Consider the following 115,343-nt stretch of genomic DNA (forward strand, 5'->3'; position numbering starts at 1 on the left):
GCCGCCGAGCAGACGGAGACACCGACCGCAACATCCGACGCAGCCTCAAACGACTCCTCGCCCGACACATCTACCGCCTCCTCGAAAACGGTTGACAAACATAGAAGCTTCGGGCGAAACCGGGCCACACCCGCCTCGCTGAACGAGAGAACACCGCCCCCGAGCGAACCCGCGAAACCGAAACTCAGCGCACGGAGTCGCGGGTCACCATTTCGGGATCGACGATGGTGACGCGGTCGGCGCCCTCCCCCGCGAGCAGCCCCAGCAGCACATCCACCATGAGCTCGCCCTGCTGGAACGAGGGCTGGCGCACGGTGCTGAGGTGCGGTGTGACCTGGGTCGCGACCACGGAGTCATCAAAGCCCACGACCGAAACGTCACCGGGTACGCGTAGTCCGGCCTCAGAAAGCACCGCCATCGCGCCGCGTGCCATGAGGTCGTTGGCGACAAACACGCCGTCGATCGCTCCGCCGCCCGCGAGCAGCTCGCGCATCGCGGCGGCACCGCCCTGTTCCGAGAAGTCTCCGACAACGCAGCCTGAAGGTTCCAACCCCGCATCTGCCAGGGCGGCGTTAAAACCGATGAGGCGGTCAACGCCGGGAGGCATGTCGGCGGGGCCGGCGATCGTCGCAATGCGGGTGCGGCCGGCGTCGATGAGTTCTTGTGTTCCGAGTCGGCCGCCGAGCACGTTGTCGACGTCGACGTAGTACGAGCGCGAAGCGACATCGGGCTGCGTTGGGCGGCCGGCGAACACGACCGGAACCGAGTCGGCAATCTGCTCAACATAGGAGTCGCGCGCGTGGTGCGACACGATCATCGCGCCGTCAACGTTGCCGCCGCGCAGGTACGTCGTGGTCTTGTCGCCCTGATCATCCGACGCCAAAAACACATTGAGCACATACGGCGTCGCCGCGAGACGGCTGTAGATGCCGCCGACGACGGAGGCAAAGTAGGGGTCGCCGAAGAAGCGCGTCGGGTCTTCCGGAACCACGAGAGCGACAGCATTGGTGGTGCGGCTGGCGAGGGTGCGAGCTGCGCGGTTCGGCACGTACTTCAGCTTCGCAATCGCCTGATTGACGGCCTCGAGCGCGGCCGGGCTCACCGACGTCGACCCGTTCACCACACGAGAAACAGTGGATCGTGAGACCCCAGCGGCGGCGGCGACCTCTTCGATCGTGGTGGCCGTTGTCGCTGGTGTCATCGTTGAACTCTCTAGATCAGCAGGGCGGGGGCGTCAGACAGCGCGCGATCCCCGATGATCCGACGATACTCCAGGGCACTGTCTTTCAGCGTTCGTACCTGGGTGTCGTAGTCAACGTGCACGATTCCGAAGCGTTTGTTGTAGCCCCACGCCCATTCAAAGTTGTCCATAAGCGACCAGTAGAAGTAGCCGCGCACGTCAACGCCGGCGTCTCGAGCGTCCAGCGTCGCGGTCAGGTGCTCACGCAAAAAGGTCGCGCGCTGGGTGTCGTGAACCCGAGATTCGCCGTCTTCCACCACCAGCTCATCATCAAAAGCCGCACCATTCTCGGTGACGTACAGCGTGGTTCCGGCACCCTCCGCATAGTCGTCCCAAATGCGCTGCAGAATCGTGGCGAGGCCGGCGGGGTCGATCTCCCAGTTCTGTGCCGTGCGCGCAAGTCCGCGCTCGACGCCGTGGATTCCGGCGTCAGACGGGTACGGGCTCCGCCCGACACGCGTCGTCGTCGGGCCACCCGATGCCGGCGGGTTCTGCTGCGGCGTGCCCGAAAGCAGGTCGCCGTGGTAGTAGTTCACGCCGAGGGTGTCGATGGGTTGCGAGATCAGGTCGAGGTCGCCGGGGTGCACCGCCGCCTCGAAGTTCTCGACGGCGGCGGCATCGACAGCGCGCACGTCTTCGATGATGTCTGCGGGGTAGGAACCACGAAACAGCGGGTCCAGGAACCACCGGTTGAACTGCCCGTCGACGCGGCGGGCGGCATCGACGTCAGCCGCATTGTCAGGGTCCAGCGGAACCGCGACGGTGTGGTTGGTCGTGATGCCGAGGTTGAGGCTCGCATCCCGCGAGCGCAGCTCACGGATGACCTGGCCGTGACCAAGCAGCAGGTGGTGCGAAGCCAGCAAACCTTCGCGCACGCTCATGTGCCCCGGGGCGTGCTCGCCGCCGGTGTAGCCGAGGAAAGCCGCGCACCACGGCTCGTTGAGGGTGGTCCAGATGTTTACGCGGTCGCCGAGAGCATCGTGCAGGGTGAGCGCGTAATCGGTGAAGCGGTCGGCGGTGTCGCGGTTGGTCCAGCCGCCCCGGTCTTGCAGCGCCTGCGGCAGATCCCAATGGTAGAGCGTGAGCCACGGCAGAATATCGGCCTCGAGTAGGGCGTCGACGAGGCGCGAGTAAAAGTCGATGCCCTGCGCGTTGGGGGCACCGCCGTCTGGGCGCACCCGCGGCCACGCCGTTGAGAACCGGTACGTCTGTACGCCGAGGCTCTTCATAAGCGCGATGTCGTCGCCGAAGCGGTGGTAGTGATCGCACGCCATGTCGCCGTTGTCGTCGCCGACAATGGCTCCGGGCACGCGGGTGAAGGTATCCCAGATCGATGGCGTTCGTCCACCCTCGGTGACGGCCCCCTCGATTTGGTAGGCAGCGGTGGCTGTTCCGAACAGGAAGTCCGATGGGAAGGCGCGCTGATCAGCAGTCATGACAGACATCTTTCTCTCTAACGGGTTCTCGTTCTAGCCCTTGACGGCACCGGCCATGATGCCGCTCACCAATTGCTTGCCCGCGAGAACGAACAGCACCAGCAACGGAATCGTCGCCATCACCGCTCCCGTGAGCACGATCGAAAAGTCAATGTAGTAGCCCGACTGCAGCTGACTGAGCGCCGTCTGCAGGGTCGGATTTTGCGGGTTGAGCACGAGGAGCGGCCACAAATAGTCGGTCCAAGCGGTCATGAAAGTGAACAGTCCGAGGATCGCCATCGCCGGCCGCGCGGCGGGCAAACCCACCGCGAGGAACGTGCGAAATTGGTTCGCACCGTCCATGCGGGCAGCTTCGATCAGCTCATCCGGAATCACGTCAACCAGGTACTGGCGCATGAAGAAAACGCCAAACGCTGTGACGAGAGTCGGCACGATGACCGCACCAATGGTTCCGGTCCACCCCATCGTGCTCATCACCATGAACAGCGGAATGATGCCGAGCTGCGTAGGGATCGCCATGGTTGCGACGACGAAGACCATGAGGCCGTCACGACCGCGGAACCTCAGCTTCGCGAACGCGTAGCCGGCCAGGGTCGAGAAGGTCACCACTGAAATCGTGATGATGGTCGAGATCAGTAGCGAGTTGCCGAGCGCGAGCCAGAACGGGATGGCATCGAAGACCTTTGCGGCGTTGGCGAGGAAGTTGCCGCCCGGAACCATGGGCAGGGTTTCGCCGCGCGTTGCGTTGGTGCCGGAGCCGACAACGAATGACCACCACAGCGGGTAAACGCTGCCGAGAATGAAGGCGGTCAGCAAGCCGTAGGTGAGGAATCCGGGGCGGGAGCCGACGCCGGCAACGCCACCACCGGGGCGCCGTTTGCGCGACGAGGCGGGCGGTTGCACAACGAGTTCGGTGCGCGTGGCGGGTTCAAGAAGCGTAGTCACTTGCGACCTCCCGAGGAGATACGGCGGGAGATAAAGAAGTTGATCAGCCCGATCACGATGATGAGCACGAACAGCAGGATCGCGACGGCCGATGCCATGCCGAGGTCACGGCGCACAAAGCCCAGCTCCCACATGTAGAGCACGGTGGTTTGGAACTGCCGATCAGCCCCGCCGATACCGCCAGCCGCTGAGACATCAAAGAGCCGTGGTTCCGCGAATATCTGTAGGCCACCGATCGTGGACGTGATGATGACGAAGATCAGGGTCGGGCGGATCGTGGGGATCGTGATGTTGAAGAAACGGCGCGCGGGGCCAGCGCCGTCGATGGCGGCGGACTCATACAGGTCGCGCGGAACGGACTGCATCGCGGCGAGCAGGATGAGGGCGTTGTATCCGGTCCAGCGGAAGTTCACCATGATCGCGATGGCGATGTGGCTGAGGAAGGGGTCGGTCTTCCAGCGCTGGTCGGCGACACCGAGCAGATTCAGCAGGTTGTTGGCGAGGCCGTCGGCCTCGTTGAAGATGCTGGAGAAGATGAGCGCGGTGGCGACGGGCGTGACAACGAACGGGATCAGCACGCTCATGCGCCAGAACGTGGGAGCGCGCAGACCACGATCAAGCAGGTAGGCGATGACGAGGGCGACGGCGAGCTGCGGGATCGACGACAGCAGGAAGATGCTGATCGTGTTGCTGATGGAGTTCCAGAAGGTGGCGCTGCCGAGCGTCTCGGTGAAGTTCGCGAGGCCAACGAATTCGCCCTGCCCCTTCAGGAGGTCCCAGTCGTGCATGGCGACAACGATTGTGTAGAGCAGCGGGAAGAGGCCCACGAGTCCGAACAGCAGGAAGAAGGGCGCGATGTAGCCGTACGGCGATGCCCGGTAGTCGAAGCGTGACAGCCGGTTGCGCCAAGTGGGGCGCGGCGCGGTGATCGTCATGGCGTTCCTTTTCAGTGGGTCGCGGGTGGCGCGTTTCGTCTCGCCCGGGAATAGCGAGACGAAACGCGCCGGGAGAATCGAACTACTTGACTTGCTCCTTCAAAAGTTCGAGAGCCTTGGCCCAGGCACCTGCGGTATCGAGGTCACCCTTGTCAAGCAGAGTCAGGGCAGCGCCGAAGACGTTCTCCTGAATGAGCGAGTCATCCGGACCCTTGAACTGTGCGACAACGCCCTCGGCGCGGCCGGCGAGAATCTCGCCGACAGGAGCGTCGTTGAAGAACGCGTTCGGGGCATCGTCGCTAGCGAGCACCTGCTGTGCGTCGAGGGTCGACGGGAACGAACCGGCGGCCTCGAACTGCTTGACCTGCTGCTCCGGCTGCGTCAGCCAGTCGGCGAGCTTGGCAGCTTCTTCCTTGTTCTTGCTGGTCTCGGGGATGCTGAGGAAGGCACCGCCCCAGTTACCGGCACCACCAGGGAAGACATCGGCGAAGTCCCAACCGGTGCTGGCGTCGCCGCCACCGGCCTCAACCTGACCCTTGACGACACCCAGCATCCAGCCGGGGCAGACGAAGGTGGCGAAGGTTCCGTCGACGAACGACTTGCCGCCGTTCCAGTCCCAGGCGCTCTGTGCAGCCGACTGGCCGCCTTCTGTTGCGGCGCCGAGGAGTTCGAAGCGCTCCTTCAGCGCAGCGTTACCTTCAACGTTGAGCTCGCCGTCGGCGGTGTAGTAACCCTCGTCGAGCTGGTTGACCATAGAGTTCCAGACGAAACCGGAGTGGTCGTACCAAGCCTTGCCGGTCTTCGCGACGTAGTCGGCACCGACCTCGAAGTAGTGCTCCCAATCTCCCTCAAGCAGGGTGGCAACTTCGGCACGATCAGTGGGCAGACCTGCGGCAGCGAACGCGGCGGAGTTGTAGCAAACACCGGTCGGGCCAATGTCGGTGCCGTAGCCGATGACGCGGTCACTGCTGTCGGTCGCCTGCGCGTACTTCCAGTCAACCCAGTCGGCTTTGCGGTCTTCGATGCCGTAGTCACGCAGGTCGACGAACTTGTCGGAGACCTCCATAATGGCGCCGAGCCAGCCCTCTTCGATCGCGACGATGTCGCTGAGGCCGGAGCCGGCCGCAATCTTGGTGAACGCGTCGGTACGGGCGTTGCCACCGGTGTCGATGTTGGTGGCTTCGATCGTGATGCCGGGGTTAGCGGCCTCGTACTCCTTGTAGAGGTCGTCGTAGCCGAACGTGCCGAACGTGGTGATGGTGATGACGGTCTTGTCGCCGCCATCGCCACCATCGCCACCCGCGTCGCCGCCGGCGTCGGGGGTCGTGGCAGCGCAGCCCGAAATGATGAGGGCACCAGCGCCGAGCATGGCGAGCCCGGCCGTGGTGCGTGCGAATGCGTGGGTAGTCACAGGTCACTCCTTTGTGATGCAGCAGGTGTTGCGTTTGCTGAATTGGCTTGGTGTTGCGTGGGGGTCGCGCCTCGAGGCCGAGGCGAATTCGATAGCGACAGTCGTGGGAGCTCCACCGTGGGAGCGCTCCCACAACTGTGTGGGATCACTGTATGGGAGCGCTCCCACAACTGTGTGGGATCACTGTATGGGAGCGCTCCCACGGCTGTCAAGCATGTTTCTTCATAGAGTTCGAGGCACGCACATAACCGGGCTAGACTGGAAGGACTCGCCTCACCGCACCATGGAGCCACTCATGCCCACGATCGTCGTTGACGTCATGCCGAAGTCCGAACTCCTCGACCCCCAGGGCAAGGCGGTGAGCGGCGCACTCGGCCGACTCGGCGTCGACACCTTCTCGAACGTACGCATTGGCAAGCGTTTCGAGCTCACGGTTGAGGGCGAAGTTACCGAAGAGGTGCTCGCATCGGCCCGCAAGGTTGCCGAAGACGTGCTCTCGAACTCGATCATCGAGGACGTCGTCGGTATCGAGGTCGTCGAATGACCGCGCGGATCGGGGTCATCACCTTCCCCGGTTCGCTGGATGACCGCGACGCACAGCGCGCGATTGCCCTTGCTGGTGCTGAGCCCGTTGCCCTCTGGCACGGCGACCACGACCTGCAGGGCGTAGACGCTCTGGTTCTGCCCGGCGGATTCAGCTACGGCGACTACCTCCGTGCTGGCGCTATTGCTGCGCTCGCGCCGATCATGTCTGAGGTTAAAGACGCTGCCGCGAAGGGCATGCCTATTCTCGGTATCTGCAACGGTTTCCAGATGCTCGTTGAAGCACACTTGCTTCCGGGTGGTCTGATTCGCAACGCACACCAGCAGTTCATCCGTCGCGACCAGCGCCTGCGCGTTGAGAACGCCGACACCGCCTGGACCAACGCTTTCGAAGCGGGCGACGAAATTGTCATCCCGCTGAAGAACGGCGACGGCGGCTATATTGCCGACGACGAGACGCTCAAGCGTCTCGAGGGTGAGGGTCGTGTGGCTTTCCGCTACATCGGCATCAACCCAAACGGTTCGCTCAACGACATCGCCGGTCTCGTCAACGAGCAGGGCAACGTTGTTGGCCTCATGCCGCACCCCGAGCACGCCGTTGAGGCTGGCTTCGGCCCCGACACCACCGCCGCCATGCGCTCCGGTGAAGACGGCGCCAAGTTCTTCGACTCGGCCATCGCCGCACTCGCGAAGGTCGTCGCGTAAGACACATCAAAAATGTCCCCCGCACCGTTTCGGCGATGCGGGGGACATTTTTATGGTTCGGGAACCATGGTGCGGCTATGCGCGACCCGGTGGACTAGCGGCGCCCCTGCGCTCCGAGCAGGGCCGAAATCTCGGCCGCGGCGGCGATAGCCTGCGGCGCGAACATCGCGATGGACTCCCCTGGGTGTTCCAGCGCAATCGATGAAATCGAGAGCCCGTGTGTGGCACGGCCGGTGTAGTCGTGAATTGCGGCCGAAACGCAGACTTTCCCTGCCTCGTTTTCCGAGAGATCGAGTGCATAGCCGCGGGCATGAACTTCGGCGGACGCAGCAAGCAGGCCGTCAACGGTTGTGATCGTCGACGGGGTACGCGCGGGAACCCCGGTGCGTTCTGCATAGCCGCGGCGCAGCGATCGTGATATCTGCCGCTCCGAGCACGAGACCCGCCAGCGACATGAATCGCCGGCCCGCCCGATAGCCACGCTCAGCGTCACCCGACAGCCATAGTTGTGGCCCAAAAATCTATGGCCCTCGCGACATTCTCTGGTTCTCACGACATAACGACCCCGCCGCTCCCCCACCTCGTTAGGCTCATGGCATGGCTTGTCTGACTGTTTCGCTTCCGACGGCTCGGCTTCACACGGACGTCACCGCACTCCTCACGGCAGACGAACTCGCCGCGATCGAGCTCTTCGAGTGGGCGCTCGATGCGGCGCCAGATCGCGACAGCATCGACATCGTCGTCACGCCCTACACGTCGGCCACGAAGACGCTACCGAACCTGGCCGGGGTGAGCACGACGCTCGTGCAGAGCCAGTCGATTGGGTGGGATGACGTTCCCGGCAGCCTGCCCGCCGGCCACACCTTCGCGAACGCCACCTCGGTGCACGAGGCCGCGACCGCCGAGCTGGCCATCGCGCTCACGCTCGCGAGCCAGCGCCGCCTGCCCCTGTACATGCGGCAGCAGATCGAGAGCACATGGCGCGGACGCTTCTCCCCCAGCCTCGCCGACCGCCGCGTCATGGTGCTCGGTTACGGCGGCGTCGGCAAGGCGATCGCGGCCCGCCTCGTGCCGTTCGAGGTCGAGATTGTTCCGGTCGCGTCGACCGCACGTGACGAAGATGGCGTGCACGTGCGCGGTATCGATGAGCTCGCGGGCCTGCTGCCGACGACCGAAATACTCATCACGTCACTGCCCGGCAACGACAAGACGCACCACATCATCGACGACACGGTGTTGTCTGCACTGCCCGACGGCGCACTCGTCGTCAACGTCGGCCGCGGTGTGCTGATCGACCCCGAAGCCCTCGCCAAGCACACGTCCACCGGCCGTCTACGCGCGGCACTCGACGTGACCGAGCCCGAGCCTCTCCCCGCCGGTAGCCCGCTGTGGACCGACGAAAACGTACTCATCACACCCCACGTCGGCGGTGCCGCCTCGTCGATGCAGCCGCGCATCGCGCGCCTCATCGTGCGCCAGATTCGTCACCTACTCGCCAGCGAAGCACCCGAAAACGTGGTGTTCACGAGCTGACGGAGTCGGTGGCGGAACCATTGACCGGCACCCTGCGTGCTGATCGTTGGTAGAGCGGTGGGAAGCAAATCCGTCGAAGGTCGGTGCGTTACGACGCGGTCACCGCGCGTCTTGGATCAAAGGGCGTTGAGCAAACGCCCCAGCAGCACGTCGGCGTCGACGCGGGGGCCGGTGAAGAACGGGGTTTCTTCGATGACGTGGCGACGGGCTTCGGTCGCGCGCAGTTCGCGCATGAGGTCTACGATGCGAATGAGGTCGTCTGACTCGAACGCCAACAGCCACTCGTAGTCACCGAGCGCGAAAGCCGCGACCGTGTTCGCGAGCACATCACGGTAGTCGCGGGCGGCGGCGCCGTGGTCGCGCAGCATTTGCGCACGCTCAGCCTCGGGCAACAGGTACCACTCGCGCGAGCGCACGAAGGGGTACACGCAGATGTATCCGCCGGGCTTCTCCCCCGCCAAGAACGCGGGCACGTGCGCACGGTTGAACTCGGCAGCACGGTGCACGCCAATGTTTGACCACACCGGTTCGAGCGCACCGTCAGACGCCGAAACCACCGCGCGATACGCGGCCTGCAGCGTCTCTACCGTCGTCGCGTGCCACCAAATCAGCACGTCGGCGTCGGCTCGAAAACCCGAGATTTCGTACCATCCGCGCGTGGTCAGCCCTGCAACACCATCAACCGCCGTGAGCACGTCAGCAGGGGTTGCGGAACCAAGACGCTGCGCCCGAAACACGGCATACATCGTGTAGTTCACGGCAGCGTTGACCTCTTCGGCGAGGTGCGAATGGTCGATAACGGGGTGCTGCGACATGTTCAGTCTTCCGATCCTGCGATAACGGGGATTCCAGTGATTTCACCGTCGCGCATGCGGCAGCTTCCGGCGGGGGCAACGTCGGGAAACGCGGGGAGCGCCCCCACCGTGACGGGGGCAACGTCTTCACCGCGCTCGCGCGCAGCTCGCTCCAAAACCATGTCGACGAGTCCGCTCACAAATAGCGGATGCGTCGACGCGGTTCCGGCCCGCACGGCCTGCATACCCAGCGACGCGGCGGTCTCGAGCGCTTCGGTGTCGAGGTCGTAAGCGACCTCCATGTGGTCAGAGATGAAGCCGATCGGTGCGATGACGACCTTGCGAACTCCCGCCGCGGCAAGCTCCTCAAGGTGGTCGTTGACGTCGGGTTCGAGCCACGGAACCATGGGGCTGCCGGAGCGGGAGCAGTACGCCAGCGAGGAGGGCAGGCCGTGACCGTAGCGGGCGCGCAGGCCAGCGTCGATCGTCGCACGCACGTCTTCGTGTTGCTCGGCGTAGCCGGCGCCGGTGCGCGCGGAGGCGTCTTGCATCGTGTTCGGAATCGAGTGCGTGACGTAAACAACGTGGGTGTCGGTTGAGCCGCCCTCGAGTGAATCAATCGCGGCGATGATCTGCTCACGGTTCGCGCCGACGAAGCCGGGGTCGTTGAAGAAGGGGCGCACAATGTCGATCTCAGGCGCGGCGTCGCCCAGCTCGGCTACTGCGGCGGCAAGGTGCTCGCGATACTGGCGGCTGCCCGAGTACGAAGCGTAGGCGCTCGTCACGATCGCGAGCACGCGGCGGGTTCCGAACGCGGCCGCGTCGCGCAGGGTGTCGACGGTGAACGGGTGCCAATTGCGGTTACCCCACAGCACCGGGAGGTTTTCGCCGCGAGCGCGGAGCTCTGCGGTGAGCGCGTCGATCAGAGCGAGGTTCTGTTCATTGATGGGGCTCTTGCCACCAAAGTGGTAGTAGTGCTCCCCCACTTCAACCAACCGCTCGTCAGGAATGCCCTTACCGTCGGTCACATTTTTGAGAAACGGCAGCACGTCGGGCGTACGGTTTGGCCCCCCGAAAGAGCAGACTAACAGGGCGTCATAGGGAGCGGTGGCGCGGGTTTCAGACACGCCCCGAACCTATCATCAGATGAAGATCTTCATCTGATGATTCACTGAAAGCCGCCGCATCGTCCAAGCCGATCGGGCTGTCTTCGCCGAATTCGTGCGAAATTCCGCGCCATTCCGGGCCGCGCACCCAAAAGCTCCAGGGAAATACTCCCGGCGCAATAGGCTGGAACCAACGAGGGAGGTGCCCGTGGGCGAACCAATGGGAAGCGCACTGGCGCGAACAACGCTGGCGCAGCTGAAGGCACGTATTTCGGCTGGCGAATGGCCGGTCGGCTCGCGCATTCCAACCGAGCCCGAACTGACCGAACAGCTGGGCGTTGGGCGCTCGACTGTGCGCGAAGCGATACGCTCGCTCGCAACGCTCGGTATGGTCGAAACCCTCCCCGCCCGCGGCACATTCGTGCGCTCGCTCACCCCGGCGCCGTCGCTCCTGTTCGACGCCCTGCAGACGTACAACCCCGCCGAGCTCATCGGCATCCGCCGCGCACTCGACGTTGAGGCTGCACAGACGGCCGCCGCCCAGTGGGTGCCGGAGCGCCTCGAAGCCATGGAATCCGCCGTCGCGATCGAGATGGAAGCCATGCGCGAGCACAACGCCGGAATCCCCGGCGGCGTCACGCGCTGCACGCTCTTTCACGGCGCGATCGCGCAGGCTTCGGGCAACCGCCTCCTCGCCGACCTCGACACGTCACTTTCGCGCGCGCTCGATTCCTCCGGTCTCGGCGCGCACATCGCCGAAAGCATTGACCCGGCGATCCTGCTCAACGAGCACGACCGCATCCTCACGGCTGTCCGCGCGCGCGATGTCGCCGCGGCTGCGCACCTGATGGCGCTGCACTCCGACGCCGCCCTCCGCACACTGCGTCACACGGTGCTCACCACCGAAATGACGACGCTCACCCAGCAGCCGGGCTAAGCGGCGAACGGAGCCATCAGCGCGACGCCAGCGTCACTCGCGTCCATACGACGCGCCACCGACATCCGCGAGGCTTACGAGTGGAAGACGGCGTGCAGACGCGGGTCGCCGACGGCTTCGCGGCCGCCGAGCTCGTCGATTTCGAACAGCACGGCGGTGCCGATGACGGAACCACCGAGCCGCGCGACGAGGTCGTGGGCTGCTCCGAGGGTGCCGCCGGTGGCGAGCACGTCGTCGATCAGTAGCACCGTGGCGCCGTTGGGAATGTCGTCGTGCGCTTCGATCGTCGCCGTTCCGTATTCCAGCGCGTACGAAACAGCAGCCGCTGGGCGAGGCAGCTTGCCTGCCTTGCGGATCGGAATGAGACCGACGTTCGCGTACGTTGCAGCTGCACCGGCGAGCAGGAAGCCACGGGCCTCGATGCCAGCGACGTAGTCAAACTCGCCCTTGAACGGGGCGATGAGGGCGTCAATCGTTGCAACGAGTGCGGAAGCATCAGCCAACAGGGGCGTGATGTCACGGAACAGAACACCGGGTTGCGGGTAGTCCTGGATGTTGCGGATCAGGGAATGGGCGCGGTCAAGCTCAGCCGAAGTCACTCTTGTAAGGATAGTCGCCACATGAGTTTGATGGAGCGTGACACCAGCGACAACGGCACCACAGAAAGCGCTCTCGCCCGCAATATTCCGAGCAATTTCGTCTACCCACTGCCAAAATGTAAGCGCTTACAGTAGTGTGTCGATATGAGCATGTCGGAGACTTCCCCCCGCAATGACGCGTCCACCGGATCAGAGTGGTGGCGCTCGGCCGTCATCTACCAGATCTACCCGCGCTCCTTCGCAGATCAGTCTGGTGACGGCATCGGCGATCTGCCGGGCATCACGAGCAAGCTCGACGACCTTCGCGACCTCGGCATTGACGCCATCTGGTTGAGCCCGTTTATGACGAGCCCGCAGAAAGACGCTGGCTACGACGTCGCCGACTACTGCGACGTTGACCCGATCTTCGGTACGCTCGCCGACTTCGATGCGATGCTCGCCGCGGCGCACGAACGCAAGATCCGCGTAATCGTCGACCTGGTTCCGAACCACTCCTCTGACCAGCACGTATGGTTCCAGCAGGCGCTTGCCGCTGCCCCCGGCAGCGCTGAGCGTGAGCGCTACATGTTCCGCGATGGCAAGGGCGAGAACGGCGAAATCGCGCCGAATAACTGGGAGTCGGTCTTCGGCGGCCCCGCATGGACCCGCACCACCAACGCCGACGGCACGCTCGGTCAGTGGTACCTGCACATCTTCGACTCGAGCCAGCCCGACTTCAACTGGAGCAACGACGAGGTGCGCGAAGAGTTCCGCCGCATCCTGCGTTTCTGGCTCGACCGTGGCGTCGATGGCTTCCGTGTCGACGTTGCCCACGGCATGGTCAAGGCTGACGGCCTGCCCGACTACACGCCCAACCCCGACGGCGGATCGATGGGCGGCGACGCCACTGACGTTCCGTACTGGGGTCAGGATGGCGTGCACGACATCTACCGTGATTGGCACCAGCTGCTCGCCGAATACGAGGGCGACCGCGCGCTGTGTGGTGAAGCCTGGCTGCCGACGATCGAGCAGACCACGAAGTGGGTTCGCCCGGGAGAAATGCACCAGACCTTCAACTTCGCCTACCTTGAGACGCCGTGGGCGGCTGACGCACAGCGTGCCGTGATCACGAAGTCGCTCGCAAGCTACGGCGGTGTTGGTGCGCCCTCGACCTGGGTGCTCTCCAACCACGACGTCGTGCGTCACGCAACGCGTCTCGCCCTGACGATCGACAACCCGCAGGGTGAGGGCATCGGCCCGAACACCCCCGGCCCGCGCCCCGACGCCGCTCTCGGCCTGCGCCGCGCTCGCGCCGCATCGACCATGATGCTCGCACTGCCCGGCTCTGCCTACCTGTACCAGGGCGAAGAGCTCGGCCTGCCCGAGGTCATCGACCTGCCCGACGACGCCCGCCAAGACCCCACGTGGTTCCGCACCAACAAGAAGCGCTACGGTCGCGACGGCTGCCGCGTGCCGCTGCCGTGGGTGGGGAACGCTCCGGCGTTCGGCTTCAACGAAACCGGTGAGGCGTGGCTGCCCCAGCCTGTTGGTTTCGCGGCGTTTGCTCGCGACGTGCAGCGCGGCGTGAAGGAGTCGACGCTGTCGCTGTACACGAATGCCCTGACGCTGCGCGCAGACTTCGGGCTCGGAACCGGCACCCTCGAATGGAACGACCAGTACGGTAGTGACGTGGTCGCCTTTAAGAATGGCGACATCGAAGTCATCACCAACTTTGGCGCCGCACCCGTAGAGCTTGGCGACAAGACGGTGCTCATCGCGAGCGAGCCTGACATCGACGGCGCTGTGCCGACCGATGTCACGGTGTGGGTTCGCGACGTCTAAAACCCGAATGGAGGCCGCTCGATGGTGAGCATCGATGAGGTTGCGCGCTCTGCGGGCGTCTCAACGGCGACGGTTTCGCGCGCGCTCAGCGGGCGCGGACACGTGTCGGCTCCCACCAAGGAGCGCGTGCTGACCGCAGCGCGCGCCTTGGGCTACGTCGTGTCATCGAGCGCCTCCTCCCTCGCCTCCGGACGCACCCGCAACATCGGCGTGATTGTTCCGTATCTCGATCGCTGGTTCTTCTCGGCCGTGCTGAGCGGACTCGCGGCGGCCGTCACCCGCGCGGGCTACGACATCACGCTGTACAACATCACGGCCGATGAGAAGGCGCGCGGCGAGATCTTCCGCACCTTCTTGCGCCGCGGTCGCGTTGATGCCGTGATCGCGGTGTCGATTCAGCTCGACGACGCCGAGACCCAGGCGTTGCTCGAGCTCGGCATTCCGGTGATCGCGATCGGTGGACCCAATCCGCAACTGTCGACCCTCACGGTCGATGACTTCGCCGTCGCGCAGATGGCCACGAACCACCTCATCACGCTCGGCCACCGCACAATCGCGCACATTGGCGCGAACCCCGAGTTCGACATCGACTTTCACGTGCCAACGACGCGCCGCCTCGGTTTTGAGCAGGCCCTGCGCGATGCCGACATTGAGCCGAGCCCCGCGCTGTACGAACCCGCCGACTTCACGATCGAGGGTGGATACCGCGCCGCAAAACAGCTCCTCGGCCGCCCGCACGACCGCCCCACCGCGATCTTCGCCGGCTCTGACGAAATGGCGATCGGTGCGATTCTTGCTGCTCGCGACCTCGGCTTCCGTGTGCCCGACGACCTCTCGATCATCGGCATCGACGGTCACGAACTGGGTGACTTCTTTCGACTCACGACGGTCGACCAGTTTCCGCTCAAGCAGGGAGCGCGTGCGGCCGAAGCGGTGTTCCGCGAGCTTGATGAGACGAAGAAGCCCGTCACGCACCAGCCCAACGCGTTGCCGTTCGAGCTGGTCGTGCGCGAGACCACTGCACGCGCGCCGCGGTAGTCGCTAGGCTTCGGGCATGACCCTCGACCTTGAAGCCATCTACATCGACTTACACCGCAACCCCGAGTTGTCGTTCCAGGAGACCCGCACGGCGGGTGTCATCGCAGCCCACTTGACCGCCCTCGGCATCGAGCACGAGACGGGCATCGGTAAGACCGGCATCGCCGCCGTCATTCGCAATGGCGACGGCCCGGTGGTCTGGCTGCGCGCTGACATGGACGCGCTCCCCGTCAAGGAAGAAACGGGTCTCGACTACGCCTCGACCGCCCGCGGCATCGACCCCGAGGGCACCGATGTTCCGGTCATGCACGCGTGCGGCCACGACATGCACGTGACCGCGATGCTCGGCGCGCTCGAGCAGTTGCAGGCGACGACTGACAAGTGGAGCGGAACCATTGTTGCCGTCTTCCAGCCGGCGGAAGAATATGGTTCCGGCGCCCAGGCGATGATCGCCGACGACGTTCTCACCCGCTTCCCGAAGCCCACGATCGTGCTGGGTCAGCACTTGGCGCCGTTGCCGGCCGGAACCATTGGCGTGCGTTCCGGCGCGCAAATGGCGGCTTCCGACGGACTGCACGTTGTGCTGCACGGCCGCGGCGGCCACGGCTCGCGCCCCGACACCACGATCGACCCCGTCGTCATGGCTGCGGCGACCGTCATGCGACTGCAGACGATTGTTTCCCGTGAAACTGATCCGCGCGAAATGGCTGTCGTCACCGTCGGTTCGATGCACGCTGGTCTCAAGAACAACATCATTCCCGCGACCGCAACGATCGACATCAGCCTGCGTTACCCCAACGATACTGCCCGTCAGGGCGTGATGAACAAGGTTGAGCGCATCATCAAGGCTGAGGCTCTCGCGTCGGGCGCCACCGAAGAGCCAACGATCGAAATTCTGCACACGCTACCCCCGACGATCAACGACCTCGAAGCGACGGACCGCCTCATCTTTGCGTGGGAGACCACGTTCGGTGAGGACGCGGTGCTCGACCCCGGCATGTTCACCGGATCAGAAGACGTCTCGTGGTTCGCGACCGAAGCCGGCGTGCCGCTCGTCTACTGGTTCTGGGGTGGCGTTGAGCCCGAAGCGTTCGCCGCAGCAATGGCAGCGGGCACGGCCGAGGCCGACATTCCGAGCAACCACTCCCCCTTCTTCGCCCCGATCCTGCACCCTACGATCGAGCGCGGCGTCGATGCGTTGGTCATCGCAGCCCGCGAGTTCTTGAAATAGGCCCCCGCTCCGCGACGGCACTTCCGCTCGCTGTCAGCCCCGTGGGGTCAGCGAATCGCTGCCAAGGACCGTCAGCATGACGGGTAGATGACGTATGGTGCGCGCGATGTTATGCCGAGCCTCACCACCTGATTCGTACACACGCCAAGTCGTCGAACGACGGGATTGACTCTGGCAGACAGAAGTGCAGTCACCGATGTAGGACAGTTTCCAACGACGAAGGCCCGCAACCCAGAAGAGGTGCGGGCCCACAGCCAATGGGTCAGGTTTAGAAGCCTGCGGTCAGCTCATCCATGCGGCCTTCGTTGTAGTACACAACGAAGTTCTTCGCGATGATCGATGTGGCGTCACCCAGGGTGCCTAGCGGCGCGACGAGCCAGCCGCCGTTCTCTTCAACGGCGATCAGGTCGACATCAGCGATACCGAGCTTTTCGAGCACCGGAATGTCGTCGAGGCACATCTTCTCGCTGTAACCGTCGGCGGGCGTGAAGCAGAGGCCCTCGATGAGGCCAGCACCATCGATGCCGAGCGCGTCGATCGTGATGCGACCCTTGCCGTCGACAATCTCCGACGAGAAGTCGGTCGGGTCAAACGACGGACCAGAACCGCCCTCAAGCATGTCTGCAGACAGCGGCCCATAGATCGACAGCACGCGACGCTCCGGCAACGACAGCGACTTCGTGATCGCCTCGAAGTCGGCGGATTCGAGCGCTTCAGCGAGACCCACAGCGGCGTCTTCAGGCGTGTCGTACTTGGTCGGTTCGAGAACCTTCTCGCCGAGCTTGGACTCATCCCAATCCGGCGACTGCTGGAATCCGACGTCAGCGAAGGTCATCAGCGCGCTGACATACCACTGACCGTCTTCCTTCACCGAAACAACCGACAGGTCAGCGCCCGACTCCGCACGGAAGTCTTCGGCCGTCATCGTCTGCGGAAAGTCCATCTCCTCGATGACCTCGGCGCGCTGCGACTCGAGCATCTCGTCGATCTCAGACTCGGTGTAGCCGAACTGTTCCATCTGCTCGCGCATCGACGCCGACGTGAGCTCGGTCATCAGGTCGGCGATCTTCTCTTCGTCGCCGTCGATCGTGACCGTCCAGTCGGTGAGCGTGACGCGCACGATCTCCTCGGCGATCTCTTCTTCCGTCATCGCGACGTCAGCGATCTCGATCTGCATCGCGTCTTGCAGTTCTTTCATGATCTCGTCGTACGAGCGTGCGTCGCCCTCGCCCTTGATCTTAGAAAGCTCAGCAAACGTGTCAGCGAAAAGTTCAGCCTCACTCGGCGCAATCGCGCCAATGGAGCCCATGACGTCGGCCGACTTTGCCGAGTCAAACAGGTTGGTCACGGCCGCCTGCGGCGAACCAGCGCCACCCGCACCACCAAAGCCACCGCTGAGCGCGACAGCACCAATGGTTCCGCCACCAATGACAAGCACGGCACCGGCCGCGATGCCCACGATGAGGCCCGTCTTCTTCTTTGGTACCGCGGGCGCGGAACCATAGCCCTGGGTGTAGCCGGGTTGCTGTCCGTAGCCGCCGGGCTGACCGGGCTGACCAAACTGCTGCTGGCCAGGCTGACCGCCGAACTGCGGCTGACCGGGCTGGCCAGCGAACTGCGGCTGCGTAGGCTGCGCACCATACTGCGGCTGCGCGGGCTGGCCCTGGTACTGCGGCTGGGCCGGAGCGGCCGGCTGCTGCGGGTAGGTGGGCTGGGCCGTCTGCCCCGGAACTACGGGCTGAGCCGGGCGGGCGGGTGCCGTGGGCTGCGCGGGCGCGGCGGGCTGCTGCGGTGCGGCGGCCTGCATCCGGGCGACCTGCTGGCCGGCCCAATCACGAAGCGCCGGGTAGCAGTTCGGGTGCTGCGCGATCTGGGCGGCAAGTTCCGGGTGCGAACCCGCGATCTCGGCCAGCTGCGCTGCAGTCGTATTCGGGTCATTCAAAAGAATGCGTGGATCGTTCACAGTGTCCCCCTCTGTGTGATGTATCTGTGCCGACTCTAAGCCAACGTGCGATTGCGTGGCCGAGAGCTCTCTTAAAAGAGCATGACAGATTGCTGATGGCCATCAGCGCGGTTTCAGGCACATCTGAACAACGATTGCGCCCGAAAGTCGCCGCGACGGCGCCTCCCCCCGGCGGCGAGATCACCCGCGTGGGAGAATCAATACATCATGTCTGTTGCCCCACCTCTTGACCCGTCCGCACTCCGCGCCGCCGGAGCGGTCACCGACGACGCCATCTATGCGGCGTTTGTCACATGGGTCGAAGAGACCGGCATTTCGCTGTACCCCGCGCAAGACGAAGCGGCGATCGAGCTGATGAGCGGCAACAACGTCATCTTGTCGACGCCAACCGGAACCGGAAAGTCGCTCGTCGCGATCGCCGCGCACTTCACCGCGATGGCTCGCGGGCAGCGCACGTTCTACACGGCACCTATTAAGGCCCTCGTGAGCGAGAAATTCTTCGCGCTCGTCGACATCTTCGGCGCCGAGAACGTCGGCATGGTGACCGGCGATGCGTCGGTCAACGGCGATGCCCCCATCATTTGCTGCACCGCCGAGATTCTCGCGAACATCGCCTTGCGTGGTGGTGACGAGGCCCCGGTGGGCCAAGTCGTGATGGACGAGTTCCACTTCTATGGCGACCCCGACCGCGGGTGGGCGTGGCAGGTTCCGTTGCTCACCCTCCCCCAGGCACAGTTCTTGCTGCTGTCGGCAACGCTCGGCGATGTGACCGAGCTGGCGGCCGACCTCACGAAGCGCACCGGCCGTGAAACTGCCGAGGTCACGGGTGTTGAGCGCCCCGTTCCGCTGCACTACTTTTACGAAACCACGCCGATTCACGAGACGATCGAAGAACTTCTCGAGACGAAACAGGCCCCGGTATACGTCGTGCACTTCGCGCAGGCCGCGGCAATGGAACGCGCGCAGGCACTGTCGTCTGCGAAGATCGCGACCCGCGAACAACGCGACGAAATCTCTGAACTCATCGGCGGGTTCCGCTTCACCACCGCCTTCGGCAAGACCCTCGGTCGCCTCCTGCGCCTCGGCATCGGCGTGCACCATGCCGGCATGCTGCCGAAATACCGCCGCCTCGTCGAGCAACTCGCGCAACGCGGCCTGTTGCGCGTGATTTGCGGAACCGACACCCTCGGCGTCGGCATCAACGTTCCCATTCGCACGGTGCTGCTCACCGGCCTCACCAAGTTCGACGGCACCCGCATGCGTCAGCTCAACGCTCGCGAATTTCACCAGATCGCCGGACGCGCGGGCCGTGCCGGCTACGACACCGCGGGCACCGTCGTCGCGCAGGCGCCCGAGCACGAAACCGAGAACGCGGCCGCGCTCAAGAAGGCGGGCGACGACCCGAAGAAGCTCAAGAAGGTGGTGCGCAAGAAGGCGCCGGCAGGGTTTGTTTCGTGGGGTGAGCCGTCGTTTCAGAAGCTGATTGCCAGCGAGCCGGAACCATTGACGTCGCATATGCAGATGACGGCGGGCATGCTGCTGAACATTCTGGCGCGTGGCGATGGCGCGCTCGACACCGTGCGCGATCTGGTGTTCAACAACCACGAGTCCCGCACGCGTCAGTTTGAGTTGGCGCGTCGCGCGCTCGGTATTTATCGCACGCTGCGCGATGCCGACATTGTCGAGGTTGTTAACGGGCATGTGCGTCTGCGCGTCGATATGCAGGCCAACTTTGCGCTGAACCAGCCGCTGTCGCCGTACGCGCTCGCGATGTTCTCGGTGATGAGTCCGGATGATGCGGGCTACGCGCTCGACATGATTTCGGTTGTCGAAGCAACGCTCGATGACCCGCGTGCGGTGCTGTCGCAGCAGGAGTTCTTGGCGCGCGGCGAAGCGATCGGCGCCATGAAGGCCGAGGGCATCGAATACGACGAGCGCATGGAACTCGTCGAACAGGTCACCTACCCGAAGCCCCTCGAAGAGGTGCTGGCCGCAACGTTTGAGACGTTCGCCGCGGCCCAGCCCTGGATTCGCGACTTCGAAGTGCGCCCCAAGGCGGTCGTGCGAGACATGTACGAACGCGCGATGAGCTTTGGCGAGTACGTCGGGTTCTACAAGATCGCGCGCTCCGAGGGTGTCGTGCTGCGCTATCTTTCGGACGCCTACCGCGCGGCTCGGCAGACGATTCCTGACGAACTCAAAACCGACGAGTTGCACGACCTGATCGAGTGGCTCGGCGAGCTCGTGCGTCAGGTTGACTCGTCGTTGCTTGACGAGTGGGAAGAGCTCGTCTCAGGCGTGGAGAACACGGCCGACGATGTCGTGGTTCCGCCGGCGCCGCGCCGGCTCACCACCAACACGCGTGCCTTCCGTGTGCTGGTGCGCAATGAATTGTTCCGCCGCGTGCAGTTGGCGGCGCGCGAAGACGTTGACGCGCTCGCTGAGCTTGACCCGAACATCGGTGCCGCCGGGTGGGATGACGCCCTCGACGGCTACTTCGCCGAACACGACGAAATTCTGACCAATGCCGACGCGCGTTCGACCGCGATGCTGGTGTTTGACGGCATTGACACCCGCACCTGGACCGTGCGCCAGATCTGGCACGACCCCGAGGGCGACCACGACTGGGGCTTCACCGCGAGCGTCGACCTCGACGCGTCTGATGAGGCTGGCGCCGCGGTTATCGAGGTTGTTTCGGTCGGGCAGTTGTAGTTTCGCGGGCAGTTCATTACCGGCACGCAGACAACGCACATGCGGGCGCGCACAATGGACGCATGGGACTTTTTCAATCGCGTCCGGAGCAGCCACAAGACTGGGGCGGCCTGCCCGCCGAGCCGTACAACCCCGAGTTCGACACGGCGCGTCTCGACGACAACGCGATCACGTCGACGAGCGTGGGCGATGTTCTCAGCGCGACCCAGTCGGTTTCGATTGCCTTCACGATGAAGCCAGCGGAACCAGTGACTGAGGCTGGCGACGGAGAGTAACGTCGCGGGTTTCCTCCCCAGGTCGGCTTTCGGGGTGCGTTCTCCCCATTAGCTTTCTGTGCCTGTCGTGAGTTGGCGCGCGCGACAACAGTGGTCGCATGAAACGACACACTTTCGTCATCGTGACGGCACTGGCCATCGGAATCACCCTGTCGGCGTGCGGGCCGTTGCCCGTCGCCGACAACCAGCAGCACGAAAATTATGTGCGCCAAATTGGCAAATCGGTCGACAAGAATGGTGATTCTTAACGAAGACAGTAAGAACGAGTGACTCTTACCTCGAATTTGGGGGTTGTGTTTCTTGCATGAGGCGCATGCTGGAGATACATAACCGGCTAGGAGCATATTTCCCGGCCCGTGACCACGCCGGTCACGTCACATCGAAGACGATGAGAATTCGAGGAAACATCATGATGGTTAGCACCGAAACCTTTGACGCAGACGCCATGGACTTCGCGGAGATCCCCGCATGGTTCGACCGTCACCCCTCCCAGGCTGAGGGCGCAGACTTCTAAATCACCCCAGCTCTAACGAAAACGCCAGCACCATCCGGTGCTGGCGTTTTGCCGTTCCCCGTGCTTACCAGGGGTGGGGCTTGTAGTCCTTGAGGAAGACGCCGTAGAGGTCTTCGCCGGCGACGCCGCGCACGATGGGGTCGTACACGCGGGCCGCACCGTCGACGAGGTCGAGAGGAGCGTGGAAGCCCTCTTCAGCTAAACGCAGCTTGGTGTAGTGCGGGCGCTCGTCGGTGATCCAGCCGGTGTCGACGGCGGTCATGAGGATGTTGTCGGTCTCGAACATCTCACCGGCGCTCGTGCGGGTCAGCATGTTGAGCGCGGCCTTTGCCATGTTGGTGTGCGGGTGGCCGGGGCCCTTGTACCGGCGGGCGAACTGGCCCTCCATCGCCGAGACGTTCACGATGTACGCGCGACCAGCCTCGACCGACGCCATCGACGGGCGCAGGCGGTTGATCAAAATGAACGGTGCCGTGGTGTTGCACAGCTGCACTTCGAGCATCTCAAGCGGGTCAACGTTGCCAACGTTCTGCACCCACGAGTTGGAGTGTTCCATATCGGGCACGAGGCCACCCGCATCGATCGCGGTGCCATCGCGGTGCTTCTCGATCGAGGCGGCGCCAGCCGCCATCGACAACCGGGTCAACTCCTCAGCTGTGATGGCCGGCGCGCCGACAGCAACGGTTCCGCCCAGTGCCGCCACCGACAGCAGCGGGTTCTCGGCAACCGAAGCCTCGAGCGCGTGCGGGTGCGGGTCGGCGGTGTGGCCGAACGTTTCCATTTCGGGCAGTGGGCCGTCGGGTAGCGGCTGCAGCTCGGCGTCAACGAGTAGCGAGTACGAACCGGGCGAACGACGCACGGTCTGCGCCGCGTTGTTGATCAGAATGTCGAGCGGGCCCTGCGCAGCAACCGAATCGGCCAGCGAAATCACCTGGGCCGGGTCGCGCAGGTCGATACCAACGATGCGCAGACGGTGCAGCCAATCGGCCGAGTCTTCCAACGCTTGGAAGCGGCGCACGGCGTCGCGCGGGAAGCGCGTCGTAATCGTCAAGTGCGCGCCGTCGCGCAGCAGGCGAAGCGCGATGTGCATGCCGATCTTCGCGCGACCGCCGGTGAGCAGCGCACGCTTGCCGGTGAGGTCGGTGCGGGCGTTGCGCTTGCGGTGGCTCGACGCCGCGCAGTCTGGGCACAGCTGGTGGTAGAACGCGTCAACGCGCGTGTACGGCTGTTTGCAGATGTAGCAGTTCTGGGGCTTCTGCAGCTCACCGGCGGTCGGCGTCTCGATCGACGTCGTCAGCGTGATGCCGCGGGTTTCGTCGTCGATGCGGTCGGCGGCACCGGTCGCCGTGTTCGCGATTACGGCAGCGTCGGCGGCACGCGCCGCGAACTTGCGAATGTTGCGACGAGTCTCGCGAATGTCTTTGACCATGTCGCTCGTCGCGCGGCGCACGGTGATGTGGTCGGGGTGGTCAGCCTCGAGAAACTGCACCTGCCCGAGCACCTTGAGCGCGATCGCCAATTCGGCGGGGTCGATGCCCGTGAACGTGCCGTCAAGCACGGAAGCGATGGAGGCTTCAACGGGTCCAGTGGCTGAGTCGTCGACGGAACCAGCACCCGCGGGGGTCTCCTGGGGAGCGTCGTCAGCGGGGTTGATCGGGAAATCATCGTGCGAAGTCACTTATCGATCTTAGGCGGCGTCGCTGAGAGGAAGCGGGTGGCTGTCAGGCGACTCAAAAGTGCGTGACTACTATGGAAAATCCAGGGCGAAATTAAGGGGACGCTTGTGGCAAACGAAGACGATTTTCTCGAGGTCATTGCGGCTGAGGTCGCGGCCGATCGCGACAACCTGGCGCTGCGCGAAGACTTCATCGCGCTGCTACTGCAGCAGGATCCGGATCGCGCCAGCAGCGAAATCACCGCGTTCGAGGCCGATGGCGGTGATGCAGCACGCGTGCGCGTGATGCGGGCCCGACTCATGGCCGCCCGCCTACGCCGCGGCGAAGAGCAGGCACCGCCCACAGAGAAGACCGCCGCCCCGATCGCCGCGCCAGCAACCACCGACGCCGACAATGACGACCTCGACCAGCCGGGCCTGTGGGATGCCGAGCGCCCCAGCATCACGCTCGAAGACGTCGCCGGCCTCGCCGAAGTCAAGCAGCACCTCGACGAAACGTTCCTCGCGCCGTTGCGCAACCCCGAGCTTGCGGCCGCCTTCGGTCAGAAGCCGGGCGGCTCGCTGCTCATGTACGGCCCTCCCGGTTGTGGCAAGACCTTCATCGCGAAGGCGATCGCCGGCGACCTGGGCGCCGCGTTTATCCACGTCACGCTCGCCGACCTGCTCTCGAAGTGGATCGGCGACAGCGAAAAGGCGATCCAAAGCATCTTCCACGATGCCCGCGCCGCCGCCCCTTGCGTCATTTTCTTCGACGAGTTCGATGCTGTCGGTGGCCGCCGCTCCTCGGGTGGCGGTGGTTCGCAGTCGATGCGCATGATCGTCACGCAACTGCTCGAAGAGCTCGACGGCGTGCAGAGCGTCAACGATGGCGTCTACTTTCTCGCCGCCACGAACCGTCCGTGGGACATTGACCCGGCGCTGCGTCGCCCCGGCCGCATCGACAAGACGGTCGTTGTATTGCCGCCCGACGCCGTCGCCCGCGCCGCGATTTTGCAGGGCGACCTCGAGGGCAAGCCGACCGATAACGTCGACACCGTGCAGGTTGCCGCGGCGACCGGCGGTTTCTCCGGCGCCGACATCGCGCAGGTTGCCAAAGTCGCTCTGCAGAAAGCCATGAGCGCCTCTATGAAAGCCGGCACGGTGGTTCCGGTCACCACCGCCTCACTCATCGAAGCGGCCGCCGACATCACGCCGTCAACGACGAGTTGGTTCGATCAGGTGGCTCCGGTGCTGGACTACGGGGTGGACGACGGAACCTTCGCACAGTTGCGTGCATACCGCGTGAAACACGGGATGAAGTAGTTAAGCCCGCGAAGGGGACGTTCGCGAGGGACGAGGGGACATGAGTCCAGAAGAACAAGACGTTGAGCAGGAGGCGATTGCTCGCGACCGCGACCTCGCGTGGGAGCTGTACGAGGCGCAGCCGGATCACCCCAAGATTCCGGAGATTGTGGCGAGCGTGCTGGCGCGTTCGCCACAATCGACGGGGCAAATCATTCTGCTCGCCCGGCACTACCAAGAGGTCGGCCGCGTCGACGAGGCGCGCGACCTCCTGCACGATCTGATGGGGCGGCGCGACCGGCAGTACGCGAATGCGGCGCGCGAATTGCGTGATCTGGAGCACTCGGCCGAGAACTTCGACGAGGCCGTGCGCCTGGCGCGCATCGTGCTCGAAGAAGAACCGGGCGAGAGCTGGAGTGACCTCTTCGACCTGGGGCGTGCGTTGACTTTTGCCGAGTCGCCCAGTGTTGGCTGGCCGGTGGTGGATGCGGCGGTCGCTCAGGCTGCCGCCGCATCACCGGAGAGGTATGCGGACGCTGTCGGCCTCCAGGCCACGCACTTGCTCGAATCGCTGGCACCGCCCGACGTGATCGTGCCGGTCATCGAAGAGGCAGTCCGGCTCAACCCGACGGAGCCGATGCTCAGCATCACGCTCACCTTCGCGTACCTCTACACGTACCGCCCGATCGAGGCGGAGGACCTCATTCTCCGCGTGCTGCGAGAAGACCCCACCGATCAGTCGGCCCAGTTCGGCTACACCATGGCGCACGCGATGGCGCAGCCGCTGCGCGAAGGCTTGGCGACCATCGAAGAGTTGCGAGACTCCGGTCTCGGCGAATACGCGTGGCTGATCATGTACGAGACTCGCTACGACTGTGACGCCGTCAGCGCGCTCGCCGCTCTTGACGAGGTCATGCCCGACGACGTCAGGCGCTCGCTACGACCGCCCCTGTCGACGGAACAGGCGAGTGAAGGTTCCGGCGAGTCGCAGATCCTCAGTTGGCATGACGGACAAGAACCCGGTAGCGGTGCACTGTGGGGTGCGGAGCATCCGTTCCGGCTCCTCTCCGATGCCGAGATCACCGCGACCGAAGCGGCCCGTCTCGCCGACCCGACAACCGCGTGGGTGTGGGGTGACGATGGGCCCACCTACATGTCCGTGGTCGCGACCGACGACGACGGAAACTACCTACTCGTGGTGGCCGGCGGGCGCCTCGTGCTCCGCAACACCGAGGATCACCCCTTCGCCCCCAGCCTCGCGAACTGGCTCTGGGATCTCGCCGTCAACTTCGGCGCCCCCGACCCCCGCCCCAGCTCCCGCCTCACGTAACCCCCACACCCCTGTCCCACACCCCGAGGCTCCGCACCCCTGCTTTCGCACTCGAGGTTCTGAGCCCCGACGTGCCGTGGTTCCGCCCCACCACAACAACCGTTATGCACGGTTGAAAACGGTATGCGCGAAATAATTGCCTCACCAGCCACTTCCGTAACACCAGTCACACCCGTGCGTGCATAACGGTCGTTGTCGGCACAGGGATGCGGACGCGGCTGGGTGGGTGTTTGGACGCGGCTGGGTGGGTGTTTCGACGCGGCTGGGTGGGTGTTTTGACGCAGCTGGGTGGATGTTTGGGCGCGGCTAAGTGGGTGTTTTCACGCAGTTGGGGCGGGGGTTCGGACGCGTCAGAATCGGCACATCGTGCACCGGGGCGTGTTTTTGTGCACGCGCGATATTCGCGTTGTTGATGGCGAAACGGAGATCGACATCGACTTCGTACTCCACCTGGAACCCGGGCTCACCGGCCCCGGTGAAGAACTCGCACCCTCCGAAGGCGCACCCACCGTACCCGGCGGCCCCCCTGGTTCCGCACCCCATGGTTCCGCATCTGAGGCGCACTATTTCTGGATCGCCGGCGAATCCGGCGTCGTCACCACGCTGCGCCGCCACCTCGTGAAGGATCTCGGTATCGACCGCAAACGGGTCGCGTTCATGGGGTACTGGCGCCGGGGCGTCGCGATGCGCGGTTAGGTTTGAGGTATGCGAGCAGTGGTCACGCGGGTAGCGAGTGCGTCGGTTGAGGTTGACGGAACCATTGTGGGAGAACTGCCCTGGCCGGGGTTGCTGGCGCTGGTGGGTGTCACGCACGACGATGGCGAGGCCGAAGCCGCGAAGATCGCCCGCAAGATTTGGGACCTCCGCATTCTCGACGACCAAAAAAGTGCGTCAGATGTGGGCTCCCCGATTCTCGTGGTGAGCCAGTTCACGCTGTATGGCGATGCGCGCCGAGGGCGGCGCCCGTCGTGGACAGCCGCGTCAGGTCGACCGCACGCCGAACCCCTCGTCGATCGCGTTGTCGAGCTGCTCCGCGAAGCCGGCGCCCACGTCGAAACCGGCCAGTTCGGCGCCATGATGCGCGTCTCGTCGGTGAACGACGGCCCATTCACAATGCTCCTCGACACCGCCAGCCTCTAGCCTCGGGCGCTGGTAGCGTCGGGGCATGGTGAATCAGAACACGCTCGACACGTTGCGGCACTTCGCTGAGGAGCGGGAGTGGCAGAAGTTTCACTCTCCGGCGAACCTCGCGAAGAGCATCAGCATCGAGGCCGCTGAGCTGCTCGAGCTGTACCAGTGGACAGACACCGCCGACCGCCAGGAGGTCGCCGACGAGCTCGCCGACGTGCTGCACTACTGCATCGCCCTGGCCCGCGTGATGGACTTTGACCTCGACGAGATTTTACTGTCCAAGCTCGAGAAAACCCGCCTCAAGTACCCCGTCGAACACACCCGCGGGCGCATCGCGCCGATCGAGTAGGTTCCGGAACCACGGCGCAAGCACCAGCGCGCCGCACCGCCCGAAACCGCACCAACCAACCTCAGCTGTCGCTGGTTCCGCCGCTCAGGGTTTCGTCGCAGAGCGAGGCGTATTGCGACATCTGCAGCATCGTCTCGAAGTAGTCGTCTTCGAATTGGGCAATGTCGTCGTCGGACGTTGACGGGTCGGTGTAGCCGGCCAAGAACGTGCCGGCGTCAACGTGGCCCTCGCCAATAGCGGCGAGCGCCTCGTTCACTTGCGGGTTCGTCACGCTGTCGGCGATGGCCCCGACATCGGTGCCGAACGTGACGGTCAGCTCGCTGAGCGTGGCGTAGTAGTCGTCGGCTCCGGTAGCGTCGCGCGCAATGTCGTACGGATCATCCGGGTCGAACTCAACCCGCGCCTCGACCGCGGCCCGCGCGCTATCGGCGTCGTACTGCGTGAGCAGCCGCTCAAACTTTACCCACGACGTCGCACACGCGGCGTCAACCTTCTGCACGGGCTCGGGAACATTCGTCGGCTTCAACGACTCCGGAACCGTTATCGGCGTCTGCGTCGGCGCCACACCGCCACCGCCCACACACGCCGACAGCATGAGCGCGCCGCCGATCAGCGCCACCGCCCCGAGAAATCGAATGGTCATCGTGCCCCCTGCCCACGATCGTAGCGATCCACACCGAACGTGCGCCGAGAGCTTTCACAACGACATCGGGCCGGGGCCCTGGAAGAGGAGCCCCGACCCGATGAGTCACAAAACGTCGGCCACCGCTTAGCTACGCTGGCGGCGTGCCACCCGTCCTGCCGCGAGCGCGCCCGCGATGAGCAGCAGCGCGGTCAGCAGGAGTCCGCCAGCGTCAGCGGTTCCGGTCGCCGCGAGTGGTGCGGGTGACGGAGACGGTGACGGAACCACGGGTGCCGTTGGCGACGGAACCACAGACTGCGTCGCCGAAGGCTCCGGCGTTGCGGTGGGCGTCGGATCCGGCGTGGGTGTCGGCTCGGGGTCCGGCGTTGGCGTTGGCGTCGGCACCGGGGTGGGCTCAGGCTCAGGCGTCGGCGTCGGCACCGGGTCAACCGTCACTGTGACGGCGGTAGACTCCGCCGCGCTCATCGACGCGTCAGCCGGAACGAACCGAACCGACACCGAGAGCGAACCCGCCGACGTCGTCGGCAGGGTCAGCGTCGCCGAGCCGTCGACCAACGCAACCGGGTCGCCAACAACCGATCCGTCGATCAGCAGCGAAACGGTTCCGCTCGCGACCGGCGGCGTGACGCGAGCCAAGCGCACGAGCGGGTTCGCGTTCGGATCACTCAACGTGACGTTTGCGGTGACAGTAACCTCATCGCCCACCACCGCATCGGCTGCCGACAGAATCGTTGTGACGGTACTCGCCCAGGCCGCGACCGTTGCCGTCGCTGAGGCCGTCGCCTCGGTGTGGCGAGCGTCACCCACGTAGCGCGCCGTGATCGCATGGCTACCAACAGCGAGCGTGTTCGTGCTGATTGTCGCGACGCCGGCGGTCACCGGGGCAGTCGCGACCGCGACTCCGTCGACGGAGAACTCGACATTTCCGGTCGGCTTATCACCCGTGACACGAGCGATGATCACGCGGTCGGAACCATGAACGGCGGTCGGCGATACCTCAACAGTCGTCGAAGCCTCAATAAGGCGGACTGTCAGATCGTGCGCTGCACTCGTCGCCCCAGTCATCGTGGCATCCGCCGGGATGAAACGCGCCGACAACGACGACTCCCCCACAGCATCCGTCGGCACGGGCAACGTTGCCACACCGTTTGCCAGCGCAACCACATCACCAACCGGCGCGCCGTCGACAAGCAGCTGAACGGTTCCGCTCGCCGCCCGCACTGGAGCACCAACGGCCCCTACGATCGTGGTGATTGTCGGGTCAACCAGCGCCACGGCGACGTTCGCTGTCACCACATCACCGACGCGCGCATCGGTCTGTGAGAGCGTCATCGAAACCGCGCTGTTCCACGCTGCCACGGTTACAGCGATCGAGCTCGAAGCCGCCGCGTGACGCGCGTCACCCGAATACACCGCGGTGACGGTGTTCTCGCCGACGGCCAAATCGCTCGTGGTGAACGTGGCTTCCCCGTTTATCACGGGCACCGGCACCGAGACTCCACCGTTTGTCGTAAACGTGACCGTTCCGGTCGGGTATTGACCCACGACGATCGCTGTGAAAGTGCGCTCGGAACCATGGGGCGCCGGCGGCGATACTTGCAAAGCGAACAATGTACTGATGGGAACAACGGTGAACGTCGTCTCGGTAACGAGCTCAGCGTAATCCGCCGTTGCGGGTGAGCGGTACTCCAGGCGATAGCTACCAACCGGCACAGGGGCGAGCCACACCTGCATTTTTCCGACATCATTGGACCCGGTAGGGATCGTCCTCAACAGTTCACCAGTTACCGCGTTATAGAGCCTAATGCCGATATGGGGCCCAGCGAGCGGGTTGCCCCCGTCGTCGGTGACCATGCCGTCGAGAAGTATGGCGGAGCCGGCATCAACGCGCGTCGGATGGCTCACTGTCAGCGTACGTAGCGGGAGGGACGTCGTAAGCCGGACAGCCGCCGACTCCTCCGCAGACATCGTCGGGCCTGCCGGCGTGAACCGCGCGGCGATGAGAGCAACTCCCCCGGCCTGTGCGGGCACATTCAATTCAGCTGAGCCAGCGGCCAACGCAACCGGGCTACCAACGACCTTTCCGTCGACAAGCAGCTCCACGGTTCCGCTCGCCATCGGCGCCGCCGGCGCCCCCGCGACCCCCTCCGGTGCTTCGAGCGCGACCGAGACATTCGCTGTCGTAGCATCACCCACCGCAACCTCAGACTGCGCGAGTGTCGTTGTGACGACGCTCTTCCACGGCACGACCTCGACGTTGGTGGTACCGCTACTCGCCCAACCGGCGTTGTAGTAATAGGAGTACCGCGCCGAAAAACTATGTAAACCGACGGCAAGGTCGATCAGTTGCAACGAAGTCACGCCATCCGTGAGGTTTAAGAAGCCGACCCCACGAGCGTCTTCGAAGAACTCAACGTAGCCGCCGGGCTGACTATTGGTGACAGCGGCCGTCAGCACAACGGGCGTGCCATGAACGACCTTTTCTGAGGATGCCGTCAACTCCAGTGTTGGCAGAAAACGCAGGTGGGCTTCTGCGCGCGAAGGGGAGACCCACTGGCCCGCTGGAGGCTCGTACACGACCTGGAAGGGCGTATCGACGGCTGTCGTTACAGGCACGGCGAGGGTGGCGCGCCCGTTCGTGAGCGTCGCCACGATAGGGGCTAGACCGTCGCGGATAAGTCGCACCGTTCCTTCAGCATGCGGTGGCGTGTTGCCGCCGTTTGGGTGCTGCGGGTTCGAAAGGCGCACAGCGACCGAAACCTCTGCGTCAGAATTCGTCGGCGCCGGCCACGGCGTCTGAACGGCGACCTCAGAGCTCCATTCGTACACCGTCACGGTCCTCGTGACACTTGAGGACATATTGACCGAGTCGCCGGGGTAGAGCACAGAGATGAGGTGCTTGCCGGCAGGAAGGTTGTTCACGGGTATGACCTGTGGCTGGCTCGGGCTGAAGGCGAATTTTTCGCGTAACGTGCCATCGATCCAGAGCTCGATCTCTCCACCAGCAGTGGCCCCGTAAACCGCCACGTCGTAGCTCAGGGGCCCACCATACATCGCTTGGTTAGGACCATCCATCATGACCTGTGTGATCTGAGAGGGGGCGGTCGCGCGGGGGTTGTCTGCGGTTGTGGTCGCGGGAAGGTTGCCTGGGGTTGCAGTCGCGGGCGACGGAAGGTTGCCTGGGGCTGCCGCTGCGGGCGACGGAACCAGCAGGCCGACGACGATGAGCGCTGCGGTTGCCAGGCTGGCGAGGGGGCGGAACCACCGCGAGTGGGCGGGGACAACGTCGATTTCGCGCACGGGGGCTCCCAAGTTCGGGTTCGGTGTTGTTTTTCACGCATCTCTCCCATGCGTGACACTCAAACCTACTAAGAACTAGGGGCAAAAGTAAACATGGTGCATCCTTTTGGTTTGCACCCGTTCATGTTTGGCTACGCTGTCGCGCCTTGCCCCTGCGTGGTCTGGGGTTCTTGGTAGCCAATGAGCCACGTGACGCCGTACTTGTCGACGACCGTGCCGTCGTAGTCGCCCCACGGACGCTTCTGCAGAGGGTCTGTGATGCTTCCGCCCTCTGCCAGGGCGTCGAACCACTGGGTCAACGTGCCAGGGTCGGCCGCCCCGAGAAGCGAGAAGAACATGCCGCTCATCGATACCGACGATTCGCCGTCGCCGGCGTCAGAGCCAGCGATCTCTACGTCGCCGATCACCATGCCGTGCGCGATCGCGTCGGCCGGCCCGTCGGTGCGGCCGGCGGACGCGTAGTCGTGCAGAAACAGCTTGCCGCCGAAAATCGCCTGGTAGTCGGTGAGGGCTTGCCGAGCCGTGCCGTCGAAAAGGATGTAGGGAATGAGTCCGCTCATGCGGCCAGCGTAGTTGGGGTGTTGGACAAGTGGAACCACACGCATGAGAACGACAACGCCCCGGCGCTCACTCCTCAGAGCAAGCGCCGGGGCGTTTCATAACTGCCTACAGCGTGGCGGCGAAGGGGTCGCGGTCTTCCGGCACGAGCGGCACGACGCCGACGGTGCTGGCGACGTCGACGAATTGGCCGAGAGCAACAGATTCTTCGATCGACATCAGCGCGTCAAACACGTGATACCCGAGCTCACCGGTGGCGATGTGGGGCAGGCCAGCGCGGATCGAGCGCGCCATGTCGAGCACGCCGAGTCCGCGGCCGGACTCGATACCGACATTCTCGACGGTGCTCCACAGCGGGGTGTCGAGGTCTTCGTACTTTTCCGGGGCGCGCGCGATACGAACCTCGCCGACAAAGCGGTTCGGGTCGGGAATCACGAGGGTTCCTTCGGTACCGATGACCTCAAGAATGCCCGTGCGCGCGATGTGCGAGTCAAAGCTGAATACGCTTTGGCTGGTCATTCCGCTTTCGAACTGCGCGATCGCTTGCACGTGGGTCGGAACCTCAACGTCGAACGCGGAACCAAGGCGGTCACCGACGAGAATGGTGCGCTTTTCGCGGCCCTTCAGCCCAACGCCGGCCACACGAGCAACCGGGCCAAACAGGTTGACCATGGCGCTCATGTAGTACGGGCCCATGTCAGCGACGGGGCCACCACCGAAACCGAACAGGAACTCCGGTGCCGGGTGGAAGAGGTCGGGGCCGACGTACTGCATGGTCGTCTGCGCAGACAGCGGAACCCCGATGTCGCCGCGACGAAGGGCACGCAGTGCGGTCTGGAACGCCGGGCCGAGGATGGTGTCGGGCGCGATGCCGACGCGAACACCAGCGGCATCAGCGGCGGTGAGGAGCTGCTGGGCTTCTTCACGGTTGACGCCGATTGGCTTTTCGCTCCAAACGTGTTTGCCCGCCTCGACCGCGGCCAGGCTCACGGGCACATGGGCGACCGGAATCGTCAGGTTGATGACGAGTTCAACATCGGGGTGGGTGAGTACGTCTTCTGGGGTGCCCGCCACGGGAACTCCGTACTTCTCGGCCTGCGCCGCGGCACGCGAAACATCGAGGTCACCGAGCGCGACAACCTTGATGTCAGGAAAGGTCGTGAGGTTGTCAAGGTACTTCGTGCTGATCATTCCGGTGCCGATGATGCCGACGCCCATGGGAGCCCCGCTCATCGAACACCTGCCTCACGGAGCCAAGCCGCGCTCTTCTCGATAGCGTCGAAGATGTCGCCGTTGTAGCGATCGAACTCGATAACGACGAGTTCAGCCGACGAAGCGCTGGCGAGAATGTCGGTCAGCGCAAGCTCACCCTGACCGGCAATGCGCTGGTCGAGCTCTACCTTGGAGCGGTCTTCAGCTTTGTAGGGGTCTTCGCCGATGATGCCGTCCTTGGCGTGGAGTGCGCGCACCTTCGCACCGAGGCGCTGCAGGAGCGCGGGAACATCCTGGCCACCGGTTGCCGCCCAAAACACGTCGAGCTCGAGAGCGACGCGCTCGTCGACGAGGCCGGCGAAGATTTCGTAGGCGCTGACGCCGTCAATCTCGTTGTGGAACTCGTGCGAGTGGTTGTGGTAGCCGAGGCGGATGCCGCGCGATGCGGCCGGGTCGACAGCGCTGTTGAGGCGTTCGGCGGTCTTCTCGATCTCATCACGCGAGGCCCAGCGCTCAACCGGAACGTAGGCGTCGATGAGCAGGTCGAGACCCATCTCTGCGGCATAATCGAGCGTCTGCTCGACCGGACGAACTTCAAATGAACGCGTGGGCGATGACACGTGGTCCGACAGGAAGTATTCGTGCCCGCTGCGAATATTGAGCCCGGCCGCCTTTGCCGCGTCGCGCATATCGGCAGCGTTCTCATCAACGGAGAACACCTCGACGTTATTGAGGCCCGCGGCGGCCAGCTTGGCGAGCGTGCCCGGCCGGTCGGCGGCGAGCGCTTCTCGCACGGTATACAGCTGGACGGACAATTCTGGGCTAGTCATCAGCGCCTCTCATCGACGGGAGCACGCGCGAATTCCATGCATGCAAACAGCACGATACACAGTTTGTAACCTAAATTCGACCATTGGTTGATTTTTAATCTCAACCAGAGGTAGTGTTTCGCCATGGCAGAGAAAACCTCCGTTGCGCACACCCGCGGCGCCTATGCGAAGACCGAAAGACTGCGTCAGGAAGTCCTCGACGCAGCCTTGAAACTCGTTGCTGAGGCTGGCTTCGATCTGACCACGCTGCAAGATGTCGCCGACAGCGTCGGCCGATCGAAAGCAGGCGTGCTTCACCACTTCGGCTCGCTCGACAACCTGATGCTCGAAATTGTCAAGCATCGCGATGGCGTCAACCGGCAAACCTTCCCCACAAAGGAAGGTGCCGAACTAGACACTGTCCTGAAACTCGTCGCTCACAACGCGACCGTTCCTGGGCTTATCGGCCTGTTTTCCGTGGTGTCGGCGCTCGCCGCCACCGACACGACCGAAACCGGGCGACGCGAGTACTTCACGCAGCTCTACACCCGCAACCGTTCCGCCTGGACAGCGCGAATCGCGCTGTCCCAGGAGAAAGGTCGCATCCGCACCGACTTGGAGCCCTCGGCGATCGCGACGCTCATTATCGCGACCCTCGATGGCCTCCAAACGCAGTGGCTCCTCGACAGCGACGTCGACATGATCGTGCACTTCCGTGCACTGATCCAATTGCTCGCTCCCGCGAAGTGACACCGCGGCCGGCGCTCGCCGTCGGCGCTCCAGCAAGAAACCCCCATAGAGAAACTGGAATCACCATGAAAAACACTCACGCCGCATTCGGCATTACGACGCGGACAGTAGGCATCGGAGCCGCTGTACTCATCTCCGCCCTCGCACTTGGCGGCTGCACCGCAGCAGAGTCGGATGGCAACGCTGCCGCAGACAAGGACCGCGAACTCACGGTCTGGTTCATGCAAACCGGCGCCTTCCTTGACGTCACGGTTCCCGAGGTCAACAAGCGCTTCGAAGAGGCAACGGGCGCAACCGTGAAGGTTGAGGTTCAGCAGTGGGACAACATCGTCACCAAGCTGACCACCGCACTGTCGTCAGACAACCCGCCGGACGTCGTTCAGATCGGCAACACCAACATCCAGCTGTTCGCAGCCAACGGCGCTGTCCGCGACCTCACCGATGTGCTCGACGAGCTCAAGCACGGCGTTGAGTGGAACGAGAGCCTCGAGGCTCCATCCACCATCGATGGCAAGGTTTACGCGGCCCCGCTGCGTGTTTCGACCTACGCAATCGCCTACAACAAGCAGATGTGGGCAGACGCTGGCGTGACCGAAGAGCCCGAGACCTGGGCAGAGTTCACCGCGGCGCTCGATGCTGTCAAGGCGAAGAACCCGGCTTCGGACTTCTCCGCTCTTTACCTTGCGGGTGCTGACTGGCAGTCGTCCATGCCGTTCGTCTACGACGCTGGCGGAAGCTTCGCACAGCTCGAAGGCGACGAGTGGGTCGCTGACATCAACAGCGCGAACTCGGTCAAGGGCCTGGAACAGTACAAGGAGTTCCAGAACAGCTACTCGGCTGCTTCGTCGCAGACGGCCAGCTCCACCTCGCCCGAGGGCTCGAGCGTTATGGCTGAGCTGAAGGCTTCGGCAACCATCGCTGGTAACCCCAGCGTGATCGTTGCCATCGAGTCGGGTAACCCTGACCTCGTTGGCCAGATCGGTAGCTTCCCGATGCCGAGCATCAACAACCCGGGCGAACTCGCACCGGTCATGGCTGCTGGTTCCGTCGTTTCGATCGCTGCGAAGTCGAAGAACGCTGACCTCGCAACCGAGTACATCAAGATCCTGACGAGCCCCGAAATCCAGCAGGACTTCGTTGGCCTGAACAACGGCGCTGTGCCGGTTTCGCCGACCTACATCGATGCAATCCTCGATGAGGTTCCGGAAATCCAGCAGGCGTTCTACACCGCCGGCAAGAAGGGCATCACGTTGCCCGCATCGCCTGGTTGGGCAACGCTTGAGGCAGACAAGACGCTGAACGACCTGTTCGTACAGATCGCCACGGGCGCACGTTCGGTCGAAGAGGCAACGACCAAGTTCGCTGATCACCTCAACGACGTTCTGAACGTCGGATAACTCACTGCACCATGAGTCTCCGCAAAACTGCGGCTCCTCAGGGACGCCGGCCTCGTCGTAAGACGGGGTCGGCGTCCCTGACGCCGCTGTTCCTCTTCGCTCCGGCCGCGATCGTCTTGCTCGCCGCGGTCGGCTACCCGCTCGTTCGACTCGTCATTAGCTCGTTCCAGGACTTCGGCATGAAGTCCCTCTTCACGGGTGAAACCCCGTGGGTTGGTTTCGCCAACTACGCCAACATCTTCACGAGCGACGAGTTCTGGCCCGTTCTGGTGCGCACGTTTGCGTTCACCGGCGCCTGCCTCATCCTGACCGTCGGTCTCGGCATGCTCATGAGTGAGCTCATGATGCGCCTCAACAAGCCCATGCGTGTCGCCCTCAACGTGGTGCTGATCCTCGCGTGGGCGATCCCCACGGTGACGGCAACGCTCATCTGGCAGTGGCTGTTCCAGCCGCCGTACGGCGTTGTGAACTGGCTGATCACGCAGCTCGGCATCTTCGGTGATTTCACCGACCACAACTGGTTGACCACACCGGGCGATGCGTGGGTGATGGTGACCCTTCTCGTTGTCTGGCAGGGCGCGCCGTTCATTGCGTTCACCCTGTATGCGGGCCAGTCGCAGATTCCGCGCGAGTACTACGAAGCAGCCATGCTCGACGGCGCGAATGGCTTCAAGATTTACATGACGGTGACGTTCCCCTTCCTCAAGGCGATCATCTACCTAGTCTCGATCCTCACGATCATCTGGCGATTCAACATCTTCAACCAGATCTGGATTCTCACGGGCGGTGGCCCGGAAGGCGGAACCACGACGCTGGGTATCTGGTCGTTCCGTGAGGCATTCGCTGGCAACGACTACGGGCAGGGTGCTGCCATCGCGGTGGTTACCGCGGGAATTCTCATGTTCATGACCGCTTTCTATGTCCGCCGCCTCGTTCGTTCAGGAGAGCAGCTGTGAGTACTCCCCTTAAAGTCAAACGTCGCCGGCGGAGCCTTCGGAGCCGCGGCCCCGGAGCGCACATTCTCGCGTTCGTGTTGGTCATCATTTGGGGCTTCCCCACGTATTGGATGCTCAACTCGTCGTTTAAGACGCCCGACAAGCTGACCTCGGTCGAGCCGGCATTCTTGCCTGCGCCTCCGAGCCTTGACGCCTTTATTCGCGCGTTCACGAAGCCCGGCTTCTTGAGCTCGTTGGGCAACAGCTTGCTGATCGCGGCCATCGTCGTTGTCGCCTCCATCGCTGTCGGCTTCCTTGCCACGGCAGCCCTCACGAGGTTCCGCTTCTTCGGTCGCAAGGCAATCTTGGTGACGATCCTGGCGATCCAGATGATCCCCTCGATCGCGCTGCTGATTCCGTTGTTCCTCACGTTCCGTGACGCGAACATGCTGAACACGTATTGGGCGCTGGTTCTCGCGTATCTGGCGAGCGCGCTGCCGTTCTCGATCTGGGTGCTGCGCGGATTCTTCCAGGCGATTCCGGAGGAGATCGACGAGGCCGCACGCCTCGATGGTGCGGGCGACATGCGGGTGCTGTGGAGCATCTACTTCCCGCTCGTACTGCCGGGCCTGATCTCGACGGCCGTGTTCACCTTTATTGAGGCGTGGAACGACTACATCATGGCGTACATCCTCCTGCAGGAGCAGGCGAAGTACACCCTGCCGGTCTGGCTGGTGTCGTTCAACCAAGACACGGGTATCGACTACGGCGGTCTGATCGCCGCTTCGGTGCTGTTCTCGATTCCGGTCGTGATCTTCTTCCTCGTCGTGCAGCGCAACCTGGTGGCCGGTATGTCCGGTGGCGCCGTTAAGGGTTGAGTGCTGTGACGTCGAACGGAACCATGGCAGTGCCGCGCGTTGGCATCATTGGTGCGGGGTTCATGGGCGAAGTGCATGCGCGCGCGGCCCGTGCCGCCGGCGCTGAGATCGTGGGTATTGCGTCTCGCACCCTCGCCTCGGCGCAGGCGACGGCCGCGCCGCTGGGCGTGCCCGCCTTTGCCAGCCTGGATGATTTGCTCGCAGCAAAGCCCGATGTGGTGCACGTCTGCACGCCGAACGACACGCACGCCGCCATCTCCGCTCAGGTGGTGGCGGCGGGTGTCGCGGTGGTGTGCGAAAAGCCGTTGGCCGCGTCGTCTGCCGATGCTCGCGCGCTGATGGATGCCGCGGCAGAGGCTGGCGTCGTGAACACCGTGCCGTTTGTGTACCGCTTTCACCCCATGGTGCGCGAGGCTCGCGCGCTGGTGCAGCAGGGCGCAATTGGCACGGTACTGAGTGTGCAGGCCTCCTACCTGCAGGACTGGATGCTGCTGCAGACCGACGCCAACTGGCGCATGTCTGACGGCTCGTCGCGCGCGTTTGCCGACATTGGGTCGCACCTGTGCGACCTCGTCGAGTTCGTGACCGGCGACCGCATTGTGCGACTGTCGGCGCGCACCCGCACGGTGTACGCGGAGCGGGCTGGCCTGCCGGTGAGCAACGAAGACATCGCCGCGGTGATGGTGGAGTTTGCTGGCGGAACCATCGGCACACTTTTGGTGTCGCAGATGGCCGCAGGCCGCAAGAATGCGCTGGAGTTTGAGCTGCACGGCGCCGAGCAGTCGGTGCGGTTTGAGCAGGAGAAACCGGAACAGCTGCATATCGGTTCGCGCGCCGGAACCATGGTGCGCCACCGCGATGCTTCGCAACTGACGCCCGACGCTGCCCGCTTGTCTGTGGTTCCGTCTGGGCACCCCATGGGGTACCAGGATGCGTTCAACGGATTTGTGCGCGACACGTACAGCGCGTTGTGCGGCGTGGCCCCGGAGAGTCTGCCGACCTTCGCCGATGGCCTCCGCGCAGCCGTCATGACGGAAGCGGTCGTCGCCTCAGCCGGTCAGGCTGGCGCGTGGGTCGCTGTTGAATCTTGAGTCTCGAGGAGAAGACTGTGGCTGAACGCCCCGTAACCCTGTTTACCGGCCAGTGGGCCGACCTGCCGTTCGAAGAGGTCGCGCGCCTTGCGGCTTCGTGGGGCTATGACGGCCTCGAAGTTGCCGCGTCGGGTGACCACCTTGACCTGCAGCGCGCAGATGAAGATGACGCCTACGTTGCGTCACGCAAGGAGATCTTGGACCGCCACGGTCTGAAGATCTTCGCAATCTCGAACCACCTCGCCGGGCAGGCCGTGTGTGATGCGCCAATTGACTTCCGTCACGAGGCGATCCTGCGCGATTACGTGTGGGGCGACGGCGATGCCGAGGGTGTTCGCCAGCGCGCGGCGGAAGACATGAAGCGTGCGGCCCGCGTGGCGCGCAAGCTCGATGTTGACACCGTCGTTGGTTTCACGGGCTCTTCGATCTGGCCGTATGTTGCGATGTTCCCGCCGGTCCCGGCTTCTGTCATCGAGGGTGGTTTCGAAGACTTCGCAGCGCGCTGGAACCCCATTCTTGACGTCTTCGACGGCGAGGGTGTGCGGTTTGCGCACGAGGTTCACCCCGGTGAGATTGCGTACGACTACTGGAGCTCGGTGCGTGCGCTGGAGGCGATTGATCACCGCAAGGCGTTCGGTTTCAATTGGGATCCGTCGCACATGATGTGGCAGAACATTGACCCTGTCGGGTTCATTTGGGACTTCAAGGACCGGATTTATCACGTGGACTGCAAGGACACCCGCATGCGCCCGAACAACGGCCGCGCCGGCGTGCTTGGCTCGCACCTGCCGTGGGGCGACCCGCGTCGCGGCTGGGACTTCGTCTCGACCGGCCACGGCGACGTGCCGTGGGAAGACTCGTTCCGCGCGCTCGACGCGATCGGCTATGAAGGCCCCATCTCAATCGAGTGGGAAGACGCCGGCATGGACCGCCTGCACGGTGCCGCCGAAGCCGTTGGATTCGTTCGGTCGCTGCTGTGGCCGAAGCCCGAAGCCTCATTCGATGCCGCATTCAGCAACCAGTAGCTAGTGTTGCGCGTCATCGTTTGACCGGACGCCGCCCCTATTTCCCTCATCTGTGCCGAGGGTTATGGGGGCGGCGTTTTTCTGTTTGTTCTTGTTCGTTGGTGGGACGAGCGAGCGGATGGACGGAACCAATAGACTGCGGCGCATGGATTGGCGCGACGATCGTATTGGTTCCGCTTTGCGTGGTGAAAACCCCACGGTCTTGGCCGAGCTGACTAGTGGGTTCGCGGTGATCGGCGACGTGCAGTTCTTGCCCGGGTATTGCGTGCTGCTGAGCCGCAACCCTTCCGCGCAGGCGCTTGCGGAGCTCCCGCGCGAGGAACGGGTTCAGTTTCTCGCCGATGTGGATCTGCTCGCGACCGCGGTCGAGCGTGCGTGCCGCGCGTTGGATCCCACGTTTCGGCGCATCAACATCGACATTCTCGGGAACACCGATGCGTTTGTGCACGCGCACGTGTGGCCGCGGTATGAGTGGGAGCCGCCCGAGCTCGTGCGCAAGCCGGTTTGGCTTTACGACGGGGTGAACTGGTCGGATGCGGCGACGGCGTTGGGGGCGCAGCATGATGCGCTGCGCGCGGCGATTCGGCGGGAGCTTGGAGCTTCCGAAGCTCTGGGCCCTATTTCGAATGTTTCTTGAGACTCACAAGCCCGGACGCGAGATCGAATGACCGGCCTTCAGCCGATAGCGTCCACGGCGCCCGCCTGTCTCCACCCACCGGTTCCAATAGACCCGTGTTGCGGAGGTACTGTGCCGCCCATCTCAGGTCGTACTGCCGTGTGTAGAAAAGATCACCCGAGTCGCGAAGCTCGGCCTCGCGGTTTTTCCAAACCCACCGGGATACTGCCACGATGTCGGCGCTGCCGTTGAGCGCACGCAGCCCTTCAAGCACCCACAGCTGTAGATCGAGTCGTTCTGCCATGCTCTCAGCTTGGCAGAACGACTCGACGCTACTCACTTTGAGCTTCGCGAGTCATACGGTGGCGCGGCTAGCAAAGTCTTGCTCTTCTATGCCGAACTCACTGCGGAGAGCCGCCAGCATTCTCCGCGCAATCCTCGGCCGGGCTGAACCTTCCATCACCTTCCACGCAATTGCAAACGGCGTGCGTCCTAGAATTTTCGCTACTCCGTCCAGACTTTCTTTCTGATCATCGACGGACTCGATCAGATCAAGGTCCTGTACCGAGTACCGATCTCCGTAATTCGGCGCGCGCGACACATCGTCGTCTTCCTCACGCAGCCCGTAGACGCAACGCGCGAGTTCCCACGCAACCTCTCGCGATGTGAGCCCCGTTGTGACCGCAATCATGCCTATCGAAAGACCTTCGCCATAGAGCCTGGACAGTTCAAGGAAGCGATCCCACCCCTCTGTGTCGACTGCGGCACGTTTCGACGCGAAACCAGCAATAAGAGGATCGACAAACTCGTGGCTCGGGGCAGCCTCTTCGACTCGTCCCCCTTCTTCGTCAGGCTGCGCTCCCTCCGTAACGACTGTGATCGGATCCGGGCGTGTGGGCTTGGATCTGCTAGCGGAGCTGCGCTTGCCCTCTTTTCGCGCCTTCTTTGCCGACGCGGCCGGTTCGGAGCTGGGCTTCCCCTCTTTCTGCGCTTCCTCTGCAGACGGAGCCGATTCGGAGCTACTCGCCTCTCGCCAGCCCGGTAGGTAGTCACGAAGACTTTGCGAACGGGATGGGTGACGGAGCTTGTCCATCGTCTTGAATTCAATCTGTCGAATTCGCTCCCGTGTCACGCCAAATTTTGTCCCGATTTCATCGAGCGTCCATTGCCGCCCCTCCTCGAAGCCAAATCGCATGCGGATGACGCCTGCCTCACGCTCCGACAACGAATCCAGCAGACTCTGGAGTTGTCGCTGCAGCATGCTCTGTGCTGCAGACTCGTCAGGTTCGACAGCGAATTCATCGACGATGATGTCCTTCACTGGTACCGCCAACCATGCGCCACTGTCGGCTTTGACGGACCAATCAGCATCGAGAGACAGCGGTGATTCCAGATTCCGCACCACTTTGTGAACAAAGTCTTCGGGGTTCTCTGTTAGAAGTGCCACGCTTCGCACACGCTGCTCATGCGTTCCCGTCGATTCGCCCCACGCATTTGCAATTTCAGGAAGCTTTTCGACAACGTGCACGGGGAACCGAATCATTCGCGATTGGTCAGCAATCGCGCGAGTCATGAATTGGTCGATCCACCACGTGCCGTACGTCGAGAACTTCAGACCGAGTGTGAAGTCGAACTTCTCAATCGCTCGGATGAGGCCCATGGCGCCCTCCTGCACTAGGTCAGCAAAATCTAAGCCACGTCTCTGATACTTTTTGGCCCTCGCTAACACGAGCCGCATGTTCGAGTAGACCATTTCTGCCATCGCGCGCTTTCCGTCGTGCCGCACCCACTCGTAATCCAGCCTTTCCGACGTGAATGGCTTCCCCTTGTACTCTCGATCGAACACTTCACCCGCAAGTAGTCCCGCCTCAATCCTCTTGCAAGTGGCCACTTCTTCCTCAGCCGTCAATAGCTTTGTAGTCTTCGTCCACCTAATGATGTCGTCAAGAGCATTTTCTGAAACGTGAACGTTCGCTACTCGCGGGTCCCCGATAGGCCCCGCGTACGCATCAACGAGAGTTCGAACCGCATTCGGGAGTTCTGGTGCTGGCGTGACACGGGGCAGTTCGGGAAATGGGTCAACTGGTGCGACGCCGAACTCGGGGATTGCAACAGCCGCCAGACTCGCCTGAAGTGCGTCCAAGCGATCAGTTGTTGCGGAGCCCAGTCGCGTCTTACCCACGTGTTCCGAGAGAAGAAACAACAGGTTTGCCTTCAGGAGACCGAGCAAGTCTTCTTTCTGCTCCAGCTTCTCCCTGTGGAGCGAGTTCAAAGAGACAACACCTGTGGGCGGATCGAACTCGAAAAGCTGAGCGATCTGCAGGGGGGCCCATACAAACGACATCGCAAGGTCGCTGTCGGCTTGCACGCCGATCGTTTGCTCGATTACTGCGCCGACAGCGGAGGGAACTCCCTCGCCCAAGTGCGCCAATGGCCTGGCCTTGTGCTCACGTTTTTGTGACTCATTGAAAGCGCCACGACAGTCGGCCCAAAAACTGCGCAAAGTGAAGCCACTACTAGAGGAAGATTCAAGAGCGTGCACCGCCTCCGGGCGGAACTGGACAGCGTTCTTCTCTGGGGTAATAGCAACGGCGTGAAGCACACCCTCGGAGATATCGACCATGACTCTCCCCAGCTGAAGTTCAGATGGAAGCCCGCTCGTGAGTCCTTGCCAGCCGCCCGCGCTCATCAGACGGTTGTTGCGGTAGGTGTATACGCCCTGTGCTTCGCGTCGCGATCTGCCCACTAAGCCTGCCTGCACTCCGGGAGCGAGGACGTGAAAAGTGACAGCCAATTGACCACCCGATGGGAGGTCTACGCCCACTTTTTTCGGGTAGCCCGAAACGCCCCAGTCCGCAAAACCGAAAGGATCGATCGGTTTGAGTGCGCGCGGTGCGCCTGCTTCACCGGTCAACTCATCTACCTCTTCGAGCGTGATGCGAATTGTTCCGCCCGCAAGGATTCGGTGAAACGTAAGCGAAAGGTGGTCACGGACTCTCATGAGCGTGGAGTCGAACCAGCTTCGTTTGCGGTCATAGGTACCACGTGTCGGCACAGTATCAAGCCGAGTCCACTCGACGATCGTTCCCGACGTCGAGGTCAGCCCCCGCCGGCGCAGAAGCTGTTCAGTATCAGATGACCCAATTTCTTGGGCGAATATCTGAGCGCTGGCCTGCTCTCTGCTCATGCGCATCCCCGCGGCGGGCGCCCACCCGGTCAAGGAATACACAGAGAGCACCCCTGCTTGACTAAACGTTGCTCCTTTAAGCCCAACTCCGAAGTGGCCGTGAGACGACGCACCGTAAGCCTTCGTCCGCCCCAAAGACAAGGCATCTTTCATCTGCGGGACTGTCATCCCGCTACCGTCATCTCGAACTCGAATCGCCTTGACGATGGCGTCTTTGGTCACGAACTGCACGTCGACTTGGGTCGCGCCGGCGTCAATACTGTTGTCGATAAGGTCGGCAAGAGCAGATTCCAGACTATGGCCACGCCCAATAGCGTTCAGCACCGAAGCATGAGGCGCCACCTCAAGGTCGCTCACGGTAAAAAGCGAGCCAACCGAATCCGGGAGTTCAGTCATGGTTGAGATGCTACGGGCAGCCGCCGACATTGGCTAACACCGCGGTGGCCACGGTCGCTGCCTATGTCCCATGAGCGTCACGCCGCGCGCCTGGTGCGTGTCGCGTGTCGCGTGCGCATCTTGGCGCACCTCCCCAAGAATGGAGGTGCCGAAGAGGGAGTACCTTCGCGAAGCTGTTCGCGCCACCACCACGATGCGCGATAGAACCACCAGCCCCGTACAAAACTGGAGTGGCGATGACGCTGAATAATGACAAACCCGAGCACTTAGATCCTCGAACTGTTGAGGAATACTTCCGACTAGGCGTCAAGACTGCATTTACGCTATTGCAGTCACCCTTTGCACAAATGCAGATCGATCCGTCCCGCGACGAAATCGAGCTTCTGACTCCTGCGAAGGGTTCTACACCCGAAGTCACGACGTTTGAGCGACTGTCTGCCGAACGGATCGTGAAGGACAACCAGGAGTGGTTTCGCCTCGTCGTCGACGCAGAGGGTATGCACTATGAAGCCTACGTACTCATCGAATCGATCGTCGATCAGCTCCGCACGGGGGCATCGCTTCGTCACGCCGTTTCGGAAGCGGTCCTGAGCCTTAAGGATCTGCTGGCGGGCCGGCGCCGCTTGACGGATGAGAAAGAACTCGGCCTTATTGGAGAACTTCTCGTTCTGCGTCACCTCATTGACAAGTCTGGCGAAACGTCTGCGTTGGAGTCGTGGTTGGGCCCACTAGCGGAGGAACATGATTTCGCGTTGGAGGACTTCGATGCAGAAGTAAAGACGACCAAGTCTGAACTGAGGACTCATCTGATCGGGTCGGACACGCAACTCGAACCTTCCCCGGGTCGGCCGCTCTATCTCGTGTCAATTCAGCTAACGCGCTCCGGTAGTGCGACCGTTGGGTTCACCCTGCCAGCCATCATTGGCGAAGTGCGGGCGCTGCTAGAACAGTCACTACGCGGATTTGATCAAAAGCTCGAGAGTCTCGGCTGGCGTGACACGGATGCTGATCTGTACAAGACCGCTTACTCGTTGCGGACAACTCCACGCGCGTACTTCATCGATGACCGTTTCCCCGCAATCACCTCCGCACGCCTCGATCTGGTCGTTCCGCAGCGGGCACATGTGAGCAGCGTGTCTTACCGCGTGAATGTCACCGACCTTAAGCACTCCACCATCGGCGCACCGTTGATCGATTTTTGTGAGGTACCCGCATGAACGACTCACCCGAACCACAAATTTCTGCCTCGACCAAGAAGGTGCTCGACCAGATTCGAGACACTGGACCTGATCAGCTCGTGTTCCTGGTTGACATGGATCTCCGGCGCACCGAAATCCACCCAACCGAAGAGCAAGTCATTGCCTCAGCCACGGTCTCCGCGGTTAACAATCCCACACGACGCGCGATGCACATGTCGCTCGCAGTATGGGATGCGATCACATCAGCGGAGTGGGTAGATGGCACGAGCCCGGCCACCCCTGACCGGCGCGAGCGCGTCTATGAGCTTCTTGAGCTATCAGATGAGTCGCGTGCCCGTCTCGACATTGAGTTCCCGAGTGCGTCACAGCTTGATGCGATGATTGTCGACCCCAACCACTGGACCCCGTGGTACACGGAGGAGCGTCGAACCTCACACGACTTCTACTGGCGCGCATACCGTGGCGTGCTCGAAGGCAAGGGATGGGATGTCGACGCACTCGCCACACTTGACCGTTCAACGAGTGAGATCGTCCAGCGACTAACTGACCCTAGCGCCGCGGAGGGGTATCAGACCAAGGGCCTCGTCGTCGGACACGTACAGAGTGGAAAGACCGCAAACTTCACCGGAATCGTGGCAAAAGCCGTCGATGCCGGATACCGACTGATCATCGTGCTCACCGGAACAATCGAGCTTTTGCGCGGCCAAACGCAGCGCCGTCTCGACATGGAGCTCATCGGTGAAGAGAACATTTTGGATGGCGCGGATCCAACGGATCCGTCGTCAATTCGAGACATCGATTACATCAGCACAAATGATGCCGACTGGAAGAACGGAAAGTTCCTGCGGCACGGCAAAGACGTTCATTCCCTCCCGGAAGTACCTTCAATCAAGCGACTGACAACGGTCGACAAAGACTATCGAAAGCTCCGCCTCGGTAGGGACGCTCTCGATTTTCGCCGGACCGGAGAGCTGGTGGACATCGGGAAGCCGGTCTACGCGCCGGAGAATATCTTCTCAGTCGACGCACGAATCGCCGTCATGAAGAAGAATTCCGCCTCGCTCAAGAATCTCCTGCATGATCTCAAGAACATTCGGGCCGATGGCCGTGAGATCCCCGCGCTGATCATTGATGATGAAGCAGACCAGGCCTCGGTCAACACGATCAACCCGCGCTCGAAGGCAGAACTTGCGCGCGAGGTTAAAAGCAGAACGGCCATCAACAAGCTCATCGCGGAACTACTGAAGGAGCTCCCGCGAGCACAGTACGTTGGCTACACAGCCACGCCGTTCGCTAACGTCTTCGTCTCTCCCGAAGACTCGGAAGACCTATTTCCGAAGGACTTCCTCGTTAGCCTTGTTCCCTCAGCTCAGTACATGGGCGGCAAATACTTCCATGACCTCGACGGCGTTGACGATGTAGACAAGGGGGACCCTGGCCGATCGAATGAAGCAGCCTTCGTGCGTGGGCTACACGCCGACGGACATCAGGACCCACAAGCCGAGGACAAAGAGATTCTGGCGGCCATCGATGCCTTCGTGCTGAGTGGGGCGATCAAAAAGTGGCGAGAAGCGAGTAACGAAGGCTACGAATACCGCCACCACACGATGCTCGTCCACGAGTCAGTCCAGAACGCGGCACAGTCAGAGCTCGCTACAAAATTTCGCAATGTATGGTCGACCGCCGGCTACAGCAGCCCGTCGGGGCTCGCGCGGCTGCGTGCGCTTTATACCGACGATTTCTTCCGCGTGAGCACATCTCGCCGCGAGTGGCTCGACCTGCCGATGCCCGAATCGTTCGACGACCTGAAGCCATACATTGGAGACACAATCGACGCGATAACGGCCGATTCTGATCCGGTCGTGATCGTAAATGGTTCGAGCGAGAGCGATTACAACGCAATGGACTTCCAGCTTCGCCCATACTGGCGAATCATGGTTGGCGGCGCGAAGCTGAGCCGCGGGTTCACCGTTGAAGGTCTTACGATCTCGTATTTCAGACGAAAGGCCGGATCCGCTGACACCATGATGCAGATGGGGCGTTGGTTCGGATACCGCCCCGGTTACGGAGACCTCGTTCGTCTCTACATCGCTCGCGATGTCGCAGACTCTCGAGGCAAGACGTACGACCTGTACGACGCCTTCACCTCGATCATCCAGGACGAAGAATCATTCCGCGATCAACTTCACAAATTCGCGGAGATCAAGGAGGATGGGCGCCCCGTCATCCGCCCCATCCACGTTCCACCTCTCGTGTTCCAGCAGTTCCCTTGGCTAAAGCCGACGAGCCCAAACAAGATGTACAACGCGGAACTCGCATTCGAAGGAGATGGTGGTGTCGTAAAGGACTTCAACACCCATGCCGACCGCGCGAACGGCAAGGTCAATGCCGACAACTGGAAGGCAATCCGACCTCTCCTCGCGGGTCTGTCGGAGGAATGCAGCTTCCGCGGCGTGCACGACACGCAGTTCCGCGGACGCTATACCCTAGCGTCTTCAGACGATGTATTAGCCGCGCTACGTGCTTTCTCACTGCTCCAACCAGATCAGCTGAATCCGACGATCAAGATGATTGAGAATGCGACTGCAGAAGGCACCCTGGTCGACTGGGCGATCATCGTTCCCGAACTCGACAGCACCTACGAGCATCTACTCGACGGACACAAGATAACGGTGATGGAGAGGCAGCGCCGTCAAGGCCGCCCCGGCTTCGCGGGAAGCGAGCGCCGACACCGCGCAGCGCTTGAAGAGATCAGTCAGCTCAAGGACCGCGTCACTCCCGCAGGACCGACTGCAGAGATGTTGTCCACCCCCACAAGAGGCGCCCTCCTACTGACCTTTACATTCGATCCTGAGTTGCGCGATGACGAACGTGCCGAGGGCCGAGTCGCCAAGGCGCGACTCCTGCGCGCCAACCGACCAAGCACGCTCGTTGCGGAAGACCTGGCAACGCTTTTCTCGCTCGCGATGCCCTACGAATCTGCACCGCGCGGTCGCTTGGGCTTCCGCGTGCGTCGCGGTGGGGCCGAGGCTGAGACGCCAATCGTAGACGTGGGCTAAGCGCCCATACCCATCCCCCGCGGCTCGCGCGCCCTATCCTGATCGCAATAGGGCGCGCGAGCTTAGCGGCGCCCGCGTCCCCGCGCTCGGTCTACTGCAATCCACGCGACGAGGTCAACGGCGTACTTCATATCGAGCCGTCGTCGTTCCTCATCCACTTCGCGGGTACGGACGTCGTGCTCCATGATGTGCATTACGAGGGGGATGATGCCAGCTTCACCGAGTGGTGCGTCGCCGCGCAGTCTTGTCAGGACTGGCTCGAGTTCCATCGTCGCCACATGGTGTTCGCAATCTGGCAATTTCAGGTAGTTGAGCAGATCTCCCACTCTGCTCGCCCGATAGTCGTATCCGTCGTGTGCCTGAAGAAAGGATTGCTCAGCAACAAAGTGGGAAATTCTGTCTTCCACCCAGTCTCCGAGGTGACCCTCACGGAGGAGAAACGAACGAACCCAGTCGGGCACACTTTCGGACGCCTTTCCGGCATAGACCTCGTCAAACGAGTCTTCCCACGCATCAGGATCGAGGTCGACAAGGACTGTTTTCGCACCGTTCGCTTTCGCAATGCGTGCGAAGCTCGCTGCAGGTTGCACCTGCCCCGAGGTTCCGATCACAACGAACAATTCGCAGTTCTCCACAGCTTCATAAATGCGTTCGCCGTCACGAATCTGCTCGCCAAACCACACGATGTCGGGACGCAAGGCTCGCTTGCCGCATTTCGGGCACGGCGGTCGGTTACCCAGGTCGCCGTCGTGCTCCGCTCTATGCCCACACGCGACGCACAGTGCACTGCGCAGCTTTCCGTGCATGTGAACGACATTCTTCGACCACGCCCGCTCGTGCAGATCATCGACATTCTGCGTGATGATCAAAACCTCATCGGGAAGAAGCTCTTCGAGCCGGGCAAGTGCCATATGAGCGAGATTCGGGTGCACTTCTTTGAGCTGTGCGCGGCGAGCATCGTAGAAGCGGTGCACCATGTCGGGGTTGGCGGCATAGCCGCGCGGTGAAGCGACGTCCTCGATACGGTGTTGCTCCCACAAGCCTTTGGCATCACGGAATGTCGAAATGCCGGACTCGGCCGAGATGCCCGCCCCCGTGAGGATCACGATTCGCGGGGATGCGCTGCTGGGCTTCACGTTGCGAGACGTCTTCTTCTGAAACGGATCGCCGTATCGGTCTGGCATTGAGTGTCTCCCAGGAGCTCGGGTGCGGGTTTTCGGGAAAGTCGAAACTAACTCTGCGTTAACGCAATATCTGAATGATGCACCAAGGTTCCGACATTGTGCTGGCCTACCGAACCGGCTACCCAATACCACCGATCAATCTGGTTCCGCCCCGTTACTTTCTTTGTAGCCGTTCGGGAGTCAGGTCAAGTCCCGGGTAGTGGTGTAGCGCGATCCTTCGGTTAATCGGTTAGGCGCTGAGTTCAAGGATGGGTTGGTCGGTCACCTCGTTCCCGTTGTCGGTGATGAGGGTGAGGCGGCTTTTGGCGAGGATGTCGAGGCCGAGGTAGCGGCGTCCTTCTGCCCATTCGTCGGTCTGCTCGGCGAGGACGGCTCCGACGAGGCGGATGATCGCGTCGCGATTCGGGAAGATGCCGACGCTGTCGGTGCGGCGACGGATCTCGCGGTTCAGGCGCTCGTTGGGGTTGTTGGACCAGATCTGCTGCCAGAGCCCTTCGGGGAACTGAGTGAACGCGAGGATGTCCGCGCGGGCGGTGTCGAGGTGCTCGTGCGCGTCGGGGAGCTTGCCGTCGACGTAGTCGAGGAGCCGGTTGAACTGGGCGTTCACGGCGTCCTTGTCGGGTTGGTCATAGACGGAGTGCAGCATCGCTTTCACCGCCGGCCACATGCTCTTCGGCGTCACGGACATCAGGTTCGCGGCGTAGTGGGTGCGGCGGCGCTGCCAGGCAGCCCCGGGCAGGTTCGCGGCGATCGCGTCGACGAGGCCGGCGTGGGCGTCGCTGGTGACGAGGCGGACCCCGGCCAGGCCGCGGGCGACGAGGTCGGCGAAGAAGCTGTTCCAGGCCGCTCCGGTCTCCGATGTGGCGACGCGCAGGCCGAGTACTTCGCGGCGGCCGTCAGCGTTGACGCCGGTCGCGATCAGGACGACCGCGTTGATCACCCGGCCGCCCTCACGGACCTTCATCGTGAGGGCGTCGGCGGCGACGAACGTGAACGGTCCCGCATCACCGAGTGGGCGGTGACGGAACTGCTCGACGTGCTCGTCGAGGTCCGCTGCCATCCGAGAGACCTGCGACTTCGACAGCGAGTGGATCCCGAGCTGCTTGACGAGCTTGTCCATCCGCCTCGTGCTCACCCCGGCGAGGTAGCAGTCCGCGACGACCGTGATCATCGCCGACTCTGCCCGTTTGCGGCGCTCGAGCAGCCATTCCGGGAAGTAGGTCCCCTGCCGCAGCTTCGGGATCGCGACATCGACCGTCCCGACCCGGGTGTCCAGGTCGCGGTGCCGGTACCCGTTGCGCTGCGCGACACGGTCCGGGGACGCCTGGCCCCATTCCGCGCCGACGACAGCATCCGCATCCGCGGACAGCAGCGCGTTGATCATGGTCTGCAACAGGCTGCGCATCAGATCCGGCGACGCGTCGGTCAGGGCTTCGCCGAGCAGGCCGGCAGGGTCGACAATATGAGGAGCGGTCATCGTGTTGATGCCTTTCGAGTGGGATGTGAGAGTTTCCTCGAAGGATCACACGGTGACCGCGTCTACGTCTGAGACGATCCGGCCACCGAGCGGTTACACCACGCTACGGGACTCCACTGGGAGTCATTCTTGGATGGTGTTGGCCTGCCGGGCCCGGCATGATTGCTGCCCCCAGTCGTTGATGATCCGGGGGGTGTTGTCACCGGGCCTGGTTCGGCAGTGAGTGATCGCTGATAGGGGCTGGACCCGGTTTCGCCGAGGCCGTTCGTAACGTGGATGCCGAAACTCACAGCCTCGGTTCAGGCCACGTCGATCGGACGGAGGAACAGATGGCAATCGAGCGATACGAGGAGGTCGACGTCTTCATCGGTGTTGACGTCGGGAAGGGCGAGCACCACGCAGTCGCTCTGAACAGAGCCGGAAAGGTGCTCTATGACAAAGCGCTACCCAATGACGAGGGCCGTTTGCGGGAGGTCATCGGCAAGTTAAGAATGCACGGCGAGGTGCTCCTCGTCGTGGACCAGCCCGCGACGATCGGCGCCCTACCGATCGCGGTCGCTCAAGCCGAGGGCGTGCTCGTGGGCTATTTGCCCGGGCTCGCGATGCGCCGCATCGCCGACCTGCACGCGGGCGAGGCGAAGACTGATGCCCGGGACGCCGCGATCATCGCGCAGGCTGCCCGCACGCTTCCTCACGCGCTGCGCGGGATCCAGGTCGCCGACGAGCAGGTCGCCGAGCTCTCCATGCTCTGCGGCTTCGACGACGACCTCGTCGGACAGACCACCGCGACAAGCAACCGAATCCGGGGCCTCCTCACCCAAGTTCACCCTGCCTTGGAGCGGGTTCTCGGCCCGCATCTGGACCACCCGGCCGTGCTGGACCTGTTGCAGCGCTATCCATCACCGGCCAGTATGAAAGCTGCAGGCACGACGCGGCTCGGCAACCGGCTCACCAAACTCGCGCCCCGCATGGGCCGTCGTCTGGCCGAAGAGATCAGCCGAGCGCTGGGCGAGCAGACTGTGGTCGTGGTCGGCACGAACGCTGCCAAAATGGTGCTCCCGCGTCTCGCAGAACAGCTCGCGGCGCTACGCCGGCAGCGGGCCGAGATCGCTATCGAGGTCGAGCGCCTCGTGGAGGCCCACCCTCTTCAGCCCGTCCTGACGAGCATGCCCGGAGTCGGCGTCAGGACCGCAGCCAGACTCCTCACCGAGATCTCCGGCAAGGACTTCGCCACCGCTGGACACCTCGCCTCCTACGCCGGCCTCGCACCCGTAACCCGACGCTCCGGATCCTCGATCCGCGGGGAGCATCCGTCTCGGCGCGGGAACAAGATCCTGAAACGGACGCTATTCCTCTCCGCGTTCGCAGCCCTCCGCGACCCGGTATCTCGTGCCTATTACGACCGGAAGATCGCTCAAGGCAAACGCCACAACCAAGCCCTCATCGCCCTCGCCAGACGACGCTGCGACGTCCTCTACGCCATGCTCCGCGACGGCACCCTCTATCAAACCGAACATCGCCTCGCCGCTTGACAAACAACATAGGGGCACCCTCCCCCGCCTCGCGCATCTCATACCCCTGAACTAAGCTGATTCCTGGGCAACACGCCCACTCAGGTATCTTGATATCAAGACACTTTTCAGCCTGTCACGCGAGGAGCTTGCCGCACGATGGCCAAGATCATCTACACCCACACAGACGAGGCGCCGCTTCTGGCGACGCACTCGTTCCTTCCAATCATCAGCGCCTTCGCCGGCACCGCTGGTGTAGAGATCGAGACCCGCGACATTTCGCTCGCCGGTCGCATCATCGCGGAATTCCCGCAGAAGCTCACCGATGAGCAGCGCATCGGCGACGCTCTCGCAGAGCTCGGCGGCCTGGCCACCACCCCTGAGGCCAACATCATCAAGCTGCCGAACATCTCGGCATCGGTTCCGCAGCTGAAGGCAGCCATCGCTGAGCTTCAGGCCAAGGGCTACGACATTCCTAACTATCCCGACGAGGCAGAGACTGTCGAAGACCAGCACGTTCGTGCTCGCTACGACAAGATCAAGGGTTCGGCTGTGAACCCGGTTCTCCGCGAGGGCAACTCCGACCGCCGCGCACCGCTGTCGGTCAAGGAGTACGCACGCAAGTACCCGCACTCGATGGGTGCGTGGACTGCCGACTCGAAGACCAACGTTGCCACCATGGGTGAGAACGACTTCTTCTCGAACGAGCAGTCGGTCATCATCGAGGCTGACGACGTTCTTCGCATCGAGCACGTCAACGCTGCTGGCGACGTGAAGGTTCTCAAGGAGAAGCTCAAGGTTCTCCCCGGCGAGGTCGTCGACGGAACCTTCATTTCGGCAGCCAAGCTCGACGAGTTCCTCGCTGCGCAGATCAAGCGCGCGAAGGACGAAGACGTGCTGTTCTCGGTGCACCTCAAGGCGACGATGATGAAGGTCTCCGACCCGATCATCTTCGGTCACGTTGTGCGCGCCTTCTTCGCTGACGTTTTCGCAACGTACGGCACCGAACTCCTTGAGGCGGGCCTCGACGGCACCAACGGTCTCGGCGCAATCCTCGACGGCCTCGGCGAGCTCGCCAACGGTGAAGAGATCCGCGCAGCCTTCGACAAGGGCCTCGCTGACGGCCCGCGTCTCGCGATGGTCAACTCCGACAAGGGCATCACTAACGTGCACGTTCCGTCTGACGTCATCGTCGATGCTTCGATGCCGGCGATGATCCGCACCTCGGGTCACATGTGGGGCCCGGACGGCGCCGAGGGCGACACCCTCGCTGTCATCCCCGACTCCTCCTACGCTGGCATCTACCAGGCCGTGATCGATGACTGCCGCGCAAACGGCGCGTACGACCCGGTCACCATGGGCTCGGTTCCGAACGTCGGCCTCATGGCTCAGAAGGCTGAAGAGTACGGCTCGCACGACAAGACGTTTGAGCTGGCAGAAGCCGGAACCGTTCGCGTCGTCAACAAGGCTGGTGACGTGCTCATTGAGCACGACGTTGAGGCTGGCGACATCTGGCGCGCATGCCAGACGAAGGACATCCCGATTCGCGACTGGGTCAAGCTTGCCGTTTCGCGCGCACGCGCAACGGGCGACAAAACGGTCTTCTGGCTCGACGAGAACCGCGCACACGACGCGAACCTCATCGCCAAGGTCAAGGCTTACCTGCCCGAGCACGACACGACCGGTCTCGACATCGAGATCCTCGCGCCGTACGAGGCAACCAAGCTGTCGGTTGAGCGCATCCGCCAGGGTCTGAACACGATCTCGGTCACGGGTAACGTTCTGCGCGACTACAACACCGACCTGTTCCCGATTCTGGAGCTCGGAACCTCGGCAAAGATGCTGTCGATTGTTCCGCTTCTCAACGGTGGTGGTCTCTTCGAGACCGGTGCCGGTGGTTCCGCTCCGAAGCACGTTCAGCAGCTCGTTGAAGAGAACTACCTGCGTTGGGACAGCCTTGGCGAGTTCCTCGCGCTGGCAGCCTCGTTCGAGCACTTCGCGAACGTGAACGGCAACGACAAGGCACGCGTTCTCGGCGAGACGCTCGACAAGGCAACGGGTACGTTCCTGCTCGAGAACAAGTCGCCTGGCCGCAAGCTCGGAACCATCGACAACCGTGGTTCGCACTTCTACCTGGCTATGTACTGGGCTGAGGAGCTGGCTGCGCAGACCGCTGACGCTGAGCTTGCTGCGGCATTCGCAACGCTTGCGGAGACGCTGCGTTCGAACGAGTCTGTGATCGTCGACGAACTGCTCGCTGTTCAGGGTTCGGCCGTCGAAATTGGTGGCTACTACCGCCCCGACGAGGCAAAGACCTACGCCGTCATGCGCCCGTCGGCAACGCTCAACGCCGCGATCGACGCTCTGTAAGAGTTTCGTCTAGCAACGGGGTGGCCCGGTCAGATCTTTGGATTCGGCCGGGCCACCCCGTCCTTACGGGGTTGAGGATTCTTCATCAGAGGAACTCGTTCCTGCGCGGCATTGATCACGCCGCGACACTCCGCGCGAGCTGCCAGTTTGTCGATCCCAGCTCGATGTCGGCCGTCGATTGTACGATTGACAATATGATTTTCACCAGCCAGGAGTCCGCATGACTGCAGACCACAAGCTCCCCGTAATTAGCTTGTTCTCCGGAGCTGGTGGGCTGGATCTGGCCGTCGATCGAGTCGCTGATGCTCCGCTCACTGTGCCCGAGGAACCGACGCCGGGACCCTATCGGGTCGCTGTCGCTACGGACTACGCCCCGCAGGCTCTCGACACTCTCGCGCTGAACATGCCTGAGACCGCAACCGTGCCTAGGGACATTCGAGACACCCCTACAAGCGAGCTACTCCGCTTAGGATCGATGACAGAGGGCGAGGCGGGCCTCGTCGTCGGCGGGCCACCGTGCACACCGTTCTCCAAGTCGGGCTTCTGGCTAGCTGAGAAGCGTGAATCCCGAGATCCCGACGCTTCGCTCCTAGAAGAGTATGTCCGCGTCGTTGCTCAGTCTCGGCCAGAGGCATTTGTTCTTGAGAACGTTCAGGCACTCACATACAAGACGCATAAGGAGCATTTCAAGCAGCTTCTCGGCGCGCTCACAGAGCTTGGCTACAACCCGCAGTGGAAGGTCCTTCTCGCAGCAGACTACGGCGTTCCCCAGCTACGCAAGCGTGTGTTCGTTGTAGGACGCCGAGACGGCAAAGCCTTCAAATTCCCGGAGCCAACGCATGCAGGGCCGAGCGAAACGAGCCGAGATTGGGACCGTTCCAAGCCGCTCCATATCTCTGCAGGGGAGGCGTTCAAAACGTTGAAAACGATGCCCGAGCCGGGTGAGCTTGTCGAGGGGAAATACGGAGAGCTTGCTGCCGAGGTCCCTGGCGGACAGAACTACCTCTGGCACACGGAGCGCTACGGCGGACGCAATGAGTTCCAGTGGCGTTCACGGTACTGGACGTTCCTCCTTCGATTGACTGCGGACAAGCCCAGCTCAACTCTCCAAGCTCAGCCTGGCCCCTATGTAGGTCCATTCCATTGGGAAAACCTTCCAAATGAGCGTGGGGAGCTTCGGGCTCGTCGCCTCCGCGTTCCTGAGCTTCTACGTCTAATGACGTTCCCCGACAATTTCCAACTCATGGGATCTCGTGCGGACATCCAGCGTCAGCTTGGTAACGCGGTCCCGATGGAACTAGGCAAGGCTGTGCTGCGAGCACTTAGTCTTCAGCTCGGGTATCTTGATGCTGGAAGCGATAGAGACGATCAGCTGTTGCGTTCAGCAGGCAGCGCGGTCCTGATTAGCTAGATTGGCAGTCTGAGACCGGGGAAGGCACAAGAATGCCAATCAAGATTTCTCCTGTCGAAGCTGAAGGGGTCCTCTTGGATGCTTTGACTGTCGCTAAGACCGGCCAACCGCTTCCCATCGTGTGGACCAGCTACTCAAGGATGGTATTTTCCCTTGACGCGATGACTTGGACACCCGCATTGGTCACCCTGCTCTTGGCCAAAGCCACCAATCAAGAGGTTGACACCTTAAGCCTCAAGCACGACGAGGCGAACCCGTTCTCCTACAGCGCTCGAGGTCTATGCCACGGCGTGATCGTCCCCGCTGCCGTCCAGCACAACTTCACCATTCGCAACACTGGTCGAGAGCCACTGAATAACCAGCCGTTCTTTCGCTATGACCGGATCGATAAGATCGAGCGCACCCGCAACCCGGACGACACAGCGGTCTTTCTTGAAGTTGCAACTGCGGCAAACTCACTTAGCGCTAACGATGCGTTCGATGCCTTGGCCGCTTTCCTACGCGAAGCGCTCACAAGGACTGCCGCAGCCCGAAAGGTTTCGGTCCCCACGAGCGGGCTGTCCGTTTCAGGTGCTCGCATTGCAGCGCAAGATTTCTTGCGGCACGACGCGAAGGATCGCCCTCAACGGCTGCAAGCTTTTGCTGCGGCATGCGTTTCATTGATGCAGTTCTCCCACGTAAGGACGCGCCGCATCAATGACCCTTCCCGAGATGTCCCCGGCGACGTGCAGGCTATCGTGAACGAGAAGGCACTCTTTGCGATGGAAGTTCGCGGCAAGCCGGTCTCGCAGACCGAACTTATCGGTTTCGTCCGAGAATGCTCTACAGCGGGCGTGCATCGCGCGGTGATGTTGGTCGATGCAGCCGGACAGAAGCCCTTAAACCTTGAAAGCGCAATGCTGGAAGCAAACGCGCCAGAGGTCCTGACGGTCGCTTTCGAGTCGGCAGATCAACTCCTTCAAAGCGCCCTTCTGTGGACAAATGAGGATATTGATAAGTCAGTCAAGACGTTCAGTGAGAATCTACTGCGTCGACTTCAAGAGATCGAGGCGTCTCAGGGCACCTTGGAGGAATGGGTGCGTGCTGTGGCTGTTGCACAAAGACGCTAGGCCGTCGCGCGCGCGGCTCATTTCGATGCGTAGGGCCGTCTCCGAGGCATTCCGCGTGACCGGGTCACAGCCACCGCTACTTCGCGTACAGGCTCGGGTTTGTTCCGCTTCTCAACGGTGGTGGTCTCTTCGAGACCGGTGCCGGTGGTTCCGCTCCGAAGCACGTTCAGCAGCTCGTTGAAGAGAACTACCTGCGTTGGGACAGCCTCGGCGAGTTCCTCGCACTGGCAGCCTCGTTCGAGCACTTCGCCAACGTGAACGGCAACGACAAGGCACGCGTTCTCAGCGAGACGCTCGACAAGGCAACGGGTACGTTCCTGCTCGAGAACAAGTCGCCTGGCCGCAAGCTCGGAACCATCGACAACCGCGGTTCGCACTTCTACCTCGCCATGTACTGGGCTGAGGAGCTGGCTTCACAGACCGCTGACGCTGAGCTTGCTTCGGCATTCGCAACGCTTGCGGCAACGCTGCGTTCGAACGAGCAGACCATCGTCGAGGAGCTGCTCGCTGTTCAGGGCTCGCCCGTCGAGATCGGTGGCTACTACCGCCCCGACGAGGCAAAGACCTACGCCGTCATGCGCCCGTCGGCAACACTCAACGCCGCGATCGACGCTCTGTAAGAGTTTCGTTTAGCAACGGGGTGGCCCGGTCGGATCTTTGGATTCGGCCGGGCCACTGGCCTTCATGACAAGAGACGCCGCCACAGTTAGCGCAATCCAGCGGCCGCTCATGCCAAACTGACCTCATGATTCCCAGGTACGACATTGAGGTCGACTCCACGCTTCCGATCGACGCGACATTTTGGGTACCAACCAGAGAAGAAGTTGACGAAGGCATCGGTTTCTTCCACAACACCTGGTCAATTGACACAGATTTGAAGGAAGCCGCGTTAGTCGCCCAAGCGGAGCAAGTTGCCATCAACTTTGTCGATGAGCGCACTTCGACTGCCGAAGAGTTCGACGCTGTTGCAAGCGCGATCGAATTTGAATCACCTGACGATCCGACTGAAGATGCACCCGCGCTCGTCTGGCAGCCGGATTGGTACGGGCTAGAAGGACTCGAGCTTGGCGTCGCTGGCCTGACCTATGCGTTGAGCGCTGTGGGCGTCATCCCCGCCGCCAGCTGCCGTGCGCATGCCGCCGCACACAGACAATGGGCCGAATACCCCGTGGTCAGTATGGCGATCGGCGACGAGCATGCAACAATCCTCCAACGTCTCGCACACGCTGCGGGATGTGGCTTCGAAATCGACGAGAACCGCCCTCAGCTGCTGGCTGTGTATGCGCCATCCATTGTCGAAATGGCAGCTCTCGCGCAACTCGCCCTCGACAGCGTGACAGAGTTCTACGGCGACGTCGCCAACCGAACTGAACCGAAGGATGGGCGTTCATGACCGAGCTCAAGTTGACATTCGACCCGCTCACAATCGAGCACCTCGGGTTCAGAATGTATTCTCATCTGCCGAATGCTATCGCCGAGTTGATCGCGAACTCATACGATGCTGATGCAAACAACGTGACCGTCAAAATCGACGATTCTGGCCGCAAGATTTCGGTTCTCGACGATGGTCACGGGATGTCTCCGGAACAGTTGCAGGAAAACTACCTGCGAATCGGTAGGAATCGACGCGCATCCGGCGACGGCGAGTTTTCCGAGTCGGGTCGTCGAAAGGTTGCAGGTCGTAAGGGCCTCGGAAAGCTGGCCGTATTCGGGATCGGAAACCACATCACCGTCGATACGAAACGATCGGGTGAAATGCATTCAACGAAAGTGACGATGGTCTGGGGCGAGATCAAGGGTTCAACTGCGGCTGAGTATTTTCCGCAGGTGCAGCGCATTGACGCCGACTCTGAAGCGCAGTTCACTCACATTCATATCGACGAGCTAAACCGTCAAACCGAGATCAATCCAGAAACGCTCGCAGCACAGCTTTCCAGGCTTTTCAACTATTCCGACGATGACTTCAATCTCGAAGTCACCCGTGCAAACATTCGATTCTCAGTCGACCGGACGCTCAGGTATGCATCAATTCCGGTCGACGCAGAATGGGTAGTCCCAACTGATTTCCAATCGCCATCGTCTGTGTCAACCGAAGCAACAACGACGATGCCGATCACCGGCAAGGTCTACGCGGCTTCGTCTCCACTCGCGAGCCACCTCCGCGGAATTACCCTTTATGTGCGCGGACGACTCGCAAATGAACCTGAGTTCTTCGGCGTGTCTGCCAGCTCTCAGGCATACGCCTACTTGACCGGGTACATCGACGTTGACGAGTTGGATTCCGAGTCAGACGTGATCTCGACTGATCGACGATCCGTTGTGTGGGAGTCTGCGAGCGCCGCTGCGCTACGCGAACGCATGGTCACAATTGTTCGAGAAGCAGCGCAGAAACACCGTGCGCTTCGCGCACAGGCAAACAAAGACAAGCTTAGGAACGACGCTGGTGTGGACATCGATGCGTGGACTTCCACCATTCAGGGCAAAGAATCGGAAGCCGTAAAGCGGGTACTAGATACGCTCACATCCGCTGACAACGATATCGGCGACACCGATCGTAAGACCATCGTCGACAGCCTCCGCGAAATTGCGCCCGAGTACGCGGACTTACATTGGCGAGCGCTACATCCGTCGATACAGACTGCCTCCGCAAGCGAGTACAAGTCCGGACACTACCATCACGCCGTTGTTGAGGCGATCAAACAATACGTGAAGGACGTTCGACAACTGTCACAAGCCGCGCCAGAGATGCTCGAGGTCAACGTGATCGGGTGGGCGTTCGGCGGCGCAGATTCGCCTCGCATCGACGTCATCGCGCCATACGTCGACTTTGATCTTGCACCAGACACACAGAAAAACCTCCGAACCGCACAGTTGAATCTCTCACTGGCCGCTTGGAGCGGATTCCGAGACCCAATTCAACACGAGCCGGTCCGCGCACTGCTAAACAGTGGGGTCTTCACCTATCAAGACTGTCTCGACGCACTCAGCTTGATCTCCCATCTTCGTCGTCGCATCAACGTGGGCGAACACCCGACGCCATAGCTACTGCGTGAAGCTCTCGAGAAGCTTCGCGGCGATGGCTTGGCCAAGAGGGATGGGCACGGCGTTGCCGATTTGCTTGGCGATGGCGGTCTTGGAACCTACGAACTTGTGGTCGGGCGGGAAGCCCTGCAGTACAGCGGCTTCGAAGTGGGTGATTGCACGATTTTCGTCCGGGTGCAGGTAGCGACCCTTCTCGGGCTTAAAGAACTCAGTTCGAATCGTGACTGAAGGCTTGTCCCAGCGGAGGCGTCCCATGACATCGGCTGCGCCTGTCGTGTGGTTGATCCAACACTTTGGAAGAAGGTCCGGACGCTTCTTCGCAAGGTCGAACCGATTGCCACCCGCGCCGATCGCTTTGAACCGGTCGCGAGAGAGCTCTGTGTACCGTCGATCAAGGTGGAGTTCTCGGCGCGTAAACGGCCCCGCGAATGTTTTCCCATCGACCGTCACAGACTTACTGCTGGGAAGATCTATCCCCTCGGGCTTCAGAGGGACCTGCGCCTCATCGAACGCGTCACGAAGTGACCGATGCTCGTGCTCGTGGGTCGGATCGGGCCAACCCGGGAATGGAAGTGACCGCAGGTGTCCGATGATGACCGTGCGCTTGCGGGCTTGGGGCGCACCGTAGTCTGCGGCGTTCAACACTTTGTGCTGAAACGCGTATTCGTGAAGACGACCACCCTTCTTCGTTTCTTCCAGAAATAGGGCGTACTGCGGCGACTTGGCAAAAGCTGCGACGTTCTCAACCACGAAGTACTTTGGACGTGCCTTCACAATCGTTTCCATGTATTCGCGCCACAAGCTATTGCGAACATCTTCTGTGTCTTGCTTGCCAAGCGTCGAGAATCCTTGGCAAGGAGGGCCGCCCACGATCAAGTCAGCGGTCGGAACGTCTTCATCCGCTAACCAGTCTTGGATGCTCCCCGCGTACACGATGCCTTCACCAAAGGTGGCCTCGTATGAGGCGGCGGCGGCCGGATCCATTTCAACGGCACGAACGGTTTGGAAGCGGTTTGAGGCGGCGTGAAGCCCTGCGGTGAATCCGCCTGCTCCTGCGAAGAGGTCGATCACTCGAATCGTTTTCGCGTCGGACTGATCCGAAACGCTCGAATCAATGGGCGGAATCATAGTACGTACCACACTTCATGAAAATAGGGCCTGGCGTCGCCTAAAGCCAGCCGGCGCGCCGGCGGAAACAGATATGCCGAAAGCAGCTGCAACCTGGATGTGCAGGCGAAGGCTCATGGCGTGACGCTGCGCTTTCAACCGGCCTCGAAAGTGTCATGCGGGTGTCCGCATGACACACACGCTAGTCACACGATCAGACATTCATGATGAACGCTGCGAGCCCGCCCTCCTCCGCGACAGGGTGAGGTAGAAATGAACTAGTGTGACGGCACCCCTGCTTCCGTCAGACATATGAAGCACTAGGGAGAAGTGTTGCCGAAGAAGAAGCTCATCGAGGTCGCCCTGCCGCTCGAGGCGATCAATGCGCAATCCGCGCGCGAGAAGTCGATCCGGCATGGGCACCCGTCCACACTGCACCTGTGGTGGGCGCGGCGCCCGCTCGCGACCGCACGAGCGGTGTTGTTCGCGCAGCTCGTGGACGATCCCGGCGGGCACTTCGACGAATACCTCGCGCAGGCTGAGCGGGACGGCGCGACGGACGCTGCAGCGAGCGCGACCGCAATGGTAGACGCTGAGCGCCAATCCGCCAACCGACTGATCGCAATGCTGCCGCAGCGCATCGCCCAATCTCAACGCACGCGGTCTGGCAACTCTTGGGCCGATCGCGATGAAGATACCTGGATTGACAAGCTTTGATTCGCTAGGTTGTCACGCCGGACGCTGATGTCTGCACCCTCCCATATCGTTATCCCAAACCCGGAAAACCTCCCAGACCCGAACACAAGGAGCCACCCAAGTGAGCGAGAACACCTCCATCGAGCCGACCGACAACGGCCTCCATGTTCTCGATGAGTCCGCATTCCTCGCAGCTACGAGTGAAGCAAAGGGTCGGTACGGTCGGTTCAACCTGGCTGTCATCGGAAACTCGGGTGTCGGAAAGTCGTCACTTGTAAATGCAGTGTTTGGCCGAGATTTGGCAGAAGTGGGTCGCGGGCTCCCTGTCACTCGCGGAGTGAATTACTACCACGATGACTCGCTCGGGATCTGGGATGTCGAAGGTTTTGAGATCGGATCAGAGGTCTCTCCCGCAGCAATGCTACGAGAACACCTGGAGACCATTGCCAAGCGGCCGGTTGACGAACAAATCTCAGTCGTCTGGTACTGCGTCCATGCGACGTCTGACCGCCTCACTCCTGCCGATATCGCCATGATCCGCGAGCTTGACGCTGCAGGGCTGCCGGTCATTCTTGTGCTCACGAAGGTCGACTGGAACAAGAACCCAATCTCAGGGAAGTACACGGTGTCGAAAGACCTCGAGCAGTTTGTCGCATGGTTGACGGACCCGCACGACAACGACCAGCCCATCACTATCCACTACCAGCGGGTCATTCTGACATCTACGCGCGATAGAAATGGAAAGGGATCAGGGCATGGGCTTGGTGAACTTGTCACGGAAACACTCGCCCTTGCACCCGAAACTGACAAGGACGCATTTCGAATCGCGCAGCGCCTCAATCTCCCCTGGAAGCGAGAGCTCGCCCGCCCAATCATTGCCGCAGCAGCTACCGCAGCAGCCACTGTGGCTGCGACTCCGATCATTGTTGCCGATGCACCGGTCCTCGCGCCGATCCAACTCGGAATGATGGGCAGGATCGCTGCGATCTACGATCTTGAGTTGAAGACCATGATGTCCGCAGGAGCCCTGGCGCAAGTTGGTCTCCAGATCACCGGACAAGCTCTCGCGCGGAGTTTTCTCAAGGTGATTCCTGGCGCAGGAAACGCGATCAATGCAAGTGTTGCATTCGCGCTGACCACCGCGACAGGCGAAGGTTGGATGCGTCTCTGCGAGCAGGTGCACACCGGAAAACTTGATCCCGAACAGGTCGCCAATATGTGGGGGGCTTACGCGCCCGCGGCACTGGATGTGATCCGCAAGGTCGCACAACAAAAGATTGCGAGATAGCGGCCCCGCGTCGTTTGAGAGCTCTCCTCGCAGCTCGTTGAAGAGAACTACCTGCGTTGGGACAGCCTCGGCGAGTTCCTCGCACTGGCAGCCTCGTTCGAGCACTTCGCAAACGTGAACGGCAACGACAAGGCACGCGTTCTCGGCGAGACGCTCGACAAGGCAACGGGTACGTTCCTGCTCGAGAACAAGTCGCCGGGTCGCAAGCTCGGAACCATCGACAACCGTGGTTCGCACTTCTACCTCGCCCTGTACTGGGCTGAGGAGCTGGCCGCACAGACCGCTGACGCTGACCTCGCTGCAGCATTCGCAACGCTTGCGGAGACGCTGCGTTCGAACGAGTCTGTGATCGTCGAGGAGCTGCTCGCCGTTCAGGGTTCGCCCGTCGAGATCGGTGGCTACTACCGCCCCGACGAGGCACTGACGTACGGCGTGATGCGCCCGTCGGCAACGTTCAACGCTGCGATTGATGCTCCGTAAGCGTTTCATTTAGCAACGGGGTGGCTCGGTCGGATCTTTGGATTCGGCCGGGCCACTGTCGTTGCACGATCCTCGGCCAGCGACAAGGGGCATCGCTAGTTTAGATTAAAAATACTTTATCTAAAAAGACTTTACGTAAAGAAAAACCTCCTTTATCCTGGAGGAGTGAAATCTACCCCGCTCCCGGTGAAGCGCGCGCTACGCACCATCGGCCAGAACATCGCTACGCAACGCAAGCTCCTTGGCTTGACCGCGGCGATGGTCGCCGAGCGCGCAGGAACCACGCCGCCGACCGTCAGCAAGCTGGAGCGGGGGGATGGCGCGTCGTTGGAGATCACGATGAGCGTTCTGCGCGTTCTGGGCCTCATGAACGAGGTGGTCACCGCGACAGATCCATACGAGACCGATCGTGGTCGCCTCATGGCTGACGAGGCGCTCCCCATCCGCGTGAGAGTGCGTGGCGATGGCTGAGCCGATCGAGGTCACGACTGTGATCGGCGGCAAAGACGTCTTGGCTGGCCGAATTCACCGCACGCGCGCGACGGGGTCTTTCACGTACGACGATGACTACCTCCGAAACCGAGCGGCCTTCCCACTCGCACCCATGCTCGGCCTCCATCGCGGCGCGTTCCCTTTTGCTCCGGCGAATCCCTTCAGCGACTCCGCGCCCGATACCTGGGGGCGAAAGGTACTCAACCGCGCCGCCGGGCGGACACTCGATGAGATCAGCCTGATGCTTGGTGTCAGCGACGAGAGCCGTCAGGGCGCCACCCGTTTCTGGGAGAACGGAATCCCGTGCGCCGACGAAAACGGCGTCCCTGCAGAATCAGACCTCACCGCCTTGATGCGCGTCGCCGATCAGATCGAACGCAACGAGCGCGACATCGACAACGCCGCCGTCCGTCGACTCTTCCGTGCGACGGGATCATTGGGTGGAGCACGCCCCAAGGCGAATGTGCGACTTGGGTCAGAACTGTGGCTGGCCAAGTTTCCGAAGCCCAACGGCGACGACTGGAACAAGATGGCGTGGGAGGCGGTCATGTTCGAACTCATGCAGCGCGTCGGCATCGACACCCCCACACACTTAACTAAGCAATTCACCATCGACGGCGAGCGACGCACGGTGCTGCTACTGAAGCGATTCGACCGTTCCGTCGACGGCGTCAGAATCCCGTATATCTCGGCGATGACGGCTCTGGAAGCCGGCGATGGTGAAGGCGGCGACTGGGTTGACGTCGTCGACTTTGCGCGTCTGCACGGCGCCGACACCCGGGAACTCTGGCGGCGAGCTCTCTTCGGCGCCGCAGTGGGAAACCTCGATGACCACCTACGGAACCATGGGTTCCTGCGCCGAGGAACCAGCTGGCAGCTCTCCCCCGCCTTCGATGTCAACCCAGAGCCGCTCGGTGACGGCGACGATCATCAGCTCTCGCTGGCCGGCGAGAACTCCGTCACCATCGAGGCGATACGACAGCGCGACTCACTCCGGCTGTTTGACGTGGACGAGGCCGACGCAGATGATTTCGCGGTTGAACTGCGCACCGCGCTCGCCGATGCCAGCCGGTTGGCGGCGGCGAACGGCGCCGACCCCCGATCCATTGCCGTCATGGACGATCGCATCGCAGCTGCGATCGAAGCGCTCTAGCGTCGCGGGGAAGGCACGGCGGATTTCCGAACGCCCTCAATCGCCCTTCTCTGCCGCCAGTCTCCGATTGGTCTTAGCCGTCGCCACAGCGGTGTACGGGTCTTCGGGCCAGGGGTGCTTCAGATACCGGCCGCGCGTCTCAGCCCGAACCTGCGCATAGGGCCCGGCCCAGAATGAGGCCAGGTCTGACGTCACAGCCAGCGGATGACCGCCGGGAGACAGCAAATGGAAGATGACCGGAACTCTCCCGCCAGCCACCCGCGGAGATTCCAGCATTCCGAAGCACTCCTGCAGCTTCACCGCAACCACGGCCGACGGGTTGAGGTCGTCGTGTGCCGAGTACTGCACCCGGATCATCGCGCCGCTCGCCACCCGCAGACGTTCCGGAACAAGCTCATCAAGGGCGACGGCCTCGGGCCACGGTAGCAACCGTCGCAGTGCCGAGGTCAAGTCGATCTTCGACACCGACTTGCCTGCCGCGAGCGCGGATATCGCGGGCGCGAGCCACTCGTCCAGCCGAGCGAGCAACGCATCGTCCGACATCGACGGCCACGGTTCGCCGATCACGCGGTGCAACAACGCGAGCCGCGAGCGCAATGCGACCGCGCTCTCCGCCCACTCGAACAGGTCGAGCCCGCGAGCTTGCAGAGCGCGACGCACAGCGGCTTCCGTTTCGACCCCGGCTTTCACAGACACCGGAACCGAGGAGCGCACGATAGCGCCGACTCGCTTTTCGCGGCGGGCGACCACGCGACCGTCGGTGAAGGTCGCTTCGATCCGATCCGTCGTCAAGTGCTTTGCGGCGACGAGCACAGACTCTTCATCAAGAGCCGCCGCGGACCGGATGACGGCACCCGTTCCCGCGGCAGCCCGACTCGTCGCGCGCGTGATGTCGGCGATGGCCAGCCACTCGGCACCCGCCAGCTCTCCCGCGACTCCTGCCCTGGTTCCGGACGCCAGCTGAAACACCCCGTCTGCCACCCGGCGCGCGATGCGATCGGGGAACGCGAGCGCCACGATGAGGCCGACGGAATCAGCGCGGGCGGAACCTTTTGCTCGGCCCGCGAGGCGGGTGAAGCGATCCACCTCACGGCTCCACGCGCGATGTTGCGGGTGCTTGCCGTCACGCAGAGCGCGCAGCGTGGCGTCGAGGTCAGCCTCATCGGCGCGGATCTCGCCGCTCACCGCGGCGATGACCTCGGCGGCGACTCGCGAGCCCACAAGTTCAGCTCCGTCGAGGAGCGCTCGCACCAGGCGAGGGTCGGCGGGTATGCGGGCGAGCTTGTGGCCGAGCGGCGTTGCGCGGCCATCGGCATCGACAGCACCCAGGCTCTGGAGTGCCACCTCGGCGCGGCCTAGTGCGGTGGCCGGTAGCGCGTCGGGTAGTCGCAGACCTTGACCGCGTGGAGCACCCCAGCAGGCCAACAGGAGCGCCGCGTCAGTGAGGTCGGTCGAGAACATCTCTGGGGTCGCGAATGCGGGGGCGGCAGCGAACGTGCGTTCATCAACACAGCGGATAACCGTGCCCGGCCCGAGGCGGGCGGCACGACCGGCGCGCTGCACGGCGGACGCTCGAGGGGTTGAGACAGTCACGAGCCCCGACATTCCGCGGCCCGAGTCGTACATGGGAACCCGCGATAGACAGGAGTCCACCACGATACTCACACCCGGAACCGTCAGCGACGATTCAGCGATCGAGGTCGCCACGATGATTCGCATCGGTTGCCCGGCAACGCGTTCGGACACGGCGCGATCCTGTTCGCGAGCCGGTGCCTGGCCATGGAGTTCGAGCACGTCGGCGTCACGCACATCGTCGCGCAGATGCCTCGCGATCACGCTCACCTCGCGCGCACCCGGCGCGAATACCAGGATGTCGGTGGTTGGTTCGCGGCGGTGTGCGTCTGCTGCGACCTGGGCAACGTGTCGCAAGAAGCCGGGGGTTACGCCTCGTTCGTCCATGCGGTCGGCCGCGGGTGGCGCCCATCTAATGTCGAGCGGATGCGCTACTGACTCATGCGACACGATCGGCGCTGGTTCGGACTCGCCAAGAACAGCGGCGAACCGCTCGGCGTCGACGGTGGCCGACATCGCGATCACGACGATGTCGTCACGGAGCTGGCGAACTTCGCCCAGCAAGCCGATGAGGAGATCGGTGTCGATTGCGCGCTCGTGCACCTCATCGAGGATGACGGCGCCGACGTCGGCGAGACCGGGATCATCCATGAGCCGTCGCAGCAGAACACCGGGCGTCACCATCTCGATCCGTGTCTCATCGGTCATCGAGCGCTCGCCACGCACAGTGAACCCAACACGGTCGCCGAGGTTTGAATTGTCGAGGCTCGCGAGGCGACGCGCCGCGGCGCGGGCCGCCACCCGTCTCGGCTGGGTCACGATGACGCGGCCTTCGACACGATTGGCGACGAGAGGCGGAACCAGGGTGGTCTTGCCCGTTCCGGGTGCGGCCGTGATGACGATTGCGTTTGTTGCGTCGAGCGCGGTGCTGACGTCGTCGAGCGCAGCCTTGAACGCCAGCCCGCGCCCGATGGTGGCGAGGTTGAACAGGGCGGTCATGTGTCTATCTTCTCGCGCGAGTTGCTCAACGCGATCGGGCGATGCATGCACGAGCAGATCCTGGCGCCCTCCGCTAGCCTACGCCCCGCGCAGCTTCGCGGCCGTGAGGGTTCGCCTGGATCTTCCGAGCCGACTTGACCGCTTGCGCAATGGTTCCCAGGGAACCAAATATCCTCACATCATCGATAGGTGAGAGAGTTCTCATATGGCAGACTGACTCTGAAGTCTGGCGAGCGCGCCAGCGGCGACCACCATTTGGGGACCAATGACGATTCTCGAGCTTTCACCGTTCCAGCAAACGCTCAATGAGCTGATCCGTGCGCGACACCCTCTTCTATTAGTTGAGACCCAGGAGCCCGAGCGCGTCTTGGATGCGATCGATTCCCTCCTGGAGCAGGGAACGATCCCCCGCGGCAGAACGGTGCGCGTGTACTCCCTCACGAAAGGTCTTCATGGCCGCGATGGGCTTGGAGTAAAACCAATCCCGCCCGAAGAAGCGGTGCTTGAAGCAATCAAGTCCACCGATCCGACCATCTTCGTCTTCCACGATCTCCACCAGCAGCTCGGAGCGAGTGGTCGTCCAATCGAGCCCGTCCTGGTGCGTGCGCTCCTCGACGCAGCCGCGACTTTCAAGAGCGGGCCGACTCCTCATACGCTCATCATGGTGGCACCCGGGCTAACTCTCCCGCCGGACCTCGAGAAGGTCGTTACAGTCGTCGATCTGCCCCTCCCGGACGCAGCCGAAATCGAGAATGCCCTCGAAACAATTGTGTCGGCGAACCGCGATGCGATCCAGGTCGATCTCTCAGAAGAGGACCGGCTACGAATGATCCAAGCCGCACAGGGATTGACGCTATGGGAAGCCGACAATGCATTCGCACGAGCAATCGTGACGGATCGCGTGCTAAACGCGGACGACATTGACCTTATCGTCAAGGAAAAGCAACAGACGATTCGCAAGTCTGGGTTGCTTGAGTTCATTCCGCCGGAGGGCGGCTTCGAAAGCATCGGCGGCCTGGACAACCTCAAGAAGTGGGTAGTCAAGCGCGACGGAGCATGGCTACCTGAAGCAGAAGAATGGCGCCTCCCTGCACCAAAGGGGTTACTGATCACGGGTATCCCCGGGTGTGGGAAGAGCCTCACTGCGCGATGTGTCTCCGCTCAGTGGGATCTTCCTCTCCTACGACTCGACGTCGGTCGTGTATTCTCGGGCCTCGTCGGTTCCAGCGAACAAAACATGCGCAACGCGCTCAAGCTTGCGGAAGCAGTGTCGCCGTCGATCCTATGGATCGATGAAATCGAGAAAGGCTTCGGCTCGGTAGGCGGTGGCGGCGACTCAGGAACCAGCCAGCGGGTGTTTGGAACATTCCTGACATGGATGCAGGAGAAGAAGAAGCCCGTCTTCGTCGTCGCAACGGCCAACAAGATCGACAGTCTTCCCGCAGAGTTCCTCCGCAAGGGCCGTTTCGACGAGATCTTTTTTGTCGATCTACCCACCCTGCCCGAGCGCGAAGAAATTTGGAACCTGCACCTGAACAGCCACCTTGAGGCGCCGTCGCGCGCGGGTGGTGAAGTCGAGCTTTCCCCGGCTACGCTGCGCAGCCTGGCCGAAGCAAGCGAGGGGTACTCGGGCGCAGAAATCGAACAGGCCGTTATCGCCGCCTGCTTTGAAGCGTTTTCTGAACGCCGAGCCGTGTCCCATGAGGACCTCTCACGAAGCATCAGGAACACAGTGCCACTGTCGGTCACGCAAGCCGAGCAGATTACTCGGATTCGCGAGTGGGCGAGTAGCCGCGCAGTGGCGGCGACCTCGGTCACGGCTCGTGGTTCTTACGACGAGAAAGCGACAGCTGATCCTTCCGATGTCGCTTCGTGGCGCGGCGGCCGCGCGATTGAGTTCTAAGTCGTGAGCATCGAGGTTCTCCTTATCCCGCTCGGCATGGCTGCGGTCGCTGCCATCAAGGAAGCAAACCGCACAGACCTGTGCACGAAGTGCATGGCCACACGGGTGACGAGCGTCGACGTGTTACGTGAGGTTTTGGCGGCCATGGATGTGACGGTCGAGTCTTCTGACTCCGCTCTCATCACTGGCACATCGGCGTGGGGAGCATTGACTTTTCGTCAAGTCGGAAACGTCTGGCTTGGACGCGTCGACAATGCGTCCGCACAGGAAACGGGCGCGATGATCAGCGCCCTTGACATCACATTAGGACGCGTTATGCAGACGAAAACGGCGCAACAGGTCGTTGCACGCGCTGAGTCCCTCGGGTTCCGTCTTGTCTCAACGACTCAGGAAAACGGAACCCTCAATTACGTCTTCGAGGAAGCGTGATGGCACGCCGATTGAACATCTCCATTCGGCCAGACGGATCGATCGTGGCGGAGGCAAGCGGAACGCCCGGGCCCGACTGTCTTGGCGCAATCCCGCCGCTAGAAGCCATGTTGCGGGCGGAAGTCATCGACTCCCGCCCGACACCAGAGTTCGATGCGTCGACTAGCCTGTTGCGCCTGAACAATGAGCACGCTCAGGGCCTGGAGGATTACGCATGAGTACCGCTGAAGAACTGCTTTGCAAAAAATGGTGGCGTTTGGGGCAAAGTATCTGGATGCTGTGGGGTGTTCTGACTCTTGGCTTCCTCGCGTTCATCGGCTGGGGCTACATTGCTCTCACAGCCAAGAAGTGGACGTGGGGACTCATCGCCGCGTTGCTGCTCGCCTGTACGATCACGTATATCGTGCTCGTCACGCCCCTTAATCTTCCCGGCAAGAACGAAGTCGGAACGGCTGAACAAGAACGCATGTCCAGCTTCCTCGGCGGGATAATCATGACCTATTGGGTTGCGAGCACAATCGGCGCATGGATCGTGAATCGCCGCTGGCTCACGTGGCGCGCACACGCAGTCGCAGGCACGGCGAACAAGCGCCCAGCAGTTGCGGATCAATTCGCGGACGCGCGCGTTGAATCGGCCCTTGACCCCATCGCGTCTGCTGTCGACGCCTTGCCCTCGGGACAGCCCGGTGCTTCCCGGGTTGCGGCGACTGCCGACAAAGTGGACGTCAACTCAGCCTCGCGAGAAGACTTCCTCTCCCTTCCGGGGATCACTGAAGAAAGCGCCGACGCGATCATTACTGCTCGTTCACAAGTCGGCAGTTTTCAGAGCCCAAGCGACCTTGTCACCCTTGCTGGCGTGAAACCCCATATATTCGCAGGCGTCCAAGGCTCGCTTCTTGCAAACCCGCGGCGCGCATCTCCACAACCTCGAGATCCGGGCCGCCGGTTGGAATTTTGACGTGACTCAGCTACGGGTCGCGCGTGTAATGCACGGAACCACTGCCGAGGGCCCTGGGCTTCGCACGGCAATCTGGGTACAGGGGTGCACAATTCGGTGCGCGGGGTGCATCAATCCTCACCTCTTCTCATCGCGAGGTGGATACCTTGTGGATCCGGCCGCTGTCGTCCACGAGGCGCTTGAACACGGCGTCGAGGGGATCACCCTCCTTGGTGGCGAGCCGATGGAACAACCTGAAGCCGGCTTCGCGTTGGCCTCATTAGCCCGCGAGCGTGGTCTTGGTGTGGTTTGTTTCACCGGTTTCACGCGTGAAGCACTCACCAGCGCCGAGCAACTCAAGTTCCTCGAGCAGATCGATCTGCTCGTCGATGGCCCCTTTGTCGCTGACGCCCCTGAGCCCGCCCGAGTGCTGGTGGGTTCCACCAACCAGCGCTTCATCCACCTGACGGAGCGCTATCGTGACTACGACCCATTAAGGTCACATAACCGGATCGAGCTACGCCTGAATCTAGACGGAACGATTGACGCTGCGGGATTCCTCAGAACTGACGAGCTACGCACCCTTAGCAAGGAGCTAGGTACCCGCCGAACTCGCGGACAGCAGCATCCTCATCCCTAATTGGCGCACTCACGTTCCATTCACCCGAATATTTCCTGCCGAACCCGGCCCACCCCGCGCAACCCAGGCATAGCCTTGAAGTAGGCCCCGCAACACACCAACAGCGGGCTCAAACTAAGGAGCAATGCCATGCGCGCCGTACGTTTCACCGACTGGAAGACCAAGCCGTCGCTGAAGGAGATCCCCAAGCCCACCCCCGGTCCGGGCGAGGTGCTGCTGAAGGTTGCCGGAGCAGGTGCGTGCCACTCTGACGTCGCGATCTATGCCGACTTTGAGGCTGGCATGGTTCACGGGCTCGACCCCGAATACACGCTCGGCCACGAGAACTCGGGCTGGGTTGAAGAGGTTGGTGAGGGCGTTACCGGCTTCACCAAGGGCGACGCTTACCTTGTGTTCGGTCCGGTGGGCTGCGGTCACTGCGCCGCATGTTCGCGCGGACAAGACACCTACTGCGAAAACGCAGCCACCAACCCGTACCAGGGCATCGGTCTTGGTCGCGACGGCGGCATGGCGGAATACCTTGTGGTTCCAGCCCGCAACCTGGTTCCGCTCGGCGATGCCGACCCCGTCGACGCCGCACCCCTCGCAGACGCGGCCCTCACGCCGTACCACGCGATCAAGCTCGCCCTCCCCCAGCTCAACAAGGGTGGCGCGACCGCTCTCGTGATCGGCCTCGGCGGGCTCGGCCAGATCGCCGTGCAGATCATTAAGGCCCTCACCGGCGCCACGGTCATCGCCACCGACATGAAGCCCGAAGCCATGGAACTCGCAGCATCCCGCGGCGCCATCACGGTTGCGGGCGGCGAAGGCCAGGCCGAAAAGATCCGCGAAATCACGGGCGGCCGTGGCGTTGACGCGATCTTCGACTTCGTCGGCGTCACCCCCACGATCGAGCTCGGTCAGAAGACGATGGCCCAGGGCGGACGCCTCACGGTCGTCGGCATCGCCGGCGGCGTCGTGCAGTGGTCGTTCTTCACCAACCCCTACGAGGCGGTCATCACCAACACCTACTGGGGCACGATCGAAGACCTCCACGAGGTCGTCAAGATGTACCAGGCGGGCCAGATCGTTCCCGACGTGCAGCGATTCACCATGGACCAGGCGCTCGAAGCCTACGAACTGCTCGAATCGGGCAAACTCGCCGCACGCGCCGTCGTCATGCCGAACGCGTAAGGCTGACGCCTTCACATAAGTAGCAAGGGGTGCCCGAAACCAGGAGGTTGCGGGCACCCCTTGCGTTGCTTCGCGCGCGGGCGCGGCGAAGGGAGACAAAACCGCGTCCAACTCTTCTTCATCGAATCAAAGCCACCCGCGAGAATACGCGGATTTTCGTCTCTCTCACCTGCTTCCCAAAACTGATATCCCCAAATAGCGCGCGCTATACTATAGTGATATGAAGTCGGCCGCCCACCCCCGAGGCGTTCGCACAAAATCAGGACTATCCCCCCGGGAGAGTTGAGCAAAGGAGCTCCATGAGCGTACAAGCCGCCGCGGTTGCCGAGTCAGCACAGCTGACCGGTAAAGCCACCAAAACCGAGCGTAAGAACCTCCGCGCGCTCAGCTGGGGCCACGCCCTCGAATGGTACGACTGGGCCATCTTTGGCCTTCTCTCTTCGTACCTGGGGGCCCACTTTTTCCCCGCAGATAGCGAACTCGCGTCAACGCTGAACGCACTCGCTGTTTTCGCTGTTGGCTTCGTGGCTCGCCCACTCGGTGGCGTGATCTTCGGCTCGATCGCCGACCGGCTCGGTCGCCGCAAGATTATGATCTTCGCGATCGCGGCTGTCGCAATCGGGAGCTTCGTGATGGGTGTTCTGCCCGGCTACGAGACCATCGGCGTCGCGGCCCCGATCATTGTCGTCGCGATGCGCCTACTACAGGGCCTGTCAGCCGGTGTCGAGGCACCTCTCGGAACGGCCTACGCGCTTGAGCTGGTTCCGAACCGCCCTGGGTATGTCTCAGGCTTCTTCGGTTTCTTCAACAACCTCGGAAACCTGCTCGCTCCGCTGTCGATCTTCTTCCTCACGCAGATGCTGACGGGCGACAACCTCGCAGAGTGGGGCTGGCGCATTCCGTTCATCATCGGTGGTCTATTCGGACTGATGGTGCTGTGGCTACGCACCACGCTGCCGGAGACGCTTGACGTCACCGCTGCACGTGCGTCCATGGATGAGAAGATGAAGCAGCCCTCGGTGTGGGGCGACGTTCGCAAGTACTGGCTGAGCGTTCTGGCTACCGTCTTCATCGTCGGCGCCATCCAGGCATACAACTACACGTGGATCGCAGGCCTCCCCAACCTTGCACGCGCGGCTTTCCAGGAAGACCCGAGTGCCGTCTTTGGTATCACCACCGCCTTCGGAGTCTTCATGACTCTTGGCGCACTGTTCCTCAGCCGCATTCTTGACCGTTTCGCAATGTCGAAGGTTTTCGTTGTCACGCGCCTCCTGGCAATCCCGACGATTTTCTTGGCTCTGCTGTACACGGAGCCCGGCATCGGCGGATTCGCTAGCGTCATGTTCGGCGGCGCGATTGTCTTGCTTCTCAACATGACCATCTTCGTCACGATCTCGAACTCGCTCCTGCCTCAGCACATTCGCGGCACCGGCCTCGGCCTCGGGTACGGCTTCGGCGTTGCGCTCTTCGGCGGCACCGCGTCTTACCTCCTGCTGTGGTTGCAGGGCGAGGGTATGTTCTGGGTGTTCCCGGTTTACATCGCGATCCTGTGTGCCATCAGCGTGGTTCTGTATGTCCTGGCAAAGAACCGTAACGGCATCTTCGTAGGCAAGTAGTCCGATCGTGTGCGCGGCGCCGAGGTGCCGCGCACACGATTTCGCAGGCAGAGGAACGAAAGAAAGTACGGAACCATGGAACGCTTCATCATTGATACTGACCCCGGCATCGACGACGCTGGCGCACTGTTCTGGGCACTCGCGACCGACAAGTTTCACGTCGAGGCCCTCACCACCGTCTTCGGGAACGTCAACGTTCAGAAGGCGACCGCAAACGCACGCAAGATCACTCACCTGGCTGGCCGTCCGGAGCTGCCCATTTGGGTTGGCGCGCCCCGCCCTCTCGCTGGTGAGCCCAACTTCGCCGAGCACATTCACCGCCCGAGTGGCGTCGGGTACTGGGAGTACCCGGATCCCGCTCCCGGCACCGATGGCCCCACCGAAGCCGTGCAGAAGATGATTGATCTCGTCATGGCAAACCCCGGCGAAATCAGCATCATGGCGCTCGCACCCCTCACGAACGTCGCTCTGGCTATCTCGCTCGAACCAAAGTTCGCCGAGAACGTGCGTCGCATCATCTACATGGGTGGCGCAGCACTCACTTGGGGAAACGCCTCCCCCGTCGCCAGCGCGAACATCTTCAACGACCCGGAAGCTGCCGAAATCGTCGTGCAGTCGGGCGCCAAACTGACGCAGGTCGGCCTGGACGTGTGCCGCAAGTTCTCGGTCACCCCCGACCGTGTCGAGAAGTTGTGGCAGTCGGGCTCACCCATGGGCGTTGCTCTGTGCGAAATGATCGGTTACCCCGACCGTCACCAAGACACCACCGAGATGCCGGAGTGGAAGACCGAAGGCATGCACCTGAACGACGTTCCGTGCATCGCCTACGCCATCAACCCCGACTGGTTCGAGGTGCGCACTCTGCGCGTTGACATCGAACTCGACGGCAAACACACGCGCGGCCAGACGGTCGTGCGTATGGTTGACCGTTGGGGCGGAACCCCCAACGTTGACGTCCTGATGGACATCGACGCTGCTGGCGTCGCAGACGCGCTCGTCGAGGCCGTCATCGCGCACGGAACCAATAAGTAGTGTGACTGACGGCTGCCTGCTCCGGAGCAGGGCCGGCAGCAGGAGCCTTCGGCCGCAGACTTTGGTCTCGGGCGAAGGCTCCCCTTTTTTCCCTTCGTTTCAGAAAGGTACGAGATGACACAACCACTTCTCCCCTCAGATGCCGAGCTCATCGGGGCCGCCTCTGCCCTCCTCTCTCGCGTACACGACCCCGCTGCGGTCCGCGTCGCAGCAGCTGCGCGTGGCGTCTCGGGAATCGTCTACCTGGGTGTGAGCCTCGCGACTCCACGCGTAAAGGTGTGCGCCGAGAGCAACGCGGTCGCCAACGCGAAAATCGGCGGCGAAGAAGCCATCACCACCATCGTTTCTGTCGGACTCGGCGTTGACGATGTTCCGCACGTCATCAACCCGTGCGGCGTGTGCCGCGAGCTGATCCCCAAGTTTGGCCACGACCTGCGCGTGCTCATCGACACGGGCGACGGTGTTGTCGCCGCAGCGGAACCCGCCGAACTGCTGCCGATGCCATGGATCCGCGCCCGCGCTTACGAAGACTAGATAGCAACAAGAATGCCCCTGAACTCAACCGAGGTCAGGGGCATTCTCCATTGCGTTTAGCGCCAGGGAAGGGGGCGACGCAGAGTTTCGCCGATCATTTCCAACACGCCGTCAAAGTTCATGTCCACGACGACGCGGTGCAGCGGTCGTGTCTCGTCCTTGATGGGGTGCACGCCCGCGAGGTAACGGTCGCCCGTCGCCGGGTCTTGGAACATCTGCAGCGGGCGCTGCACGGATGCCGTGATCAGATCAGGGCGCAGGAGTGCAGCGACAGCCATGCTGTCGTTGATGCCCATGACTCGCTCGTCGCCTGGCTGCGGGTAGGAACGGCTGTAGAAGCCCGCGTAGTCTGCGCTGATCTTCGTGATCAACTCGGCCGGGGCGTGCCCGGTGGACTCTGCGATCTCGAGGAAGAAGTTCTCCGGAACCAGCGCCTGGCGGGTCACGTACGGGCCGCACCACGTCACGTCACCCTCGTGAGCGGCAACAGCCTCAGCAGCGTCGATATCGAACGTGACGTTCGGGTCGCGCGAAACGCGGAAGCGGCGGTCTGCCCACGGCTCGGTGTCACGGTACAGCGCCGGTCCCAGCGTGCCAACGATCGTGGTGCTGCGCAGCTTCTGCAGCAACTCGGGTTCGATTTCCAGGGCACGGGCGAGGTTTGTCTGCGGGCCAATCGCGAGGTAGTCAATGTCCCCCGGGTACTGGCGCACGAGGTCGAGCACAACGTCTACGCCGTTGGGCTCGGTCGCAACCGAGACCTCGGGGCGCAGGCCCGTGTTTCCGAATCCGTCCTCGCCGTGGATGCCCGGGTTCAGCCGCAGTTCCTGCTTAATCGGAACATCGCTGCCGCGATAAACCGGAACATCGCTGCGCCCGCAGGTATCAAGCACGTAGCGCGCGTTGTCGGCAGCGCGTTCGCCCGTGCAGTTTCCGAAGACGCTGAGCACCGCGAGGATGTCAACCTCCGGGTCTGCCGCGAGCAGCATGATTGCCAGTGCGTCATCGACACCCGTATCGGTGTCGATAATCACTTTTCTCTTCATCGTGATTCCTAACTATTCGTTGCGGCGGCGCAACGGGCTGTGGGTGTGAAGCTTTACGGTGCGGTGAGTCCGACGCTTGCGAATGCCGCTTGCGCGCGGGCTTCGGTGAGCGTCGCCGCGAATGCCAGGGCGGCCGCCGATGCAGAAACGCCAGCGCCGATCGCGAAGCGGCCGTACGACTGCAGCGCGTGCGGAATCGGAGCCACGACGTGTGCACCCGGCACGGAGCGCAACTCGGATACCTGCTGGATAGCGATGTCAGCGCGACCGTCGATTACGGCTTCGGCGGTGAGTCCCGCCGGGAAGCGCACAGCACGCTCGTCGATGACATCGAGCAGGTCACGCTCGCGCAGCACGTTCATGAAGTGAATTCCGCTCGCACCCGAGAGCGTGTAGGCAACGCGAGACTCGCGAAGGTACTGCAAGAACGCTTCTTCGGTGTCTGCCGCGGGGGCAGGCGTGGTCTCGAGGCGCGCGTATCCAACGGCAGAAACGGCGATGTCGGCCACGGTAGCTGCATCGAGAACACCCTGAGTCGCGAGGTCATGCGCGGAGGCTGAGACACCCAGGAACAGGTCAGGACGCTCGCCGGCGACGATCTTCTCAAGCAACACGGTGGTGGGTTCAAACGTGGGAATGATGCGCTCGCCTGTCGCGGCTTCGAAAGCCGGAATGAGTTCTTCAACGAGCGGCTGGCGAACGACGAGTCCGCTGTAGAGAGTGATCATGCGCTGGTCTCCCGCGGAGTCTGGGGCTGCAGGGCAGCGAGGTCTTGGGACGTCAGGGGTGCGGTGCGCATGCCTGACGTGAGGAAGAAGATTTGCGCGGTGTGCTCGAGTTCTTCGAGCGCATCCAGCGCCGAGTCCAGATCAGCGCCGGCAATCACGGGTCCGTGGTTGCGCAACAACAGCGCGTGCGAGCGCGTCGCGGCTTGACGCACCGCATCGGTTGCTGCCTTGTCTCCAGGCGCGAAGTACGGCAAGACCTGCAGGGGCGCTACGCGCATGCCGTAGTACGCCGTCAGTGGCGGGAGCGGCTCATCCGCATCAAGATCGGCGAGGCAGGACAGCGCCGCAGCGTGCACCGAGTGCGTGTGCACGATGGCCTGCGCCGTTGGGCGAGCCTGGAGCACTGCGACGTGTAAGAACGCCTCTTTCGTCGGCGCCGGGCCGTCGACGTGGCGACCGGCAGTGTCGAGCACAGACAGCGCATCGCCCGAGATATCAGCCAAGCTGACACCAGTGGGCGTGACGAGAATGCGATCGCCGTCGCGCACCGCCAGGTTGCCCGTGCGCCCGTGCGTCAGGCCGCGACGGTGAATGGAGTGCGCAACGCGCTCCACCGCAGAACGCAGGTCAGTCATTGTCTTCGACTCCGGCAAGCGACGTGAACATGTCGACGTCACCGAAGTTTCCCGACTTCAGCACGAGGTGAACGCCGTGGTCAACGTCATGAATCCAGGGCGCACCCACGGCGGCCTCCGTGCCCACAACAGCAACCATGGTTCCGAGTTCGCGGATGACGGCACCCGAGGTCTCGCCGCCAGCGACCAGCATGCGCTGCACACCGCGCTCTGCGAGCCCGTGGGCGACGATTCCGGCCACCTGTTCGTAGAGTTCGCCAGCCTCCGGCAGCTCGTCGTTGCGTTCCTCAGCGGAGCTTGACGAGTAGATCAGAGCTGACGAATCTGCGGACTGCTCGTCCCACCACGTCAGCGCCGCCTCAGCCAACTGCTCTGCGGTCTGACCTGCTTCAGCGATGACGCGATGCGAGGTTCCGCCCGAGGCCTGGAAATCGGCGATCTGCTCGAGAGTACGACGCGAGCAGCTGCCCGCGATGATCGCGGTGCGGCCAGCCGGGGCGGTAGCGATAGCGCGGCCAGACGCGACCTGGCGTTCGGCAATCGCGCCGATCAGCCCGGCTGATCCGGCGGTGAGCACCGCGGCCTCTGCGGCTTCAGCGATGACGGCAAGGTCATCGTTGGTCATCGCATCGGCGATCACCTGCGTCACGCCGGCGCCGTCGGCGGCAGCGATCGTTGCGCGCACCGCAGCGACTCCTTCGCGGACAGCAGCGAGCGGAACGGTCGTGACGGTTCCATTGCACTGCGGCGTCAGCAGGCGCACGAGGTTCGAGTCACACATCGGCGTGATCGGGTGGTGTGCCATGTGCGTCTCGTGAAGCGGAACGTCAAAGACATACAGATCGCCGTCGTTCACGGTGCGTCCGTGAATCGGGGCCGCGGGTGTTGTCACAACCGTCGAAACGTCCAACGCCAGGGCGAGGGCCTCTGTGACCGGTCCGATGTTGCCCGCATCCGTTGAATCAAACGTCGAGCAGTATTTGAAGTAGAAGCGGGTCACGCCAGCGTTCTGCAGCGTGCGCAATGCCACCAGGCTCGTCGCAACGGCGTCGGCAACCGGAATCGAGCGGGTCTTCAGACCGATGACAATTGCGTCGGCGTCGCCCGCGACAGGAGTCGCCGCATCGAACGCAAGCAACGTCTGCAAGCCCGCGCGGCTCAGAGCCGCAGCCACATCGGTTGCGCCCGTCACATCATCAGCAATAACGCCAATCATCGGGGCGCTCCTTCGATGACGTCACGCAGGCGGGAAGCAGCAACGCTCGGGCCATCGAGAACCGGAACCGTGATGTCAGCACGCAAAGTCGCTGCCGCAGGAGCGAGCGAGTACTGCGCGAGCACGACAACGTCATACGGCTCCGCGACGTCGGCGATAGCCGCGGCCAGGTGCGCGGCCAGCTCGTCAACAGGGAGCGGCTTGGCTGCCGCCGGAACCACGACAGCGCGGATGGAGGTCGTTACGTTTGCCGCAGCAAACGTCGCCTGCAGGCGCGAGGTGCTGTCTGCCGCCGCCGACTCCAGCGAGGCAACGAGGAGAACATTCGCGGGAGCGAGTGCAACCGTTGCGTCAAAAAGTGGTCCGTCTGCCGAGAACACGGCGACACCGTCTGCATCGAGGTCGCGGTGGTCCGCGCGCACACCGTACTGGGAGCACGTCAGCAAGACACCGTCAGCGCCGCCAGCGATGGCGGAGTCGATCAGGATATCCATTCGGTTGGCGAGCGGCGCCGTCATCTCCCCCTGCTGCCCGAGATCGGCAAGCAGTCTGTCATCGAGAAGATTCCACAGAATGCTGTTCGGAATTGCGGCACTTACCGCGGAGGCTGCCGGAGCAATAGCCAGCGGAGTCGCACTAATCAGGGCAATCTTCACGTTGGTCATCGGGTGATCCTTTCGATCCAGTTCAGGCCTTCATCAGTGCCGCCGACAGGGCCGTACTCACAACCCACCCATCCGGAGTAGCCGCTGGCCGCGATCCGCGCGAGCACGCGCTCGTACGCGATTTCACCGGTGCCCGGCTCACCTCTTCCAGGGTTGTCTGCAATCTGCACGTGCTTGATCAGTGGCGTAAGACGCTCAAACCGCTCGATGATGTTCCCACGATCGGTCTGTGCGTGATACACGTCGAACAGCACGCCAACGGTGTCGGGATCAACAGCTTCAGCGACCGCAGCCGCCGTCTCCATCGAAGCCAGACCATACTGCGGCTGTTCCCGCTTGTTGATGGCTTCGAGCACGAGGCGAACCCCAGCGGACCGCGCCTGATCTGCTGCCCAGGCAATATTGGCGACGTACGTCGCAAACGCCAGCTCCGGTTCCGCGTCAACCGGACGAAGGCCGGCCATCACGTGAACGATCGGGTTACCGAGCACATCTGCATAGTGAAGGGCCCGCTCAACACCGTGACGAAAGACGTCGCCGGCTCCGGGCACATACGCTGCACCCATCACGGTGGAGGAGCCCGCCGGGCCACCAGGAGTGTTGATCAGCGCTTGGATAACGCCGGCGTTATCGAGCAGTTCTCGCACACGCGTGGCTGGCAGGTCGTACGGGGATGCAAATTCGACCCCCGTGAAACCGGCTGCGGCTGCCGCATCAAACCGCGCTTCGAAGGGGAGCTCGGTGTACATCCATTTGAGGTTGGCGGCTAACCGAAGCTCGCCCCCCGACGTCTGGATGATCATGCGACGGCTTCTTGGTGTGCCGGGTTCACAACGAACTGCGCAGCGCCACCCGCGAGAACGGTGATGACGTTTGCTGCTGCCATGCGACCGGATTCGCCGCGAGCTTCACGAGTTGCACCCGCGACGTGCGTGGTGGCGAGGATGCCAGGCGTGTGGAGAAGCGGGCTGTCAGCGGGCAGTGGCTCCTGCTCAAAGACATCGAGGGCAGCGCCGCCAATCTCGCCCGCACGGACAGCGTCAACAACTGCTGCTTCATCCACAATGCCGCCCCGAGCGGTATTCACCAGGATCGCGTCATTCTTCATGAGACGCAGCCGCTCGGCATTGATGAGGTTGCGCGTCGAGTCGTCGAGGAACAGGTGCAGTGTCACGAAGTCGGCCTGCGCCAGAACATCGTCGAGTTCTGCCCGAGCAATGTTGTTCGCCGCAGCGAAGGCTTCGTCAAAGTACGGATCGTAGGCAATGACTTTCATGCCGAAACCTGCGGCGATTGTCGCGACGGCCTTACCGATGGATCCGAGGCCCAGCACGCCCAACGTCGCGCCACGCAGCTCGCGGCCGGTGATCTGCTGCCAGCTACCCGCCGCCAGATTGGCGATGTTCTCCGGAACCCGGCGAGCCACACCCAGCATGAGCGCGAAGACGTGTTCAGCCACAGCCTGGCGGTTTGCGCCCGCAGTGATGCAGACGGGAACACCCTGAGCACTCGCCGCTGCGACGTCGACGCTGTCATACCCGACGCCCGTTCGCACCACGATCTGCAGGTTCGGCGCGCTGGCGAGGTCGCTCGCTGTCAGCGGCTGGGTACCTGCGATGATCGCGCGAGTAGGCGCCAGCAACGCGCGGCGGTCTGTCTCAGACAGCGCCGCCGGGTTCGGTTCGTGGTGCGTCGTCAGGCCGGCACCACGTAGCAGCATGTCGACTTCATCGCCCGGGTTGAGGAAGGCGGTCGTGATCAGGACATCGTGGGACATGGTGTTTTCGCTCACCAGATTCCTCCTTGGTACTCGGAGGCAGTGAATGCGCCGCCGTGGTATTTGGGGGCAGGAACGTTGCGGTCAACGTCCTGCGCATGTTCCGCAGCGTTATCCTGCGGAGTAAATCCGATTGCAGCCCAGCCGGCCCGCGCGTCCCACCAGCCATCGGTGTTTCCCGAGACGCCGTACACAACCTGGCATCCGACCGGACCGTTCTCGATTGCGCAACGGGTCACCTCAATGCCATCTCGCCAGCTCAGCCATAGGGCAAGCTGACGCACGTCTTCGGGGGCCGGGCGGAAGGTTCCGATGCGTAGCAGCACAGACTCGACGCCCCACTTGTCGTAGTAGAGGCTTGCGAGCGCTTCGCCAAACGCTTTCGAAACACCGTAGTAAGTGTCAGGACGGATCGGTGCGGTCTCATCGAGACGTTCGGACGCGGGGTGAAAACCAATGATGTGGTTGGAGCTGGCAAACACGACTCGTCGGACGCCAGCCAAGCGCGCAGCCTCGTACACATGGTAGGTGCCATCAATGTTGGCCTCGCGGATGCGTTCAAAGGAGGCTTCGTCTGCCACGGCGCCGAGGTGCACGATCACATCGACGCCCTGGGCAGCGGCGGTCAGCGCTTCCAAGTCGCCGAGGTCGCCGACGACGACCTCTTCGTTGGCGAACAGGGGTTCGACGGGTTCGCGGCGAACATAGAGGACTACGCGTTCGTATCGTCCTGCAAGTCCTTCACGGATCACGCGGCCCATTCGGCCCGCGGCTCCTGTATAGAGGACAGAAGTCATTATTGTCCTTTCGAGCAGCACCGGCTCAGCCGATGCTACGGTCGCTTTCGGGGCTCAGCGCGTCAGCAAAGAAGCTAATTTGAGCGCGTTGTTCGCGCAGACGCTGCACTTCACCATCGACGAGGGCGAGACCGACGTCATGGCCAGGCAGCAGCGTCGCGCTCGTGTCAGTCATCAGTGAGCGCAAGCGATCGATCGTGCGAATACTTGCATCTTCATCCATCGTGGAATCGACGTGCGTCGTGGCCAGCTCATGAATGTTCTTTACGGAGTCGCCGGCAAATACGAGGGATTGCGAGGCCCGCTCGGTGAAGAATGCCAAATGATGGGGCGTGTGGCCCGGTGCAGCAACCGTATGGATTCCCGGCAGAATCTCTTGCCCCTCACGCACCCGCTCGACGCGTTCGGTGCGGCGCATGAGCTCCTGCACGTGCAGGTCGGGGATAAACTTGGTTCCTGCGGGCTGCTCGGCTGCCCACGCCAGTTCCTTCTCCCCAACCCAAGTCACGGCGTTCTGGAACATGGTGAAGTTCGCGACGTGATCCCAGTGCATGTGAGTCAGCAAGACATCCGTGATGTCCGCAGCGGTGAGACCGAGCCGTTCGAGCGACTCGTGAATCAGTGGAATGTATGCAGGCTGGCCTGCGTCAATCAGGACGCGACGCGTTCCGTCGTCCAAGAGCCAGAGGCTGCTCCACCCAAAGGCACCGTGGGAGCTGGACTTGCCAGGAAACCCCTCGACGAGCGGGTGCGCGGTGTATGTCCCCGCGGTCTTTCGCACGTGCATCGTCGCACCTCCAATCCAATACTATTCACTATAGTATTGGATACCTAAGCGAATCGTCCACAACTTCCGTCGATTTAGCTACCCAACAGTCGGCCCGTCGCGCCGAGAATGTGCAAGCGCATCGCTTCTGCCGCCGCATCGGCGTCACCGGTCGCGATCGCCTGAAAGATCGCAGCGTGCTCCGGGGCGGCTTGCCTCGCGCCCGTGCGGCCAAACTTGGAGAAGAGGCGGAATCGCTGGATCTGCCCACTCAGCGCCGCATATGCGAGCGCCAAGAATTGGTTGCCCGACTGTTCCGCGATCAGCGTATGAAAGAGGTTGTCCGAGCGCCAGTACATGTCAAAGCCCTCGGTTTCTGAGTCCGCGGCGTCAGCTGAGCGTTCAAACTCGTCCACGCTGTCTTGCAGGGCGGCGAGAAACTCAGGCGTCGCGCGTAACGCGGCGTCATGGGCAAGACGCGGCTCCAGCATGAGACGCGCGTCCTTCAGCTGCTCAACTTCAGCGCGGGTCATCATTGGTGCAACGCGATACCCACGAAGCGCCTCACGCTGCACGAGACCCGTGTACTCCAAACGCGCAAGAGCCTCACGTAGCGGCGTCTGACTGACATCAAGCTCACGGGAAAGTGCGCCGATATTCAGACTTTCGCCCGCCCCACGCTCCCCCGACATGAACTGATGTAGCAGCACGTCGTACATCTGATCGGCGATGGGTTGTCTCGCTGACTTGCGGTCGGTCACTAGCTCTCCCTTGCGCGTCGATGACCTGAATCTGGTTTGAGCCTACCGCGCGCGACCTATGACACCCTGACCAGCGCCCAACGCAACCCACAATGTCGCATTGGCACGTAGCGTCGCCGAGAGTCCTAGGCCTTCTTCACGATGCTTGACTTCAGCAACATCGGCCCGAACCCGTCGACCTTCGCGTCGATGTCGTGGCCGTTGACGGGGTCGATGAGGCGAATGCCGCGCACCTTGGTGCCGGGCTTGATGCCCTGGGGTGAGCCCTTCACCTTGAGGGACGTCGTGATCACGACGGTGTCGCCGTCGGCAAGCACATTGCCAACCGCATCCTTCACGACCCGGGCAGACTCACCCGATGGTTCCGCTTCGCCCTCAGCTGGCGACCACTCGTGGCCGCACATCGGGCACACGAGCAGCGCGCCCATTTCGTAGGCGTGCTCACTGGAGCACTCGGGGCAGAGCGGAAGTGCGTTCGTCATGTTCGCATCGTAACGCGATATGATGGATTTATCACATCGTAAAGCCGTGGCCATGGCGTCGGCGGAGAGGAACCGCATGCTCACCGACCCGACGCGCCCCCTGTACGAAGTGAAGGCCGGGCTTTTCAAGGGCCTCGCGCACCCCATTCGCATCCGCATTCTCGAGGTACTCTCCGCACAGCCCGAGGCCTCGGTCACCGAGCTCCTCGCCGACACTGCGCTTGAAGCCTCCCACCTGTCGCAACACCTCTCCGTGCTGCGCGCGAACCACCTCGTCGTCTCCGAACGCCGCGGCAGCCTCGTGTTCTACCGCCTCGCCTACCCGCAGGTCGCTGACCTCCTCCACGTCGCCCGCAACCTGCTCGGCGAGATGCTCGAAACCACGCACCGTCACCTCTCCGAGCAATCCCGATGACCGCCGAGCAGCGGGGCGTGCGGTCGCTCCTCCCCTCGCTTGACGACTACCGCAGCCTCCCGCGCACGTGGAAGGGCGACATCCTCGCCGGCGTCACCGTCGGCATCGTCGCGCTCCCCCTCGCCCTCGCGTTTGGTGTGAGCAGTGGCGCTGGCGCCGAAAGTGGGCTCGTCACCGCCATCATCGCTGGCATCGTAGCGGCCGTCTTCGGTGGTTCCAACGTCCAAATCTCAGGCCCCACGGGCGCCATGGTGGTGATTCTGGCGCCGACGCTGGCGGTGCACGGAACCACGTCGCTAGCTCTCATCTGTTTGCTGGCGGGAGTCATGGTGGTTGCGGCCGGTGCCCTCCGCCTCGGCCGCACGGTTTCGTACATTCCGTGGCCGGTGATCGAGGGCTTCACGCTTGGCATCGCGATCATCATCTTCTTGCAGCAGGTGCCGACCGCGACCGGCGGGCACGGCGACAGCACCAACGCGGCGGTCGCCGCCGTGCAAGCCGCGCTGTCATCAACGTGGCCGCAGCTCGGCTGGTCGTTGCTACTGGTCGCGCTCGTTGTAGTCGTGATGCTGGTGTCGCTCAAGATTCACCCGCGGTTTCCGGGGTCGCTCCTCGCCATTGTGATCGCGGCCCTCGTCGCCAGCGTGTTCAACCTGCCGGTCGACACGATCGGTGAACTGCCGACCGGGTTGCCGGCACCGACGTTCCCGTCCTTCGACCTCGCGTCAGTGTCGGCCTTGCTCGGGCCGGCCGCGGCCGTCGCCGCACTCGCCGCCATCGAGTCGCTACTGTCGGCGCGCGTCGCGTCGACCATGGCAGACACCGGCCCCTTCGACGCCGACCGCGAACTCGTCGGCCAGGGCCTGGCGTCAATCGCATCCGGACTCTTCGGCGGCATGCCCGCCACCGGCGCGATCGCCCGCACCGCCGTCGCCGTACGCTCTGGTGGGCGCACGCGTGTGACGGCCATCACGCATGCCCTTTTGCTCCTCGCGATCGTGCTCGTTGGTTCCGCTCTCGTCGCGCACATTCCCCTCGCCGCCCTCGCTGGCGTGCTCATGGTGACCGCGGTGCGCATGGTGTCGCTGCGCACGGTGCGGGTCATTCTGCGCACATCGCGCGCCGACGCGATCATTTTCTGTCTCACCGCGATCATCACGGTGAGCGTCGACCTGATCTATGCCGTGCTGATCGGCCTCGTCGTCGCCGGATTCTTCGCACTGCGCCAGCTCGCCCGCACGAGCGGCGTGTTTCGCGAAGAACTGCCGGGCGAACCGCAACCGGGCGATGAGCGCATCGCGATCTTCCGCCTCGAGGGCGCCCTGTTCTTCGGCGCCGCCGAGCGCGCGCTCGAAGAGGTCTCGTCACTGCGAGGTGCCGAGGCTGTCATTCTGCGCATGTCACAACTGCAACTCCTCGACGCGACCGGCGCTCAGGTCGTGACCGAGCTCATCGCCGCCCTCGAACGCCGCGGCATCACGGTGCTCGTCAAGGGCATCCGCGAAGACCACCGCGCGATCGCCGAGCGAGTCGGTGTGATCTCGTCGCTGCGGCACAAGAACCACCTGTTTGATGACCTCGCGTTGGCGACCGCACACGCGCGCTCGCATGTCGCGCGCGGGGCTACGGCGTAGGGGCGGAACCGTAGCGTTGAGCGCACTCGCCAGGCGCGCGCCGGAAGCATCGCGACGTTAAGCCATCGGCGGAGATTCATGTTCTCGCCAGAAACGGAGCCCCAGATCCAGGGCCCCGTCTCGGCGGTGAATTAAGGGCGAGCGACGCTGCCGCGAAGGCTAGCACCGCTGCGCGCTCCTCAATCTTTGCCGTCATTGACCGCCCTGCAGCGTGCCCCGCGTCAGGCTCGACGCGAAGGAACACCCGATCACGGACCGAAGGCACATCCGCGAGCGCGGCAGCCAGCTTATAGGCATGGGGGCCAGGTGGGACGCGGTCGTCTTTATCAGCCGTGACGATCAGCGTCGGCGGATAGTCGACATCGGCACGAACATTGTGGAGCGGCGAGTACGCAGCAAGAAACGCACGATCCTCCGCGACGTCGGGATTTCCAAACTCAAATACCCAACCGTGCCCGACTGTGTATCGATGGAAGTTGAGCATGTCGACGACCGGAACCTCGGGGATTGCTGCCCCAAGCACGTGCGGCGACTGCGTCAACGCGATGGAAACCATCATGCCGCCATTCGACATTCCGTTGATTGCAACCGCTCGCGCACCCGACCAGCCGTTCTCGGTAAACCACTCAGCGCACGCAACGAGATCATCGCCCCCCTTCTGCTTGCCTTCCCGCTTCGCGGCGGCGTGCCACGCTTCGCCAAGGTCACTACCACCCCTTACGCCCGCGTAGGCGAGCACTCCACCGGCCCGCAACCAGGCAACGTGCCAAGCGTCATATCCGGTGGCGAGATATGGAACCGCATAGCCGCCGTACACCGACAGAAAAACTTTGGCATTCCCGTCCGGGATGAAGCCAGGCGCGTGCACGACCTTCATTGGCACACGCGTACCATCAGCACTCGTCGCTTCGACAATGCGGGTGACCCATTCTGACCCGCCGGCGGCAATATCACTGAGCTCGGCCACGGGCGATGAAAACGGCAACTCCACAGTGCGGCGCTCGCCGCCAATTGGTTCGATGTCAACAAGAACAGATGCATCATCACTTCCGGCGCCGAAGTCCATCACTCTGGTTCCCGCGGCGAACGGAACCACGACCTCAGCCGCGGCGTCCGATAACGGCACGAACCGCAGCACGCTTCCGGCCAACGGAAGCTCCAGCAATACCAGCCTTTCACCCACAACTTTGGCGTCGGCGATTGGAGCTGCGTCGTCCGCCGCAAAGATCAACCGAGGCTCCGCGCCAGGCGTCAGCGCCGAGACTGTGCCTGCGGGATTTTCCCGGAACGAGAGGATGAGCGTTTCGTCGTTGTGAACGGCGATGACGGCGTCGGGCCCGGGGCCGGTCACGACCGTCTCCCAGCCCCCTTCCAACGTCGCGGGCTTGCGGTACACGTGTGCGGGCGTCGTGCCATCGCTCTGCTGAATCGTGATCCACTGGCGATCGGCCGACACTGCGGGGAAGCACCAGGAGGCTGAGGTCGGGCGGTAAATCTCCCGGTCATCGGTCTGCGGTTGACCCAGCGTGTGCAACCGCACCGAGGCGTCCTGATTGATGGCGGTCAGTTCTTCACCCGCAGTCGCGTCGCCCCACGACATGTACGCAACACGCGCGTCATCGAGCCAAGCAAACGCGGGCCATTTGATGCCCACGAGTTCATCCGGGGCATCAACACCCGTCTCAGCGTCGCGGAATCGCCCGATCATCCAGTCCGCGCCACCGGTAGAAACCGTCCACGCCACGGTTGAACCGTCCGGCGACGGCGAGAACTCCGCGATCGAGTCTTGTTCAGAACCAATCGTGCTCGAGTCGATCAATACTCGCTCGGTGGTTCCGTCGCTCACCCATAGCGAGAACTGCTGTTCTCCAGCTCGGCGACGCAGTTGAAACTGTCGATGGCCACGGACGACCGGCAACTGGCGCACTTCGACGTTGAGATGAGTCGTGAGGTCTTCGCGGAACGACGAGAGTTGCGGCAGCGTATCAAGGTAGGCGCGAGCTCGGCCGTCTTGATCGTCCACCCATCGCGCAACGATTTCATCATCTGCGTGCAGCCAATCATACTTGGCGGCGTCCGCGACGCGAGCCTCAATTTCAGCCCCGGTCAGTACTGTTCGAGAAGACATACTCAATCTCACTTCTTCGTTGAGGTCAGGAAAGAGGCGTGTGAATCCTGCGGTCTTCACGCGCGAAGCAATCGATTTCTTATGACGCGAGTCGTCGTGCGCGTTGCGCGACGGGATCCGCGATGGGTGCCGCTGACAGAAGCCGTTTCGTGTAGCCCTCCGCTGGAGAGAGCAGGACGCTGCGACGATCACCGATCTCGACAAGTTTGCCGCCCTGCATGACGGCGACTCGATCGGTCAGTTCGTCGATCACCGCGAGATCGTGGCTAATGAACAAGCAGGCAAACTGGTGCTCTTCTTGTAATCGGCGGAACAGGCCCAAAACCGTCGCCTGGACAGAGACATCAAGCGCCGACGTCGGCTCATCAGCGATCAGTAGGTCAGGCCCGAGCGAAAGAGCGCGCGCGATCGCCACTCGTTGGCGCTGCCCACCAGACAATTCATATGGGTACCGGTAGGCCCAGGCTGCTGGCAGCTCCACGTCTTCAAGAAGCTTGCCGACGCGATTCTCCAGCTCTGCACCGCGCAAACCTGCATGAACCGCCAGCGGCTCCGCGACCGACTGCCCAACCGTGTACCGAGGGTTCATCGATCCAAGGGGGTTCTGAAAAACAACACCAATCCGCTTCAAAGTTTCCCGCCGGGCAGCGCCCGAAGCCGCGGCAAGACTAACGCCTTGGACCGAGATTTCTCCACCGGAAACGGGAGCCAACCCCAGCACGCAGCGGCCGATCGTGGACTTACCCGACCCTGACTCACCCACCAACCCGAGCATTTCACCCGGAGCGATGGAAAAGGACACTCCATCAACGGCCCGAACCTTCGCTCGGCGCTTAGAGGCGTACTCGACTACTAGATCCTTCACGTCCAACACCACGCCATCACGAGCCTGTGATTCTCGCTCTGCGCCGTTGATCTTCGGCACTGCGGCCAGAAGCTCCCGAGTATAGGCGGCCGTCGGGCGTGCGAAGAGGTCGATGACAGGAGCTTCTTCGACCATCTTTCCCGAGCGCATGACGACGACGCGGTCGGCGATATCAGCGACGACGCCCATATCGTGGGTGATAAGGATGATGGCGGCCTGTGTTCGGTCGCGTAAGCGACGCATGACGTCCAAAACTTCGGCCTGAACCGTCACATCGAGTGCGGTCGTCGGCTCATCGGCGATGAGCACCTCGGGGTCGCACGCGAGAGCCATCGCGATCATCACGCGCTGGCATTGCCCACCAGAAAGCTGGTGGGGGAAGAAGCCGAGTCGCGATTCTGGATCTGGCAATTCGACCATCTGCAACAACTCGAGCGCTTTGGCTTGTCGCTGCTGACGCGTCATCTCAGGTTTGTGGCGGCGCAAGACTTCCTTCAGCTGGTAGCCGATTGTAAAAACCGGATCCAGTGCGCCGATGGGGTCTTGGAACACCATCGCGATTTGCTTCCCGCGCACCGTGCTCAATTCGCCCTGAGACATCGCGAGCAGGTCACGCCCGCCCAGGAGTGCGGTTCCGCTCACAACAGCGTTGCGCGGCAACAGTCCCATCAACGCGAGTGAACTCACCGACTTACCCGACCCCGATTCACCGACAATCGCGACGATCTCGCCGGCACCAACCGCAAAGCTAAGCGATTCAACAGCCCGAACATCGGGACGTCGGCCCTTGTCGATACAGAACGACACGGCAAGGTTGTCGACCGTCAGTACGGTGGCGTTGGTTTCAGCCATGAGGTTTCTCCGGGTCGTGTGCATCGCGATAGGCATTCCAATCGGCGAGTAGCTTGGTGTGTTGCTGGTCGATCCAATTCAGATAGTTCTGGGCGTGAGTGATGCGCCGGCGCGGGCCAGCAGCATCTCCCGAAAGGACCTCTTCAGCTGTATCCATTACCGCCGTGAGTCGCTGAATATAGCCGCGTTCGGAACGGAGGAAGCCTCCCCAAACGTCTTCCTCCACTGCAAAGTGATGCTGGCGGTCTCCGGGAACGACATGACGATGAATGAAGCCAGCCATGATGAGCTTGCGAGTCGCCATCGATACCGCCCCGGCGCTTGCGTTAAGCATCTGGGAGATCTCGGAACTAGCGAGATAGGGACGATCTACGATCATGAACAGTCCCATGACCCGACCCTCCATCCGGCCGTACGCAATCGTTTCCCAGGCCAGCGCGAATTGTTCTACGAACTGCTGCTGCGCGTCAGTGAGCGTTTGTTGCTCCATCACTGCATCCCCTCGTTACTTGTTCACCCGGGTCATGCGCTCGCGGCGAGCAAGAAAGGCCTCGACGGGCCAGTGAGTGATTCCGTTTGACGTTACCGATACGACACCACCGCTGTCATCACGTTCGAAATGAATGTCCTCACCAGACGCCCCAAAGCTTGTCTGCGAGAACGAACGCAGCGTGTTCTCATCGATGATTTCGAGCTCGTCGATGCCTCCATAGACGTCCGCCAAGGTTGGGTGCAACGACACAAGCCGCCCGTCGAGTTTCACAACATCGAAGCGCCCCCAGAGGGTCGCATACTGGCCTACGAACGACTGCGCGGAAGGTCCGCCGGCGGGGGCAATCTTCTTCTCTGCTCCGGGCATCGCCGCTTCAGCAGCGTCGATGACAGAAAAAACTGCCTGCGCGATTTGTTCTGCCGGCCCGTCGATGGAGTTCGTAAGGACGCTGACCACGAGTTTGTTCTTCGGGTCGATGTAAGTTCGCGTGATGTGTCCGGGGTACCCGCCCGAGTGCCCAACCACGTCGCGATCACGGATCTTCGTCACTTCCATGCCGACGCCGTACGAACCGACCTGCTTGCCGTAGTTTGTCACCGTAGATTCGAGCCGTTGCATGATCCGCTTCGAATCATCGCCAATGAGCCGGTCATCACCCATCCAGTGAGCCGAGCCGTACACAGTGAGATCTGCAGCCGTCGAGTAGAACCCTGTCGCAGCAGACATCGACCGCGTATCGACATGCTCAATAACGAGGCGATCGTTTTCACCTAAGAACAAAGCCGTATGGCCAGCCGCATACTCATCAGCGCGTGACGGATCATATTCTGCTCCCGTGTTCACCAACCCCAGCGGCTCTACGATGTGGTCGCGGCAATAGTCAACGTAGGTCTTGCCCGACGCCGCTTCAATTGCGAGGCCGAGGAGGGAATATCCTACGTTTGAATACTTGAAGAACTGGTTCCGCTCGTAGATTTTGCCTGCTGCGTGAATTTCGGCGACTAACTGCTCCGGACTCGGGAAAGGGCGCTCCAGTTGCCAGAAATCTGCATTCGTTCCATCGCGCTGAATTCCTGACTGGTGCGCCAGAAGCTCACGGATCGTGGCTGACGCGAGCGGCGAGCCTTCGAGTGATGGCACGTATGCGCCGATCGCATCGTCAAGACGCATAGACCCAACTTCTACCAACTGCATGATCGCGGTGCCAGTGAATGTCTTCGAATGCGATGCGATTCGGAAGAGGTGATTGGGGGTCAGCTTCTCCCCAGTGACCGCATTCGCGCAGCCCACGGCGAACGAGGCCAGCAATCCGTCGGCGCTTCGGACGGCCACTTGAGCGCCCGGCAGGCGAGTGTGGCGCACTTGGGCGTCGACGAGTTCCGGCAGGTAGGCGATGGCAGATTCAATGGCAGTCATGGTTCTCCGATCGGCCTAGCGGCCCTTGGGGTCGAGCGTGTCACGCAGGATGTCACCCAGGGTGATCATCGCGAGCACGGTGATTGTGAGGAATAGCGAGGGAAAAAGCAGCATGTGCGGGGCGACTTGGAATCGGTCTTGCGCACTCGCCAGCTGAAGACCCCACGAGATCGACGGAGCGCGCAAGCCCAGCCCGAGAAAAGTCAGGGTTGCCTCGGAGACAATGACGGACCCCACCATGATTGTGGAGACCGCGAGCACCGGCCCGATCGCATTCGGTAGCACGTACTTGGCAAGAATGCGCGGTGTTGTAAGCCCCATGGCCCGGGCGGCATCGACGTAATCTGCTCCACGGATCGACCGAATCGAGCCTCGCACAAGTCGTGCCATAGTCGGCCATGAGAACAATGCGAGCACAAGTGCCACAGAAAGCACCGACCGTTCGGGCAAAGTCGTGAGCACGACCACAGCGCCGAGCAGAAAGGGGAATCCGAGGAAGACGTCCGTGAGTCGCGAGATGAGACGATCTGCCCATCCACCCCAGAATCCAGCAATTGTTCCGAGCACTAGAGCAATCGCGAGGGCGATTGCGGTGCACAATATGCCAACGGTCAGTGATGCTCGTGTACCAAAGATAACGTTCGCGTAGACATCGCAGCCTTGCAGGTCAGTACCAAACGGGTGCTCTCTACTTGGCGGCTGCGCGCTCGTGCGGAGATCGCACGCGCGGGGGTCTCCCGGACCTCCAAACTGGGCAAAGAACTCCGGGAACATCGCGACGGCCGCAAGAACCAACATCACGGCCAAGCAGACCCAGAACATGATGCGACGACGCAACGCACGCCAAACCCCGCGCCGGGGCGAACTGTCGAGGTGCGAACCTAGTGTCGCGGTGACTTCACTCATGACGAATCCTCGGGTCGAGCACGGCCTGCAAAAGGTCGACGATCAGGTTGGTGATTAGGAAGATCATGATGAGCGCAACAGAAACGCCGACGATCGTGGGCCCCTCATGAGCTCGAATCGCTTGAAAAAGCAGTTGCCCGACTCCAGGCAAATTGAAAATCCCCTCGATGACGACCGTTCCTCCAAGCAAGTAGCCGAGGTCGATGGCAAGGTAAGTCAGGACCGGTAAGGCGGAGTTGCGCATCACATGAATGCCGACAACTTCCCGCTTAGGCATGCCCTTCGCCCAAAGTGTCCGCACAAAGTCTGAGTTCATGGTGTCCACGACGGAACCGCGCATCAGTCGCGCGACAGAGGCAAGTCCAAAAACGGCGACGCACAGTGCGGGGAGTATGTACGCCGTAGGCCAGCCGGCGGCAGTTCCGGCAACTGGGAACCATCCCAGTTTGACGCCCAGGACGAGCTGGGCTGAAACCGCTAGCACGAAGACAGGAATACTCGTCGCCAAGATTGTGCCTGCGAGCACCGTCTTGTCGCCAAGGCGCCCCGGGCGTAGACCTGCGTAGAGGCCCAGCGCCACACCAATGACCACCTCGAAGCCCCATGCGGTCAGGGCCAATGCGATAGTGACCGGCCATCGCGACGCCAGGCGATCGCTGACTTCCTGCCCAGAGAAGTTTGTTCCCAAGTCGCCTTGGAAAAGATTGCCGATGTAGTACAAATACTGCTGCCACAGCGGATCGTTCAGGTGATATTGCTCGCGTAGTTGATCCACTACGGCTGGCGGAAGCGGGCGATCACCACCCAAGCTCGCGATCGGATCACCGGGTAGGGCGAACACCATTGCATAGATAACGAAGGTGACCCCGAGGAACACGATCGCAAGTTCGCCGAATCTGCGCGCGACGTGCATGACAGGCTTCATTACTTCGTCCGATCCGTCAAGCAGCGCGCCATCGCGAGTGTTGCTCCATACTGAACGCCGATGAGCTTCTCAACGGGAATGACCGAAAGATTGGGCACAGAACGTGCTTCTTCACACCAGCCTTCGAAAATGTCAGACATCCGTCTCTGGGCACGTCGGGTAGATGCGGTGGCAACCCCGGCGGCGACTTCTGCATCGAGCGCACGCAACACCATGCCGCCATAACGGAGTTTGAAGCAACGGACTACATCTTCGTTACTAAAGGCTTCGGCGCGCGTCGCATAGCGGTCAACTGGCAGCTGGTCCGCCCGGGTGTGCTCATGTTCACCGTTAGTAGACATGAACGGAACGAATGCTTCACTAGCCCGTCGAAACGGCGTACTCAATGTGAGGTCAGCTTCATCGAGCACACTCTGCAGCGTGGCTCCCATGCGAATGAAAGCGTCCGCTTTCTTGCGGAGCACGGATGCATAGGAGATTTCCGTAACCGTGTCGTCGTCTGCGTCCGGATGTTCCCAGTACGGTAATTCGGCAACCATGCTGAGGGTGCCGTACTTCGCAGCGTAGGAGGCTGATGAGTCACCACCAGTAACAACTGTTGTGGGATCGGCACCGAGGGTTTCCGCGAACTCATACTCGTCCGCCATGGAAATCATCTGGTAAACCGCGGGGGATATCTGCTTGATCGCTGGGCTCTCCGGCTCGCCTGTGTCGAGGGGCAACCCAACAGCTTCTGCGACGGCATGCAATGACTCAACCGCACCGTCGAGCTCGCTAGACAAGTAGTAGTAAACGCCACCCAGCTCCGCGTTGTGCAGTGACACCATCAGCTCAGGCTGCACTTCATCGATGACGCGCATGAGTGCCAGTGTCTCCGGCATAACACGGTCAAACCATGCGTCGCGATAGGCAAACGGAAAGGTCCATTCCACCTGCTCGTTCGGTGCAGGGCGGTAAAAGTGACGCGCATAGAACGTTCGGTCCTCTGGCGACGCATACCAAGTCTCATTCAGCCGCGTGCCGTCCGGATCGATGCAAGGAACGATATGCCAGGTGGCATCGAAAGCTTTACGGAGAGATTCGTCAGAAGTGAGCTCCGTTGCGAGATGCTGCAACGTGCGAAATCCGATGGGCTCATTCGGATGCACACCGGCGAAAAGAAGGTACTGATGGGTTCCACTTCCGATGCTGTACATCGGAATCGTTTCGCCAAGCCGAGACGTACCAATTCGTCGTGAACCGATCAGGCTCGGATTCTGCTGTTGTAGCGCGACGAAGCTGGCGAGTAGCTCGTCGACACCCGGAAAATCGGTCGTTGGGGGTACCGCGCGGGTTCGTTCGAGGATGTCCTCGAACGAACCCGCGCCTGCAAACTGCGTCATTACTCTCCGTCGACGAGAACCGTCATGCTGTAGAACGGGTTTCCTGCAGCCGAGGTGCTGAGCGTCTCAACACGATCCGACGTGACGTAGGCGTACGATTCCTGGAACAGCGGCGGAACGGGGAACGTCTCCATCAGCCGATCCTGCACGGCCTTGTATGCGGCGGCCACGTCCTCTTCCGCGACAGCGGCGTCAGCTTCGTTCATAAGGGCTGCTACCTGCGGGTCGTACTCCGCGATGCAGTTGGTGCAACCACCGCCTTCGACGAATAGCGCGCGCAGCGTAGCCTGCTGGCTCGGGTAGAGAGCACCCCAGCGGCTGAAGTAGGGGCCAGGGACCTTCTTGTCCATGCGAGTCTGGTAGAACTCTGCCCAGTCAGAACTAGGAACGGCGACAGCCTCGATGCCCAGCGACTGACGGATGGAGTTTGCGATGGCGATGTAAAACTCGTCGAGTCCGCTCGCACCAGGGAAATAGATCTCCATCGTGCCCTCGAAGCCGCCAGCTTCCGCAAGCAATGCCTTGGCCTTCGCCGGATCGAACTCGCAGTACTCACCGCAGATGCCGACCGGAGTACCAAGCTCGATCTCGGGCGTAAATGCGTTCGCGGGGACGTAGAGACCACCGTAGATCACGTCGTTGATCGCGTCACGGTCGATCGCCATCGAGATGGCCTGACGCACGCGAATATCGGCGTAGCGTTCGTCCCAGGTGGGCATACCGAGGAATGAAATACCGGGAGCGCTAAAAGCGTAGATGTGGTCTTCGGTGAAGTCAGTCGCTGCCTGCGCCATCTTGCCGGCAGGCAGACTCGCGACATCGAGGTTGCCCGCTAGTACATCGTTGTATGCCGTGTTCACATCGGCGTAGGGGACAAAGGTGATCTTGTCAACAGTCGGAGCGTCACCCTTGTAGTCAGCGTAAGCAGTGACTTCGATGGGGTCCATCTCGGAGTATTCGCCGACCATTTCAAAGGGTCCGTTGCCGACGGGGTGTTTGTTATAAGCATCGAAATCCTCAAGCGCCGACTTCGGCATCGGATACATCGCGGTCTGCCCCTGAGACACCTGCATCGGGAACTGACTGTCTGGCCCCATGAGCGTCACGGTGAACGTCAAGTCATCGATGACCCCGAGGCCCGACATCGTTTCCACCGGAGATGCAGACGTCACTTCGTCGAACCCTTGAATGCGCGCAAGTTGACCAGAGTTTTCAAAGGCGTTCGGGCCGTATGCGACGGCGTTCCATGAATCCACATAGTCCTGGGCCGTCACAGGAGTGCCGTCGTGGAAGGTCCAGCCCTCACGCAGCGTGATCGTGTAGGTCGTCGAGTCAGTCGTCTCAATGGACTCAGCAGCAACGTAAGTCAACTCACCTGCGGCATCGACGAATGTCAGCGGGGCCCATACGGCCATGCTGAAGTCGTAGGCCACGGTCTGGCGACCAGGAATGATATTGATGGGGTCGGTGACGCCGACGCTCAGCGCGCCAGTAGCTCCATCCGAAGAGCCAGCGTTGTCGGAGCCACCTCCTCCCCCGGTACACGCCGATAGGGCAAGGACGGAGACGATTGCGACTGCAACGAGACCGAATTTGGTGCGCTTCATGAATACCTCGTCTGTTCAATGGCAAGAAAGCCGTGAGATTGCCGCGACGTCTCGTGAACGTCAGCGCGGCTGCCGACAGGTGGCGGCCCTATTGCGAAGTCTGCTGTGACTCCACTCCTGGGGTACTTCTGAGGAGACAGTATCGAACTTTCAGAACCTTGTGAAGATTCAGAAAGTTAAGAGTTTATTGCCCGCATGTTTCCAAGGCACTCCGACGTCAGTGACCCCACTGAGCGGGACCGTTGTCCCCAGGGAGCTGCCCAGAAACAAGGCATACTGAGGATGCGGCCCGAGCGGATCAGATCCCGTTCGGGCCGTCTTGCTTCTTCCACCACCGGTGTGGGAGTCTGCCCCGGCCGATCCGTGCATCTCGCTGCGGTTCGTTTCGGTCGCTACGCAGCCTCACTCAACGGTCACGGGGCCGGGTAGGTGACGCCTCCGCCATCGCCCTCAACTGCACCCTCACTCAGGTGCGCTGCCTCGAGGTTCCGCTCGCCCATAATGTGGCGCACGGCGTGACCGCGGGCGAGCAGATAGTCGGTGATGATGCGGCGATGGCACCGCCACCACACCGCTTCAGAACACATCAGCGCGAGGTTTCCCTCCGCACCCCGGGCGATGACGGCGTCGAGTCCGCGCGCGAAGTCGGGCGACATCGCGTGGTCGGCATAGTTGTGAAAACTGCGGTTCTGCCACCACGCATTCGTCTCGAACGGCACCGTTTTACTGACCGGGCGGCGCCCCGTGAGCGGCTCGTTGCGCTCGAACCCAATGCCGTTTTCAGCGAGCACCGCAGCCAGGGCATCGGCGTTGAACCACGGATACCGCGTCGAACCGGGCAGCTTGCGCACGTCAACCACCAGGCGAATATCGGAACCACGGAGCAAGTTGACGAAGTCATCTTGCGTGCGCGTGGAGTGGCCGATCGTGAAAAACGGGTCAGTCATTGATGCGGGTCAGAGCGCTACCTTTGTGCGCCGCGATGTGATCAGTTTTGTCGCTCTTGATTTCGTACTGCGGGTCGTCGGGAGTCGCTCGATGCGTGTGGCCCTTGTAGTCGAAGTCGCTCTTGTGAACGCGAATGATGGTTCCGCTCACGCGGCCCGCTTCGGAGTTCCATGAGACGTGGTCGCCGACAGTGAAGTGCGAAGTCATGACAGCATCGTGCCGCGCTGGGCGGTGTTGTGCCACCCCCTTGACGGTTCGAACCCAGCGTCGTCGAAAGACTCCGTGCAAAACGCCGACAGTTCTCCCCAGGCTGTGGATAACTCGGTGGATAACCTGTGTGAAAGCGCCCCAAAGTTGTTCACAGATTCGTGGATAACTGTGGAAATCGAAGACACCGTCGAAACTACACGCGTGTAATTCCGTGGTCACGGCGAGAATTCGAAATCTCCACACTCTCCCCCGGTTGTTAACAACCTCACGGCCGATCAGATGTGGAAAACCACTGCCGGCGAGCGCATCCATGCCCGGCATCATCCTTTCGGACGATCTTTGTTTCGCCCGCATTCCCGATGATTGACGCGCGAATTCTTGGTGGGCTGGAACCATGGCTCGCTCTGACATTCGCCCCCGGTTCGCGAACGCCCTGACTTCGCGTCGGGGTGCATGGATCTCCCTCGTTCTCGGTCTCCTCGTGATGGTGCTGCTCTTTGGCGCCTTTGGTTCTGCCAAAGCTCCCGCCGGCAACGCGCAAGCCCCCACGACCTCGGAGTCGGCACAGGCCGCCGAACTCATGACGAAGTTCCCAAATGCTGACCGGCAGTCGGTAATCGTGCTCGCAACCCGCACCGATGGTTCCGCGCTCTCCAACGCCAACACCGATGCACTCAAGGCCCTCCTGCCGGTGCTCAACGAGAGTGCACCCGCCGACGCCAGCGGCCCGCTGCTCAGCGATGACGGCGAAGCCGCGATCATCCTCACGCCGATCACGACGGGCGCGAGCAACAGCGAAACCGCTGATGTTGTCGGTGAGCTGCGTGCAACGCTCGCAGACCACAGCATCGATGGCCTCAGCCTGCTTGTCACCGGCGGCCCCGCGTTCGGCGCCGACATCGCCGCGTCATTCGCCGGAGCCAACTTCACCCTGCTGCTTGTGACGATTCTGATCGTCGCGGTGCTGCTCATCATCACGTATCGCTCGCCCGTGCTGTGGCTGATTCCGCTCACGGTTGTCGCCCTCGCCGACGGCCTCGCGGGCCGCGTCACGGCCGCCGCTGGCTCGGCGTTTGACCTGCAGTTCGACTCCGGAATCATCAGCGTTCTCGTTTTCGGCGCCGGCACCAACTACGCGCTCCTGCTCATCTCGCGCTACCGCGAAGAGCTCCTCCTCAACACCGACCACCGCGCCGCCCTCAGCACCGCATGGCGCAAGACGGCACCCGCGATCATCGCGTCAAACGTCACGGTCGTGCTCTCCCTGCTGACCCTCCTGCTCGCGGTCATCCCCGGCACACACGGCCTCGGCGTCTCGTCGGCGATCGGCCTGCTCATCGCCCTCGCCGCCGTACTCCTCGTACTCCCACCGTTCCTTGCGGTCTGCGGCCGCCGCATCTTTTGGCCCTTCATCCCCCGCCCGGCTTCGGAGACCGCAGCAGATGGTTCCGGAACCACGGTGAAAGCTGAGAAGGCGGGCGTCTGGCGCAAGGTGGCGACGGCTGTTGTCGGCAAGCCGGTGCCGAGCCTCATCGCGGGTGTCGCGGTGCTGGGCATCATGATGACCGGCCTGTTTGGCACGACGATCGGGCTGGATCAGGTCGAGAAGTTCCGGGTGCAGTCGGAGTCGGCGCAGGGCCTCGAGGTGTTGTCGGAGCACTTCGCGCCTGGTGAAGCCCAGCCGATTTACGTCATCGCCGACGCCGATCACGCTGATGCCGTGGTTGACGCCGTCGAGGGTGTTGAAGGCGTCGTGCGTGCACACGCGATTGCGACGACCGACGACGGTGCGCTCAGCAAGATCATGGTGACGAGCGCGTTCGCCCCGAGCAGCCCGGAGAGCCTCGCTCAGATCGATGAGCTGCGCTCCGCGGTGCACGCGGTTGACGGTGCGAACGCTCTCGTGGGTGGCGCGGTGGCGACCGACGTTGATGCTCGCGACGGCAACTCGGCTGATCTGTGGCTCGTCGCTCCGCTGATTCTCGGGGTCAGCTTCATCGTGCTGCTCCTGCTGCTGCGTTCGTTCGTGGCGCCGGTCGTGCTGCTCGTCGTTAACGTCGCCAGCGCCGTGGCCGCGATTGGTGCGGGCGCATGGCTCAGCCGCGTGCTCTTTGACCAGCACGCTCTCGACCTGCAGGTTCCGCTTCTCGCGTTCTTGTTCTTGGTCGCGCTCGGCATCGACTACACGATCTTCCTCGTGCACCGTGCGCGCGCCGAGACGCGTCTGCGCGGCACGCGTGCAGGCATGATTGAGGCCGTTGCCCGCACCGGTAGCGTCATCACGAGCGCCGGTATCGTGCTGGCTGGCGTGTTCGCCGCGCTCGGCGTGCTGCCCCTTGTCACGCTCGGCCAGCTCGGACTCATCGTGGGCGTCGGCGTCATCGTCGATACGCTTCTGGTGCGCACAGTGATTGTTCCGGCACTGTTCAGCCTCATCGGCGACAGGATGTGGTGGCCGTCGAAGCCGGCGGGTGCCGTTGACAGCGACACCGCAAGTGCCGACGCCCTTGACGCTGAGCTCGCCGCCCTCGACACCGGCACACCCCGCGCGTCGGCTCGCAACGAGGCAGAATGAGCGCATGAGCCTCATCGACACGCCCCTCGCGCGCGCGACCTCGGCTTCGGCCGGCGGTCGCGGCTCGACGGTGCGTGCGATGGAGATCGGCCAGCACGTCATGACGCTGCTGTTGGTCGGCATTGGCATCGTGCGCGCGATCGGCCAAGACACCGCACCCGCCGCCGCGATCGCCGCCGGACTCGGCATCATCGCCGCCCACACCGTCGCGAGCCTGCTGCCAAAGAAGCGACGCACGACGACAAACTACGCGCTGTGGCTCATCGGATTCACCGCCGTGTGGATCGCCGCGGTCGCTGTCTCACCCGAGTTCGTGTGGGTGTCGTTCGTGCTGTGGATTCTCGCCGGACACCTCCTCCCCCTTCTCGCCGGCCTCGCCTTTTCGGTGTTCGTGCTCGCGGTCGTGATCGTCGCGCCGATCTTGCATCCGCACGGCGCGACGAGCTACGCCAGCGTGTTCGGCCCGCTCATCGGTGGCGTCTTTGCGTTTGGTATTTCGCGCGGTTATCTGAAGCTTCTTCGTGACGCCGCCGAACGCGAACGCCTCGTCACCTCCCTCACGCGCGCGCAAGAAGAGATGGCCGCGCTGCAGGGCGAACTCGCGCTCGCACAGCGCCACTCCGGTGCGATCGCCGAGCGCACGCGCATCTCCCGCGATATCCACGACACCATCGCCCAGGCCCTCTCTTCCATTCGCCTCCTCACTCACGCCGGCGCCGATAACACCGCCGACCCCGACGCGATCCGTACCCTCGGCCAGGTCGAATCGCTGGCGAGCGACAGCCTCTCGGATGTGCGCCGCATCGTCGCCGCGCTCGCTCCGCACGAGCTTGAAGATGGCGCCCTCACCGCCGCCCTCAACCGCATGCTCGCGCGTCTGCACGACGAAACCGGCCTCGCCGTCGCGCTTCACGTCGATGACACCATTCCACTCCTGCCCACCGACGTTGAGGTCGCACTGCTGCGTACCGCCCAATCCGCACTCGCGAACGTGCGCCTTCACGCACGAGCGACGCGCGTCGTGATGAGCCTCATCGACGCCGGCGACACCGTACGCCTCGACATCACCGACGACGGTCACGGCTTCGACGTCATCGCCTGGGAAAACTCGGTCGACACGCACTCGTCAAGCTACGGAATCCGCTTCATGCGCGCCCGCCTGCGCGAACTCGGCGGCGGCCTCGACGTCGAAAGCGCGACCGGCGAAGGCACCGCCCTGTCGATGCACATCCCGATCGCCGCGGCTGCTACCCGCGAAGCGGCAGCGGCACCACCGGCTGGGTTGCCGGCGGCGGATGCGGCTGATGTGTCGGCGACGCAACCATCCGCCGACGACTCGCACCATGGTTCCGGAACCACCCCCGCTGAGGAGAACAAAAAGTGACAACCGTGCTGATCGTCGACGACCACCCCGTTGTGCGCAGCGGGCTGCGGGCCGTGCTCAGCAGCGATGCCGTTGAGGTGATTGGTGAGGCGGCGACAGGCGAAGAGGCGATTGCGCTCGCGACCCACCTCAAGCCCGACGTGGTGCTGTGCGATCTGCGGCTCGGCGAGGGGATTGATGGTGTTGAAACGACGTCGGCGCTACGGGCGCTTGACCCGGCGCCAGCCGTGCTGATTCTGACGACGTATGACCGTGACGCCGAGATTCTGGGCGCGATTGAGGCGGGGGCCGCGGGCTACCTGTTGAAGGATGTCGCGCCCGAAACGATCGCCGATGGCATCGTGCGGGCGGCGGCGGGTGACATGGTGTTGGCTCCGCATCTGGCGTCGCGCGTGCTGCGGAGCATGCGCCAGCCGATGCCGAAACTCACCGATCGTGAGATCGAAGTGCTGCGCCTGCTCGCGACCGGCGTCACGAATAAGGAGATCGCGAAGACGCTGTTCGTGAGCGAAGCGACCGTAAAGAGCCACCTCGCGCACATCTTCACCAAGCTCGGCGTCGAGACCCGTTCGCGCGCGATTCACGTGGCTCAGGAGACCGGACTGATTTAAGCTCCACCCCCTCCCGTCGGCCAGTACAGCAAACACATTTTCGGGCGTACCCTTCATCACCCTGACATTGCGAGACATCGTTGCTCCTTCTGTAGTCAGCCATCACAGTTCGTAGCCGCGCGTTCTGCCAATTCGCGCATCGCGGCCACGACAGTCTGTTGCAACACCGCGGTGGGTTCGCCATCGAAATGGAACTCAGCGCTACCGACATTGCCGTTGGCGTACCAGCCAATGAAAACGGTTCCGGGTTCGTGCCCATCTTCGGCGTCGGGGCCGCCTACTCCCGTCGTAGAGACGCACACGTCAGCGCGCAAAACCTCGGCAGCACCGACAGCAAGCTGTTCAGCGCAGCGGGCCGAGCACAGATCAATGCCCTCATCGACGCCGAGCAAGCGCTCTTTGACATCTCGCAAGTACGCGACGATACCGCCTGCGAACCAGTCTCCAGCGTTCTCTCCGGCGCCCACTGTTTGCGCAAGCTTGCCGGAGGTTAACGACTCAACCACCCCGATCCGCAAGCCGCGGGACTGCGCCTCGGCGGCAAGCGCTTCGCTGTCACTCATCGGTCTCCTTTCGGCGTCTCTTCTCCACCATTAGTCGGCCGCATGGTTCCGGTCAACCCCCGTTACTCGAGGCGATGGGACGTCTTATGCTCGCGGCACCTGGTTGCGTGTTCGCGCGATGAATGCGTGGCCAATCCGCTTAGAGAAAGGCTAAAAAGCCATGTCCCAGCTGCAACTGGAAACGCCTGAAGATCTTCTCCGCTACCAGCTTCGGTCCGCGCGCACCATGGAAGATGATTCACTCGCTGCGCTCGGCGAACTTGCGTCAGCAGCCCAATCATCTGAGGTGGAGAAGCTGTTTCGTCACCATGCCGATGAGACGAAGGAGCAAATTGCGAATCTCAGCAAGGTGTTCGAGCTTCTTGAGCTACCGGAGTCAACGGCTCCGTCTCCCAGCACGAAGGGCATCTCCAAACAAGCAGCGTCGCTGATCGAGAAGTCGGCGTCAGGTCTGCTCGATCAGGTCACCCTCTCGTGTGCTCTGGGCAATGAGCATTACGAGATGTCGATGTATCAGGGGTTGATCGTGGCGACGAAGAGCCTGCACCCCGAGGCTGCTCAGCTTTTGCAAGACAACCTCGATCAAGAAGTTCACACCAGTGAAGAGCTGTTGAACAAGCTCAAAGAAATGTCGGCCTAACGTCGAACGGTGGCTCGGCGCGTGTGCGCCGAGCCACCGCCTCTTTCTGAATAACGTCTTCATTTTCGAGGGAGTCATGATGGGTTCTTCTGCAAGCGACTCGTCACGCGACGATGCGGCGCAACAGCTACCGCCTGGCCGTCTCGTGGTGTTTTGGTCGTGGATGGGCATCATTGTTGTCGGCCTTGCGATCATGATCGCTGTGCCCCTAGTCGGGCAATAGACATGAGAGCGATACGCGACAATGCGTTGTCAATCTTCTTCTTCGTGATCTTCTTGCTCACCCTGCTGGGGCAAAGCATTGCGGGTCTTGCCGACACCAACGAGCAGAACAGCATCCATGGTGAACCCGCCGTGACCTGGTGGCAGTTCGTCCGCTCGTCCGACTTCATGGTCGATGTGGCCGAAAACTGGCAGTCAGAATTCATGCAGTTCTTCGTCTTCATACTCGCGACGGTGTGGCTCGTTCAGCGCGGCTCGCCCGAGTCTAAAAAGCCGGGCGACGAGGGTGTCGGAACAGACGAAGAACAGCTTGTCGGTGAGCACGCACGACCCAACTCACCGCGTTGGGCGCGCGTGCTCGGTTGGCGCCGCTGGCTGTACTCGAATTCACTTCTGTTGGTGATGGGCGCGATCTTTGTGCTGTCGTGGTTTGCGCAGTCGCTCGCCGGGCTCGTCGTGGCCAACGAAGAGAACGCGATGCATGGCGAAGCGTCACAATCATGGCTGGATTACATTGCGGCACCCGATTTCTGGAACCGAACGCTACAAAACTGGCAGTCCGAATTTCTCGCCGTCGGCGCCATGATCGCGTTCTCGATATATCTGCGTCAACGCGGCTCGAGCGAGTCCAAACCCGTCGGCGTTCCGCACCACGTTAGTAGCGAAGAGTCTGAATGATCATGTCGGCACCCCTGCCACCCAGCTCCATGGTTCCGCCCACTCCTGCTTAGCGGGGGCAGACTGTAAGCATGGACCTTCGTGAGCTCACCGAAATGCCAGACCCGCAGTTTGTGATGTCAGCCGAGGGGCACCGCATTGCGACGTACTCGTGGGGAGACGACGCTGACCCTACGGTAATTGCCGTGCACGGCTTCGCGTCGAGCACGCGCGACAACTGGGTCAATACGGGCTGGGTGCGAGAGCTGTTAGAGGCCGGATTCCGCGTGATCGGCATGGACCAGCGCGGCCATGGCGCGAGCGACAAACCCCACGACGCGCACCAGTACAGCATGCGCATGCTCACCGATGACGTCATCGCCGTGCTCGACACGTACCTCGTCACCGACGCCTTCTATCTCGGCTATTCGCTCGGCGGCCGCGTCGGCTGGCAGGTCATGGCCGACCACCCCGAACACATCAGCCGCGGCGTGCTCGGCGGAATCCCCGATGGCAAGCCGCTGCGCCGCCTCAAGGTTGACGAAGCACGCGCGTTTTTGGACGACGGAACCACGGTGCAAGACAAGACGACGGCGAGGTACGTTTCGCTCGCGTCGCGTCTGCCGGGCAACGATCTTGATGCGCTCTTGGCCCTCGCTGAGGGCATGAATCTCGCCGACGACGTGCCACCGGTCAACAACCCGCCGAGCCAGCCGACGCTCATCGCGACCGGCAGCGACGATGCGATTCTCGAAGACTCACGGTTGCTGCAATCATCGGTTCCGAACAGTGAGTTCTTCGAGATTCCGGCCCGGCACCACATCAACGCACCGGGTTCGCGGGCCTTCCGCGAGGCGGGCATCGCGTTTTTGCGGGGCTGAGTGCGGCAGAGTTTCCGAGATCGGCTCACTGCGTTTCGTCTCGCCCCGCTCGTTCAATGCGCGGATGGGTGGGTTCGCCCGGCCGACCCGCAGCGTGGGAGTGCGTGCGGCTAGTTACCGTCGTTGGCTCGCGGCAGATCGGTCGTGCAGTCAACAAACCCGGTTTCGCTGGTCTGCTCCACAATGACGTCGTTGCCAATCGATACGCGACAGGTGACCGTGCGGTCGCCTTGGGTTGATGGCTCGAGGCTCACAATGAACTGGGCGTGATTTTCACTCGTGCTGACATCGGCAACAAACTGCGAGGTTGCCGTTTGCGTCACATCGTCCGCCCCGACGATGTAGCGAACCGCGAACGGATCTTGTGTCGTCGCCACGGCCTCAAACACAACTGTCTGACTCGGCGGGGTTTGCTCCCCCGGTGCGAGCACGAAAATCCACAAGAGAACGGCCAGCGCCCCAGCCCCCAAAAGGCCAAGCGCGAGAATCAATTTCTTCATCGTGTCCCCCGTGGTTCAAGCTCTCCACAGAGCCTACGGGGCAACCCGTGAGCTGTGCATGAGAGTTTCCACACGAACTCGCACCAACGCGCGCACGCCTCGTAAAGTAAAATCGGCATCGCAGTGCCGGGACTCATCAAGGGGGAAAACAATGGTTTCATATGACGAGCTACCAGACATCAAAAAGAAGATGTACCTGTCAGCCATCGACTGCTGGATGTCTGATACTGACTATCCCGTGCATTTTCTCTACGACGACTGCTATGCGCTTTGGGGCGTAGTCGCCGCAAACTCTTATCAGCGACCAGACCCATCCTCCGGCGAGGGCGGAGGAACGTTCCTGGGTTGGGTCGAGGCCAATCACCCGTCGATCGCGGGCGATTTCGACACCGTTCGCTCTGCTGTCGACGACGCCTTCCGGCCTTGGGAAGGTCTCCCCGATGGGTCGAGCTGCGACAGCGCGAGGGATGCAAGCGCCGGCGCTGCCGCCGCATTCGGAACCTCGGCCGCGGGAACAACGGTCTTGCCGAGCCCCATCCTGAACTCGAAAGACACCGTCAAAGAAGTCACGCTCAACAAGATTTCGGGCGCATTCACCTCCCCGTTCCTGGCTAAATACGATGAAGGTTTCGCCAATGTGATCGGTGGCACAGGAGCCGCTTGCGGCGTTCTCCAGACCGTCTACACTGCCCAGTCGGCCATGTGGAAGCCCGTTCGTCGAGATGTCGCGGAGATCATGGCCAACGCCCAAAGCGCGTTCGCACTTGCCGCAGATCGAGAGCGAGACGCATGGCTCAGTGCCGTCTCCACCGTTGCTCTCACATTCGTTGGCGCCGTAGTCGGCGTTTTTGCCAGCATTGTGACCGCTGGTGCCGCGGCGCCTGCAGTGGCAGCGCTGGCGGGTACCGCCGCGGCCGCAACGACCGCAGTCGCCGCCGTTTCGGCAAGCGCAACCGTCAGCGGCTCCAGCTACCAAGAGATTTGGGGTTCGTTCTTCGACGCTCTCGGCAAGCTCAACCAGTCGATCTACGACGTTGAGTACCAGATGTACACAATGCTCGTTAAGGCACAGAACGCGTTTGCTCAAGAGCCGACGAGCTTCAATCTGGACAAACTCTCGTTGGGGCTTTTTCCCGGCGCAGACGGAATCATGACGATGGATCGGAACGACACCAATCACGTGTCGCGCAACATGGGCACCATTGCCGATGCACTGGCGGCCGCAAAAAGTACCCTCAGCATGGTTCCGTCAACCTATGCCGTTCAACGACATGAGTCCATCGGTATGGGCGCGACCGGGCCCATGGTTTCCGCGGTCGATGTGCACAACGCCGTCATCAATGACCTCAACGCCACGGCGAAGGAGTACGCGCGCGGACAAGACCTGTTCGACGCCGTCGTTGAAGACTTCTTCTCATCGGACGCCGCCGCAACAACGACGGTCAACGCTCTTATCGCCGACGAAGCGCTCACCGGAAACAACTAGTCGTCGGTGGGGCGCCCCGTCGCAAATGGGCGCCCCACCGGAAAGAAAGGTCCCAACAATGGCCACGAGCCGATTCCTCGGCGAGGTGACGTTCACGCAACTCGTCAACGGCGCAGTGTTCGAAACCCTCATGGACTATGAGTCGCGCGAGCTGCCCGTCACCATCTTTCTGCACCACCCTGATACCTTCACCGACCGCTACATCGAACTGATCGATAGCGCGCTCGAGGTCTTCGCCTCGATCGATGAGATGTCTCGACAGGCAATCGCCACTGAGATCACCGACGAGACGTCACAACCATGGATCGTTCAAGACGGGTACCGCGATGACATCAACGAGCGCTGGGAGGGTACCGATGAAGAGTTTGTCGAGCGCCTCCAGGTGCGTTCGATCGAGTTTCACCCTGACGGCGGCACCGAAGACGTGGATCGAGTCATCACGACCTATGCCCTGCATTTGACGCCTCTCGATCCCAATATTGTGGTGCGTTTGAAACAGAGCCGCGGCCCCTTCGTCGATCCTGCCGAATAGACACGATGCGGAACCATGGCGCAGCGACCGAGCCGGAACGAATCGAAGTTCCGAGGTCGGCTCGCTGCGTTTTGTCTCGCTCCGCTCGTTCAACGGGCGGATGGTTGGTTCCGCCCTTCGAGCAAAAGTCACGGGGTCTCGGGAATCCCAATGCACAGATAGACTGAGAGGACTCCCGCCGCCTTGACTCTGGAGCACGCGTGACTGCCGCAGCTGAGAACCCCGTTCGCCCCGTCGCCGACACTGTCGAAAACGCCATCGCAACTCCTGAGAGGGAGCAGCCGTACGCGGCGCTCGGCCTCAAGGGCGATGAGTATGACCAGATCAAGGAGATCCTTGGTCGCCGCCCCACGTCGGGCGAGCTGGCCATGTATTCCGTGATGTGGTCGGAGCACTGCTCCTACAAGTCGTCGAAGAACTACCTTCGCAAGTTCGGCGAGAAGGTCACGCCGGAGATGAAGGAACGTCTCATGGTCGGCATGGGGCAGAACGCCGGTGTTGTTGACATCGGTGAGGGTTGGGCGGTGACCTTCAAGGTCGAGTCGCACAACCACCCCTCGTACATTGAGCCTTTCCAGGGCGCTGCGACCGGTGTTGGCGGTATCGTCCGCGACATCATCTCGATGGGTGCTCGCCCCGTCGCCGTCATGGACCAGCTGCGTTTCGGCGCCATCGACCACCCCGACACCGCCCGCGTTGTGCACGGTGTTGTTTCGGGTATCTCGTTCTACGGAAACTGCCTCGGCCTGCCGAACATCGGTGGCGAGACGGTCTTCGACTCGGTCTACCAGCAGAACCCCCTCGTGAACGCGCTCGCCGTTGGCGTGCTGCGTCACGAAGACCTCAAGCTCGCTAATGCTTCGGGTGCCGGCAACAAGGTCGTACTGTTCGGTGCGCGCACCGGTGGCGACGGCATTGGTGGCGCCTCGATCCTCGCGTCGGACTCGTTCGACGAGGGCGGCCCCACGAAGCGCCCCGCGGTCCAGGTTGGCGATCCGTTTGCCGAGAAGGTGCTCATCGAGTGCTGCCTCGAGCTTTACAAGGCCGAGCTCGTCGAAGCTATCCAAGACCTTGGCGCTGCCGGTATCTCCTGCGCAACCAGCGAGCTCGCCGCAAACGGTGGTTCCGGTATGCGCGTTGACCTCGAAAACGTGCTGCTGCGCGACCCGACCCTGACGCCGGAAGAGATTCTGATGTCGGAGTCGCAGGAGCGCATGATGGCGATCGTTGCGCCCGAGAAGCTCGACGCTTTCCTCGAGGTCGTCAAGAAGTGGGACGTTGAGACCAGCGTTCTCGGTGAGGTTACCGGCGACGGCCGCCTGCAGATCTTCTGGCACGGCGAAGAGATCGTCAACGTTGACCCGTCGACCGTTGCCGTTGACGGCCCGGTTTACGACCGCCCCGTTGCGTACCCGACGTGGATCGACGCCGTGCAGACCGACTCGGCTGCCGCTCTCGAGCGTTCGAACGACCCGGCCGTGCTGAAGGAGCAGTTCCTCAGGCTCACCGCGTCGCCGAACCTGGCTGACGTCAGCTGGATCACGAACCAGTACGACTACTACGTCGGTGGCAACACCGCACTCTCCTTCCCCGACGACGCTGGCATGATCCGCGTTGACGAGGAGTCGGGTCTGGGCTTCTCTATCGCGACCGACGCGAACGGCCGTTACTGCTACCTCGACCCGTACGAGGGCGCGAAGCTCGCTCTCGCGGAGGCGTACCGCAACGTTGCCGTCACCGGCGCCGTTCCGACCGCTGTCACCGACTGCCTCAACTTCGGTTCGCCGGAGAACCCCGAGGTCATGTGGCAGTTCTCGCGTGCCGTTGAAGGCCTCGCTGACGGTTGCGTCGAGCTCGGCATTCCCGTCACCGGCGGAAACGTGTCGTTCTACAACCAGACCGGCGATGTTCCGATCCACCCGACGCCCGTTGTCGGCGTGCTCGGCATCATCGACGACGTTGCTCGTCGCATTCCGTCGGGTTGGCAGGACGCTGGCGAGAACCTCTACCTGCTGGGTGTCACCTCGACCGAACTCTCGGGTTCGCAGTGGGCTGGCGTCATCCACGACCACCTCGGCGGACGCCCGCCGGCCGTTGACCTCGCCGCAGAAAAGACCCTCGCGGGCCTGCTGCGCGCGGGTGCTGACCAGGGCCTCATCTCGGCTGCGCACGACCTCAGCGAAGGCGGCCTGGCGCAGGCACTCGTCGACACCACGACCCGCTTCGGCGTTGGTGCTCGCGTCTGGCTGACCGAGATCATGGAGCGCGACGGCGTTGATGCCGCTTCGGCCCTGTTCTCCGAGTCGACCGGTCGCGTCATCGTCTCGGTTCCGCGTGAAGAAGACGTGAAGTTCCGTGGCCTGTGCGACGGACGCGGCTACCCCGTGCTCCGCATCGGCGTCACCGACATCGCTTCGGAAAACGCTGCGCTCGAAGTGCAGGATGTCTTCACCGTCACGGTTGACGAGCTCCGCGAAGTTTCACGTGCAACGCTGCCCGCAGCGTTCGGCCCCGTGATCCCCTCGGGCATCTAATGGCTGCGGCAGACGACGACCTGGAGGCCATGCGCGAATCGCGCCTCGGCCGCACCCGTCTCGTGGCGTGGGTGGTCATCATCGCCATGGTGATTGGCGGCGGCGGCGCGACCGTCTTCGCACTCTTCACCAACTGATTGCATTCAGAGGCGCTCGGGTTTCGACCCGGGCGCCTCTGGCGTTTCTGGAGAGCGGAACCAGGGGTGCGGTGCGATGTGGTGCGGTGCGGCCCTCGCGACAAAGTATGGCTCTCAGGACGGTTCGGGGTCGTTTCGTGGCGTCGCCCTCGCCCATTGGGTGGGTGGGGTCGTAGGGTTATCGCGTGGACGAGTTTTGGAACTTTGCCGGCAACTATTGGTGGTTGATCTTTCCGCTGATGGGTGTCGGTGGTGCCATTGCGAACAACATTCGCCAGGCATCGAAGAACCGCCACCAGCGTCGCCTTGAGGTGTTGGCCGCGAAGCGCGACCTCAAGGCAGCCGAGATTCAGGCCCGTGCGACGCAACGTGCGGAGAAGCAGGGCCTGCCTATCCCCGAGTACCAGCACCCGGTTCCGCTCGGCGCTGTCTCCCCCGACGCGGCAGCCGTCGCCACCCCTACCAACCGCAAGCAGGAGCTCACCCGACTCACCGCCGAGCACGACGCAATCGTGAAGCGGTGGCTCGACTACGAACTCGATGTAGCGAAGCTGATCGCGTATCCGGCGATGAGTGACGGCCGCAACGAGCTCACCGCCGCGTTCTTGCGCGCGAAGCGCCGGGCAGATTCGCTGCGCCCCGAGTCGGTTGACGCGAAGGTTGATGCCGACGCCGTGCGGGCGTATCGCGAGGCCGTGATCGACTTCGGTTCGGCGTTCGACGTTGCCGAACGCGACGCAAAGCGCCAGACCAACAGGTCGTTTAGCGACGATGAGCGCAAGCGGCTCGACCGTGCGCTGCAGCTGTTGCGGGTTGCCGAAGACCAGGGCGCGACACAGGCCGAGCGTCAGGTCGCCTACCGCCGCGTGCGCGAAGAGCTCGACGGACTCATCGTGATCTCAGACGAGGCGATCACCGTGCTCGAGAAGAAGGTCGCCGGGGAGATTACGTCCGGGCCAACCGGTTAGCTCGATCGCGGAGCGAACGGCGCATCAGACCGACACTCGATGTGATCAAATGTCGAACACTTTCGACGGATACGCCGGTGAGATCGCTCCCAACGCGCCCGCGCGATCCATCTGTTCGACATTTGGTAATTCGAACCGGCCCGCACACGCCGAACGGAACCACGCATAAAAAAGCGGTGCCGCACCCTTCGGGGGGTGCGGCACCGCGGTGCAAACGTGTTACGCGAACAGGGCTGCGATCGCGGGCACGGAAAGTGCCGCGACGTAGTAACCCATGAACTGAACGCCGGTGTGCATCTGGAACAGCTTGTTCAAGAGGCCTCCCACCAGACCGATCGTCAGGGCGACGAGCAGTGCGATGATGCCGCCTTCGTAGAGGCAGATGACCGCGATCAGACCGGCGAATGCGCCGATGATCGCTTCGTGCGAAACCTTCGTCATGATCCACTTCGCGGCGCGGTGCGCCTGGGTCATGGCGAACGGGTACGTGATGAGTACGGCGATCAGCACGGCGATGAGGCCGAAGATCAGGAACTGCCACGGGTTCAGCATGTCGTGCAGGTTGTTGGTCGCACCCGTTTCGGCGTCGATCGTGAAGACCGGCGGCGCGTTGAACAGCGGGTTTGCGGGGCCAGCAGCCATCGGCGACAGCGGCAGACCAATCGCAATCAGCGGAATCAGCGTCTCAGCAATGTAGGTCGACTCCGTGGTTCCGTTCTTCACGGCCATCATCGTCGTCAGGCGGCGGTAGCCGTTCTTAACGCGACCGCCGAAGGTCTCACCCATGAGCACCGTCATGGCGACGGGCGAGAACACGAACGTTGCGCTCGAGATCACGGCTGCACCAGCGGTGCCACCGATCTGTCCGCGGTCGAGAACCTTGAGCGGGTTGGGCATGCGGCCCTTCCACGTGCGTACGTCACCGGCGAGCTCGAACTCACGCGGCTTGTCGCGCTTCAGCAGCTTGCGGCCACCGGGCGACGATGCGAGCACGAGGTCTGCGATCAGCGGGCCGATCGCAATACCGAGGAAGAACGAGATCGACAGGCCCTTGCCCAGCACGCCCGTCGCCCAGCCCTGCAGACCGACAACGATCAGCACGAACGGGATGAGGGCGATGAGAGCCGCCCAGCGACCCTTCGACAGCACAGCAATGAGAATTGCTGCCGCGAGGAACAGCCACGGAGCGATCGCGCTAATGACGTCGGAGAACGGCGTCAGAATCATCGCGAACAGCACGGCCATCGGCACAGCGATGATTGCAGCGAGCACACCACCCGAGATGGCCTTGCGCAGCGCGATGTGCGGAACGCCGAGCTCGCGCAGCATCTGTGCGTCACGCAACAGCGGCGCGGCCAACGTGTCGCCCGGAATACCGAGCAGGGTCGTGGGAATCGCGTGCGTGATGTGCTTGGCGGTAATCGCCGACATGAAGAAGGCGAACACACCAACCGGCGGCACGCCGAGCAGAATCACCATGAGCGTCAGTGGCGCAATAGTCGCGGTTTCATCAGTACCCGACACCAGGCCGAGCAGACCGAAGATCACGGTACCGACCGCAGCCATACCGAGAGCCCAGAGCATGGGCTCGAAAATCATCTCCATCATGCGCTGACCTCCTTCGCCTTAGCCTCGTTCTTGAGGTGCTGCGCCTTGAGATCGTCGTAGAGGCCAAGCTCCTTGACTTCCTGCAGGGTCGCGGCGGGCAGCTCGTCGGGGTCACCCAGCGGGCCAAGCTCATCTTCGATGGCGTCCATGGCGGCTTCGCGCGAACCAGGCGTCTGCTGGTCGAGCAGCACGACACGCTTCGGCTTGAACAGGTTCGCGGCGACAACCGCTGCCACGACGCAGGCCGCGAGTCCGGTCACGAGCGCGTAAGAGCGCCCGACCGCGGTGCCACCGGTGAGTTCACCGAAGCCCCACTCCGCCAGCAGGTACACCGGCACGGCAATGCCCGCACCGAGGAGGATGGAGGCAAAGAGATGACGGCTGTCGACCGTATCTCCCCACACCTCCAGCAGGTTCTTGTTTTCCAATTCAGGTCCTCTCTTAGCGGGTCAGCGCCGTCGCGACTCGAGATGTCGGGGGTTTGCCTAGGTGTCGGGACAACCAGGCACTTGTTTGAGTCAGAGCGTCGAGATCAATGCCGGTGCGCACACCGAGCCCCTCGAGCATCCAGACAAGGTCATCGGTGGCTAGGTTGCCGGTCGCCGACTTGGCGAACGGGCAACCGCCCACGCCGCCGGCAGCGGCGTCGAACGTGCGCACGCCCTCTTCCAGTCCGG

At 62.4% G+C, this 115,343-nt stretch carries 103 protein-coding genes and 5 pseudogenes (1 of these 108 running past the window's edge); 59 read left to right on the forward strand and 49 right to left on the reverse strand.

All coding sequences use genetic code 11. The features are described from left to right. Positions 1-184: 184 nt before the first annotated feature. From ACQUSY_RS02515 to ACQUSY_RS02535, 5 genes are all read right to left on the reverse strand, one after another. Positions 185-1,201: a LacI family DNA-binding transcriptional regulator gene (locus ACQUSY_RS02515; protein ID WP_428902945.1), complete on the reverse strand. Its 1,017-nt coding sequence runs from the start codon at positions 1,199-1,201 to the stop codon at positions 185-187. An 11-nt stretch (positions 1,202-1,212) separates the two neighbouring features. Further along, on the reverse strand, positions 1,213-2,676 hold the full coding sequence (locus ACQUSY_RS02520) for a GH1 family beta-glucosidase (RefSeq protein WP_428902946.1): 1,464 nt from the start codon (positions 2,674-2,676) through the stop codon (positions 1,213-1,215). Between the two features lie 33 nt (positions 2,677-2,709). Then, positions 2,710-3,579, reverse strand: a complete 870-nt coding sequence (locus ACQUSY_RS02525) for a carbohydrate ABC transporter permease (protein WP_428903107.1) — start codon at positions 3,577-3,579, stop codon at positions 2,710-2,712. Between the two features lie 38 nt (positions 3,580-3,617). Continuing rightward, positions 3,618-4,556: a carbohydrate ABC transporter permease gene (locus tag ACQUSY_RS02530; RefSeq protein ID WP_428902947.1), complete on the reverse strand. Its 939-nt coding sequence runs from the start codon at positions 4,554-4,556 to the stop codon at positions 3,618-3,620. Positions 4,557-4,638: 82 nt separating this feature from the next. Continuing rightward, entirely contained in the window at positions 4,639-5,967 is a 1,329-nt protein-coding gene (locus tag ACQUSY_RS02535) for an ABC transporter substrate-binding protein (protein ID WP_428902948.1), read from the reverse strand. A gap of 295 nt (positions 5,968-6,262) precedes the next feature. Here ACQUSY_RS02535 and purS point away from each other — a divergent pair, with 295 nt between their 5' ends. Together purS and purQ are read left to right on the forward strand one after the other, a co-directional pair. Then, positions 6,263-6,511 carry a phosphoribosylformylglycinamidine synthase subunit PurS gene (gene purS / locus ACQUSY_RS02540; RefSeq protein WP_217338707.1) on the forward strand — a complete coding sequence of 83 codons (249 nt, stop codon included), beginning with the start codon at positions 6,263-6,265 and terminating at the stop codon, positions 6,509-6,511. Further along, complete coding sequence (gene purQ / locus ACQUSY_RS02545; RefSeq protein ID WP_428902949.1) at positions 6,508-7,215, forward strand: phosphoribosylformylglycinamidine synthase subunit PurQ; 708 nt, start codon at positions 6,508-6,510, stop codon at positions 7,213-7,215. Before purS ends, purQ begins: the two co-directional genes overlap by 4 nt. Before the next feature lie 94 nt (positions 7,216-7,309). Here the strand turns inward: purQ and ACQUSY_RS02550 are convergent, their stop codons facing one another. Continuing rightward, entirely contained in the window at positions 7,310-7,708 is a 399-nt protein-coding gene (locus ACQUSY_RS02550) for an IclR family transcriptional regulator domain-containing protein (RefSeq protein WP_428902950.1), read from the reverse strand. A 104-nt stretch (positions 7,709-7,812) separates the two neighbouring features. Here ACQUSY_RS02550 and ACQUSY_RS02555 point away from each other — a divergent pair, with 104 nt between their 5' ends. Then, positions 7,813-8,748, forward strand: coding sequence for a 2-hydroxyacid dehydrogenase (locus ACQUSY_RS02555; protein ID WP_428902951.1), 936 nt, complete (start codon positions 7,813-7,815; stop codon positions 8,746-8,748). Between the two features lie 116 nt (positions 8,749-8,864). Here ACQUSY_RS02555 and hemQ read toward each other — a convergent pair whose 3' ends face one another. Further along, complete coding sequence (gene hemQ / locus ACQUSY_RS02560) at positions 8,865-9,563, reverse strand: hydrogen peroxide-dependent heme synthase (RefSeq protein ID WP_428902952.1); 699 nt, start codon at positions 9,561-9,563, stop codon at positions 8,865-8,867. A 2-nt stretch (positions 9,564-9,565) separates the two neighbouring features. Beyond that, positions 9,566-10,669, reverse strand: coding sequence for a ferrochelatase (locus ACQUSY_RS02565; RefSeq protein ID WP_428902953.1), 1,104 nt, complete (start codon positions 10,667-10,669; stop codon positions 9,566-9,568). 187 nt (positions 10,670-10,856) lie between these two features. Here ACQUSY_RS02565 and ACQUSY_RS02570 point away from each other — a divergent pair, with 187 nt between their 5' ends. After that, the gene (locus ACQUSY_RS02570; RefSeq protein WP_428902954.1) at positions 10,857-11,585 is read left to right on the forward strand and encodes a FadR/GntR family transcriptional regulator; all 729 of its coding nucleotides are present in this window, start codon (positions 10,857-10,859) and stop codon (positions 11,583-11,585) included. A 74-nt stretch (positions 11,586-11,659) separates the two neighbouring features. Here ACQUSY_RS02570 and ACQUSY_RS02575 read toward each other — a convergent pair whose 3' ends face one another. Further along, positions 11,660-12,184 (reverse strand): adenine phosphoribosyltransferase, encoded by a 525-nt coding sequence (locus ACQUSY_RS02575; protein WP_428902955.1) that lies wholly within the window; start codon positions 12,182-12,184, stop codon positions 11,660-11,662. Positions 12,185-12,328: 144 nt separating this feature from the next. On the opposite strand from ACQUSY_RS02575, the gene ACQUSY_RS02580 reads away from it, so the two are divergent. From ACQUSY_RS02580 to ACQUSY_RS02590, 3 genes are read left to right on the forward strand one after another with little or no spacing between them, the layout of a single operon-like run. After that, the gene (locus ACQUSY_RS02580; protein WP_428902956.1) at positions 12,329-14,005 is read left to right on the forward strand and encodes a glycoside hydrolase family 13 protein; all 1,677 of its coding nucleotides are present in this window, start codon (positions 12,329-12,331) and stop codon (positions 14,003-14,005) included. Between the two features lie 21 nt (positions 14,006-14,026). Next, on the forward strand, positions 14,027-15,043 hold the full coding sequence (locus ACQUSY_RS02585; RefSeq protein WP_428902957.1) for a LacI family DNA-binding transcriptional regulator: 1,017 nt from the start codon (positions 14,027-14,029) through the stop codon (positions 15,041-15,043). 16 nt (positions 15,044-15,059) lie between these two features. Next, the gene (locus tag ACQUSY_RS02590; RefSeq protein ID WP_428902958.1) at positions 15,060-16,274 is read left to right on the forward strand and encodes an amidohydrolase; all 1,215 of its coding nucleotides are present in this window, start codon (positions 15,060-15,062) and stop codon (positions 16,272-16,274) included. A 268-nt stretch (positions 16,275-16,542) separates the two neighbouring features. Here ACQUSY_RS02590 and ACQUSY_RS02595 read toward each other — a convergent pair whose 3' ends face one another. Next, positions 16,543-18,237, reverse strand: a complete 1,695-nt coding sequence (locus tag ACQUSY_RS02595) for a variant leucine-rich repeat-containing protein (RefSeq protein ID WP_428902959.1) — start codon at positions 18,235-18,237, stop codon at positions 16,543-16,545. A 207-nt stretch (positions 18,238-18,444) separates the two neighbouring features. Between ACQUSY_RS02595 and ACQUSY_RS02600 the strand changes: the two genes are divergently transcribed. The 3 genes from ACQUSY_RS02600 (at position 18,445) to ACQUSY_RS02610 (ending at position 21,472) form a co-directional block, all read left to right on the forward strand. Continuing rightward, on the forward strand, positions 18,445-20,949 hold the full coding sequence (locus ACQUSY_RS02600; RefSeq protein WP_428902960.1) for a DEAD/DEAH box helicase: 2,505 nt from the start codon (positions 18,445-18,447) through the stop codon (positions 20,947-20,949). 62 nt (positions 20,950-21,011) lie between these two features. Continuing rightward, positions 21,012-21,224: a hypothetical protein gene (locus ACQUSY_RS02605; RefSeq protein WP_428902961.1), complete on the forward strand. Its 213-nt coding sequence runs from the start codon at positions 21,012-21,014 to the stop codon at positions 21,222-21,224. Positions 21,225-21,322: 98 nt separating this feature from the next. Continuing rightward, positions 21,323-21,472 (forward strand): hypothetical protein, encoded by a 150-nt coding sequence (locus tag ACQUSY_RS02610; RefSeq protein WP_428902962.1) that lies wholly within the window; start codon positions 21,323-21,325, stop codon positions 21,470-21,472. 330 nt (positions 21,473-21,802) lie between these two features. Here ACQUSY_RS02610 and ACQUSY_RS02615 read toward each other — a convergent pair whose 3' ends face one another. Continuing rightward, positions 21,803-23,305, reverse strand: a complete 1,503-nt coding sequence (locus tag ACQUSY_RS02615) for an SDR family NAD(P)-dependent oxidoreductase (protein WP_428903108.1) — start codon at positions 23,303-23,305, stop codon at positions 21,803-21,805. A 216-nt stretch (positions 23,306-23,521) separates the two neighbouring features. Between ACQUSY_RS02615 and ACQUSY_RS02620 the strand changes: the two genes are divergently transcribed. The 5 genes and pseudogenes from ACQUSY_RS02620 (at position 23,522) to ACQUSY_RS02640 (ending at position 27,504) form a co-directional block, all read left to right on the forward strand. Further along, entirely contained in the window at positions 23,522-24,715 is a 1,194-nt protein-coding gene (locus ACQUSY_RS02620) for an ATP-binding protein (protein ID WP_428902963.1), read from the forward strand. Positions 24,716-24,755: 40 nt separating this feature from the next. Next, on the forward strand, positions 24,756-26,024 hold the full coding sequence (locus ACQUSY_RS02625) for a tetratricopeptide repeat protein (RefSeq protein WP_428902964.1): 1,269 nt from the start codon (positions 24,756-24,758) through the stop codon (positions 26,022-26,024). A gap of 549 nt (positions 26,025-26,573) precedes the next feature. After that, positions 26,574-26,720, forward strand: a pseudogene (locus ACQUSY_RS02630) (SIP domain-containing protein); the annotation flags it as partial. A gap of 9 nt (positions 26,721-26,729) precedes the next feature. Beyond that, a complete protein-coding gene (dtd, locus tag ACQUSY_RS02635; RefSeq protein WP_428902965.1) occupies positions 26,730-27,164 on the forward strand; it encodes a D-aminoacyl-tRNA deacylase in 435 nt (144 codons plus the stop codon). A gap of 25 nt (positions 27,165-27,189) precedes the next feature. Further along, positions 27,190-27,504, forward strand: a complete 315-nt coding sequence (locus ACQUSY_RS02640; RefSeq protein WP_428902966.1) for a nucleotide pyrophosphohydrolase — start codon at positions 27,190-27,192, stop codon at positions 27,502-27,504. 61 nt (positions 27,505-27,565) lie between these two features. Here the strand turns inward: ACQUSY_RS02640 and ACQUSY_RS02645 are convergent, their stop codons facing one another. From ACQUSY_RS02645 to ACQUSY_RS02665, 5 genes are all read right to left on the reverse strand, one after another. Beyond that, positions 27,566-28,147 carry a hypothetical protein gene (locus ACQUSY_RS02645; RefSeq protein WP_428902967.1) on the reverse strand — a complete coding sequence of 194 codons (582 nt, stop codon included), beginning with the start codon at positions 28,145-28,147 and terminating at the stop codon, positions 27,566-27,568. Positions 28,148-28,273: 126 nt separating this feature from the next. Then, positions 28,274-31,447 carry an Ig-like domain-containing protein gene (locus tag ACQUSY_RS02650; protein ID WP_428902968.1) on the reverse strand — a complete coding sequence of 1,058 codons (3,174 nt, stop codon included), beginning with the start codon at positions 31,445-31,447 and terminating at the stop codon, positions 28,274-28,276. 131 nt (positions 31,448-31,578) lie between these two features. Beyond that, positions 31,579-32,007: a VOC family protein gene (locus ACQUSY_RS02655; protein ID WP_428902969.1), complete on the reverse strand. Its 429-nt coding sequence runs from the start codon at positions 32,005-32,007 to the stop codon at positions 31,579-31,581. A gap of 106 nt (positions 32,008-32,113) precedes the next feature. Then, complete coding sequence (locus tag ACQUSY_RS02660) at positions 32,114-33,238, reverse strand: Gfo/Idh/MocA family protein (protein ID WP_428902970.1); 1,125 nt, start codon at positions 33,236-33,238, stop codon at positions 32,114-32,116. Next, a complete protein-coding gene (locus ACQUSY_RS02665; RefSeq protein WP_428902971.1) occupies positions 33,235-34,047 on the reverse strand; it encodes a sugar phosphate isomerase/epimerase family protein in 813 nt (270 codons plus the stop codon). The genes ACQUSY_RS02660 and ACQUSY_RS02665 overlap by 4 nt, the downstream gene beginning before the upstream one ends. Before the next feature lie 123 nt (positions 34,048-34,170). Here ACQUSY_RS02665 and ACQUSY_RS02670 point away from each other — a divergent pair, with 123 nt between their 5' ends. The 7 genes from ACQUSY_RS02670 to ACQUSY_RS02700 all read left to right on the forward strand — a co-directional run bounded on the left by ACQUSY_RS02670 (position 34,171) and on the right by ACQUSY_RS02700 (position 40,739). Beyond that, positions 34,171-34,776: a TetR/AcrR family transcriptional regulator gene (locus tag ACQUSY_RS02670; protein ID WP_428902972.1), complete on the forward strand. Its 606-nt coding sequence runs from the start codon at positions 34,171-34,173 to the stop codon at positions 34,774-34,776. A 65-nt stretch (positions 34,777-34,841) separates the two neighbouring features. Beyond that, complete coding sequence (locus ACQUSY_RS02675) at positions 34,842-36,173, forward strand: extracellular solute-binding protein (protein ID WP_428902973.1); 1,332 nt, start codon at positions 34,842-34,844, stop codon at positions 36,171-36,173. 11 nt (positions 36,174-36,184) lie between these two features. Then, positions 36,185-37,129, forward strand: a complete 945-nt coding sequence (locus tag ACQUSY_RS02680) for a carbohydrate ABC transporter permease (protein ID WP_428902974.1) — start codon at positions 36,185-36,187, stop codon at positions 37,127-37,129. Then, positions 37,126-37,986, forward strand: a complete 861-nt coding sequence (locus ACQUSY_RS02685; RefSeq protein ID WP_428902975.1) for a carbohydrate ABC transporter permease — start codon at positions 37,126-37,128, stop codon at positions 37,984-37,986. The genes ACQUSY_RS02680 and ACQUSY_RS02685 overlap by 4 nt, the downstream gene beginning before the upstream one ends. A gap of 5 nt (positions 37,987-37,991) precedes the next feature. Continuing rightward, entirely contained in the window at positions 37,992-39,077 is a 1,086-nt protein-coding gene (locus tag ACQUSY_RS02690) for a Gfo/Idh/MocA family protein (RefSeq protein WP_428902976.1), read from the forward strand. A 17-nt stretch (positions 39,078-39,094) separates the two neighbouring features. Next, complete coding sequence (locus tag ACQUSY_RS02695) at positions 39,095-40,102, forward strand: sugar phosphate isomerase/epimerase family protein (RefSeq protein WP_428902977.1); 1,008 nt, start codon at positions 39,095-39,097, stop codon at positions 40,100-40,102. A 145-nt stretch (positions 40,103-40,247) separates the two neighbouring features. Then, the gene (locus tag ACQUSY_RS02700) at positions 40,248-40,739 is read left to right on the forward strand and encodes an HIT family protein (RefSeq protein WP_428902978.1); all 492 of its coding nucleotides are present in this window, start codon (positions 40,248-40,250) and stop codon (positions 40,737-40,739) included. Here the strand turns inward: ACQUSY_RS02700 and ACQUSY_RS02705 are convergent. From ACQUSY_RS02705 to ACQUSY_RS02715, 3 genes and pseudogenes are all read right to left on the reverse strand, one after another. After that, positions 40,720-41,022 (reverse strand): hypothetical protein, encoded by a 303-nt coding sequence (locus tag ACQUSY_RS02705; protein WP_428902979.1) that lies wholly within the window; start codon positions 41,020-41,022, stop codon positions 40,720-40,722. The genes ACQUSY_RS02700 and ACQUSY_RS02705 overlap by 20 nt on opposite strands. A 738-nt stretch (positions 41,023-41,760) precedes the next feature. Beyond that, positions 41,761-43,911 (reverse strand): annotated as a pseudogene (locus ACQUSY_RS02710) (sigma-70 family RNA polymerase sigma factor); the annotation flags it as partial. 36 nt (positions 43,912-43,947) lie between these two features. Then, a pseudogene (locus tag ACQUSY_RS02715) lies at positions 43,948-44,331 on the reverse strand (ATP-binding protein); the annotation flags it as partial. Positions 44,332-44,537: 206 nt separating this feature from the next. Between ACQUSY_RS02715 and ACQUSY_RS02720 the strand changes: the two are divergent. Together ACQUSY_RS02720 and ACQUSY_RS02725 are read left to right on the forward strand one after the other, a co-directional pair. After that, positions 44,538-45,518, forward strand: a complete 981-nt coding sequence (locus ACQUSY_RS02720; protein ID WP_428903109.1) for a PD-(D/E)XK motif protein — start codon at positions 44,538-44,540, stop codon at positions 45,516-45,518. 614 nt (positions 45,519-46,132) lie between these two features. Then, complete coding sequence (locus ACQUSY_RS02725; protein ID WP_428902980.1) at positions 46,133-48,559, forward strand: Z1 domain-containing protein; 2,427 nt, start codon at positions 46,133-46,135, stop codon at positions 48,557-48,559. A gap of 62 nt (positions 48,560-48,621) precedes the next feature. Here ACQUSY_RS02725 and ACQUSY_RS02730 read toward each other — a convergent pair whose 3' ends face one another. Both ACQUSY_RS02730 and ACQUSY_RS02735 read right to left on the reverse strand, forming a co-directional pair. Further along, the gene (locus tag ACQUSY_RS02730) at positions 48,622-49,743 is read right to left on the reverse strand and encodes an NAD-dependent deacylase (RefSeq protein WP_428902981.1); all 1,122 of its coding nucleotides are present in this window, start codon (positions 49,741-49,743) and stop codon (positions 48,622-48,624) included. Between the two features lie 229 nt (positions 49,744-49,972). Continuing rightward, positions 49,973-51,220 (reverse strand): IS256 family transposase, encoded by a 1,248-nt coding sequence (locus tag ACQUSY_RS02735; RefSeq protein WP_428902982.1) that lies wholly within the window; start codon positions 51,218-51,220, stop codon positions 49,973-49,975. 329 nt (positions 51,221-51,549) lie between these two features. Here ACQUSY_RS02735 and ACQUSY_RS02740 point away from each other — a divergent pair, with 329 nt between their 5' ends. From ACQUSY_RS02740 to ACQUSY_RS02770, 7 genes and pseudogenes are all read left to right on the forward strand, one after another. After that, positions 51,550-52,752, forward strand: a complete 1,203-nt coding sequence (locus ACQUSY_RS02740; RefSeq protein WP_428902983.1) for an IS110 family RNA-guided transposase — start codon at positions 51,550-51,552, stop codon at positions 52,750-52,752. A 138-nt stretch (positions 52,753-52,890) separates the two neighbouring features. Next, the gene (locus ACQUSY_RS02745; RefSeq protein WP_428902984.1) at positions 52,891-55,101 is read left to right on the forward strand and encodes an NADP-dependent isocitrate dehydrogenase; all 2,211 of its coding nucleotides are present in this window, start codon (positions 52,891-52,893) and stop codon (positions 55,099-55,101) included. A gap of 220 nt (positions 55,102-55,321) precedes the next feature. Then, positions 55,322-56,512, forward strand: coding sequence for a DNA cytosine methyltransferase (locus ACQUSY_RS02750; protein WP_428902985.1), 1,191 nt, complete (start codon positions 55,322-55,324; stop codon positions 56,510-56,512). Between the two features lie 32 nt (positions 56,513-56,544). Beyond that, a complete protein-coding gene (locus ACQUSY_RS02755; RefSeq protein ID WP_428902986.1) occupies positions 56,545-57,621 on the forward strand; it encodes a restriction endonuclease, SacI family in 1,077 nt (358 codons plus the stop codon). Positions 57,622-57,704: 83 nt separating this feature from the next. Then, positions 57,705-58,241, forward strand: a pseudogene (locus tag ACQUSY_RS02760) (NADP-dependent isocitrate dehydrogenase); the annotation flags it as partial. Positions 58,242-58,366: 125 nt separating this feature from the next. After that, positions 58,367-59,014: a hypothetical protein gene (locus ACQUSY_RS02765; RefSeq protein ID WP_428902987.1), complete on the forward strand. Its 648-nt coding sequence runs from the start codon at positions 58,367-58,369 to the stop codon at positions 59,012-59,014. After that, entirely contained in the window at positions 59,011-60,663 is a 1,653-nt protein-coding gene (locus ACQUSY_RS02770) for a TIGR02391 family protein (protein ID WP_428902988.1), read from the forward strand. The genes ACQUSY_RS02765 and ACQUSY_RS02770 overlap by 4 nt, the downstream gene beginning before the upstream one ends. Here ACQUSY_RS02770 and ACQUSY_RS02775 read toward each other — a convergent pair whose 3' ends face one another. Then, complete coding sequence (locus tag ACQUSY_RS02775; RefSeq protein WP_428902989.1) at positions 60,664-61,791, reverse strand: DNA cytosine methyltransferase; 1,128 nt, start codon at positions 61,789-61,791, stop codon at positions 60,664-60,666. It lies immediately after the preceding gene. Positions 61,792-62,100: 309 nt separating this feature from the next. Between ACQUSY_RS02775 and ACQUSY_RS02780 the strand changes: the two genes are divergently transcribed. The 5 genes and pseudogenes from ACQUSY_RS02780 to ACQUSY_RS02800 all read left to right on the forward strand — a co-directional run bounded on the left by ACQUSY_RS02780 (position 62,101) and on the right by ACQUSY_RS02800 (position 65,879). Continuing rightward, positions 62,101-62,487: a DUF1156 domain-containing protein gene (locus tag ACQUSY_RS02780; protein WP_428902990.1), complete on the forward strand. Its 387-nt coding sequence runs from the start codon at positions 62,101-62,103 to the stop codon at positions 62,485-62,487. A gap of 100 nt (positions 62,488-62,587) precedes the next feature. Beyond that, positions 62,588-63,754: a GTPase gene (locus tag ACQUSY_RS02785; RefSeq protein WP_428902991.1), complete on the forward strand. Its 1,167-nt coding sequence runs from the start codon at positions 62,588-62,590 to the stop codon at positions 63,752-63,754. A gap of 30 nt (positions 63,755-63,784) precedes the next feature. Further along, a pseudogene (locus ACQUSY_RS02790) lies at positions 63,785-64,234 on the forward strand (NADP-dependent isocitrate dehydrogenase); the annotation flags it as partial. A gap of 165 nt (positions 64,235-64,399) precedes the next feature. Continuing rightward, the gene (locus tag ACQUSY_RS02795) at positions 64,400-64,705 is read left to right on the forward strand and encodes a helix-turn-helix domain-containing protein (RefSeq protein WP_428902992.1); all 306 of its coding nucleotides are present in this window, start codon (positions 64,400-64,402) and stop codon (positions 64,703-64,705) included. Next, a complete protein-coding gene (locus tag ACQUSY_RS02800) occupies positions 64,698-65,879 on the forward strand; it encodes a type II toxin-antitoxin system HipA family toxin (protein WP_428902993.1) in 1,182 nt (393 codons plus the stop codon). Before ACQUSY_RS02795 ends, ACQUSY_RS02800 begins: the two co-directional genes overlap by 8 nt. Positions 65,880-65,915: 36 nt before the next feature. Here the strand turns inward: ACQUSY_RS02800 and hrpB are convergent, their stop codons facing one another. Next, positions 65,916-68,450 carry an ATP-dependent helicase HrpB gene (hrpB, locus tag ACQUSY_RS02805; RefSeq protein ID WP_428902994.1) on the reverse strand — a complete coding sequence of 845 codons (2,535 nt, stop codon included), beginning with the start codon at positions 68,448-68,450 and terminating at the stop codon, positions 65,916-65,918. Positions 68,451-68,715: 265 nt separating this feature from the next. Between hrpB and ACQUSY_RS02810 the strand changes: the two genes are divergently transcribed. From ACQUSY_RS02810 to ACQUSY_RS02850, 9 genes are all read left to right on the forward strand, one after another. Continuing rightward, a complete protein-coding gene (locus ACQUSY_RS02810; protein WP_428902995.1) occupies positions 68,716-70,353 on the forward strand; it encodes an AAA family ATPase in 1,638 nt (545 codons plus the stop codon). A gap of 3 nt (positions 70,354-70,356) precedes the next feature. Next, the gene (locus tag ACQUSY_RS02815; protein WP_428902996.1) at positions 70,357-70,782 is read left to right on the forward strand and encodes a hypothetical protein; all 426 of its coding nucleotides are present in this window, start codon (positions 70,357-70,359) and stop codon (positions 70,780-70,782) included. Next, the gene (locus ACQUSY_RS02820; RefSeq protein ID WP_428902997.1) at positions 70,782-71,000 is read left to right on the forward strand and encodes a DUF2997 domain-containing protein; all 219 of its coding nucleotides are present in this window, start codon (positions 70,782-70,784) and stop codon (positions 70,998-71,000) included. Before ACQUSY_RS02815 ends, ACQUSY_RS02820 begins: the two co-directional genes overlap by 1 nt. Then, entirely contained in the window at positions 70,997-71,740 is a 744-nt protein-coding gene (locus ACQUSY_RS02825) for a ComEA family DNA-binding protein (RefSeq protein ID WP_428902998.1), read from the forward strand. The genes ACQUSY_RS02820 and ACQUSY_RS02825 overlap by 4 nt, the downstream gene beginning before the upstream one ends. A 28-nt stretch (positions 71,741-71,768) precedes the next feature. Beyond that, a complete protein-coding gene (locus tag ACQUSY_RS02830) occupies positions 71,769-72,359 on the forward strand; it encodes a 4Fe-4S single cluster domain-containing protein (protein ID WP_428902999.1) in 591 nt (196 codons plus the stop codon). 129 nt (positions 72,360-72,488) lie between these two features. Next, entirely contained in the window at positions 72,489-73,532 is a 1,044-nt protein-coding gene (locus ACQUSY_RS02835; protein ID WP_428903000.1) for an NAD(P)-dependent alcohol dehydrogenase, read from the forward strand. 299 nt (positions 73,533-73,831) lie between these two features. Continuing rightward, the gene (locus tag ACQUSY_RS02840) at positions 73,832-75,148 is read left to right on the forward strand and encodes an MFS transporter (RefSeq protein WP_428903001.1); all 1,317 of its coding nucleotides are present in this window, start codon (positions 73,832-73,834) and stop codon (positions 75,146-75,148) included. A gap of 75 nt (positions 75,149-75,223) precedes the next feature. Beyond that, positions 75,224-76,180 (forward strand): nucleoside hydrolase, encoded by a 957-nt coding sequence (locus tag ACQUSY_RS02845; RefSeq protein ID WP_428903002.1) that lies wholly within the window; start codon positions 75,224-75,226, stop codon positions 76,178-76,180. 114 nt (positions 76,181-76,294) lie between these two features. Further along, a complete protein-coding gene (locus tag ACQUSY_RS02850; RefSeq protein ID WP_428903003.1) occupies positions 76,295-76,714 on the forward strand; it encodes a hypothetical protein in 420 nt (139 codons plus the stop codon). Positions 76,715-76,770: 56 nt separating this feature from the next. Here the strand turns inward: ACQUSY_RS02850 and ACQUSY_RS02855 are convergent, their stop codons facing one another. The 11 genes from ACQUSY_RS02855 to ACQUSY_RS02905 all read right to left on the reverse strand — a co-directional run bounded on the left by ACQUSY_RS02855 (position 76,771) and on the right by ACQUSY_RS02905 (position 85,587). Further along, complete coding sequence (locus tag ACQUSY_RS02855; RefSeq protein WP_428903004.1) at positions 76,771-77,760, reverse strand: nucleoside hydrolase; 990 nt, start codon at positions 77,758-77,760, stop codon at positions 76,771-76,773. A 53-nt stretch (positions 77,761-77,813) separates the two neighbouring features. Continuing rightward, positions 77,814-78,488 carry a substrate-binding domain-containing protein gene (locus tag ACQUSY_RS02860; RefSeq protein ID WP_428903005.1) on the reverse strand — a complete coding sequence of 225 codons (675 nt, stop codon included), beginning with the start codon at positions 78,486-78,488 and terminating at the stop codon, positions 77,814-77,816. Next, the gene (locus ACQUSY_RS02865) at positions 78,485-79,123 is read right to left on the reverse strand and encodes a class II aldolase/adducin family protein (protein WP_428903006.1); all 639 of its coding nucleotides are present in this window, start codon (positions 79,121-79,123) and stop codon (positions 78,485-78,487) included. The genes ACQUSY_RS02860 and ACQUSY_RS02865 overlap by 4 nt, the downstream gene beginning before the upstream one ends. Then, positions 79,116-80,339 carry a 3-oxo-tetronate kinase gene (gene otnK, locus ACQUSY_RS02870; protein ID WP_428903007.1) on the reverse strand — a complete coding sequence of 408 codons (1,224 nt, stop codon included), beginning with the start codon at positions 80,337-80,339 and terminating at the stop codon, positions 79,116-79,118. Before otnK ends, ACQUSY_RS02865 begins: the two co-directional genes overlap by 8 nt. Continuing rightward, on the reverse strand, positions 80,336-81,004 hold the full coding sequence (locus ACQUSY_RS02875; RefSeq protein ID WP_428903008.1) for a hypothetical protein: 669 nt from the start codon (positions 81,002-81,004) through the stop codon (positions 80,336-80,338). The genes otnK and ACQUSY_RS02875 overlap by 4 nt, the downstream gene beginning before the upstream one ends. Beyond that, complete coding sequence (locus tag ACQUSY_RS02880; protein ID WP_428903009.1) at positions 81,001-81,807, reverse strand: hydroxypyruvate isomerase family protein; 807 nt, start codon at positions 81,805-81,807, stop codon at positions 81,001-81,003. Before ACQUSY_RS02880 ends, ACQUSY_RS02875 begins: the two co-directional genes overlap by 4 nt. Next, positions 81,804-82,796, reverse strand: a complete 993-nt coding sequence (locus tag ACQUSY_RS02885; protein ID WP_428903010.1) for a phosphoglycerate dehydrogenase — start codon at positions 82,794-82,796, stop codon at positions 81,804-81,806. The genes ACQUSY_RS02880 and ACQUSY_RS02885 overlap by 4 nt, the downstream gene beginning before the upstream one ends. Further along, positions 82,793-83,578 carry an NAD-dependent epimerase/dehydratase family protein gene (locus tag ACQUSY_RS02890; RefSeq protein WP_428903011.1) on the reverse strand — a complete coding sequence of 262 codons (786 nt, stop codon included), beginning with the start codon at positions 83,576-83,578 and terminating at the stop codon, positions 82,793-82,795. Before ACQUSY_RS02890 ends, ACQUSY_RS02885 begins: the two co-directional genes overlap by 4 nt. Positions 83,579-83,603: 25 nt before the next feature. Then, complete coding sequence (locus ACQUSY_RS02895; protein WP_428903012.1) at positions 83,604-84,365, reverse strand: MBL fold metallo-hydrolase; 762 nt, start codon at positions 84,363-84,365, stop codon at positions 83,604-83,606. Between the two features lie 74 nt (positions 84,366-84,439). Further along, positions 84,440-85,105, reverse strand: coding sequence for a GntR family transcriptional regulator (locus ACQUSY_RS02900; protein ID WP_428903013.1), 666 nt, complete (start codon positions 85,103-85,105; stop codon positions 84,440-84,442). Positions 85,106-85,230: 125 nt separating this feature from the next. Further along, on the reverse strand, positions 85,231-85,587 hold the full coding sequence (locus ACQUSY_RS02905; RefSeq protein ID WP_217338762.1) for a zinc ribbon domain-containing protein YjdM: 357 nt from the start codon (positions 85,585-85,587) through the stop codon (positions 85,231-85,233). Positions 85,588-85,663: 76 nt separating this feature from the next. On the opposite strand from ACQUSY_RS02905, the gene ACQUSY_RS02910 reads away from it, so the two are divergent. After that, positions 85,664-86,002, forward strand: coding sequence for an ArsR/SmtB family transcription factor (locus ACQUSY_RS02910; protein ID WP_428903014.1), 339 nt, complete (start codon positions 85,664-85,666; stop codon positions 86,000-86,002). Continuing rightward, on the forward strand, positions 85,999-87,636 hold the full coding sequence (locus ACQUSY_RS02915; protein WP_428903015.1) for a SulP family inorganic anion transporter: 1,638 nt from the start codon (positions 85,999-86,001) through the stop codon (positions 87,634-87,636). The genes ACQUSY_RS02910 and ACQUSY_RS02915 overlap by 4 nt, the downstream gene beginning before the upstream one ends. A 76-nt stretch (positions 87,637-87,712) precedes the next feature. Here the strand turns inward: ACQUSY_RS02915 and ACQUSY_RS02920 are convergent, their stop codons facing one another. The 10 genes from ACQUSY_RS02920 to ACQUSY_RS02965 all read right to left on the reverse strand — a co-directional run bounded on the left by ACQUSY_RS02920 (position 87,713) and on the right by ACQUSY_RS02965 (position 99,365). Continuing rightward, positions 87,713-89,764 carry a prolyl oligopeptidase family serine peptidase gene (locus ACQUSY_RS02920; protein ID WP_428903016.1) on the reverse strand — a complete coding sequence of 684 codons (2,052 nt, stop codon included), beginning with the start codon at positions 89,762-89,764 and terminating at the stop codon, positions 87,713-87,715. A 79-nt stretch (positions 89,765-89,843) separates the two neighbouring features. Further along, entirely contained in the window at positions 89,844-91,481 is a 1,638-nt protein-coding gene (locus ACQUSY_RS02925) for a dipeptide ABC transporter ATP-binding protein (protein ID WP_428903017.1), read from the reverse strand. Beyond that, positions 91,474-91,974, reverse strand: a complete 501-nt coding sequence (locus tag ACQUSY_RS02930) for a GbsR/MarR family transcriptional regulator (protein ID WP_428903018.1) — start codon at positions 91,972-91,974, stop codon at positions 91,474-91,476. The genes ACQUSY_RS02925 and ACQUSY_RS02930 overlap by 8 nt, the downstream gene beginning before the upstream one ends. 12 nt (positions 91,975-91,986) lie before the next feature. After that, on the reverse strand, positions 91,987-93,390 hold the full coding sequence (locus tag ACQUSY_RS02935) for a serine hydrolase domain-containing protein (RefSeq protein WP_428903019.1): 1,404 nt from the start codon (positions 93,388-93,390) through the stop codon (positions 91,987-91,989). A 15-nt stretch (positions 93,391-93,405) separates the two neighbouring features. Then, positions 93,406-94,296, reverse strand: a complete 891-nt coding sequence (locus ACQUSY_RS02940) for an ABC transporter permease (RefSeq protein WP_428903020.1) — start codon at positions 94,294-94,296, stop codon at positions 93,406-93,408. Next, the gene (locus ACQUSY_RS02945; protein ID WP_428903021.1) at positions 94,289-95,221 is read right to left on the reverse strand and encodes an ABC transporter permease; all 933 of its coding nucleotides are present in this window, start codon (positions 95,219-95,221) and stop codon (positions 94,289-94,291) included. The genes ACQUSY_RS02940 and ACQUSY_RS02945 overlap by 8 nt, the downstream gene beginning before the upstream one ends. Next, positions 95,221-96,603, reverse strand: a complete 1,383-nt coding sequence (locus ACQUSY_RS02950) for a M14 family zinc carboxypeptidase (RefSeq protein WP_428903022.1) — start codon at positions 96,601-96,603, stop codon at positions 95,221-95,223. The genes ACQUSY_RS02945 and ACQUSY_RS02950 overlap by 1 nt, the downstream gene beginning before the upstream one ends. Beyond that, complete coding sequence (locus ACQUSY_RS02955; protein ID WP_428903023.1) at positions 96,603-98,210, reverse strand: peptide ABC transporter substrate-binding protein; 1,608 nt, start codon at positions 98,208-98,210, stop codon at positions 96,603-96,605. Before ACQUSY_RS02955 ends, ACQUSY_RS02950 begins: the two co-directional genes overlap by 1 nt. A gap of 413 nt (positions 98,211-98,623) precedes the next feature. After that, positions 98,624-99,157, reverse strand: a complete 534-nt coding sequence (locus tag ACQUSY_RS02960; RefSeq protein WP_428903024.1) for a DUF488 domain-containing protein — start codon at positions 99,155-99,157, stop codon at positions 98,624-98,626. After that, positions 99,150-99,365 carry a hypervirulence associated TUDOR domain-containing protein gene (locus tag ACQUSY_RS02965; RefSeq protein ID WP_428903025.1) on the reverse strand — a complete coding sequence of 72 codons (216 nt, stop codon included), beginning with the start codon at positions 99,363-99,365 and terminating at the stop codon, positions 99,150-99,152. The genes ACQUSY_RS02960 and ACQUSY_RS02965 overlap by 8 nt, the downstream gene beginning before the upstream one ends. A 397-nt stretch (positions 99,366-99,762) precedes the next feature. Between ACQUSY_RS02965 and ACQUSY_RS02970 the strand changes: the two genes are divergently transcribed. From ACQUSY_RS02970 to ACQUSY_RS02980, 3 genes are read left to right on the forward strand one after another with little or no spacing between them, the layout of a single operon-like run. After that, complete coding sequence (locus ACQUSY_RS02970) at positions 99,763-101,943, forward strand: MMPL family transporter (RefSeq protein WP_428903026.1); 2,181 nt, start codon at positions 99,763-99,765, stop codon at positions 101,941-101,943. A 4-nt stretch (positions 101,944-101,947) separates the two neighbouring features. Further along, complete coding sequence (locus ACQUSY_RS02975) at positions 101,948-103,327, forward strand: sensor histidine kinase (RefSeq protein ID WP_428903027.1); 1,380 nt, start codon at positions 101,948-101,950, stop codon at positions 103,325-103,327. After that, positions 103,324-103,938, forward strand: coding sequence for a response regulator (locus tag ACQUSY_RS02980; RefSeq protein WP_428903028.1), 615 nt, complete (start codon positions 103,324-103,326; stop codon positions 103,936-103,938). Before ACQUSY_RS02975 ends, ACQUSY_RS02980 begins: the two co-directional genes overlap by 4 nt. Before the next feature lie 95 nt (positions 103,939-104,033). On the opposite strand, the gene ACQUSY_RS02985 is transcribed toward ACQUSY_RS02980, so the two are convergent. After that, complete coding sequence (locus ACQUSY_RS02985; protein ID WP_428903029.1) at positions 104,034-104,501, reverse strand: CinA family protein; 468 nt, start codon at positions 104,499-104,501, stop codon at positions 104,034-104,036. A gap of 160 nt (positions 104,502-104,661) precedes the next feature. Here ACQUSY_RS02985 and ACQUSY_RS02990 point away from each other — a divergent pair, with 160 nt between their 5' ends. From ACQUSY_RS02990 to ACQUSY_RS03005, 4 genes are all read left to right on the forward strand, one after another. Beyond that, a complete protein-coding gene (locus ACQUSY_RS02990) occupies positions 104,662-105,141 on the forward strand; it encodes a YciE/YciF ferroxidase family protein (protein ID WP_428903030.1) in 480 nt (159 codons plus the stop codon). A gap of 76 nt (positions 105,142-105,217) precedes the next feature. Beyond that, positions 105,218-105,364 (forward strand): hypothetical protein, encoded by a 147-nt coding sequence (locus ACQUSY_RS02995; protein ID WP_428903031.1) that lies wholly within the window; start codon positions 105,218-105,220, stop codon positions 105,362-105,364. A gap of 2 nt (positions 105,365-105,366) precedes the next feature. Continuing rightward, positions 105,367-106,041, forward strand: a complete 675-nt coding sequence (locus ACQUSY_RS03000; RefSeq protein WP_428903032.1) for a DUF6766 family protein — start codon at positions 105,367-105,369, stop codon at positions 106,039-106,041. Positions 106,042-106,112: 71 nt separating this feature from the next. Continuing rightward, on the forward strand, positions 106,113-106,901 hold the full coding sequence (locus ACQUSY_RS03005; protein WP_428903033.1) for an alpha/beta fold hydrolase: 789 nt from the start codon (positions 106,113-106,115) through the stop codon (positions 106,899-106,901). A 110-nt stretch (positions 106,902-107,011) separates the two neighbouring features. Here ACQUSY_RS03005 and ACQUSY_RS03010 read toward each other — a convergent pair whose 3' ends face one another. Beyond that, positions 107,012-107,401 carry a hypothetical protein gene (locus tag ACQUSY_RS03010; RefSeq protein WP_428903034.1) on the reverse strand — a complete coding sequence of 130 codons (390 nt, stop codon included), beginning with the start codon at positions 107,399-107,401 and terminating at the stop codon, positions 107,012-107,014. Positions 107,402-107,552: 151 nt separating this feature from the next. Between ACQUSY_RS03010 and ACQUSY_RS03015 the strand changes: the two genes are divergently transcribed. From ACQUSY_RS03015 to ACQUSY_RS03035, 5 genes are all read left to right on the forward strand, one after another. After that, on the forward strand, positions 107,553-108,887 hold the full coding sequence (locus tag ACQUSY_RS03015) for a hypothetical protein (RefSeq protein WP_428903035.1): 1,335 nt from the start codon (positions 107,553-107,555) through the stop codon (positions 108,885-108,887). 58 nt (positions 108,888-108,945) lie between these two features. Then, positions 108,946-109,419 carry a hypothetical protein gene (locus ACQUSY_RS03020; RefSeq protein ID WP_428903036.1) on the forward strand — a complete coding sequence of 158 codons (474 nt, stop codon included), beginning with the start codon at positions 108,946-108,948 and terminating at the stop codon, positions 109,417-109,419. Between the two features lie 200 nt (positions 109,420-109,619). Then, positions 109,620-111,953 (forward strand): phosphoribosylformylglycinamidine synthase subunit PurL, encoded by a 2,334-nt coding sequence (gene purL, locus ACQUSY_RS03025; RefSeq protein ID WP_428903037.1) that lies wholly within the window; start codon positions 109,620-109,622, stop codon positions 111,951-111,953. Further along, positions 111,953-112,090, forward strand: coding sequence for a hypothetical protein (locus tag ACQUSY_RS03030; protein WP_428903038.1), 138 nt, complete (start codon positions 111,953-111,955; stop codon positions 112,088-112,090). Before purL ends, ACQUSY_RS03030 begins: the two co-directional genes overlap by 1 nt. A gap of 185 nt (positions 112,091-112,275) precedes the next feature. Then, entirely contained in the window at positions 112,276-113,058 is a 783-nt protein-coding gene (locus tag ACQUSY_RS03035; protein ID WP_217338781.1) for a hypothetical protein, read from the forward strand. Positions 113,059-113,277: 219 nt separating this feature from the next. Here ACQUSY_RS03035 and ACQUSY_RS03040 read toward each other — a convergent pair whose 3' ends face one another. The 3 genes in view from ACQUSY_RS03040 to ACQUSY_RS03050 are tightly spaced (at most 13 nt apart) and all read right to left on the reverse strand, a layout consistent with a single transcriptional unit that may run on beyond the window. Continuing rightward, the gene (locus ACQUSY_RS03040) at positions 113,278-114,666 is read right to left on the reverse strand and encodes a tripartite tricarboxylate transporter permease (protein ID WP_254367772.1); all 1,389 of its coding nucleotides are present in this window, start codon (positions 114,664-114,666) and stop codon (positions 113,278-113,280) included. Continuing rightward, positions 114,663-115,094, reverse strand: coding sequence for a hypothetical protein (locus ACQUSY_RS03045; protein WP_217338789.1), 432 nt, complete (start codon positions 115,092-115,094; stop codon positions 114,663-114,665). Before ACQUSY_RS03045 ends, ACQUSY_RS03040 begins: the two co-directional genes overlap by 4 nt. Before the next feature lie 13 nt (positions 115,095-115,107). Next, on the reverse strand, positions 115,108-115,343 hold the 3' end of the coding sequence (locus ACQUSY_RS03050; protein WP_428903039.1) for a hydroxymethylglutaryl-CoA lyase. 727 nt of this gene lie beyond the right edge of the window; only the last 236 of its 963 coding nucleotides appear in the window; the start codon falls outside the window, past its right edge; the stop codon is at positions 115,108-115,110.

Source organism: Microbacterium daqui, assembly GCF_050408675.1.
GTDB lineage: Bacteria > Actinomycetota > Actinomycetes > Actinomycetales > Microbacteriaceae > Microbacterium.

Bases quoted from the DNA above. Each gene is read 5' to 3' on its own strand.
- ACQUSY_RS02970 (WP_428903026.1), top strand. From the start codon at position 99,763: ATGGCTCGCTCTGACATTCGCCCCCGGTTCGCGAACGCCCTGACTTCG.
- ACQUSY_RS02920 (WP_428903016.1), bottom strand. From the start codon at position 89,764: ATGTCTTCTCGAACAGTACTGACCGGGGCTGAAATTGAGGCTCGCGTC.
- ACQUSY_RS02645 (WP_428902967.1), bottom strand. From the start codon at position 28,147: ATGACCATTCGATTTCTCGGGGCGGTGGCGCTGATCGGCGGCGCGCTC.
- ACQUSY_RS02515 (WP_428902945.1), bottom strand. From the start codon at position 1,201: ATGACACCAGCGACAACGGCCACCACGATCGAAGAGGTCGCCGCCGCC.
- ACQUSY_RS02555 (WP_428902951.1), top strand. From the start codon at position 7,813: ATGGCTTGTCTGACTGTTTCGCTTCCGACGGCTCGGCTTCACACGGAC.
- ACQUSY_RS02865 (WP_428903006.1), bottom strand. From the start codon at position 79,123: ATGACTGACCTGCGTTCTGCGGTGGAGCGCGTTGCGCACTCCATTCAC.
- ACQUSY_RS03030 (WP_428903038.1), top strand. From the start codon at position 111,953: ATGGCTGCGGCAGACGACGACCTGGAGGCCATGCGCGAATCGCGCCTC.
- ACQUSY_RS02800 (WP_428902993.1), top strand. From the start codon at position 64,698: ATGGCTGAGCCGATCGAGGTCACGACTGTGATCGGCGGCAAAGACGTC.
- ACQUSY_RS02730 (WP_428902981.1), bottom strand. From the start codon at position 49,743: ATGCCAGACCGATACGGCGATCCGTTTCAGAAGAAGACGTCTCGCAAC.
- ACQUSY_RS02950 (WP_428903022.1), bottom strand. From the start codon at position 96,603: ATGACGCAGTTTGCAGGCGCGGGTTCGTTCGAGGACATCCTCGAACGA.
- purQ (WP_428902949.1), top strand. From the start codon at position 6,508: ATGACCGCGCGGATCGGGGTCATCACCTTCCCCGGTTCGCTGGATGAC.
- otnK (WP_428903007.1), bottom strand. From the start codon at position 80,339: ATGATTGGCGTTATTGCTGATGATGTGACGGGCGCAACCGATGTGGCT.
- ACQUSY_RS02880 (WP_428903009.1), bottom strand. From the start codon at position 81,807: ATGATCATCCAGACGTCGGGGGGCGAGCTTCGGTTAGCCGCCAACCTC.
- ACQUSY_RS02675 (WP_428902973.1), top strand. From the start codon at position 34,842: ATGAAAAACACTCACGCCGCATTCGGCATTACGACGCGGACAGTAGGC.
- ACQUSY_RS02520 (WP_428902946.1), bottom strand. From the start codon at position 2,676: ATGACTGCTGATCAGCGCGCCTTCCCATCGGACTTCCTGTTCGGAACA.
- ACQUSY_RS02890 (WP_428903011.1), bottom strand. From the start codon at position 83,578: ATGACTTCTGTCCTCTATACAGGAGCCGCGGGCCGAATGGGCCGCGTG.
- ACQUSY_RS02840 (WP_428903001.1), top strand. From the start codon at position 73,832: ATGAGCGTACAAGCCGCCGCGGTTGCCGAGTCAGCACAGCTGACCGGT.
- ACQUSY_RS02935 (WP_428903019.1), bottom strand. From the start codon at position 93,390: ATGACTGCCATTGAATCTGCCATCGCCTACCTGCCGGAACTCGTCGAC.
- ACQUSY_RS02600 (WP_428902960.1), top strand. From the start codon at position 18,445: ATGTCTGTTGCCCCACCTCTTGACCCGTCCGCACTCCGCGCCGCCGGA.
- ACQUSY_RS03010 (WP_428903034.1), bottom strand. From the start codon at position 107,401: ATGAAGAAATTGATTCTCGCGCTTGGCCTTTTGGGGGCTGGGGCGCTG.
- hrpB (WP_428902994.1), bottom strand. From the start codon at position 68,450: ATGACCGCCCTGTTCAACCTCGCCACCATCGGGCGCGGGCTGGCGTTC.
- ACQUSY_RS02640 (WP_428902966.1), top strand. From the start codon at position 27,190: ATGGTGAATCAGAACACGCTCGACACGTTGCGGCACTTCGCTGAGGAG.
- ACQUSY_RS02905 (WP_217338762.1), bottom strand. From the start codon at position 85,587: ATGACGAACGCACTTCCGCTCTGCCCCGAGTGCTCCAGTGAGCACGCC.
- ACQUSY_RS02945 (WP_428903021.1), bottom strand. From the start codon at position 95,221: ATGAAGCCTGTCATGCACGTCGCGCGCAGATTCGGCGAACTTGCGATC.
- ACQUSY_RS03040 (WP_254367772.1), bottom strand. From the start codon at position 114,666: ATGATGGAGATGATTTTCGAGCCCATGCTCTGGGCTCTCGGTATGGCT.
- ACQUSY_RS02755 (WP_428902986.1), top strand. From the start codon at position 56,545: ATGCCAATCAAGATTTCTCCTGTCGAAGCTGAAGGGGTCCTCTTGGAT.
- ACQUSY_RS02975 (WP_428903027.1), top strand. From the start codon at position 101,948: ATGAGCCTCATCGACACGCCCCTCGCGCGCGCGACCTCGGCTTCGGCC.
- ACQUSY_RS02960 (WP_428903024.1), bottom strand. From the start codon at position 99,157: ATGACTGACCCGTTTTTCACGATCGGCCACTCCACGCGCACGCAAGAT.
- ACQUSY_RS02835 (WP_428903000.1), top strand. From the start codon at position 72,489: ATGCGCGCCGTACGTTTCACCGACTGGAAGACCAAGCCGTCGCTGAAG.
- ACQUSY_RS02825 (WP_428902998.1), top strand. From the start codon at position 70,997: ATGAGTACCGCTGAAGAACTGCTTTGCAAAAAATGGTGGCGTTTGGGG.
- ACQUSY_RS02995 (WP_428903031.1), top strand. From the start codon at position 105,218: ATGATGGGTTCTTCTGCAAGCGACTCGTCACGCGACGATGCGGCGCAA.
- ACQUSY_RS02830 (WP_428902999.1), top strand. From the start codon at position 71,769: ATGCACGGAACCACTGCCGAGGGCCCTGGGCTTCGCACGGCAATCTGG.
- ACQUSY_RS02770 (WP_428902988.1), top strand. From the start codon at position 59,011: ATGACCGAGCTCAAGTTGACATTCGACCCGCTCACAATCGAGCACCTC.
- ACQUSY_RS02745 (WP_428902984.1), top strand. From the start codon at position 52,891: ATGGCCAAGATCATCTACACCCACACAGACGAGGCGCCGCTTCTGGCG.
- ACQUSY_RS02855 (WP_428903004.1), bottom strand. From the start codon at position 77,760: ATGAAGAGAAAAGTGATTATCGACACCGATACGGGTGTCGATGACGCA.
- ACQUSY_RS02765 (WP_428902987.1), top strand. From the start codon at position 58,367: ATGATTCCCAGGTACGACATTGAGGTCGACTCCACGCTTCCGATCGAC.
- ACQUSY_RS03000 (WP_428903032.1), top strand. From the start codon at position 105,367: ATGAGAGCGATACGCGACAATGCGTTGTCAATCTTCTTCTTCGTGATC.
- ACQUSY_RS02940 (WP_428903020.1), bottom strand. From the start codon at position 94,296: ATGAGTGAAGTCACCGCGACACTAGGTTCGCACCTCGACAGTTCGCCC.
- ACQUSY_RS02610 (WP_428902962.1), top strand. From the start codon at position 21,323: ATGAAACGACACACTTTCGTCATCGTGACGGCACTGGCCATCGGAATC.
- ACQUSY_RS02580 (WP_428902956.1), top strand. From the start codon at position 12,329: ATGAGCATGTCGGAGACTTCCCCCCGCAATGACGCGTCCACCGGATCA.
- dtd (WP_428902965.1), top strand. From the start codon at position 26,730: ATGCGAGCAGTGGTCACGCGGGTAGCGAGTGCGTCGGTTGAGGTTGAC.
- ACQUSY_RS02775 (WP_428902989.1), bottom strand. From the start codon at position 61,791: ATGATTCCGCCCATTGATTCGAGCGTTTCGGATCAGTCCGACGCGAAA.
- ACQUSY_RS02910 (WP_428903014.1), top strand. From the start codon at position 85,664: ATGCTCACCGACCCGACGCGCCCCCTGTACGAAGTGAAGGCCGGGCTT.
- ACQUSY_RS02530 (WP_428902947.1), bottom strand. From the start codon at position 4,556: ATGACGATCACCGCGCCGCGCCCCACTTGGCGCAACCGGCTGTCACGC.
- ACQUSY_RS02655 (WP_428902969.1), bottom strand. From the start codon at position 32,007: ATGAGCGGACTCATTCCCTACATCCTTTTCGACGGCACGGCTCGGCAA.
- ACQUSY_RS02860 (WP_428903005.1), bottom strand. From the start codon at position 78,488: ATGATCACTCTCTACAGCGGACTCGTCGTTCGCCAGCCGCTCGTTGAA.
- hemQ (WP_428902952.1), bottom strand. From the start codon at position 9,563: ATGTCGCAGCACCCCGTTATCGACCATTCGCACCTCGCCGAAGAGGTC.
- ACQUSY_RS02955 (WP_428903023.1), bottom strand. From the start codon at position 98,210: ATGAAGCGCACCAAATTCGGTCTCGTTGCAGTCGCAATCGTCTCCGTC.
- ACQUSY_RS02925 (WP_428903017.1), bottom strand. From the start codon at position 91,481: ATGGCTGAAACCAACGCCACCGTACTGACGGTCGACAACCTTGCCGTG.
- ACQUSY_RS02875 (WP_428903008.1), bottom strand. From the start codon at position 81,004: ATGACCAACGTGAAGATTGCCCTGATTAGTGCGACTCCGCTGGCTATT.
- ACQUSY_RS02735 (WP_428902982.1), bottom strand. From the start codon at position 51,220: ATGACCGCTCCTCATATTGTCGACCCTGCCGGCCTGCTCGGCGAAGCC.
- ACQUSY_RS02705 (WP_428902979.1), bottom strand. From the start codon at position 41,022: ATGGCAGAACGACTCGATCTACAGCTGTGGGTGCTTGAAGGGCTGCGT.
- ACQUSY_RS02985 (WP_428903029.1), bottom strand. From the start codon at position 104,501: ATGAGTGACAGCGAAGCGCTTGCCGCCGAGGCGCAGTCCCGCGGCTTG.
- purS (WP_217338707.1), top strand. From the start codon at position 6,263: ATGCCCACGATCGTCGTTGACGTCATGCCGAAGTCCGAACTCCTCGAC.
- ACQUSY_RS02720 (WP_428903109.1), top strand. From the start codon at position 44,538: ATGACGCTGAATAATGACAAACCCGAGCACTTAGATCCTCGAACTGTT.
- ACQUSY_RS02585 (WP_428902957.1), top strand. From the start codon at position 14,027: ATGGTGAGCATCGATGAGGTTGCGCGCTCTGCGGGCGTCTCAACGGCG.
- ACQUSY_RS02625 (WP_428902964.1), top strand. From the start codon at position 24,756: ATGAGTCCAGAAGAACAAGACGTTGAGCAGGAGGCGATTGCTCGCGAC.
- ACQUSY_RS02750 (WP_428902985.1), top strand. From the start codon at position 55,322: ATGACTGCAGACCACAAGCTCCCCGTAATTAGCTTGTTCTCCGGAGCT.
- ACQUSY_RS03015 (WP_428903035.1), top strand. From the start codon at position 107,553: ATGGTTTCATATGACGAGCTACCAGACATCAAAAAGAAGATGTACCTG.
- ACQUSY_RS03020 (WP_428903036.1), top strand. From the start codon at position 108,946: ATGGCCACGAGCCGATTCCTCGGCGAGGTGACGTTCACGCAACTCGTC.
- ACQUSY_RS02605 (WP_428902961.1), top strand. From the start codon at position 21,012: ATGGGACTTTTTCAATCGCGTCCGGAGCAGCCACAAGACTGGGGCGGC.
- ACQUSY_RS02660 (WP_428902970.1), bottom strand. From the start codon at position 33,238: ATGAGCGGGGCTCCCATGGGCGTCGGCATCATCGGCACCGGAATGATC.
- ACQUSY_RS02965 (WP_428903025.1), bottom strand. From the start codon at position 99,365: ATGACTTCGCACTTCACTGTCGGCGACCACGTCTCATGGAACTCCGAA.
- ACQUSY_RS02665 (WP_428902971.1), bottom strand. From the start codon at position 34,047: ATGACTAGCCCAGAATTGTCCGTCCAGCTGTATACCGTGCGAGAAGCG.
- ACQUSY_RS03005 (WP_428903033.1), top strand. From the start codon at position 106,113: ATGGACCTTCGTGAGCTCACCGAAATGCCAGACCCGCAGTTTGTGATG.
- ACQUSY_RS02810 (WP_428902995.1), top strand. From the start codon at position 68,716: ATGACGATTCTCGAGCTTTCACCGTTCCAGCAAACGCTCAATGAGCTG.
- ACQUSY_RS02680 (WP_428902974.1), top strand. From the start codon at position 36,185: ATGAGTCTCCGCAAAACTGCGGCTCCTCAGGGACGCCGGCCTCGTCGT.
- ACQUSY_RS02670 (WP_428902972.1), top strand. From the start codon at position 34,171: ATGGCAGAGAAAACCTCCGTTGCGCACACCCGCGGCGCCTATGCGAAG.
- ACQUSY_RS02820 (WP_428902997.1), top strand. From the start codon at position 70,782: ATGGCACGCCGATTGAACATCTCCATTCGGCCAGACGGATCGATCGTG.
- ACQUSY_RS02590 (WP_428902958.1), top strand. From the start codon at position 15,060: ATGACCCTCGACCTTGAAGCCATCTACATCGACTTACACCGCAACCCC.
- ACQUSY_RS02740 (WP_428902983.1), top strand. From the start codon at position 51,550: ATGGCAATCGAGCGATACGAGGAGGTCGACGTCTTCATCGGTGTTGAC.
- ACQUSY_RS02915 (WP_428903015.1), top strand. From the start codon at position 85,999: ATGACCGCCGAGCAGCGGGGCGTGCGGTCGCTCCTCCCCTCGCTTGAC.
- ACQUSY_RS02850 (WP_428903003.1), top strand. From the start codon at position 76,295: ATGACACAACCACTTCTCCCCTCAGATGCCGAGCTCATCGGGGCCGCC.
- ACQUSY_RS02895 (WP_428903012.1), bottom strand. From the start codon at position 84,365: ATGCACGTGCGAAAGACCGCGGGGACATACACCGCGCACCCGCTCGTC.
- ACQUSY_RS02700 (WP_428902978.1), top strand. From the start codon at position 40,248: ATGGATTGGCGCGACGATCGTATTGGTTCCGCTTTGCGTGGTGAAAAC.
- ACQUSY_RS02845 (WP_428903002.1), top strand. From the start codon at position 75,224: ATGGAACGCTTCATCATTGATACTGACCCCGGCATCGACGACGCTGGC.
- ACQUSY_RS02990 (WP_428903030.1), top strand. From the start codon at position 104,662: ATGTCCCAGCTGCAACTGGAAACGCCTGAAGATCTTCTCCGCTACCAG.